105 protein-coding genes, 3 tRNA genes and 2 rRNA genes (1 of these 110 running past the window's edge) are annotated in these 115,343 nt (G+C 54.1%); 54 read left to right on the top strand and 56 right to left on the bottom strand.

Annotated features, from left to right (window positions below; all coding sequences use genetic code 11):
• The 4 genes from infB to KW829_RS11510 all read right to left on the bottom strand — a co-directional run.
• Window positions 1-1,821 carry the 5' portion of a translation initiation factor IF-2 gene (gene infB / locus KW829_RS11525; RefSeq protein ID WP_089599828.1) on the bottom strand. Its footprint begins 867 nt before the window's first position, so 1,821 of the gene's 2,688 nt are visible here — the first part of the coding sequence; its start codon is at window positions 1,819-1,821; its stop codon lies beyond the left edge, outside the window.
• Window positions 1,822-1,845: 24 nt separating this feature from the next.
• Complete coding sequence (gene nusA, locus KW829_RS11520) at window positions 1,846-3,348, bottom strand: transcription termination factor NusA (RefSeq protein WP_089599826.1); 1,503 nt, start codon at window positions 3,346-3,348, stop codon at window positions 1,846-1,848.
• Between the two features lie 28 nt (window positions 3,349-3,376).
• Window positions 3,377-3,829, bottom strand: a complete 453-nt coding sequence (rimP, locus tag KW829_RS11515; protein ID WP_032639709.1) for a ribosome maturation factor RimP — start codon at window positions 3,827-3,829, stop codon at window positions 3,377-3,379.
• A 207-nt stretch (window positions 3,830-4,036) separates the two neighbouring features.
• Window positions 4,037-4,113, bottom strand: a tRNA-Met gene (locus KW829_RS11510).
• 287 nt (window positions 4,114-4,400) lie between these two features.
• On the opposite strand from KW829_RS11510, the gene argG reads away from it, so the two are divergent.
• Window positions 4,401-5,747, top strand: a complete 1,347-nt coding sequence (argG, locus tag KW829_RS11505) for an argininosuccinate synthase (RefSeq protein ID WP_010435998.1) — start codon at window positions 4,401-4,403, stop codon at window positions 5,745-5,747.
• 153 nt (window positions 5,748-5,900) lie between these two features.
• Here the strand turns inward: argG and KW829_RS11500 are convergent.
• The 6 genes from KW829_RS11500 to rlmE form a co-directional block, all read right to left on the bottom strand.
• A tRNA-Leu gene (locus KW829_RS11500) sits at window positions 5,901-5,987 on the bottom strand.
• A 9-nt stretch (window positions 5,988-5,996) separates the two neighbouring features.
• The gene (gene secG / locus KW829_RS11495; RefSeq protein ID WP_003861803.1) at window positions 5,997-6,329 is read right to left on the bottom strand and encodes a preprotein translocase subunit SecG; all 333 of its coding nucleotides are present in this window, start codon (window positions 6,327-6,329) and stop codon (window positions 5,997-5,999) included.
• Between the two features lie 223 nt (window positions 6,330-6,552).
• A complete protein-coding gene (gene glmM / locus KW829_RS11490) occupies window positions 6,553-7,890 on the bottom strand; it encodes a phosphoglucosamine mutase (RefSeq protein WP_218308258.1) in 1,338 nt (445 codons plus the stop codon).
• Entirely contained in the window at window positions 7,883-8,731 is an 849-nt protein-coding gene (folP, locus tag KW829_RS11485; protein ID WP_218308257.1) for a dihydropteroate synthase, read from the bottom strand. Before folP ends, glmM begins: the two co-directional genes overlap by 8 nt.
• 99 nt (window positions 8,732-8,830) lie before the next feature.
• Entirely contained in the window at window positions 8,831-10,765 is a 1,935-nt protein-coding gene (gene ftsH, locus KW829_RS11480) for an ATP-dependent zinc metalloprotease FtsH (protein ID WP_010436002.1), read from the bottom strand.
• A gap of 102 nt (window positions 10,766-10,867) precedes the next feature.
• On the bottom strand, window positions 10,868-11,494 hold the full coding sequence (gene rlmE, locus KW829_RS11475; RefSeq protein WP_010436004.1) for a 23S rRNA (uridine(2552)-2'-O)-methyltransferase RlmE: 627 nt from the start codon (window positions 11,492-11,494) through the stop codon (window positions 10,868-10,870).
• Between the two features lie 127 nt (window positions 11,495-11,621).
• Between rlmE and yhbY the strand changes: the two genes are divergently transcribed.
• Window positions 11,622-11,915, top strand: a complete 294-nt coding sequence (yhbY, locus tag KW829_RS11470; protein WP_003861814.1) for a ribosome assembly RNA-binding protein YhbY — start codon at window positions 11,622-11,624, stop codon at window positions 11,913-11,915.
• 151 nt (window positions 11,916-12,066) lie between these two features.
• Here the strand turns inward: yhbY and greA are convergent, their stop codons facing one another.
• The gene (greA, locus tag KW829_RS11465) at window positions 12,067-12,543 is read right to left on the bottom strand and encodes a transcription elongation factor GreA (protein WP_010436008.1); all 477 of its coding nucleotides are present in this window, start codon (window positions 12,541-12,543) and stop codon (window positions 12,067-12,069) included.
• Window positions 12,544-12,771: 228 nt separating this feature from the next.
• Here greA and dacB point away from each other — a divergent pair, with 228 nt between their 5' ends.
• Genes dacB through pmrB form a run of 3 tightly spaced genes read left to right on the top strand, consistent with a single transcriptional unit; the run spans window position 12,772 to window position 15,910 of the window.
• Entirely contained in the window at window positions 12,772-14,205 is a 1,434-nt protein-coding gene (gene dacB / locus KW829_RS11460) for a serine-type D-Ala-D-Ala carboxypeptidase (RefSeq protein WP_218308256.1), read from the top strand.
• Between the two features lie 2 nt (window positions 14,206-14,207).
• Window positions 14,208-14,870 (top strand): two-component system response regulator PmrA, encoded by a 663-nt coding sequence (gene pmrA, locus KW829_RS11455; RefSeq protein WP_042714459.1) that lies wholly within the window; start codon window positions 14,208-14,210, stop codon window positions 14,868-14,870.
• Entirely contained in the window at window positions 14,867-15,910 is a 1,044-nt protein-coding gene (gene pmrB, locus KW829_RS11450; protein ID WP_218308255.1) for a two-component system sensor histidine kinase PmrB, read from the top strand. Before pmrA ends, pmrB begins: the two co-directional genes overlap by 4 nt.
• 33 nt (window positions 15,911-15,943) lie before the next feature.
• Here pmrB and cgtA read toward each other — a convergent pair whose 3' ends face one another.
• From cgtA to rplU, 4 genes are all read right to left on the bottom strand, one after another.
• A complete protein-coding gene (gene cgtA / locus KW829_RS11445) occupies window positions 15,944-17,119 on the bottom strand; it encodes an Obg family GTPase CgtA (protein WP_010436018.1) in 1,176 nt (391 codons plus the stop codon).
• Window positions 17,120-17,134: 15 nt separating this feature from the next.
• Window positions 17,135-18,100, bottom strand: a complete 966-nt coding sequence (locus KW829_RS11440; RefSeq protein WP_010436020.1) for a DMT family transporter — start codon at window positions 18,098-18,100, stop codon at window positions 17,135-17,137.
• A 95-nt stretch (window positions 18,101-18,195) separates the two neighbouring features.
• Window positions 18,196-18,453, bottom strand: coding sequence for a 50S ribosomal protein L27 (gene rpmA / locus KW829_RS11435; protein ID WP_004385076.1), 258 nt, complete (start codon window positions 18,451-18,453; stop codon window positions 18,196-18,198).
• A 19-nt stretch (window positions 18,454-18,472) separates the two neighbouring features.
• Window positions 18,473-18,784, bottom strand: coding sequence for a 50S ribosomal protein L21 (gene rplU, locus KW829_RS11430; RefSeq protein ID WP_010436026.1), 312 nt, complete (start codon window positions 18,782-18,784; stop codon window positions 18,473-18,475).
• A gap of 257 nt (window positions 18,785-19,041) precedes the next feature.
• On the opposite strand from rplU, the gene ispB reads away from it, so the two are divergent.
• Both ispB and sfsB read left to right on the top strand, forming a co-directional pair.
• Complete coding sequence (gene ispB / locus KW829_RS11425; protein WP_218308254.1) at window positions 19,042-20,013, top strand: octaprenyl diphosphate synthase; 972 nt, start codon at window positions 19,042-19,044, stop codon at window positions 20,011-20,013.
• A 229-nt stretch (window positions 20,014-20,242) separates the two neighbouring features.
• Window positions 20,243-20,530: a DNA-binding transcriptional regulator SfsB gene (gene sfsB / locus KW829_RS11420; RefSeq protein WP_010436030.1), complete on the top strand. Its 288-nt coding sequence runs from the start codon at window positions 20,243-20,245 to the stop codon at window positions 20,528-20,530.
• A gap of 64 nt (window positions 20,531-20,594) precedes the next feature.
• Here sfsB and murA read toward each other — a convergent pair whose 3' ends face one another.
• From murA to mlaF, 7 genes are all read right to left on the bottom strand, one after another.
• Entirely contained in the window at window positions 20,595-21,854 is a 1,260-nt protein-coding gene (gene murA / locus KW829_RS11415) for a UDP-N-acetylglucosamine 1-carboxyvinyltransferase (protein WP_089597743.1), read from the bottom strand.
• A gap of 51 nt (window positions 21,855-21,905) precedes the next feature.
• Window positions 21,906-22,160, bottom strand: a complete 255-nt coding sequence (ibaG, locus tag KW829_RS11410) for a BolA family iron metabolism protein IbaG (protein WP_010436035.1) — start codon at window positions 22,158-22,160, stop codon at window positions 21,906-21,908.
• Between the two features lie 126 nt (window positions 22,161-22,286).
• Window positions 22,287-22,580 carry a lipid asymmetry maintenance protein MlaB gene (gene mlaB, locus KW829_RS11405; protein ID WP_010436037.1) on the bottom strand — a complete coding sequence of 98 codons (294 nt, stop codon included), beginning with the start codon at window positions 22,578-22,580 and terminating at the stop codon, window positions 22,287-22,289.
• Window positions 22,580-23,215, bottom strand: coding sequence for a phospholipid-binding protein MlaC (mlaC, locus tag KW829_RS11400; protein WP_010436040.1), 636 nt, complete (start codon window positions 23,213-23,215; stop codon window positions 22,580-22,582). The genes mlaB and mlaC overlap by 1 nt, the downstream gene beginning before the upstream one ends.
• A gap of 18 nt (window positions 23,216-23,233) precedes the next feature.
• Entirely contained in the window at window positions 23,234-23,782 is a 549-nt protein-coding gene (gene mlaD / locus KW829_RS11395; protein ID WP_218308253.1) for an outer membrane lipid asymmetry maintenance protein MlaD, read from the bottom strand.
• Between the two features lie 4 nt (window positions 23,783-23,786).
• On the bottom strand, window positions 23,787-24,569 hold the full coding sequence (gene mlaE / locus KW829_RS11390; RefSeq protein WP_010436044.1) for a lipid asymmetry maintenance ABC transporter permease subunit MlaE: 783 nt from the start codon (window positions 24,567-24,569) through the stop codon (window positions 23,787-23,789).
• Window positions 24,570-24,576: 7 nt separating this feature from the next.
• Entirely contained in the window at window positions 24,577-25,389 is an 813-nt protein-coding gene (gene mlaF / locus KW829_RS11385) for a phospholipid ABC transporter ATP-binding protein MlaF (RefSeq protein ID WP_010436047.1), read from the bottom strand.
• 228 nt (window positions 25,390-25,617) lie between these two features.
• On the opposite strand from mlaF, the gene KW829_RS11380 reads away from it, so the two are divergent.
• The 11 genes from KW829_RS11380 to npr all read left to right on the top strand — a co-directional run bounded on the left by KW829_RS11380 (window position 25,618) and on the right by npr (window position 33,537).
• The gene (locus KW829_RS11380) at window positions 25,618-26,595 is read left to right on the top strand and encodes a calcium/sodium antiporter (protein WP_218308252.1); all 978 of its coding nucleotides are present in this window, start codon (window positions 25,618-25,620) and stop codon (window positions 26,593-26,595) included.
• Window positions 26,596-26,608: 13 nt separating this feature from the next.
• Complete coding sequence (gene kdsD / locus KW829_RS11375; RefSeq protein WP_218308251.1) at window positions 26,609-27,595, top strand: arabinose-5-phosphate isomerase KdsD; 987 nt, start codon at window positions 26,609-26,611, stop codon at window positions 27,593-27,595.
• Window positions 27,596-27,609: 14 nt separating this feature from the next.
• Window positions 27,610-28,176 (top strand): 3-deoxy-manno-octulosonate-8-phosphatase KdsC, encoded by a 567-nt coding sequence (gene kdsC, locus KW829_RS11370; RefSeq protein WP_010436057.1) that lies wholly within the window; start codon window positions 27,610-27,612, stop codon window positions 28,174-28,176.
• A complete protein-coding gene (gene lptC / locus KW829_RS11365) occupies window positions 28,173-28,748 on the top strand; it encodes an LPS export ABC transporter periplasmic protein LptC (protein ID WP_148401074.1) in 576 nt (191 codons plus the stop codon). Before kdsC ends, lptC begins: the two co-directional genes overlap by 4 nt.
• Entirely contained in the window at window positions 28,717-29,271 is a 555-nt protein-coding gene (gene lptA, locus KW829_RS11360) for a lipopolysaccharide ABC transporter substrate-binding protein LptA (RefSeq protein ID WP_010436059.1), read from the top strand. The genes lptC and lptA overlap by 32 nt, the downstream gene beginning before the upstream one ends.
• Window positions 29,272-29,277: 6 nt before the next feature.
• Window positions 29,278-30,003, top strand: coding sequence for an LPS export ABC transporter ATP-binding protein (gene lptB, locus KW829_RS11355; protein WP_010436061.1), 726 nt, complete (start codon window positions 29,278-29,280; stop codon window positions 30,001-30,003).
• A gap of 47 nt (window positions 30,004-30,050) precedes the next feature.
• Window positions 30,051-31,484, top strand: a complete 1,434-nt coding sequence (gene rpoN / locus KW829_RS11350; RefSeq protein ID WP_218308250.1) for an RNA polymerase factor sigma-54 — start codon at window positions 30,051-30,053, stop codon at window positions 31,482-31,484.
• A gap of 22 nt (window positions 31,485-31,506) precedes the next feature.
• Window positions 31,507-31,794: a ribosome hibernation promoting factor gene (gene hpf, locus KW829_RS11345; RefSeq protein ID WP_010436063.1), complete on the top strand. Its 288-nt coding sequence runs from the start codon at window positions 31,507-31,509 to the stop codon at window positions 31,792-31,794.
• Window positions 31,795-31,876: 82 nt separating this feature from the next.
• Window positions 31,877-32,368 (top strand): PTS IIA-like nitrogen regulatory protein PtsN, encoded by a 492-nt coding sequence (ptsN, locus tag KW829_RS11340; RefSeq protein WP_010436064.1) that lies wholly within the window; start codon window positions 31,877-31,879, stop codon window positions 32,366-32,368.
• Window positions 32,369-32,413: 45 nt separating this feature from the next.
• Complete coding sequence (gene rapZ / locus KW829_RS11335; protein ID WP_010436066.1) at window positions 32,414-33,268, top strand: RNase adapter RapZ; 855 nt, start codon at window positions 32,414-32,416, stop codon at window positions 33,266-33,268.
• Entirely contained in the window at window positions 33,265-33,537 is a 273-nt protein-coding gene (gene npr, locus KW829_RS11330; RefSeq protein ID WP_010436067.1) for a PTS phosphocarrier protein NPr, read from the top strand. Before rapZ ends, npr begins: the two co-directional genes overlap by 4 nt.
• A 39-nt stretch (window positions 33,538-33,576) precedes the next feature.
• Here npr and mtgA read toward each other — a convergent pair whose 3' ends face one another.
• The 5 genes from mtgA to lptF all read right to left on the bottom strand — a co-directional run bounded on the left by mtgA (window position 33,577) and on the right by lptF (window position 39,835).
• Window positions 33,577-34,302, bottom strand: coding sequence for a monofunctional biosynthetic peptidoglycan transglycosylase (gene mtgA / locus KW829_RS11325; protein ID WP_218308249.1), 726 nt, complete (start codon window positions 34,300-34,302; stop codon window positions 33,577-33,579).
• On the bottom strand, window positions 34,299-34,952 hold the full coding sequence (gene elbB / locus KW829_RS11320; RefSeq protein ID WP_218308248.1) for an isoprenoid biosynthesis glyoxalase ElbB: 654 nt from the start codon (window positions 34,950-34,952) through the stop codon (window positions 34,299-34,301). Before elbB ends, mtgA begins: the two co-directional genes overlap by 4 nt.
• Window positions 34,953-35,183: 231 nt before the next feature.
• A complete protein-coding gene (gene arcB, locus KW829_RS11315) occupies window positions 35,184-37,517 on the bottom strand; it encodes an aerobic respiration two-component sensor histidine kinase ArcB (RefSeq protein WP_218308247.1) in 2,334 nt (777 codons plus the stop codon).
• A gap of 135 nt (window positions 37,518-37,652) precedes the next feature.
• On the bottom strand, window positions 37,653-38,735 hold the full coding sequence (gene lptG, locus KW829_RS11310) for an LPS export ABC transporter permease LptG (RefSeq protein WP_010436079.1): 1,083 nt from the start codon (window positions 38,733-38,735) through the stop codon (window positions 37,653-37,655).
• Entirely contained in the window at window positions 38,735-39,835 is a 1,101-nt protein-coding gene (gene lptF, locus KW829_RS11305) for an LPS export ABC transporter permease LptF (RefSeq protein WP_089597752.1), read from the bottom strand. The genes lptG and lptF overlap by 1 nt, the downstream gene beginning before the upstream one ends.
• A 265-nt stretch (window positions 39,836-40,100) precedes the next feature.
• Between lptF and pepA the strand changes: the two genes are divergently transcribed.
• The 5 genes from pepA to KW829_RS11280 all read left to right on the top strand — a co-directional run bounded on the left by pepA (window position 40,101) and on the right by KW829_RS11280 (window position 46,759).
• Window positions 40,101-41,612, top strand: a complete 1,512-nt coding sequence (gene pepA / locus KW829_RS11300; RefSeq protein ID WP_010436084.1) for a leucyl aminopeptidase — start codon at window positions 40,101-40,103, stop codon at window positions 41,610-41,612.
• A gap of 118 nt (window positions 41,613-41,730) precedes the next feature.
• Window positions 41,731-42,174 carry a DNA polymerase III subunit chi gene (holC, locus tag KW829_RS11295; RefSeq protein ID WP_010436086.1) on the top strand — a complete coding sequence of 148 codons (444 nt, stop codon included), beginning with the start codon at window positions 41,731-41,733 and terminating at the stop codon, window positions 42,172-42,174.
• Window positions 42,174-45,029, top strand: coding sequence for a valine--tRNA ligase (locus KW829_RS11290; RefSeq protein WP_100166526.1), 2,856 nt, complete (start codon window positions 42,174-42,176; stop codon window positions 45,027-45,029). The genes holC and KW829_RS11290 overlap by 1 nt, the downstream gene beginning before the upstream one ends.
• A 123-nt stretch (window positions 45,030-45,152) precedes the next feature.
• Entirely contained in the window at window positions 45,153-45,656 is a 504-nt protein-coding gene (locus KW829_RS11285; RefSeq protein WP_010436090.1) for a GNAT family N-acetyltransferase, read from the top strand.
• An 83-nt stretch (window positions 45,657-45,739) separates the two neighbouring features.
• On the top strand, window positions 45,740-46,759 hold the full coding sequence (locus KW829_RS11280; protein ID WP_029739607.1) for an NAD(P)-dependent alcohol dehydrogenase: 1,020 nt from the start codon (window positions 45,740-45,742) through the stop codon (window positions 46,757-46,759).
• A gap of 92 nt (window positions 46,760-46,851) precedes the next feature.
• Here KW829_RS11280 and KW829_RS11275 read toward each other — a convergent pair whose 3' ends face one another.
• Window positions 46,852-48,498, bottom strand: a complete 1,647-nt coding sequence (locus tag KW829_RS11275; RefSeq protein ID WP_218308246.1) for a dihydroxyacetone kinase subunit DhaK — start codon at window positions 48,496-48,498, stop codon at window positions 46,852-46,854.
• 137 nt (window positions 48,499-48,635) lie between these two features.
• Here KW829_RS11275 and KW829_RS11270 point away from each other — a divergent pair, with 137 nt between their 5' ends.
• Window positions 48,636-50,138 carry a helicase HerA-like C-terminal domain-containing protein gene (locus KW829_RS11270; protein ID WP_218308245.1) on the top strand — a complete coding sequence of 501 codons (1,503 nt, stop codon included), beginning with the start codon at window positions 48,636-48,638 and terminating at the stop codon, window positions 50,136-50,138.
• On the opposite strand, the gene KW829_RS11265 is transcribed toward KW829_RS11270, so the two are convergent.
• Window positions 50,118-51,059, bottom strand: a complete 942-nt coding sequence (locus KW829_RS11265) for a TIGR01212 family radical SAM protein (protein ID WP_218308476.1) — start codon at window positions 51,057-51,059, stop codon at window positions 50,118-50,120. The genes KW829_RS11270 and KW829_RS11265 overlap by 21 nt on opposite strands.
• A gap of 687 nt (window positions 51,060-51,746) precedes the next feature.
• Between KW829_RS11265 and gltB the strand changes: the two genes are divergently transcribed.
• Complete coding sequence (gene gltB / locus KW829_RS11260; protein WP_218308244.1) at window positions 51,747-56,207, top strand: glutamate synthase large subunit; 4,461 nt, start codon at window positions 51,747-51,749, stop codon at window positions 56,205-56,207.
• A 9-nt stretch (window positions 56,208-56,216) separates the two neighbouring features.
• A complete protein-coding gene (gene gltD, locus KW829_RS11255) occupies window positions 56,217-57,635 on the top strand; it encodes a glutamate synthase subunit GltD (protein ID WP_089597758.1) in 1,419 nt (472 codons plus the stop codon).
• Window positions 57,636-57,666: 31 nt separating this feature from the next.
• Here the strand turns inward: gltD and KW829_RS11250 are convergent, their stop codons facing one another.
• The 9 genes from KW829_RS11250 to zapE all read right to left on the bottom strand — a co-directional run bounded on the left by KW829_RS11250 (window position 57,667) and on the right by zapE (window position 66,265).
• The gene (locus KW829_RS11250) at window positions 57,667-58,218 is read right to left on the bottom strand and encodes a hypothetical protein (RefSeq protein WP_172701286.1); all 552 of its coding nucleotides are present in this window, start codon (window positions 58,216-58,218) and stop codon (window positions 57,667-57,669) included.
• Entirely contained in the window at window positions 58,215-60,641 is a 2,427-nt protein-coding gene (locus KW829_RS11245) for a fimbrial biogenesis outer membrane usher protein (protein WP_218308243.1), read from the bottom strand. Before KW829_RS11245 ends, KW829_RS11250 begins: the two co-directional genes overlap by 4 nt.
• Window positions 60,642-60,647: 6 nt before the next feature.
• Window positions 60,648-61,355: a fimbria/pilus chaperone family protein gene (locus KW829_RS11240; RefSeq protein ID WP_218308242.1), complete on the bottom strand. Its 708-nt coding sequence runs from the start codon at window positions 61,353-61,355 to the stop codon at window positions 60,648-60,650.
• A gap of 109 nt (window positions 61,356-61,464) precedes the next feature.
• On the bottom strand, window positions 61,465-62,136 hold the full coding sequence (locus KW829_RS11235; protein ID WP_089597761.1) for a DUF1120 domain-containing protein: 672 nt from the start codon (window positions 62,134-62,136) through the stop codon (window positions 61,465-61,467).
• Window positions 62,137-62,563: 427 nt separating this feature from the next.
• Complete coding sequence (gene sspB, locus KW829_RS11230; protein ID WP_010436112.1) at window positions 62,564-63,061, bottom strand: ClpXP protease specificity-enhancing factor; 498 nt, start codon at window positions 63,059-63,061, stop codon at window positions 62,564-62,566.
• Between the two features lie 5 nt (window positions 63,062-63,066).
• The gene (sspA, locus tag KW829_RS11225; RefSeq protein WP_010436114.1) at window positions 63,067-63,705 is read right to left on the bottom strand and encodes a stringent starvation protein SspA; all 639 of its coding nucleotides are present in this window, start codon (window positions 63,703-63,705) and stop codon (window positions 63,067-63,069) included.
• A 306-nt stretch (window positions 63,706-64,011) separates the two neighbouring features.
• Window positions 64,012-64,404, bottom strand: a complete 393-nt coding sequence (rpsI, locus tag KW829_RS11220; protein ID WP_003860436.1) for a 30S ribosomal protein S9 — start codon at window positions 64,402-64,404, stop codon at window positions 64,012-64,014.
• Between the two features lie 15 nt (window positions 64,405-64,419).
• The gene (gene rplM / locus KW829_RS11215; RefSeq protein ID WP_006178824.1) at window positions 64,420-64,848 is read right to left on the bottom strand and encodes a 50S ribosomal protein L13; all 429 of its coding nucleotides are present in this window, start codon (window positions 64,846-64,848) and stop codon (window positions 64,420-64,422) included.
• A gap of 292 nt (window positions 64,849-65,140) precedes the next feature.
• Window positions 65,141-66,265, bottom strand: a complete 1,125-nt coding sequence (gene zapE / locus KW829_RS11210) for a cell division protein ZapE (RefSeq protein WP_010436123.1) — start codon at window positions 66,263-66,265, stop codon at window positions 65,141-65,143.
• Window positions 66,266-66,454: 189 nt separating this feature from the next.
• Here zapE and zapG point away from each other — a divergent pair, with 189 nt between their 5' ends.
• The 3 genes from zapG (at window position 66,455) to degS (ending at window position 69,551) form a co-directional block, all read left to right on the top strand.
• The gene (zapG, locus tag KW829_RS11205) at window positions 66,455-66,853 is read left to right on the top strand and encodes a Z-ring associated protein ZapG (RefSeq protein WP_010436126.1); all 399 of its coding nucleotides are present in this window, start codon (window positions 66,455-66,457) and stop codon (window positions 66,851-66,853) included.
• A gap of 170 nt (window positions 66,854-67,023) precedes the next feature.
• Window positions 67,024-68,391, top strand: coding sequence for a serine endoprotease DegQ (degQ, locus tag KW829_RS11200; RefSeq protein WP_010436128.1), 1,368 nt, complete (start codon window positions 67,024-67,026; stop codon window positions 68,389-68,391).
• A 92-nt stretch (window positions 68,392-68,483) separates the two neighbouring features.
• Entirely contained in the window at window positions 68,484-69,551 is a 1,068-nt protein-coding gene (degS, locus tag KW829_RS11195; protein ID WP_089598450.1) for an outer membrane-stress sensor serine endopeptidase DegS, read from the top strand.
• Window positions 69,552-69,638: 87 nt separating this feature from the next.
• Here the strand turns inward: degS and mdh are convergent, their stop codons facing one another.
• Window positions 69,639-70,577: a malate dehydrogenase gene (gene mdh, locus KW829_RS11190; RefSeq protein WP_010436131.1), complete on the bottom strand. Its 939-nt coding sequence runs from the start codon at window positions 70,575-70,577 to the stop codon at window positions 69,639-69,641.
• A gap of 398 nt (window positions 70,578-70,975) precedes the next feature.
• Between mdh and argR the strand changes: the two genes are divergently transcribed.
• Both argR and yhcN read left to right on the top strand, forming a co-directional pair.
• The gene (argR, locus tag KW829_RS11185) at window positions 70,976-71,446 is read left to right on the top strand and encodes a transcriptional regulator ArgR (RefSeq protein WP_010436133.1); all 471 of its coding nucleotides are present in this window, start codon (window positions 70,976-70,978) and stop codon (window positions 71,444-71,446) included.
• A 374-nt stretch (window positions 71,447-71,820) separates the two neighbouring features.
• Window positions 71,821-72,084 (top strand): peroxide/acid stress response protein YhcN, encoded by a 264-nt coding sequence (gene yhcN / locus KW829_RS11180; protein ID WP_010436136.1) that lies wholly within the window; start codon window positions 71,821-71,823, stop codon window positions 72,082-72,084.
• Between the two features lie 58 nt (window positions 72,085-72,142).
• Here the strand turns inward: yhcN and KW829_RS11175 are convergent, their stop codons facing one another.
• From KW829_RS11175 to aaeX, 5 genes are all read right to left on the bottom strand, one after another.
• Window positions 72,143-72,415: a barstar family protein gene (locus KW829_RS11175; protein WP_010436138.1), complete on the bottom strand. Its 273-nt coding sequence runs from the start codon at window positions 72,413-72,415 to the stop codon at window positions 72,143-72,145.
• 45 nt (window positions 72,416-72,460) lie between these two features.
• Window positions 72,461-73,915: an NAD-dependent succinate-semialdehyde dehydrogenase gene (locus KW829_RS11170; protein ID WP_218308241.1), complete on the bottom strand. Its 1,455-nt coding sequence runs from the start codon at window positions 73,913-73,915 to the stop codon at window positions 72,461-72,463.
• A gap of 88 nt (window positions 73,916-74,003) precedes the next feature.
• Complete coding sequence (gene aaeB / locus KW829_RS11165) at window positions 74,004-75,971, bottom strand: p-hydroxybenzoic acid efflux pump subunit AaeB (RefSeq protein WP_218308240.1); 1,968 nt, start codon at window positions 75,969-75,971, stop codon at window positions 74,004-74,006.
• A gap of 5 nt (window positions 75,972-75,976) precedes the next feature.
• Window positions 75,977-76,909, bottom strand: a complete 933-nt coding sequence (gene aaeA / locus KW829_RS11160; protein WP_042715204.1) for a p-hydroxybenzoic acid efflux pump subunit AaeA — start codon at window positions 76,907-76,909, stop codon at window positions 75,977-75,979.
• 7 nt (window positions 76,910-76,916) lie between these two features.
• The gene (aaeX, locus tag KW829_RS11155) at window positions 76,917-77,120 is read right to left on the bottom strand and encodes a p-hydroxybenzoic acid efflux pump operon protein AaeX (RefSeq protein WP_003860416.1); all 204 of its coding nucleotides are present in this window, start codon (window positions 77,118-77,120) and stop codon (window positions 76,917-76,919) included.
• A 180-nt stretch (window positions 77,121-77,300) separates the two neighbouring features.
• Here aaeX and aaeR point away from each other — a divergent pair, with 180 nt between their 5' ends.
• Window positions 77,301-78,227 carry an HTH-type transcriptional activator AaeR gene (gene aaeR, locus KW829_RS11150; RefSeq protein WP_042715199.1) on the top strand — a complete coding sequence of 309 codons (927 nt, stop codon included), beginning with the start codon at window positions 77,301-77,303 and terminating at the stop codon, window positions 78,225-78,227.
• Window positions 78,228-78,446: 219 nt separating this feature from the next.
• Window positions 78,447-79,061, top strand: a complete 615-nt coding sequence (locus KW829_RS11145; RefSeq protein WP_010436150.1) for a YagU family protein — start codon at window positions 78,447-78,449, stop codon at window positions 79,059-79,061.
• A gap of 46 nt (window positions 79,062-79,107) precedes the next feature.
• Here KW829_RS11145 and tldD read toward each other — a convergent pair whose 3' ends face one another.
• The 8 genes from tldD to csrD all read right to left on the bottom strand — a co-directional run bounded on the left by tldD (window position 79,108) and on the right by csrD (window position 91,362).
• Window positions 79,108-80,553 carry a metalloprotease TldD gene (gene tldD / locus KW829_RS11140; protein ID WP_100166534.1) on the bottom strand — a complete coding sequence of 482 codons (1,446 nt, stop codon included), beginning with the start codon at window positions 80,551-80,553 and terminating at the stop codon, window positions 79,108-79,110.
• An 84-nt stretch (window positions 80,554-80,637) separates the two neighbouring features.
• Window positions 80,638-84,438, bottom strand: a complete 3,801-nt coding sequence (gene yhdP, locus KW829_RS11135) for an AsmA2 domain-containing protein YhdP (RefSeq protein WP_218308239.1) — start codon at window positions 84,436-84,438, stop codon at window positions 80,638-80,640.
• A 42-nt stretch (window positions 84,439-84,480) separates the two neighbouring features.
• Window positions 84,481-85,950, bottom strand: a complete 1,470-nt coding sequence (rng, locus tag KW829_RS11130; RefSeq protein ID WP_010436156.1) for a ribonuclease G — start codon at window positions 85,948-85,950, stop codon at window positions 84,481-84,483.
• On the bottom strand, window positions 85,940-86,533 hold the full coding sequence (locus tag KW829_RS11125; RefSeq protein WP_089598445.1) for a nucleoside triphosphate pyrophosphatase: 594 nt from the start codon (window positions 86,531-86,533) through the stop codon (window positions 85,940-85,942). Before KW829_RS11125 ends, rng begins: the two co-directional genes overlap by 11 nt.
• A gap of 9 nt (window positions 86,534-86,542) precedes the next feature.
• Window positions 86,543-87,031 carry a rod shape-determining protein MreD gene (gene mreD / locus KW829_RS11120; protein ID WP_010436160.1) on the bottom strand — a complete coding sequence of 163 codons (489 nt, stop codon included), beginning with the start codon at window positions 87,029-87,031 and terminating at the stop codon, window positions 86,543-86,545.
• Window positions 87,031-88,035 carry a rod shape-determining protein MreC gene (gene mreC / locus KW829_RS11115; protein ID WP_010436162.1) on the bottom strand — a complete coding sequence of 335 codons (1,005 nt, stop codon included), beginning with the start codon at window positions 88,033-88,035 and terminating at the stop codon, window positions 87,031-87,033. Before mreC ends, mreD begins: the two co-directional genes overlap by 1 nt.
• 61 nt (window positions 88,036-88,096) lie before the next feature.
• The gene (gene mreB / locus KW829_RS11110) at window positions 88,097-89,140 is read right to left on the bottom strand and encodes a rod shape-determining protein MreB (protein WP_000913396.1); all 1,044 of its coding nucleotides are present in this window, start codon (window positions 89,138-89,140) and stop codon (window positions 88,097-88,099) included.
• 281 nt (window positions 89,141-89,421) lie between these two features.
• On the bottom strand, window positions 89,422-91,362 hold the full coding sequence (csrD, locus tag KW829_RS11105) for an RNase E specificity factor CsrD (RefSeq protein WP_211448293.1): 1,941 nt from the start codon (window positions 91,360-91,362) through the stop codon (window positions 89,422-89,424).
• A 185-nt stretch (window positions 91,363-91,547) separates the two neighbouring features.
• Between csrD and KW829_RS11100 the strand changes: the two genes are divergently transcribed.
• The 14 genes from KW829_RS11100 (at window position 91,548) to KW829_RS11035 (ending at window position 104,473) form a co-directional block, all read left to right on the top strand.
• A complete protein-coding gene (locus tag KW829_RS11100; protein ID WP_218308238.1) occupies window positions 91,548-92,522 on the top strand; it encodes an MDR family oxidoreductase in 975 nt (324 codons plus the stop codon).
• 77 nt (window positions 92,523-92,599) lie between these two features.
• Window positions 92,600-93,601, top strand: a complete 1,002-nt coding sequence (msrP, locus tag KW829_RS11095) for a protein-methionine-sulfoxide reductase catalytic subunit MsrP (protein ID WP_218308237.1) — start codon at window positions 92,600-92,602, stop codon at window positions 93,599-93,601.
• Window positions 93,602-94,201, top strand: coding sequence for a protein-methionine-sulfoxide reductase heme-binding subunit MsrQ (msrQ, locus tag KW829_RS11090; RefSeq protein WP_089598441.1), 600 nt, complete (start codon window positions 93,602-93,604; stop codon window positions 94,199-94,201).
• Between the two features lie 233 nt (window positions 94,202-94,434).
• Window positions 94,435-94,887: a type II 3-dehydroquinate dehydratase gene (gene aroQ, locus KW829_RS11085; RefSeq protein WP_108416103.1), complete on the top strand. Its 453-nt coding sequence runs from the start codon at window positions 94,435-94,437 to the stop codon at window positions 94,885-94,887.
• A 21-nt stretch (window positions 94,888-94,908) separates the two neighbouring features.
• Window positions 94,909-95,370, top strand: coding sequence for an acetyl-CoA carboxylase biotin carboxyl carrier protein (accB, locus tag KW829_RS11080; RefSeq protein ID WP_010436174.1), 462 nt, complete (start codon window positions 94,909-94,911; stop codon window positions 95,368-95,370).
• 10 nt (window positions 95,371-95,380) lie between these two features.
• On the top strand, window positions 95,381-96,730 hold the full coding sequence (gene accC / locus KW829_RS11075; RefSeq protein ID WP_010436177.1) for an acetyl-CoA carboxylase biotin carboxylase subunit: 1,350 nt from the start codon (window positions 95,381-95,383) through the stop codon (window positions 96,728-96,730).
• Between the two features lie 108 nt (window positions 96,731-96,838).
• On the top strand, window positions 96,839-97,081 hold the full coding sequence (locus KW829_RS11070) for a YhdT family protein (RefSeq protein ID WP_006178860.1): 243 nt from the start codon (window positions 96,839-96,841) through the stop codon (window positions 97,079-97,081).
• Window positions 97,071-98,522: a sodium/pantothenate symporter gene (panF, locus tag KW829_RS11065; protein WP_218308475.1), complete on the top strand. Its 1,452-nt coding sequence runs from the start codon at window positions 97,071-97,073 to the stop codon at window positions 98,520-98,522. Before KW829_RS11070 ends, panF begins: the two co-directional genes overlap by 11 nt.
• An 11-nt stretch (window positions 98,523-98,533) precedes the next feature.
• On the top strand, window positions 98,534-99,415 hold the full coding sequence (gene prmA, locus KW829_RS11060; protein ID WP_089598437.1) for a 50S ribosomal protein L11 methyltransferase: 882 nt from the start codon (window positions 98,534-98,536) through the stop codon (window positions 99,413-99,415).
• A gap of 137 nt (window positions 99,416-99,552) precedes the next feature.
• Complete coding sequence (locus KW829_RS11055) at window positions 99,553-100,293, top strand: carbonic anhydrase (protein ID WP_010436188.1); 741 nt, start codon at window positions 99,553-99,555, stop codon at window positions 100,291-100,293.
• A gap of 330 nt (window positions 100,294-100,623) precedes the next feature.
• On the top strand, window positions 100,624-101,589 hold the full coding sequence (gene dusB / locus KW829_RS11050) for a tRNA dihydrouridine synthase DusB (RefSeq protein ID WP_010436190.1): 966 nt from the start codon (window positions 100,624-100,626) through the stop codon (window positions 101,587-101,589).
• Window positions 101,590-101,612: 23 nt separating this feature from the next.
• Window positions 101,613-101,909, top strand: a complete 297-nt coding sequence (fis, locus tag KW829_RS11045; protein WP_000462905.1) for a DNA-binding transcriptional regulator Fis — start codon at window positions 101,613-101,615, stop codon at window positions 101,907-101,909.
• A gap of 178 nt (window positions 101,910-102,087) precedes the next feature.
• Window positions 102,088-102,252, top strand: a complete 165-nt coding sequence (locus KW829_RS11040) for a DUF2556 family protein (protein ID WP_003860373.1) — start codon at window positions 102,088-102,090, stop codon at window positions 102,250-102,252.
• A 139-nt stretch (window positions 102,253-102,391) separates the two neighbouring features.
• Window positions 102,392-104,473: a bifunctional diguanylate cyclase/phosphodiesterase gene (locus KW829_RS11035; RefSeq protein ID WP_172701296.1), complete on the top strand. Its 2,082-nt coding sequence runs from the start codon at window positions 102,392-102,394 to the stop codon at window positions 104,471-104,473.
• Here the strand turns inward: KW829_RS11035 and envR are convergent.
• Window positions 104,416-105,108 (bottom strand): acrEF/envCD operon transcriptional regulator, encoded by a 693-nt coding sequence (gene envR, locus KW829_RS11030; protein WP_172701297.1) that lies wholly within the window; start codon window positions 105,106-105,108, stop codon window positions 104,416-104,418. The genes KW829_RS11035 and envR overlap by 58 nt on opposite strands.
• A gap of 385 nt (window positions 105,109-105,493) precedes the next feature.
• Here envR and KW829_RS11025 point away from each other — a divergent pair, with 385 nt between their 5' ends.
• The 7 genes from KW829_RS11025 (at window position 105,494) to KW829_RS10995 (ending at window position 114,866) form a co-directional block, all read left to right on the top strand.
• On the top strand, window positions 105,494-106,633 hold the full coding sequence (locus KW829_RS11025; protein ID WP_218308236.1) for an efflux RND transporter periplasmic adaptor subunit: 1,140 nt from the start codon (window positions 105,494-105,496) through the stop codon (window positions 106,631-106,633).
• 10 nt (window positions 106,634-106,643) lie between these two features.
• Window positions 106,644-109,757 (top strand): efflux RND transporter permease subunit, encoded by a 3,114-nt coding sequence (locus KW829_RS11020; protein WP_218308235.1) that lies wholly within the window; start codon window positions 106,644-106,646, stop codon window positions 109,755-109,757.
• Between the two features lie 246 nt (window positions 109,758-110,003).
• Window positions 110,004-110,225: a lipoprotein gene (locus KW829_RS11015; RefSeq protein ID WP_006178893.1), complete on the top strand. Its 222-nt coding sequence runs from the start codon at window positions 110,004-110,006 to the stop codon at window positions 110,223-110,225.
• Window positions 110,226-110,713: 488 nt separating this feature from the next.
• Entirely contained in the window at window positions 110,714-111,739 is a 1,026-nt protein-coding gene (locus KW829_RS11010) for an amino acid ABC transporter substrate-binding protein (protein WP_010436204.1), read from the top strand.
• Between the two features lie 66 nt (window positions 111,740-111,805).
• Window positions 111,806-112,987, top strand: coding sequence for an amino acid ABC transporter permease (locus KW829_RS11005; protein ID WP_010436207.1), 1,182 nt, complete (start codon window positions 111,806-111,808; stop codon window positions 112,985-112,987).
• Window positions 112,988-112,996: 9 nt separating this feature from the next.
• Entirely contained in the window at window positions 112,997-114,100 is a 1,104-nt protein-coding gene (locus KW829_RS11000; RefSeq protein ID WP_010436209.1) for an amino acid ABC transporter permease, read from the top strand.
• Window positions 114,101-114,107: 7 nt separating this feature from the next.
• Window positions 114,108-114,866 carry an amino acid ABC transporter ATP-binding protein gene (locus KW829_RS10995; protein WP_010436211.1) on the top strand — a complete coding sequence of 253 codons (759 nt, stop codon included), beginning with the start codon at window positions 114,108-114,110 and terminating at the stop codon, window positions 114,864-114,866.
• A 106-nt stretch (window positions 114,867-114,972) separates the two neighbouring features.
• Here the strand turns inward: KW829_RS10995 and rrf (KW829_RS10990) are convergent.
• From rrf (KW829_RS10990) to rrf (KW829_RS10980), 3 genes are all read right to left on the bottom strand, one after another.
• Window positions 114,973-115,088, bottom strand: a 5S ribosomal RNA gene (gene rrf / locus KW829_RS10990).
• Between the two features lie 43 nt (window positions 115,089-115,131).
• Window positions 115,132-115,207: transfer RNA gene (locus KW829_RS10985), tRNA-Thr, on the bottom strand.
• A 14-nt stretch (window positions 115,208-115,221) separates the two neighbouring features.
• Window positions 115,222-115,337: ribosomal RNA gene (rrf, locus tag KW829_RS10980) — 5S ribosomal RNA — on the bottom strand.
• Window positions 115,338-115,343 lie beyond the last annotated feature (6 nt).

The raw sequence follows: 115,343 nt of genomic DNA, 5'->3' as shown, positions 1-115,343 counted from the left end.
TTCGAAGCCACACAGAACGATGTCGCCTTTGTTCAGAGTACCTTCGCGAACCAGAACGGTTGCAACCGGACCACGACCTTTATCCAGGAAGGATTCGATAACCGCGCCGCTTGCCATACCTTTACGAACCGCTTTGAGCTCCAGAACTTCAGCCTGCAGCAGGATAGCGTTCAGCAGGTCGTCAATACCGGTACCCGCTTTTGCAGATACTGGGATGAACTGTGCTTCACCGCCCCACTCTTCCGGCATAACGCCGTACTGAGACAGTTCGTTCTTCACGCGATCCATATCGGCTTCTGGCTTATCGATTTTGTTGACTGCAACAACCAGAGGTACCTGCGCCGCTTTTGCGTGCTGGATAGCTTCAATGGTCTGTGGCATCACGCCATCGTCTGCCGCAACAACCAGTACAACGATATCCGTTGCCTGAGCACCACGAGCACGCATTGAGGTAAACGCTGCGTGGCCTGGGGTATCCAGGAAGGTGATCATGCCGTTTTCGGTTTCTACATGGTAAGCACCGATGTGCTGGGTAATACCACCCGCTTCGCCGGATGCCACTTTAGTCGAGCGAATGTAGTCAAGCAGAGAGGTTTTACCGTGGTCAACGTGACCCATGATGGTCACAACAGGTGCACGCGGTTCAGCCGCTGCGCCAGTGTCACGGTCGCTCATTACTGCTTCTTCCAGCTCGTTTTCACGACGCAGGATAACTTTGTGGCCCATCTCTTCAGCAACCAGCTGTGCGGTTTCCTGGTCGATGACCTGGTTGATGGTCGCCATTGCACCCAGCTTCATCATCGCTTTGATGACCTGAGAGCCTTTAACGGCCATCTTGTTCGCCAGATCGCCAACGGTGATGGTTTCACCAATCACAACGTCACGGTTAACGGCCTGAGCTGGCTTCTGGAAGCCCTGCTGCAGAGCGGAACCTTTACGCTTGCCGCCTTTACCACCGCGAACGGCTGCACGCGCTTCTTCACGGTCAGCTTTAGATTCAGCGTGCTTGTTACCTTTTTTCGCTGGACGCGCGGCTTTGGTGTTGCGACCACGGCCACGGCCGCCTTCAACTTCACGGTCGTTGTCGTCTTCAGCCTGACGCGCGTGCTGAGAAGTGGTTACATGATAGTCGCTGGTGTCTTCAGTCGTTTCAGCGGTATTCACGCCATTCTTCTCGTTTTCTTCTGCCATACGGCGCGCTTCTTCAGCAACACGGCGAGCTTCTTCTTCTAGCTTACGGCGGGCTTCTTCTTCCGCTTTACGCTTCAGCTCGGCAGCTTCATTTTCACGGCGGGCTTTTTCAGCCTGGGCGGTTTTGGTCATTTCGTCTGTCTGTTGATTGCTCACTTTGTCTTTTTCCGCAGCGTCACGCTTCACTTTATCACTTGCGTCGCGTTTCGCTTTTTCTGCGGCCTCACGTTCAGCTTTTAATTCTGCTTCACGTTTGGCGGTTGCTTCCGCCGCACGCTGAGCTTGTTCTTCCGCTTCACGCTGTGCCTGCTCTTCCGCAGCAAGGCGTTCTGCCTCTTGCGGATCACGTTTTACAAAGGTGCGCGTCTTGCGGACTTCAATTTGTACCGATTTACTTTTGCCACCGGTACCAGGGATGTTTAACGTGCTACGCGTTTTGCGCTGCAGCGTTAACTTGTCAGGCGTAGAGCCGTGTTCACGGTTCAGGTGCGTTAACAAGGTTTGTTTTTCTTGCGCGGTCACCGAGTCATCAGCGGACTTCGGGATCCCTGCATCAGCAAATTGCTGTACCAGGCGGTCCACGGAGGTCTGAATCTCAGCAGCCAGCGATTTTACAGTTACATCAGTCATGCTGTTCCTTCCTGCTACAGTTTATTACGCTTCGTCGCCGAACCAGCAAATATTACGTGCGGCCATGATGAGCTCGCCGGCTTTCTCGTCGGTTAAACCTTCGATATCAGCCAGGTCATCAACGCCTTGCTCAGCGAGATCTTCCAGCGTACAAACACCACGGGCAGCCAGCTTGAACGCAATCGCACGATCAAGACCTTCCAGATTCAGCAGGTCATCAGCCGGCTTCTTATCGCCAAGGCTTTCTTCCTGAGCCAGTGCCAGGGTGGTCAGTGCGTTTTTAGCGCGTTCACGCAGGGCTTCAACAGTCTGTTCATCCAGACCGTCAATTTCAAGCAGCTCTTTCATTGGCACATAGGCCAGTTCTTCCAGCGTAGAGAAACCTTCTTCAACCAGAACAGTGGCGAAATCTTCGTCAATGTCGAGGTATTTAGTGAAGGTATCGATCGCCGCATGGGCTTCAGCCTGATGCTTAGCCTGCAGGTCGTCAACGGTCATCACGTTGAGTTCCCAGCCGCTCAGCTGTGACGCCAGACGTACGTTCTGACCGTTACGGCCAATCGCCTGCGCCAGGTTGCCCGCTTCTACAGCGATATCCATGGTGTGTTTGTCTTCGTCAACAACGATAGACGCTACATCAGCCGGAGCCATTGCGTTGATCACGAACTGCGCCGGGTTGTCGTCCCACAGAACGATATCGATACGCTCGCCGCCCAGTTCGGTCGAAACCGCCTGAACACGCGCGCCGCGCATACCGACGCAAGCACCGACCGGGTCGATACGCTTGTCGTTGGTTTTCACCGCAATTTTCGCACGGGAACCCGGATCGCGAGCCGCCGCTTTGATCTCGATAACTTCTTCACCGATTTCCGGCACTTCGATACGGAACAGTTCAACCAGCATTTCTGGTTTAGAACGGGTCACGAACAGCTGTGCACCACGCGCTTCAGGACGCACGGCGTACAGAACACCACGGATACGGTCGCCTGGACGGAAGTTTTCACGCGGCAGCATGTCTTCGCGCAGGATTACGGCTTCAGCGTTACCCGGCATCCCTTCGGATTTGATCTCCAGAGAGATGTTGTCGCGATTCACTTTCTTCACCACGCCGGTGATGATTTCGCCTTCCTGATCGCGGAACTGATCGACAACCAGCGCGCGCTCGGCTTCGCGAACTTTCTGCACGATAACCTGTTTAGCGGTCTGGGTCGTGATACGGTCGAAGGTCACAGATTCAATCTGATCTTCAACGTACTCACCCACGTTCAGACTTTCGTCTTCATAACGCGCCGCTTCCAGCGTGATCTCTTTGGTCGGCTGGGTCACTTCTTCAACGATTACCCAACGACGGAATGTATCGAAGTCACCGCTTTTACGATCGATTTCTACGCGAACATCGATCTCTTGTTCGTATTTTTTCTTGGTTGCTGTAGCCAGTGCACTTTCCAGCGCTTCGAAAATCTTCTCACGCGGCAGTGATTTCTCGTTGGAGACGGCTTCAACAACAGCCAAAATTTCTTTGTTCATCGCGGGCTTTTCACCTCAATCCAGACTGTTAAAAGTGGGGAACCAGGTTCGCCTTCTGGATATTACTCAGCGCGAACACTTCATCTTTGCCGTCGACTGTCACCGTGATCATTTCACCATCAACGGCTTTGATAATTCCCTGCCATTTACGGCGGTTCTGTACGGCCATACGCAGAACGAGAGCCACTTCTTCACCGGTAAAGCGCACATAGTGCTCGGCCGTGAACATCGGGCGATCGAGGCCAGGTGAGGAAACTTCCAGGTTGTACGCAACGGTAATCGGGTCTTCAACATCAAGAACCGCACTCACCTGGTGGCTAACATCAGCACAATCATCAACATTGATGCCATCTTCACTATCAATATAGATGCGCAGCGTCGATGTACGGCCGCGAACGAATTCGATGCCGACCAGTTCGTAGCCCAGTGCTTCGACCGGTGCAGTAATCATCTCTGTTAATTTTTGCTCTAATGTGGACAAGCCCACCCCCAAGACATAAAAAAAGGGCGTAAAGCCCAGTTATTCTGTAGTCAGATAACAAAAAACCCCGATAAATCGGGGCTTTAGATAACTGAACCCTATAGCCACAACTGTGGCCTGGAGCACTCTCCGAAAGAATTTTTTCAAATCCAGCTACGAAGGCTCTAAGTCTTCACAGTATATTTGAAAAAGAACTTTATGGGAAAGTGGTTGCGGGGGCCGGATTTGAACCGACGACCTTCGGGTTATGAGCCCGACGAGCTACCAGGCTGCTCCACCCCGCGCCTGAAACGTGGCAAATTCTACGCGTTTTAGGTAGAAAATGCAAATAATGCTGGGATTTGGTACCGAAGACGGGACGTAAAATCGGCGTTCAGTATATTGATAGTTGACCCCGCCTGTCAAGGCGACTTCCGCCAGATCGATTAGACCAAATTTTTTACAAAAAACGCATGAGTCTCTTCCGGTCTTCGGCAAAAGATGATTAAATGAATACTCACTTATTTTGCATAAAAATGCACAAGAGAGCGAAAGCGGTCTCTAATCAGTCAATCAAGCAGGGTTTTATTATATGACGACGATTCTCAAGCATCTTCCGGTAGGACAACGTATTGGCATCGCTTTCTCAGGCGGCCTGGATACCAGCGCTGCACTGCTGTGGATGCGCCAGAAGGGAGCGGTTCCGTATGCATATACTGCGAACCTGGGACAGCCAGATGAGGAAGATTATGACGCGATCCCTCGTCGTGCCATGGAGTATGGCGCAGAGAACGCACGACTGATTGACTGCCGCAAACAGCTGGTAGCCGAAGGTATCGCTGCGATTCAGTGCGGTGCTTTTCATAACACCACTGGCGGCCTGACCTATTTCAATACCACTCCGCTGGGCCGCGCCGTGACGGGCACCATGCTGGTTGCCGCCATGAAAGAAGATGGCGTGAATATCTGGGGTGACGGCAGTACCTATAAAGGCAACGATATCGAACGTTTCTATCGTTATGGCCTGCTGACCAACGCCGAGCTGCAGATTTACAAACCGTGGCTGGATACCGACTTCATCGACGAACTGGGTGGTCGTCATGAGATGTCTGAATTCATGATTGCCTGCGGTTTTGACTATAAGATGTCCGTCGAAAAAGCGTACTCCACCGATTCCAATATGCTGGGTGCAACGCACGAAGCGAAAGACCTGGAATTCCTGAACTCCAGCGTGAAGATCGTTAACCCGATCATGGGCGTGAAGTTCTGGGACGAGAACGTCAAAATTCAGGCTGAAGAAGTCACCGTACGCTTCGAGCGCGGCCATCCGGTTGCTCTGAACGGTAAAACTTTCTCAGACGACGTTGAGCTGATGCTGGAAGCTAACCGCATTGGCGGTCGTCACGGTCTGGGCATGAGCGATCAGATTGAAAACCGTATCATCGAAGCGAAAAGCCGTGGCATCTATGAAGCCCCGGGAATGGCGCTGCTGCACATCGCTTACGAGCGCCTGCTGACCGGTATTCATAACGAAGACACTATCGAACAGTATCACTCTCATGGTCGTCAGTTGGGTAAACTGCTGTACCAGGGCCGCTGGTTCGATCCGCAGGCGCTGATGCTGCGTGATGCACTGCAGCGTTGGGTGGCAAGCGCGATCACCGGTGAAGTAACGCTGGAACTGCGTCGCGGCAATGACTACTCCATCCTGAATACCGTGTCTGACAACCTGACCTATAAAGCAGAACGTCTGACCATGGAGAAAGGTGATTCGGTCTTCTCTCCGGATGACCGTATCGGTCAACTGACCATGCGTAACCTGGACATCACCGATACCCGTGAGAAGCTGTTCAACTATATTGAGAATGGCTTGCTTTCCGCGAACTCAGGTAACGGACTGCCGCAGGTTGAGAACCTGGAACACAGCGATAAGAAGTAATCGACTGCAAGACATGCAAAAGGCGCCCAACAGGCGCCTTTTTTATTTGGTATTTTTAGGGCGGGTAAGCGCAGCGCCACCCGTCATTTTGGCCGCCACCACAATATACAGACGAAAAAAAAGACGTCTTGCGACGTCTTTCTTCTGGAATATTGGTACCGAGGATGGGACTCGAACCCACAAGCCCGTTAGGGCACTACCACCTCAAGGTAGCGTGTCTACCAATTCCACCACCTCGGTACTGAATACTTACTGCGGGATATCGCTGGTCGGCTTAGCCGGTGCAGCTGGCTGAGTTTGCTCAGTTTTCGCTGGCGCGCTCAGATTTTCCCACTCGCTTCCTTTACTGGTCTTGTTGCTGTTGATATTACCCAGCACCAGACTGATGATGAAGAACAGCGTAGCCAGAATCGCCGTTGTACGGGTCATGAAGTTCGCAGAACCACTTGAACCAAACAGCGTACCGGAAGCGCCTGCTCCGAAGGAGGCTCCCATATCAGCGCCTTTACCTTGCTGCAGCATGATCAGCGCTACAAGAGCGATGGCTACAATAAGGAAAATAACTAAAAGAGCTTCGTACATAATCAACCTGTTCCTTGCGGATTTGCCGCATACCAATGCTTCGACCAATTAGCAGGATTTTTGTTTCCCACTGAAGCGGGTGTGAATACTAACCAAAGCGAATGACCTTCGCAAGGGCATTTTCGACGCATTGTATCAACTGCGGAAAAAAACAGCAAAAAGCCATTAAATGCTTAAAACAAAGGCGGCAAGCGCCGCCTTTTTAAACACTTACTGTGAAAAGTTATGCAGCTTTCACCGCATCCGCAATGCGATGCGCGAATTCAGTCACCTGCGCTTCGTCTTCGCCTTCAACCATCACGCGAATCAGTGGCTCGGTACCCGATTTACGCAGCAGTACACGGCCACGATTGCCCAAGGCCGCTTCAACGTCAGCCATCACCGCTTTCACGTTGTCATTTTCAAGCGGATCGCCTTTACCTGCTGTGAAACGCACGTTAACGAGGATTTGCGGGAACATCTTCATACCGCTGCAGAGATCGTGCAGGCTCATATGGTTGCGCGCCATGGCAGCAACAACCTGCAGACCCGCCACGATGCCGTCACCGGTGGTGGTTTTATCGAGCAGGATCACGTGACCGGAGTTTTCCGCACCGATTCGCCAGCCCTTCTCCTGCAATTTTTCCAGCACATAGCGGTCGCCCACTTTCGCGCGGACAAACGGAATACCGAGCTGTTTCAGCGCCAGCTCCAGGCCCATGTTGCTCATCAGCGTACCTACCGCGCCGCCACGCAGCTGCCCCTGACGCAGACCTTCACGTGCAATGATGTAGAGGATCTGATCGCCGTCGACCTTGTTACCTTCGTGGTCGACCATGATCACACGGTCACCGTCGCCATCGAGAGCAATACCCAGATCGGCTTTTTCCGCCAGCACGCGCGCCTGCAGGGCACGCACGTCCGTCGCTCCCACCTCTTCGTTGATGTTAAGACCATCCGGCTCACAGCCGATGGTGATGACTTTCGCACCCAGCTCGCGGAAAACATTCGGAGCAATGTGGTAGGTCGCGCCGTTTGCACAGTCCACCACAATTTTAAGATTGGCCAGACTCAGCTCATTCGGGAAGGTGCCTTTGCAGAATTCGATATAGCGACCCGCGGCATCGACGATACGGTTCGCTTTACCCAGCTCAGCGGAGTCGACACAGGTGATCTCTTTTTCCATTTCCGCTTCAATGGCCTCTTCAACATCATCCGGCAGCTTGGTGCCGTCAATGGAGAAGAACTTGATGCCGTTGTCGTAGAACGGGTTATGAGAAGCCGAGATAACAATCCCCGCTTCCGCACGGAAGGTGCGCGTCAGGTAAGCCACAGCAGGCGTTGGCATTGGGCCTGTAAAGGAGGCAGAAAGCCCCGCCGCTGCCAGACCGGCTTCCAGCGCAGATTCCAGCATATAGCCTGAGATACGGGTGTCTTTACCGATGATGATCTTACGGGAACCATGACGTGCCAGCACCTTGCCAGCAGCCCAGCCCAGCTTCAGGACAAAATCAGGGGTGATTGGAGCATCGCCTACGCGCCCACGGATACCATCGGTACCAAAATATTTACGATTACTCATAGCGTTTGTTTTCCTTCGCTGCCAGTGTGGCTTCCACCACACGCATGGCTTCTACTGTTTCTTTTACGTCATGGACACGAATAATGTGCGCGCCTTGCATCGCCGCGATCACCGCGCAGGCCAGGCTACCACTCAGGCGTTCACTCGGCCCCACATTCAGCAACTGCCCAATCATCGACTTTCTCGACATCCCCACCAACAACGGCAGGCCGAAGTGATGAAATTCTGATAAGCGCGCAAGCAGCGCATAATTGTGAGAGAGATTTTTACCGAAACCGAACCCCGGGTCGAGCAGCAATTTCTCTTTTGCGATGCCCGCACGCTCGCAGCGCGCAATATGCTCAATAAAGAAGCGATTCACATCGGCAAAGACATCGTCGTACTTCGGCGCTTCCTGCATGGTTTTCGGCTGCCCCTGCATGTGCATCAGGCAGACCGGTAGGCCAGTTTCCGCCGCCGCCTCAATCGCGCCAGGCTCAGTCAGTGAGCGAATGTCATTGATAATGTGAGCGCCTACTCTCGCCACTTCACGAATCACCTCAGGTTTCGACGTGTCAACGGAGATCCACACCTCAAATCGCTGAGCAATAGCCTCAATCACGGGCACCACGCGCGCCAGCTCTTCTTCCACAGAAACGTCCGCCGCGCCCGGGCGCGTCGATTCTCCACCGACATCAATGATGGTGGCACCTGCATTGATCATTAAATTTGCGTGCTTAACCGCCTCGATAAGCGTGTTATGCGTGCCGCCGTCAGAGAAGGAGTCAGGGGTAACATTCAGGATCCCCATCACATGCGGATGCGAGAGATCGAGATGCGAGTCCTGGGCGAAGAGTTTCATGGCTAAAATCCCTGGTATTAATAAGGTTTAACGGATAAGAAAAACCCCGGAGCAAGCTCCAGGGTTTGAGGTACAGACAAACATTTCAACAGAAGAGACTTACTTGTCGCCCAACTGTTCTGACATGGTATTACCCGGGTTTGGCGTACGCGGTTCATCAACCGGGCGCGGCGCACGCGGGGTGCCATTGTTGTCAGAATTGTTGGAAGCACCAGGATCTTCCCAGCCAGCTGGCGGACGCACTTCACGGCGTGCCATCAGGTCGTCAATCTGCGGTGCATCGATGGTCTCATATTTCATGAGCGCATCTTTCATCGAATGCAGGATGTCCATATTGTCGTTCAGGATCTGGCGAGCACGTGCATAGTTACGCTCTACCAAAGATTTTACTTCCTGGTCGATGATACGTGCCGTCTCATCGGACATATGTTTCGCTTTAGCCACAGAACGGCCCAGGAACACTTCACCCTCTTCCTCTGCATACAGCAGCGGACCGAGTTTGTCGGAGAAGCCCCACTGCGTCACCATGTTACGTGCCAGGTTTGTCGCGACTTTGATGTCGTTGGACGCACCGGTAGAAACATGTTCCACACCATAGATAATCTCTTCTGCCAGACGACCGCCGTACAGGGTCGAGATCTGGCTTTCCAGCTTCTGACGGCTGGCGCTGATCGCGTCGCCTTCAGGCAGGAAGAAGGTCACACCCAGCGCGCGACCACGTGGGATAATCGTCACTTTATGCACCGGATCGTGTTCCGGTACCAGGCGACCGATAATCGCGTGACCTGCTTCGTGGTATGCCGTGGACTCTTTCTGCGCTTCCGTCATCACCATGGAGCGACGTTCCGCACCCATCATGATTTTGTCTTTCGCTTTCTCGAACTCCACCATGGACACCACGCGCTTGTTACCGCGAGCGGCAAACAGGGCAGCTTCGTTGACCAGGTTAGCCAGATCCGCACCGGAGAAGCCCGGGGTACCGCGCGCAATAATTGCTGCGTCGATATCTGGCGCCAGCGGTACACGACGCATGTGGACTTTCAGAATCTGTTCACGACCGCGAACATCCGGCAGACCCACCACGACCTGACGGTCGAAACGGCCTGGACGCAGCAGCGCTGGGTCAAGTACGTCCGGACGGTTAGTCGCCGCGATAACGATAATACCTTCGTTACCTTCGAAGCCGTCCATTTCAACCAGCATCTGGTTCAGCGTCTGCTCACGTTCATCATGACCACCACCCAGACCTGCGCCACGCTGGCGGCCTACGGCGTCGATTTCATCGATGAAGATGATGCACGGTGCTGCCTTCTTGGCCTGTTCGAACATGTCACGCACACGAGATGCACCCACACCCACGAACATTTCTACGAAGTCAGAACCTGAAATAGTAAAGAACGGCACCTTCGCTTCACCCGCGATAGCTTTCGCCAGCAGGGTTTTACCGGTACCCGGAGGACCCACCATCAGAACGCCTTTCGGGATCTTACCGCCCAGTTTCTGGAAACGGCTCGGCTCACGCAGGTATTCAACCAGTTCGCCCACTTCTTCTTTTGCTTCGTCACAACCTGCAACGTCAGCAAACGTGGTCTTGATCTGATCTTCCGTCAGCATACGCGCTTTGCTCTTACCGAACGACATGGCACCTTTGCCACCGCCGCCCTGCATCTGACGCATAAAGAAGATCCAGACGCCGATAAGAAGCAGCATCGGGAACCAGGAAATGAAGATAGAAGCCAGCAGGCTTGGTTCTTCTGGCGGCTCGCCGACCACTTTGACGTTTTTAGTCAGAAGGTTATCGAGCAGCTTAGGATCGTTCACCGGGATGTAGGTCGTGTAACGGTTACTATCTTTCTTGGTAACGTTTATCTCACGTCCGTTGATACGCGCTTCGCGAACCTGGTCCTGATTGACCTCCTGCAGGAAGGTAGAATAATCCACCTTGCGGCCATTCGACTCGCTGGGCCCAAAGCTCTGGAATACTGACATCAGCACGACGGCAATGACCAGCCAGAGAATTAGGTTTTTCGCCATGTCACTCAAGGGATTAACCTCACATTACAACTGTGTTAAAAACAGCGTCAGGATACTCTATATCCAGTTTCATTCAAACTTTCGCCTGAAATCTACCGGTTATCATTTTCGCCCGGTCGCTACAATATACACTTCACGGGAACGCGCCCGGGAAGAGTCCGGCTTACGAACTTTAACCTTCGCAAACAGGGAGCGAATTTCCTTAAGGTACTCCTCGAAACCTTCGCCCTGAAACACCTTCACAACAAAACTACCACCAGGCGCTAGTACATCACGACACATTTCTAACGCTAGCTCCACCAGATACATGCCGCGGGGGATATCCACCGCCGGTGTTCCGCACATATTTGGTGCCATATCAGACATGACAACCTGGACCTTACTGTCACCCACACGTTCAAGTAACGCTTTTAGCACTAATTCATCACGAAAATCGCCCTGAAGGAAGTCGACACCGACGATGGGATCCATTGGTAAAAGATCGCATGCGATGATTCGACCCGCTCCGCCGATCTGAGTTACCGCATACTGGGACCATCCGCCAGGGGCAGCACCGAGGTCAACAACCGTCATCCCCGGTTTAAAAAGTTTGTCACTTTGCTGTATTTCATCAAGTTTAAACCAGGCGCGGGAACGTAACCCCTTTTTCTGCGCCTGCAGAACATATTTATCGCTAAAGTGTTCCTGAAGCCAGCGGCTGGAACTGGCAGAACGCTTTTTACCTGTCATTTAACTTTTCCGTCCGGGTTCATCGTTGCTTACCTTTGACGTAAATTTCTACGCTGCTATTTGGCGATATTAGGGAGATGGCGGTAGAATGAACCGTTTTCAATCCCAACGTAAGCAAAAATATACGATGAATCTGAGTACTAAACAAAAACAGCACCTTAAAGGTCTGGCACATCCGCTCAAGCCTGTAGTTATGCTTGGCAACAATGGTTTGACCGAAGGGGTGCTTGCCGAGATTGAACAAGCGCTGGAACACCACGAGCTGATCAAGGTGAAAATCGCCTCTGAAGACAGAGACACTAAAAACCTGATCGTGGAAGCCATCGTGCGCGAAACCGGCGCCTGTAATGTACAGGTCATCGGTAAAACGCTGGTGCTCTACCGCCCATCTAAAGAGCGCAAAATCTCGCTGCCACGTTAAGGATATCCCTAATCGAACACATTTTCTGTGTAAAACGAGGGATTTCTGTCAGCAGGTGAGCAAAATGCCACGCTCCTTGAGTTGTTAAAAGGCCGCTATGCGGCCTTTTTCTTTTCTTTACAATGTATCAACATCTCAGTGGAGAAGCGAATTACAGGTACTCGACCTTAATAATTTCGTATTCCACTTCACCACCTGGGGTACGGATCACGACTACATCATCTTGCTCTTTGCCAATCAGGCCACGCGCGATGGGTGAGTTCACTGAAATGAGGTTCTGCTTAAAGTCAGCCTCATCGTCACCCACGATGCGGTAGGTCTGCTCTTCGTCATTGTCCAGGTTCAGGACGCTCACGGTAGAACCAAAGATCACGCGGCCATTGTTTGGCATCTTAGTGATATCGATCACCTGCGCATTAGACAGCTTTGCTTCGATGTCTTTAATACGCCCTTCACAGAAGCCCTGCTGCTCACGCGCCGCATGGTATTCAGCGTTCTCTTTCAGGTCGCCATGCTCGCGCGCATCCGCAATAGCGGCGATGATTTCAGGGCGACGCACGGATTTCAGGAAATCCAGCTCTTCGCGCAGTTTTTCGGCACCACGTAAGGTCATCGGAATAGCTTGCATTTGTTATACCTCTTAAACATTCCTGTTGGGAGCAGTGTTCCCTGCTCCTGCCCCCCTAAGCGGGCAAGAAGCAAAAAGAAAACCGACCCGGGAGCAACGCCCCAGGTCAGCAGCAATTTTTCAATTTGATACGCATTTTACCGCGAAGTTCACTATGGGTCATCGTTTACTTTGCAGTGCTATGCACCGTAGTATGACGGTTTGTTTTCGGGTTGTTAGCGCGAGATTATGCGATTTTCCAGTTTTATCATCGGATTGACTACCAGTATGGCGTTCGCCGCTCAGGCCGCGAACGTTGATGAGTACATTAATCAGCTGCCCGCAGGCGCTAACCTTGCGCTAATGGTGCAGAAGGTTGGCGCCCAGGCCCCTGACATTGACTTTCACAGTCAACAGATGGCGCTGCCTGCCAGTACCCAGAAGGTGATCACTGCGCTCGCCGCCCTGCTTCAGCTTGGCCCTGACTTCCGGTTTACTACCACGCTTGAGACCAAAGGTAACGTAGAAGGTGGCGAACTGAAAGGCGATCTGATTGCCCGCTTTGGGGGTGATCCAACCTTCAAGCGCCAGGATATCCGCAATATGGTGGCGGTGCTGAAAAAATCCGGCGTGACAAAAATCGATGGCAACGTGCTGATCGATACCTCCATTTTCGCCAGCCACGATAAAGCGCCCGGCTGGCCGTGGAATGACATGACGCAGTGCTTTAGCGCCCCGCCTGCTGCGGCCATCGTTGACCGTAACTGCTTCTCCGTGTCGCTCTACAGCGCCCCCAAGCCGGATGATTTAGCCTTTATCCGCGTGGCGTCCTACTACCCGGTCACGATGTTCAGCCAGGTACGCACATTAGCAAAAGGATCGCCGGATGCGCAGTATTGCGAACTGGACGTCGTGCCGGGCGATCTTAACCGTTTCACTCTCACCGGCTGCCTGACACAGCGTGCCGATCCGCTGCCGCTGGCCTTCGCCATTCAGGACGGAGCGGGTTATGCGGGTGCGATATTGAAAGACGAACTGAAACAGGCTGGCATCACCTATTCTGGCTCACTGATGCGTCAGACACAGGTTAATCAACCGGGTATCGTCATCGCCAGCAAACAGTCTGCGCCGCTACATGACCTGCTTAGGATTATGCTGAAAAAGTCAGATAACATGATTGCTGACACCGTGTTCCGCATGATTGGTCACGCCCGTTTCGGCGTACCCGGTACCTGGCGTGCGGGGTCAGACGCCGTTCGTCAGATCCTGCGCCAGCAGGCGGGGATCGATCTTGGTAATACCATCGCCGTCGATGGCTCCGGGTTATCGCGTCACAATCTGATCTCCCCAGCCACCATGATGCAAGTGCTTCAGTACATTGCCCAACATGACACTGAGCTAAACTTTATTTCGATGCTGCCACTTGCCGGGCATGACGGTTCGCTTCAGTATCGGGCAGGGCTTCATGCTGCGGGTGTTGATGGCAAAGTGTCAGCGAAAACAGGTTCACTGCAGGGGGTTTATAACCTTGCAGGCTTTATCACCACAGCCAGCGGACAACGCATGGCATTCGTGCAGTATCTTTCCGGCTATGCCGTCGAACCGACCGATCAGCGTAATCGCCGTATTCCGCTGGTGCGCTTCGAAAGCAGGCTATACAAGGACATCTACCAGAATAACTAGCGATGAAACTACTCATAGTTGAAGACGATTTGTTATTGCAGGAAGGGTTGGCGCTCGCGCTGGCGAATGAAGGATACGCGCTCGATTGCGCCGCTACGGCGGCAGAAGCCGATGCGCTGATCCAGAGCGGTGAATATAGCCTGGTGATCCTCGATTTAGGTTTACCGGATAAAGACGGCGCGACGCTGCTCAGCCAGTGGCGCCGCCGTGGCGTTGAAAATCCAGTGCTGATCCTCACGGCGCGCGATGCCATTGAAGACCGCATTCACGGTCTGGACTCCGGTGCGGATGATTATCTGGTTAAACCTTTTGCCCTCGCAGAACTTCAGGCGCGCGTGCGGGCACTGATCCGCCGCTATCAGGGACACAGCGATAACATGCTGACTGACGGTGATATTACGCTGAATCTCCAGACGCAGCAGGTGTTGCGTAAGTCTCAGCCTGTCGAAGTGACCCCAAAAGAATTTGCCCTCCTGACGCGTCTCATCATGCGGAGCGGTCAAACAGTACATCGCGAAACGCTGCAGCAGGATATCTACTCCTGGCAGGACGATCCGGGTTCAAATACCCTTGAAGTTCATATTCACAATCTGCGCCGCAAGCTCGGCAAAGAACGGATCAAAACAGTCCGTGGCGTTGGATACCGCCTGGAGAGCCAGAAATGAACAGTATGCGTCGGCGATTAATGGTTTTGCTGGCGATTATCTTGCTGTTTTTTCAGTTAATAAGCGTCATCTGGTTATGGCATGAAAGCCGTGAACAGATTGGCTTTCTGGTGAATGAAACACTCTCGGCGAAAGCACGTAACAAGCACGTTGAGAAAGAGATCCGTGAAGCGATTGCGTCGCTGCTGGTCCCTTCTCTGGTGATGGTCGGTTTTACCCTGCTCTTCTCCTTCTGGGCGGTGACCTGGATAACCCGCCCGCTTAACAAATTACGTGCCAGCCTGGCCAACCGGTCAGCCGACAATCTAACGCCGCTGCCCATGTATTCCGATATGGAAGAAATTGGCGCAGTGACGACATCGCTAAACCAACTGCTGGCGCGTCTTGATCACACCTTACAGCAGGAGCGTCTTTTCACCGCTGATGCCGCACACGAGCTACGCACACCGCTAGCCGGGATTCGGTTGCATCTGGAATTAATGGCCCAGTCTGGCTCATCACAAGCCACCACGTTGATTAGTCGTATCGATCAGTTGATGCACACCGTTGAGCAACTGCTCATGCTGGCGCGAGCCGGACAGGCGATGGCAAGCGGTCACTACGATACCGTCCACTGGACAGAGAATATTATTGCGCCGCTGGGTCTTGAGCACGAAGCCAAAGACCATACGGTGATATGGCCCGCTAAAAGCACTCTTACCGTGCAGGGAGACGCCGTACTCCTGCGCCTGATGCTCAGAAATTTGCTGGAGAATGCCGCCCGCTATAGCCCAACGGGGACGACCATCGAAGTCAAATTAGTGGAAATTGATGGCGGAACGCAGGTCAGCGTGGTGGATCAGGGCCCCGGAATCGATGAGGCACATCGACAGTCCATTACCGAGCCTTTCCGTCGGCTCGACCAGCGCTACGGTGGCAGCGGCCTGGGGCTGAGTATTGTTCAGCGTATCGTCCAACTCCACCATGGTAATTTAATGCTGGAGAACGGCGCTGAGGGCGGCTTAATCGCCAGTTGCTGGTTGCCGTCGACGTTAGGATAAAAAAAAGCCCCTTAGCGGGGCTTCTTTCAGGTATTAATGCTTGTAGATGAACTCAACGCCTTCTTCGTCGTCTTCATCCCAGTCATCGTCCCAGTCTTCATCATCTTCTTCCGCTTCCAGCTCTTCGAGCTGCTGACGGTGGTAGTCATCCCACATGAATTCGACTTTTTCAGGCTGTTTCGCCTCTTCCGCCTGAACGATTGGGTTCTCGATGATAAAGGTCATCACATCCCAGCAGAGATCTTTCACGCCAACCTGGCTTGCCGCAGAGATCAGGTAATATTTATCTTCCCAACCCATCGCTTCAGCAATGGCTTTCGCTTTTGCTTCAGCTTCGGCTTTATCCATCAGGTCGATCTTGTTGAAGACCAGCCAGCGTGGCTTACCTGCGAGTTTTTCGCTGTATTTTTCCAGCTCGCCAATGATGATACGGGCGTTTTCGACCGGATCGGACTCATCGATTGGGTTAATATCAACGATGTGCAGCAATACGCGGCAGCGCTCAAGGTGTTTCAGGAAGCGAATACCCAGTCCTGCGCCTTCTGCTGCGCCCTCGATCAAACCAGGGATATCAGCGACAACAAAGCTCTTTTCGTGGTCCATACGGACAACGCCCAGGCTTGGCACCAGCGTCGTAAACGGATAATCCGCCACTTTTGGCTTAGCGGCTGATACAGCACGGATAAACGTCGATTTACCGGCGTTAGGCATACCCAGCATACCGACGTCAGCCAGCAGCATCAGTTCCAGCTGCAGCTCGCGCGTATCGCCCGGTGTCCCCATGGTTTTCTGACGCGGAGCACGGTTAACCGATGATTTAAAACGGCTGTTACCCAGACCGTGCCAGCCACCTTTAGCAACCAGCAGGCGCTGACCGTGTTTGGTCATATCACCCATGGTTTCACCAGTGCCCTGGTCAATCACTCGCGTACCAACCGGAACCTTGATGTTGACGTCTTTACCACGTTTACCCGTACAGTCACGGCTCTGGCCGTTCTGGCCGCGCTCGGCACGGAAAGATTTTTCGAAACGGTAGTCGATCAGCGTGTTGAGGTTTTCATCCGCCTCCAGCCACACGTCACCACCATCGCCACCGTCACCGCCGTCAGGGCCGCCACGAGGAATATATTTTTCACGGCGGAAGCTTACACAACCGTTACCGCCATCACCTGCCACGACCAGAATCGTCGCTTCATCAACAAACTTCATTTTACTCTCCGTAACTCATTCGCCTGAGCGGGGGACTACTACGACCGCTTCATTTTTGCGCCAACGCCCCCAGAGACGATGACCAATGGCGGAATACATCGCACCCGCAACCACGACAAACGCACCGAGATAACCCAACAAGTTGAGCATCGGCTTGACGAAGACATCGGGCCAGGCCATTGATAACAAATCTGAAAATAACAGCGTAAACAGCGGAGTCAGCGTGATTAACGCACTTACCTGCGCTGCCTGCCAGCGCGCCATTGCTTCAGCCAGCGCGCCATAACCGACCAGCGTATTAAGCCCACAAAAGATGAGGCACGCCAGTTGCCAGTCGCTAAGCTGAGTAATCACACCCGGCTTTGCTAACGGCAGCAATGCTATTGTACACAAAGTGTACAACAAAAGGAGGATCTGCTGTGAGGCCAGACGACGCAATAACACCTTTTGCGCGACGCCATAACTCACCCAGACCGTTGCTGCCCCGACACCGAAAATCACACCCCAGGTGTAATCCGTCAGGCGGGTGAAAATCTCAACCAGGCTGGTGTTGAAAAACATCACCAGACCACAGAGCAGCATACTCGCCCCGATAATCTGCGTTCCGCGCATCTTCTCCTTGAGGATAAAGACGCTGGCAACCATCATGCCGACCGGTGAAAGCTGGCCGATCACCTGCGACGCCGTGGGGCTGAGATATTGCAGGGAGGAGCTAAACAGGATGAAGTTACCGAACAGACCGCCCGTCGCAATAGCCAGTAAAACCAGCCAGCGCGGCTTTCGGAAGAGACGCAGCGGTGGAAGCTTACCTTTGATCGCCAGAATGGCACCGAGGCCTATGCTTGCCATCAGGAAGCGATAAAACACTACCGTCGGCGGCTCCATCACGTCCAGTACCTGCTTCATTGCAATTGGCAGTGCACCCCAGCACATTGCGGTGGTGAGCGCCAAAAGAATACCTATGCCGGCCTGCTGCTTCATGCCCGTTTTCCCTACAGAAAATTTTCCGGGTTTCCAATGTAAAAAGCCCCGCAACACGTTGCGGGGCTTTAATCCGTTACCGGACCGAGAAAACCTTACTCAGCAACGATGCTGATGTATTTACGGTTGTTCGGGCCTTTAACTTCAAATTTCACTTTACCGTCTGCTTTAGCAAACAGAGTGTGGTCACGACCGCAACCTACGTTGTTGCCAGCGTGGAATTTGGTACCACGTTGACGAACGATGATGCTACCCGCCAGAACGGATTCGCCACCGAAACGCTTAACGCCAAGGCGTTTAGCTTCTGAATCGCGACCGTTACGTGTGGAGCCGCCAGCCTTTTTATGTGCCATTTAAATCTCTCCTCAGGTCTTAGGCGCTGATGCCAGTAATTTTCACATCAGTGAACCACTGACGGTGGCCCTGCTGCTTACGGTAGTGCTTACGACGACGAAACTTAACGATTTTAACTTTCTCGCCACGACCGTGTGCAACAACTTCAGCTTTGATCACGCCGCCATCAACGAAAGGAACGCCGATTTTGACTTCTTCACCGTTTGCGATCATCAGAACTTCAGCGAATTCAACAGATTCGCCAGTTGCGATGTCCAGCTTTTCCAGGCGAATGGTCTGACCTTCGCTTACTCGGTGTTGTTTACCACCACTTTGGAAAACCGCGTACATATAAACTCCGCTTCCGCGCACATCCTCGTATGAATCAGAGTGCGCTATAAATATTCACAATAGGGCGCGAATATTACGCAAAACGCGAGCCTTTGACAAGTGCTACCATCAATACATGAAGAAAAAAAACACAACACGTACGGTAACGTTTATCTGAGCCGTTTTTTCAGTACAATCAGCGATACTATTGATAAACCGAAACCCTTTGTGAACCCACACTCCGTGGGATAAACAGGATAAAAAGCCCGGCTTTTGCGATGAATTTAGAAAAAATCAACGAGTTAACCGCGCAAGATATGGCGGGTGTAAATGCAGCAATCCTGGAGCAACTCAACTCTGATGTTCAGCTGATCAATCAGTTGGGCTATTACATCGTTAGCGGCGGCGGTAAACGCATTCGCCCGATGATTGCCATTCTGGCCGCTCGCGCTGTTGGCTATCAGGGAAATGCCCACGTCACGATTGCGGCCCTGATCGAATTTATCCACACAGCCACGCTGCTGCATGATGACGTGGTGGATGAATCAGACATGCGCCGTGGCAAAGCAACCGCGAACGCAGCATTTGGCAACGCAGCCAGCGTTCTGGTGGGGGATTTCATCTATACCCGTGCTTTCCAGATGATGACCAGCCTCGGCTCGCTGAAAGTGCTGGAAGTGATGTCTGAAGCGGTAAACGTTATCGCTGAAGGTGAAGTCCTGCAGTTGATGAACGTTAACGACCCGGATATCACCGAAGAAAACTACATGCGCGTGATTTACAGCAAGACGGCGCGCCTGTTTGAAGCGGCGGCGCAATGCTCTGGCATCCTTGCTGGCTGCACTGAAGCCCAGGAAAAAGGGCTTCAGGATTATGGTCGCTATCTGGGGACTGCCTTCCAGCTGATCGACGATTTGCTGGACTACAGTGCCGATGGCGAAACGCTCGGCAAAAACGTTGGAGATGACCTGAACGAAGGCAAACCAACGCTGCCGCTGCTCCATGCAATGCGTCACGGAACCCCCGAGCAGGCGAAACTGATCCGTGAAGCGATCGAGCACGGAAATGGTCGCCATCTTCTGGAACCTGTACTGGAAACAATGGCATTCTGCGGATCGCTGGAATGGACGCGTCAGCGTGCTGAAGAAGAGGCAGATAAAGCCATCGAAGCACTTCAGGTGATTCCGGACAGCCCGTGGCGTGATGCGCTGATTGGCCTTGCCCATATCGCCGTTCAACGCGATCGTTAATCCTTCCCCCTTCTCCCCGTGGCCACACGGGGAGATTCCAATAAGCGCCAACAAATTCCATAATCACGTTAAATCATCGACTTACGTTCAGCATGAATAAAGCCATGTCATATTCTGAATATCGCTTCCAGTAACGCGAACTTTTTAGAACACATGTTCGAAGAAGGTATAGTAGCCCTGTCATTTCAGAAGAAATGGCGTGGGTGAAAACGAACACAAGGACAGCTTTATGGATATGAAACTGATCGACTGGCACTCAGCGGATATTATTGCGGCGCTGCGCAAAAAAGGGACATCACTGGCGGCGGAATCGCGCCGTAACGGGTTGAGTTCATCGACGCTGGCAAACGCACTGACTCGCCCGTGGCCGAAGGGAGAATTGATTATTGCGACGGCGCTGGAAACGCACCCATGGATCATCTGGCCGTCACGCTATCACGACCCCATAACTCACGAATTTATCGACAGAACGCGCACGATGCGCCAGAAGAAGTTGCAGAAGGAGCAGTCGAAGTAACACTGCACATTTGACAGCATCAGCAATCCCCCGGCCTTTACAGGCCAGGGGGGGGCAAGAACGATTACTCGCCTTTCACACGCTCGATATTTGCACCCAGCGCGCGCAGTTTGTCTTCGATACGCTCATAGCCACGATCGATGTGGTAGATACGGTCAACAACGGTCGTCCCTTCCGCGATACACCCCGCCAGCACCAGGCTTGCAGACGCGCGAAGATCGGTTGCCATCACCTGCGCACCAGACAGTTTTTCCACGCCGTGGCAAATGACCGTGTTGCTTTCGATCTCAGCGTGTGCGCCCATACGGATGAGTTCCGGTACGTGCATGAAGCGGTTCTCGAAGATGGTTTCAGTGATGAAGCCAGTGCCTTCAGCAACCAGGTTTAACAGCGTAAACTGAGCCTGCATGTCCGTCGGGAACGCAGGATGCGGTGCAGTACGCACATTGACGGCTTTTGGACGCTGGCCGTGCATATCAAGGCTGATCCAGTCTTCGCCGATTTCGATATCCGCACCCGCATCGCGCAGTTTAGCCAGCACCGCATCCAGGGTATCAGGCTGTGCGTTGCGACAAACAATCTTTCCGCCAGAGATTGCCGCAGCGACCAGGAAGGTACCGGTTTCGATACGGTCCGGCAGAACGCGATAGACACCGCCGCCCAGGCGTTCAACGCCTTCGATGGTGATGCGGTCAGTACCCTGGCCGGAAATCTTCGCACCCAGCGCCACGAGGAAGTTTGCGGTATCCACAATTTCCGGTTCACGTGCGGCGTTTTCGATGATGGTCGTGCCTTCTGCCAGCGTCGCCGCAGACATAATGGTGACGGTAGCACCCACGCTCACTTTGTCCATGACAATGTGCGCACCTTTCAGACGACCGTTAACGGACGCCTTAACGTAACCTTCTTCCAGTTTGATCTCCGCGCCCAGTTTCTCCAGGCCAAAGATGTGCAGGTCAACCGGACGCGCACCAATGGCGCAGCCGCCCGGCAGTGATACCTGACCCTGACCAAAACGCGCCACCAGGGGGCCAAGCGCCCAGATGGATGCGCGCATGGTTTTCACCAGATCGTATGGCGCAGAGAAGTTGTTCACGTTGCTGGCGTCGATCCAGACGGAGCCGTTACGCTCGACTTTCGTGCCCAACTGGGTGAGCAACTTCATGGTGGTGTCGATATCTTTCAGCTTAGGTACGTTCTGAATTTCTACCGGCTCTTCCGCGAGCAATGCAGCAAAGAGGATGGGCAGCGCAGCGTTTTTTGCGCCAGAAATTGTGACTTCGCCCTGGAGACGCGTTGGCCCCTGTACACGAAATTTGTCCATGTAATTGCTCTCTTATAAATTCAACCGTGCTGCGGGCGTCTCGCCCTCAGCTCAAAAACCGTTTAGTTTGCGATCGCGTGCCCACTCTTGCGGGGTGAACGCTTTAATCGACAGGGCGTGGATGCGGTTATCCGCAATGTATTCCATCAGCGGCGCATAGACAGCCTGCTGTTTCTTCACACGACTCATCCCGTCAAAGATCTCACCCACAGCAATAACCTGGAAGTGACTGCCATCGCCTGAGACGTGGACTTCCTGAAGGGTGAGTGCATTCATCAGCACTGCCTGGATTTCATTATTTTCCATGGGGTCTATATCATCTGATAGTGAAAACAAGCCCAACATCTTAGAGCAAAGTGGCGTCGTCTTAAACAAGCAAAAAGCCCCGACGATGAAACTGTCAGGGCTTTCAGAAGTAACGCACTGAAAATATTAGTGCGGTAAAACGTCCTGAGGCAGGTTATAAAGCTGCGCCAGGGTCATGACGTTATCGCTCGCGCCGTGAAGCCTGACGCTTGCTCCCTGCGTTTTACCCACTGCGATCAGATGGGTGAGCAGCGCAACACCCGCCGTATCGACCCGCGAGACATCGCTTAAATCAATCAGCGTCACGCCCTGCATGGCTTCGTGGCGTTTATCCCACAGCGGGTTCAGCAGATCCTGATCGAGCTCACCAGACAGCTTTAACGTCTCGCCTTCACGCGACCAGCTCAGTTGCTGCGACATTACTTTTTCTCGTCCAGGGTAATTTTCTGACGAGAGATAGACTGCAGCTGTGCGGTCAGGCCATCAATGCCTTTCGTGCGCAGCAGGTCGCTCCACTCATTCTGTTTGGTGGTGATCATGCTCACCCCTTCGGCAATCATGTCATACGCCTGCCAGTTTCCAGTCTGGCTGTTTTTACGCCACTGGAAGTCCAGACGAACCGGCGGACGGCCGTTAGGATCGTTAATCGTCACGCGGATAGGCACGATGGTGGCATCGCCCAGCGGCTGTTCAGGCGCAATCTGGTAGGTCTGGCCGTGGTACATGGCCAGCGCCTGGCCGTAAGCCTGTTTCAGGTATTCACGGAACGCAGCAAAGTAAGCCTCACGCTGTGCAGGGGTCGCATCTTTGTAGTAACGGCCCAGCACCAGCGCGCCTGCATATTTGATCTGCACATACGGCAACAGTTCCTGATCGACCACATCACGCAGGTAATCAGGATTAGCACGAATCTTCGGCTGTTCGTTTTTAAGACGATCGAAGGTTTTCTTCGCGGCCGCGTCCATCTGTTTGTACGGGTTGCTCTGATCTGCAGCCTGTGCCGCAGTGAGAGGGGCAATGACCAGCATGGCAACCATTAGCAGTCGTTTAAACATGAATGACTTCTCCTGAAATTAATTCGCAGCACCAGGGGTTGGCGCAACATTGGTAGGGTCTTCACTCTGCGCAGGGGCAGCGTCAGACTTTTTATCATCCCCTTTACTGTTGTAAAGGAACTGACCAATCATATCTTCCAGCACCATCGCAGACTTCGTATCCTGGATCACGCTCCCCTCTTTAAGGATAGTCGTTCCCAGCTCAGGATCTTCAAAGCCAACGTTAAGTGCCAGATATTGTTCGCCAAGCAGACCGGAGGTACGGATGGAGAGCGAGCTGGTATCAGGAATGTGGTTATAACGCTCTTCAATATCCATCGCTACGCGCGGCAGATAGGTTTTCTCATCCAGCGTAATGTCTGATACGCGTCCAATCACCACGCCGCCAATACGGACCGGTGAGCGCGCCTTCAGGCCACCGATGTTATCGAAGGTGGCATAAACGCGATACGTCGGCTCGGTGCGGACAGAGGTGATATCCGCCGCTCTCAGGCAGATAAACAGGGCTGCCAGCAGCGCCAGTAACAGGAATACGCCAACCCAAATTTCATTTTTTCTCGTTTGCATGAACTCAATTCCCAAACATCAGTGCGGTGAGCACAAAATCCAGACCCAGTACGGCCAGCGACGAATGAACGACGGTACGTGTCGTTGCACGGCTGATGCCTGCCGAGGTTGGAATAGCATCATACCCGTTGAATAACGCAATCCAGGTGACCGTAATGGCAAAGACCACGCTCTTGATTAGACAGTTCACAAGATCCATCCGCAGGTCGATGGCGTCCTGCATCGCGGACCAGAAGAAACCGGCATCAATCCCTTTCCAGTGCACGCCGACTAACGACCCACCCCAGATACCGACCGCCACAAAGAGGATAGTCAGCAGCGGTAACGAAATCACACCCGCCCAAAAACGTGGTGAGATGACGCGACGCAGCGGATCGACCGCCATCATTTCCATACTGGAAAGTTGCTCGGTGGCGCGCATCAATCCGATTTCTGCCGTTAAGGCAGAGCCCGCGCGTCCGGCGAACAGCAGCGCAGCAACAACCGGCCCCAGCTCACGCAGTAGCGAGAGCGCCACCAGCATTCCGAGGCTGGTTTCCGCACTGTAGGTTGTCAGCACCAGGTAGCCTTGCAGCCCAAGCACCATACCAATAAACAGACCGGACACGATGATGATCAGCATCGACAACACGCCGACATTATAAAGTTGCCGCACCAGTAAAGGCGCGTGCTTGCGGAATTCCGGTTTGCCGACCAGCGCGTTGAATAACATCAATCCGGCACGCCCGAACGTCCTGATGGTTTTTATGCCACGGTGTCCGAGCGCAGCCAACGCATTTAACAGCATGAGTGGCTTAACTCCCTATTCCCAGTAAATCGTCACGATAGTCGCCAGCCGGGTAGCGGAATGGCACAGGGCCATCGGCAATACCGTCGAGGAACTGCCGCACCCGTGGATCGCAATTTTCCTGCAGCGCCTGGGCGCTACCGTGTGCGACGATCTTTTTGTCCGCCACGATGTAGGCGTAATCGGCAATGCTCAACACTTCCGGCACATCGTGAGATACCACAATGCAGGTGACGCCCAGCGCGCTGTTTAATTCAGAAATTAACTTCACCAGCACACCCATGGTGATAGGGTCTTGTCCCACAAACGGTTCGTCAAACATGATTAAATCGGGTTCAAGCGCAATGGCACGCGCCAGCGCGGCACGGCGCGCCATACCGCCAGAGAGTTCAGACGGCATCAGTTTCGCCGCGCCCCGCAGACCAACGGCTTCAAGCTTCATCATGACGGTGCTTTTCAGCAGTTCGGGCGGCAGATGGGTATGTTCACGCAGCGGGTACGCCACGTTGTCAAAGACGTTCATATCCGTGAACAAAGCCCCCGACTGAAAGAGCATGCTCATGCGTTTGCGGACGGTATACAGACGCGAGCGCGACATCTCCGGGACGTTCTCGCCGTCGAAGAGGATTTCGCCGCCGTCCGGGGGAATTTGCCCCCCAATAAGACGCAGCAACGTCGTTTTACCGATCCCTGACGGGCCCATAATGGCGGTGATTTTGCCATGCGGCACAGTCAGCGAAATATCATCAAATATCAATCGGTTGCCGCGAGAGAAACTGACACCACGGACATCGACTAAATTCGCCATCGTTTGGCTCATTTATGGTTCCTTTCTTACCCTGCCTCAGGCTAAGCATGAGGCTTAAATCAGCCCTAAACGCCACATTTTTACAGAATATTGCCTGTAGAGGTTAGCGAAAGCTGGCATTTGTTTTACTTTTCCGGCGCATAAAGTCAAAATTAGGAATTCGTTACGACTCAGGCTGTATGCAGCGCCAACAATTCCTGCGCGGTGGACCGGCAAGTATACCTGAAGAAAGGACTTTTGATGCTTTTAGCAACAGCACTGTTAATAATTGGTTTACTTTTGGTGGTCTACAGTGCTGACCGTTTAGTGTTTGCCGCATCAATTTTGTGCCGACTGATTGGCGTCCCCCCTCTCGTCATCGGAATGACGGTTGTTAGCGTCGGCACCTCACTCCCTGAAATCATCGTCTCTGTCACGGCATCGCTGCATGACCAGACAGACCTTGCTATTGGCACCGCGATTGGCTCCAACATCGTCAATATCCTACTGATTTTAGGTTTAGCCGCATTGCTGCACCCATTTCGCGTGCATTCCGATGTTCTGCGCCGTGAATTGCCGCTAATGTTAATCGTAAGTTTGCTGGCGGGCTATGTGCTGTATGACGGGGTGCTGAGCTACGATGATGGCATTTTCTTGCTCGCCCTCGCCGGGATATGGCTGCTGTATAGTGTTAAAATCGCCCGTCAGGCAGAAAAACAGGGGCACGACAGCCTGACCCGAGAACAGGTTGCCGAACTCCCGCGTGAAGGTACGCTGCCTGTGGCGTTATTGTGGCTGGGCGTCGCGCTAATCATTATGCCGATGGCAACGCGCATGGTCGTCGATAACGCGACGGTGCTGGCAAACTATTTCGCCATGAGCGAACTGACAATCGGCCTGACGGTGATTGCTATCGGTACCAGTCTGCCTGAGCTGGCCACCGCCATCGCGGGCGCGCGCAAAGGTGAAGATGATATCGCCATTGGTAATATCATCGGCTCGAATATTTTCAATATCGCGATCGTGACGGGCCTGCCAGCCCTGATCTCACCGGGGCCGTTTAACCCGATGGCGTTCACGCGCGATTACGGAGTGATGTTGCTTGTCAGCGTCATTTTTGCCCTGCTCTGCTGGCGGCGGCAACGACAAATAGGCAAAGGCGCAGGTGCACTGCTGACAGGTGGATTTATCGTATGGATGGCGATGCTGTACTGGCTTTCGCCGCTTCTCTCTAGGTAAACGGAAACGCATTATGTCGCAAATAGAATTGCAGCCGGGTTTTGACTTTCAGAAAGCAGGGAAAGAGGTTCTGGAGATTGAACGTGAAGGACTGGCGCAGTTAGATCAGTACATTAATCAGGATTTTAGTCTGGCATGTGAGAAAATACTCTACTGTGCCGGTAAAGTCGTGGTAATGGGAATGGGCAAGTCCGGCCACATTGGACGCAAAATGGCAGCGACCTTTGCCAGCACGGGAACGTCATCGTTCTTCGTGCACCCAGGGGAAGCCGCGCACGGCGACCTCGGGATGGTCACCCCACAGGACGTGGTTATCGCACTGTCGAATTCCGGTGAATCCAATGAGATCCTGGCCCTGATCCCGGTACTGAAGAGACTACAGGTCCCCCTTATCTGTATGACCAGCCGCCCGGAAAGCAGCATGGCGCGTGCAGCGGATATTCATCTGTGCGTAAAAGTGCCCAAAGAAGCCTGCCCGCTTGGTCTTGCGCCAACGTCCAGCACGACAGCAGCACTGGTGATGGGCGATGCCCTTGCCGTTGCGCTGCTTGAAGCCCGTGGTTTTACCCCTGAAGATTTTGCGCTTTCTCACCCAGGCGGTGCGCTTGGCCGTAAGCTGCTGCTCAGGGTCAACGATATTATGCACACGGGCGATGAGATCCCTCACGTCAGCAAAGAGGCTTCCCTGCGCGACGCGTTACTGGAAATTACCCGTAAAAATCTGGGTATGACGGTGGTGTGCGACGATCTGATGAAAATTCAGGGAATATTCACCGACGGCGACTTACGCCGGGTGTTCGATATGGGCGTGGACGTTCGCACATTGGGTATCGCAGACGTCATGACGCCAGGCGGAATTCGCGTGCGTCCGGGGATCCTTGCAGTAGATGTCCTGAACCTGATGCAGTCCCGTCATGTTACCGCAGTGATGGTTGCCGATGGCGACCAGTTGCTGGGTGTGGTACATATGCATGATCTTCTGCGCGCAGGCGTAGTGTAATGAAGGATGAGACAATGAGTAATGCGGGTGCATCCCTTGCAACCTGTTATGGTCCGGTAAGCGCGCACATGATGGCAAAGGCGGAAAACATCCGTCTGTTGATCCTTGATGTGGATGGCGTGCTCTCCGATGGCCTGATTTATATGGGCAATAGCGGCGAAGAGCTGAAAGCATTTAACGTTCGCGACGGGTACGGCATTCGTTGCGCGCTCACGTCCGGCATTGAAGTTGCTATTATCACCGGACGGAAAGCTAAACTTTTAGAAGACCGCTGCGAAACGCTGGGCATTACCCATTTGTATCAGGGGCAGTCCGACAAAATGGTCGCCTTTAACGATTTGCTGGCGAAGCTGGCAATCGCACCTGAGAACGTGGCCTATGTTGGCGATGATTTGATCGACTGGCCGGTGATGGCGGAAGTGGGTCTGAGCGTAGCGGTTGCTGACGCGCATCCGCTGCTTCTCCCACGCGCGGATTACGTCACCCGGATCAACGGTGGACGTGGGGCGGTCCGTGAAGTCTGCGATCTGCTTCTGCTCGCGCAGGGCAAGCTTGATGAGGCCAAAGGGCAATCGATATGAGTAAAACCAGACGTTGGGTTATCATTCTGCTTTCGCTTGTCGCATTGGTACTGATTGGCGTGAACCTTGCCGACCGTGACGATGCACAAACAGAAGTGGTTAATACGAGCGATCCAACCTATAAAAGCGATCACAGTGATACTGTGGTGTACAGCCCTGAAGGTGCGCTGAACTATCGCCTGATTGCCCAGCATGTGGAATATTTTTCCGATGACGGTATCTCGTGGTTTACCCAACCGGTGATGACCACTTTTGATACTGACAAAACCCCGACATGGTCAATTAAGTCAGACCGGGCAAAACTGACAAATGACCGTATGCTTTATCTGTACGGCCACGTTGAAGTCAACGCCCTGACCGCTGACTCACAGCTGCGCAAAATTACGACGGATAACGCCCAGATCAACCTGGTGACCCAGGACGTGACTTCGCAGGATTTGGTCACACTGTATGGCACAACATTTAATTCCAGCGGTTTAAGAATGCGCGGGAACTTACGCAGCAAAAACGCCGAGCTGATTGAAAAGGTTAGAACCTCCTATGAAATTCAAAACAAACAAACTCAGCCTTAAAGCCATTATCGCCAGCGCACTGCTGGCGGCCAGTCTTCCCGCGATTGCTGTGACTGGCGATACCGAACAGCCGATTCATATCGAATCCGACACTCAGTCCCTTGATATGCAAGGTAACGTCGTCACCTTCACCGGTAACGTCGTGATGACCCAGGGCACCATCAAAATTAACGCCGATAAAGTGGTCGTTACCCGTCCGGGCGGCGAGCAGGGCAAAGAGATTATTGATGGTTATGGTAATCCGGCCACGTTCTACCAGATGCAGGACAACGGCAAACCGGTGAAAGGCCGCGCGTCGCATATGCACTATGAGCTGGCGAAGGATCTGGTCATCCTGACCGGTAACGCCTATCTGGAACAGTTGGACAGCAATATTACCGGCGACAAGATCACCTATCTGGTCAAAGAACAGAAAATGCAGGCCTCCAGCGAGAAAGGCAAACGCGTCACCACCGTGCTGGTTCCATCGCAGCTGCAGGATAAAGGCAAAGGCCAGGCTCCGGCACAAAAGAAGAGTAACTAATTCGTTATGGCAACATTAACTGCAAAAAACCTCGCGAAAGCGTATAAGGGCCGCCGTGTCGTCGAAGATGTCAGCCTGACCGTCAACTCCGGCGAAATTGTGGGTTTGCTTGGCCCTAACGGTGCAGGGAAAACCACCACCTTCTACATGGTGGTGGGCATTGTGCCGCGAGATGCTGGCAACATCATCATTGATGACGAAGACATTAGCCTGCTGCCGCTGCACGCACGCGCGCGCCGTGGTATCGGCTACCTGCCGCAGGAAGCCTCAATCTTTCGTCGTTTGAGCGTCTACGACAACCTGATGGCCGTGCTGCAGATCCGTGATGACCTGACCAGCGAGCAGCGCACCGACCGCGCCAACGAGCTGATGGAAGAGTTTCATATCGAACATCTTCGCGACAGTCTTGGTCAGGCGTTGTCCGGGGGTGAGCGTCGTCGTGTCGAGATTGCACGTGCTCTGGCCGCCAACCCGAAATTCATCCTGCTGGATGAACCCTTCGCGGGCGTTGACCCGATCTCCGTTATTGATATCAAACGCATTATCGAACACCTGCGCGACAGCGGGCTTGGCGTGCTGATCACCGACCACAACGTCCGTGAAACGCTGGCCGTCTGTGAACGCGCCTACATTGTGAGCCAGGGCCATCTGATTGCCCACGGTACACCGCAGCAAATCCTCGAAGATGAGCATGTTAAGCGCGTGTACCTTGGGGAAGACTTCAGACTCTGATAGGGTAGAGGTAACGTAACGCCGAACCGGAGAAAAATGCTCTGAACATGAAGCAAGGTTTGCAATTAAGGCTCAGCCAACAACTGGCGATGACGCCGCAGCTACAGCAGGCGATTCGTCTGTTGCAGCTGTCCACGTTAGAACTCCAGCAGGAGCTCCAGCAGGCGCTGGACAGTAATCCGTTGCTGGAGCAAACCGATCTTCATGACGAGGTAGAAACCCAGCAAACGCAGGACACTGAAACGCTCGACACCGCTGATGCGCTCGAACAAAAAGAGATGCCGGACGAGCTGCCGCTGGACGCTAGCTGGGATGAAATCTACACCGCCGGAACCCCTTCCGGCACGCGTGCAGACTACCAGGACGACGAGCTACCGGTTTATCAGGGTGAAACCACCCAGTCACTACAGGATTACCTGATGTGGCAAGTGGAGTTGACCCCCTTCTCTGATACCGACCGCGCCATTGCGACCTCGATTGTCGATGCCGTTGACGATACGGGTTATTTAACCGTAACCCTGGACGACATCCTGGAAAGTATCGGCGACGACGAGATCGAACTCGAAGAGATCGAAGCGGTTCTGAAGCGCATTCAGCGTTTCGACCCGGTCGGTGTGGCCGCGAAAGATCTCCGCGATTGCCTGCTGATCCAACTGTCGCAGTTCGCCAAAGAGACGCCGTGGATTGAAGAAGCCCGCTTAATCATCAGCGATCATCTGGATCTGCTGGCGAATCACGATTTCCGCGCCCTGATGCGCGTCACGCGCCTGAAGGAAGAGGTGCTGAAAGAAGCGGTGAATCTGATCCAGTCTCTCGATCCGCGTCCCGGCCAGTCGATCCAGACCAGCGAACCGGAATATGTCATTCCGGATGTGTTAGTCAGAAAACACAACGGTCGCTGGGTGGTCGAGCTGAACTCAGACAGCATTCCTCGCCTGCAAATCAACCAGCAGTACGCCTCCATGTGCACCAGCGCGCGCAATGACTCCGATAATCAATATATTCGTAGCAATTTGCAGGAAGCACGCTGGCTGATTAAAAGTCTGGAGAGTCGAAATGACACGCTGCTGCGCGTGAGCCGCTGTATTGTTGAACAACAGCAGGCTTTTTTTGAGCAGGGCGAAGAGTTTATGAAACCGATGGTACTGGCGGACATCGCCCAGGCCGTCGAGATGCATGAATCAACCATTTCTCGCGTGACCACGCAGAAGTATCTGCACAGTCCACGCGGTATTTTTGAGCTTAAGTATTTCTTCTCCAGTCATGTGAATACCGAAGGCGGCGGCGAAGCCTCGTCAACGGCCATTCGCGCACTGGTGAAGAAGTTGATCGCCGCGGAGAACCCCGCGAAGCCACTGAGTGACAGTAAGTTAACCACCATGCTGTCCGACCAGGGTATTATGGTGGCACGTCGTACTGTTGCGAAGTATCGAGAGTCTTTATCCATTCCGCCGTCTAACCAGCGTAAACAACTGGTTTGACACAACCGATAAGGAAGACACTATGCAGCTCAATATCACAGGACACAACGTCGAGATTACTGAGGCTTTACGCGAGTTTCTGAACACGAAGTTCGCGAAGCTCGAACAGTATTTCGAAAGGATCAATCAGGTCTATATTGTGTTGAAAGTGGAGAAAGTGACTCATATCTCGGATGCAACCCTGCACGTTAACGGGGGTGAACTCCATGCCAGTGCGGAAGGGCAAGACATGTACGCGGCTATCGACGGCTTGATTGATAAGCTTGCGCGACAGCTCAATAAACATAAAGATAAACTGAAACAACACTAATTGTCCGGGCAGTTAACGGGTGCAGGACGGCCTGTTGTGCGACACAACAGGCCATTTGTACAGTTAGCGCTTAGGTGAAATTATGATGAACAACGATTCGGCTCTTCAACTGAGCAATGTCCTTAACCAGGAATGTACCCGCAGTGGGGTTCACTGCCAGAGCAAAAAACGTGCGCTGGAGATCATCAGTGAACTGGCCGCAAAACAGCTGGGCCTGCCGCCACAGGTGGTGTTCGAAGCTATCCTGACCCGTGAAAAAATGGGCAGTACCGGCATCGGCAACGGCATCGCGATCCCGCATGGCAAACTCGAAGAAGACACCTTGCGTGCCGTCGGCGTGTTTGTGCAGCTTGAAACACCCATCGCCTTTGATGCCATTGATAACCAGCCCGTCGATCTCCTCTTCGCGCTGCTGGTGCCAGCAGACCAGACAAAGACCCATCTGCATACGTTGTCGCTGGTCGCTAAACGCCTGGCCGATAAAACCATTTGCCGTCGACTGCGTTCAGCGCAAAGTGATGAAGAGCTCTTCCAGATTATCACTGAAGCAGAAGGCAATCAGGATGATGCGTAACCGGGAGATGGCATTCACATCTGTTGTCCTGAGGAGAAACGGAACATGGTGCTGATGATCGTCAGCGGTCGCTCGGGGTCGGGGAAATCCGTCGCCCTGCGCGCGCTGGAAGATATGGGTTTTTACTGCGTAGATAACCTGCCGGTGGTGCTGTTGCCCGATCTGGCGCGGACGCTAGCGGACAGACAAATTTCTGCCGCCGTCAGCATCGATGTCCGTAACATGCCAGAATCACCAGAGGTCTTTGAACAGGCCATGAGCAATCTGCCAGAGTGCTTCTCGCCTCAGCTGTTGTTCCTTGATGCCGATCGTAACACCCTGATCCGTCGCTACAGCGATACCCGTCGTTTGCACCCGCTTTCCAGTAAAAACCTTTCGCTGGAAAGTGCCATCGACGAAGAGAGCGATCTGCTGGAACCGCTGCGCTCCCGGGCCGACCTGATTGTTGACACCTCCGAAATGTCCGTGCACGAACTGGCGGAAATGCTGCGAACCCGTCTGCTGGGTAAACGCGAGCGTGAATTGACGATGGTGTTTGAATCCTTCGGCTTTAAGCACGGTATCCCTATCGATGCGGATTATGTTTTCGACGTGCGCTTCCTGCCGAACCCGCACTGGGATCCCAAACTTCGTCCAATGACCGGTCTGGATAAGCCCGTGGCGGCCTTCCTCGACAGACACACAGAAGTTCACAATTTTATCTACCAGACGCGAAGCTACCTTGAGCTATGGTTACCTATGCTGGAGACAAACAATCGTAGCTATCTGACGGTAGCGATTGGCTGTACCGGCGGTAAACATCGTTCGGTTTATATCGCCGAACAGCTGGCCGACTACTTCCGCTCACGCGGAAAGAACGTTCAGTCCCGTCATCGCACGCTGGAAAAACGTAAAACATGACCGTAAAACAAACCGTTGAGATCACCAACAAGCTGGGCATGCATGCACGCCCGGCAATGAAATTGTTTGAACTGATGCAGGGTTTTGATGCAGACGTTTTGCTGCGCAATGACGAAGGCACTGAAGCTGAAGCGAATAGCGTCATTGCGCTGCTGATGCTGGACTCAGCGAAAGGTCGCCAGATTGAAGTCGAGGCCACCGGCCCCCAGGAAGAGGAAGCGCTGGCGGCGGTGATTGCGCTGTTCAACGCAGGGTTCGACGAAGATTAAGGTCTGCCAGTCAGGCGGGTGGCACTGCGCTTATCCGCCCTACATAAGATTATTTCGCTGCATAAACCCTTCCCCACCTAGCTGACGCATCTGGCGCATGATCCACGCCTGACGGCTTCGCACGTACCCTGACGGCGCACTCGCTTTAAAACGGATGGGATTCGGTAAAACAGCGGCCAATAGCGCCGCTTCTGACATACTCAGACGGCTGGCTGGCTTATTGAAATAACGCTGCGCGGCAGCTTCCACGCCGAATATGCCGTCGCCAAATTCAGCGACGTTGAGATAGACGGTCAGAATGCGCTTTTTGCTCCAGACCGTTTCCATCCCCAGGGTTAACCCCGCTTCCAGCCCTTTTCGCACCCAGCTTCGACCATCCCATAAAAACAGGTTTTTGGCCGTCTGCTGCGACAACGTCGACGCACCGCGCACGCGATTTTCATGACGCACGTTGTGGGCGAGCGCCTTCTCGATGGCCGCCATGTCAAAACCCCAGTGCTCCGGGAATTTCTGATCTTCTGCCGCAATCACGGCCAGCCCCATGAACGGTGAGATCTCATCCATGCTTACCCAGTCCGAATGGGCGACATAGCCGAAATCACCGGTCAACCACGCGCTGAGCTGACGCTCAACCATCACGGCGGAAAAGGGTACCGGCAGAATGCTGAATAAGGCGATCCCTCCGCCCCAGAAGACGGCCAGTACAAGCACAACGCGTAACAGGGTACGTTTTATCCACGTACCCGCAACAAATTTACGGCTCATTGCGAGAGAACCAGCACTCTGTCCACCAGCTTATCAATGCCCGTAGCAGCTTCAGCGATGGATTGCGCCAGCATATAGGCGGGCGTGGTGACGATCTTGTTGTCTTCATCGACCACAATATCATCCACCGGACAAGGAACATGCTCGCCGCCCATATTTTCGACGATCTCTGCGGTATCAATATCGGTCCCGATGGTCAGGCGCAGCGGGAAGTCAAAGATCCGGGGCAGCATGGCCGGGGCAATACAGATGAAACCCAGTGGCTTGCCTGCTGCATGCAGCGCCAGGGCAAGCCGTTTTAAATCGGGATCGACATGGCACTCTGCCCCTTCCGAAGCAAAAGTGCTGAGATTTTTAGCTGCGCCAAAGCCACCCGGCACGATCAACGCATCCAGCGTTGAGGCATCAGCCTGCGACAGGGGTTGGACAGCGCCCCGGGCGATACGCGCGGCTTCAATCAGGACGTTACGCGTTTCCGCCATCGGCTCGCCGGTAAGATGGTTGATTACATCCGCCTGGCTTTTATCCGGCGCGAAGCAGATCGCTTCAGCGCCCTGACGAGATAATGCCAGCAGCGTTAATACGGCTTCATGTATCTCTGAACCGTCGTAAACACCACAACCGCTCAGCACGACACCAATCTTTTTCATTATGACGTTCCTTCTTTGCAACCTGCTGAAGCACATTAAAAATTCTGATTAAACCGCTATGCTTCACACATTTCACTGATTCATGTAACAAACCATTTAAGATTTGCTATCTTATCTGCGTGCGGCCTCAATATTCAGGCGGCGTCCAAGCGAAAACAACACGAAAAATCAGGCGCAGCCACGATTTCCCTGGTGTTGGCGCAGTATTCGCGCACCCCGGTTAAGCCGGGGTCATTTTTTTCTGGCATCCACCCAGGCTTTCAGTACCGCCACATCGTTTTGCCACTCTTGTTTCATCTCTTCAACCCATTCACCAACATTATCTTCCCACGCAGGTAAATCAGGCGATTGAATCTGTTGACCCAACTGCTGAAGATGGCGTAGCCCCACCGAGCCGGCCGCACCTTTGATTTTGTGCCCCTCTTCAACGATACCTTTCCGATCGCGCGCCGTCAGGTTGGACTCAAGCACACTCAAGTAGCCCGGCATCATTTTTTCGAATACTGCCAGACCATCGGTAATCAGTTTTGGCCCCACCAGTTCGATATACTGCTCCAGCATTGCGGTATCGAGTAGGGTATGTGCTTTCGCGCTATCAACAGACGTCATGGTGCTCTCCTCTTCATCACGGGTATCCCAGAACTTCTTGATCATGGCGGTCAGGGCAGGCACCGCCAGCGGCTTGCTGAGCACATCATCCATACCGGCATCGAGGTACTCTTTTTTGTCTTTCAGTACGTTCGCCGTCAGCGCCACCAGCGGCGGCAGCTCATCGGCAGCATATTTGCGCGTAAGCTCACGGGAGATATCCAGCCCGGTCATGTCAGGAAGCTGAATATCCAGCAGGACCAGGTCATACTCGCCAGGCGTAAACATCTCCAGCGCCGCTTTACCTGTCATCGCCACATCCACGCTGTTACCGAGTTTTTCCAGTACGGAACGCGCCACAATCACGTTCAGTTCGATGTCCTCCACCAGCAGAACATGCAGAGCGGGCAGCGGCATATCGTCGTTCTCAAAGGTATCTTCCACCTCTTCAGCCACCGCAGGCGCATGCACCGTCAGGGTAAAGGTTGAACCTTTGCCCGGATGGCTGGCAACCGTGATATCACCGCCCATGCTTTTCGCCAGACGTTTCGACACCGCCAGACCAATACCGGTCCCGGTCGCCGGTTTACCGCCGTTACTGTCTTTTACCTGGTAGTACATGGCAAAGATCTTATCCTGCTCTTCCTGCGGAATGCCGATACCCGAGTCCTCAACCTCGAAGTGCAGCATATCCCCTTCGTCATAGCGAATACGCACCGCAACCCGCCCCTTCTGGGTAAACTTCACGGCGTTGCTGATCAAGTTCCACAGGATCTGGCGCAGGCGCGTGCCGTCCGTGACCACTTTATGCGGCAGCGGCAGGGTTGGCTCCATCACAAAGCTCAGCCCTTTTTGCTGGGCCTGCAGGCCGGAGAGGTTCTCCAGGTCTGCCAGGAAACCGGTGAAATCCACCGGCTGGTTATCAAGCTGCACCTTACGGCGCTCCATTTTATCCATGTCGATAATATCGTTAAAGATATTGCCCAGCGTGACCGCCGAGACATGGATCGTTTTGAGGTATTTTTCCTGCTCGCCGGTCAGGTCGGTGTCGAGAAGAATACGGCTCAGCCCAACGATGCCGTTCAGCGGCGTACGCAGCTCGTGGCTGATGGTTGAGATAAAGGTGGTCTTGTCGCGACTGGCGCGTTCCAGCGCATCCTGATAGCGCTTGCGCTCGGTGATATCGCGGCCAAAGCCCATCAGCCCGTGGCGTTTCCCCACGCGGTCGTAATACGGCACTTTGCGGATCTCAAAGCAGGCTTTACGCCCGTCGGGATAATCCAGCCACTGTTCATAGGTGAGCGACACGTTGTGGCGGAAGACTTTTTCATCCGTCTCCATCACTTTGGCAGCCGCTTCTTCGGAATAGACATCCTGCGGTTTGAGGTTAACCAGCTGTTTTTCACTTTTGCCGGTCAGCAGCTCCATTGCGCGGTTACAGCCGGAGAATTCTTTATCTTCGTTACGATAGAAAACCAAATCCGGCGAGGCATCCAGGAAGGAGCGCAGGAAAGAGGATTGTTGTTCGAGCTGGATCTGCGTCACTTCGCGCTCTTTCATCTCGATTTTCAGTTGCTCCAGCGTAGCCTGACGTTCAGCTTCAGCCTTCTCGCGGTCCGAAATCTCCTGATTCAACTGCGCAATATTATCCTTGAGCTGGACGTTAAGCTTGAGATCGCGCTCGCGCATCTCTTCCAGCTTATCCACCAGTTTTGATAAACGCTGACGGGACTCCTCCAGTTGCTCCACTACCACCGACAGGAAATAGACCGCCCACGGCGTGATCAACAGGCCGAAGAAAATAGAGCGGATCACGTCGATGCTTTCAACCTGACCATGAAGAACCATGGTCACGGCCATTTGCACGACAATCGCCAGAACGACCAGCGCCAGTGCCAGCAGTAAGGAGAAACGCACCAGCCCGAGCTTCATCATCAGGTCGACGTAATACTGGGCCAGCATTCGAATTTGCTTCATAGGGGATCCCTTCACGACGTTATCGCTCAATAATACTCAAATTCGCGGCGAGGCGTTGAAGGTTGTGAGAAAAAGTGCGGGGTGAAACAGGTGATTAGCCTCGCTTCCGGCAAACCGGAAGCGAGGAGAGAACAATCAGGAACGTTTTAGCAGCAGCCAGAGGCTGATCAGGAAGAAGCTGGCGCTTGGCAGCAGCGCGCCGATAATCGGCGGGATACCGTAAACCAGCGTCAACGGACCGAAGATCTGGTCGAGGACGTAGAACACAAAGCCGAAGCTGATCCCGGTCACGACGCGCACGCCCATCGGCACGCTACGCAATGGACCGAAGATAAACGACAGCGCCATTAGCATCATTACCGCGACAGACATCGGCTGGAAAATTTTGCTCCACATATTGAGCTGATAACGCCCGGCGTCTTGTCCACTCGACTTCAGATACTTCACGTAGTTATGCAGGCCGCTGATAGAGAGCGCATCAGGGTCCAGCGCAACCACGCCCAGCTTGTCCGGCGTCAGGTTGGTCTTCCAGGTACCGGAAACCGTCTGCGTCCCGGTGATCTGTTTCGGATCGTTCAGGTCAGACTCATCCACCTGAGAGAGACGCCACTGTTTGTGTTCAGCATCAAATTTTGCAGAGGAGGCGTGACGCACAGACTTCAAACGACGTTCATCGTTAAAGGTGTAAATACTCACACCGCCCAGTTCGTCATCACCTTTCACGCGCTCGATATAGACGAAGCTATTACCGTCTTTCGCCCACAGACCTTGCTGCGTTGAGAGCAGTGAGCCGCCGTACATGGCCTGAGCGCGGTAGTTACGCGCCATCTGTTCGCCCTGCGGCGCCACCCACTCGCCAATCGCCATGGTCAACAGCACCAGTGGGATCGCGGTTTTCATGACGGACAGCGCAACCTGCATACGGGTAAAGCCGGAAGCCTGCATCACCACCAGTTCGCTACGCTGCGCCAGCATCCCCAGCCCCAGCAGCGCGCCGAGCAAGGCCGCCATCGGGAAGAAGATTTGCACGTCTTTTGGCACGCTGAGCAGGGTATACATCCCCGCGCCCAGCGCATCATAGCTCCCCTGCCCGGCTTTTTTCAGCTGGTCGACAAACTTGATAATGCCGGAGAGCGACACCAGCATGAACAGGGTCATCATGATGGTGGTAAAAATCGTTTTACCGATATAGCGGTCAAGAACGCCAAATGCCTGCATTAGATGGCTCCTTTACGCGTAAACCGGGCACGGATTCGACGCATTGGCACCGTATCCCACAAGTTGAGGCCCACCGCCAGCAGCAGATACAGACCATTCACTACCCAGGTCCAGACAACCGGGTCAATTTTCCCTTTGCCACCGTTGGACTTAATTGACGTCTGGAGCAGGAAGAACACCAGATACAACAGCATGGCCGGAAGCATCGACAGCACGCGTCCCTGACGCGGGTTCACCACGCTCAGCGGAACAACCATCAATGCCATCATAAACACGGTGAATACCAGCGTGATGCGCCAGTGCAGTTCAGCACGCGCACGATCGGTATCGGTGTTGATCAGGGTACGCATATCCATCTGTTCGGTGTCAGTCGGATCGAGCGCGACGGCCTGATGACCAATAATGGCCTGGTAGTTCTGGAAATCGGTGATACGGAAATCGCGCAGCATCGCTGTGCCTTCAAAGCGCGTCCCTTTGTTCAGCGTCACAACCTGTGAACCATCTTTACGCTGCGCCAGTTGACCAGAATCGGCGACCACCACGGAAGGACGGGCGTTACCTTTAGTACGCAACTGAGCAAGAAACACATCGTTAAAGCGGCTGCCGTCAACGCTTTCGATAAAGAGAACAGAGTTACCGTCGGTGGCCTGCTGGAACTGACCCTGTGCCAGTGCGGCCAACCCCGGGTTAGCTTTTGCTTCCGCCAGCACTTCGTCCTGATGACGGGATGACGCCGGGCCTGCCCACATGACGTTTACGGCAGCAACGATCCCCGTGAACAACGCCAGCACCATAGCCGCTTTCACCAACACGGCTTTGCTTAAGCCGCAGGCGTGCATCACCGTGATTTCACTTTCGGTATACAGCTTACCGAGCGTCATCAGTAAACCGAGGAAAAGGCTTAACGGCAGAATGAGCTGTGCCATTTCAGGCACGCCTAATCCGAGCAGAGAAAGCACCAGATTTGTTGGGATTTCACCGTCAACCGCCGCGCCGAGGATCTTGACCAGCTTCTGACAGAAAAAGATCAGAAGAAGGATAAAGAGGATCGCCAGTTGGCTCTTCAGCGTCTCCCGCACCAGATATCTTATGATTATCACTTTAAATACGCCCGTTAAAACTCGTCTTTTGCAGGAATTTAGCTTGTTTCATGGCTTAAACGTCATTTATTCTCTTGAGTCGTCGAAATCATCGCTAAGATTAAAAAACCCGGCGGATTCGCGCTTCAGAACATTTAATGACGTGCCGAAACCGTAGTAACGTAAGATTAACACGAAGTCACCACAACCGCGGACATGAGTTACGAAAGGTTTCAATTCTATCCGTAGCTGCCGCCGTTGTCTTTAAGATTCAGGAGCGTAGTGCATGGAGTTCAGTGTAAAAAGCGGTAGCCCGGAGAAACAGCGGAGTGCCTGCATCGTTGTGGGTGTGTTTGAACCGCGCCGACTCTCCCCGATCGCCGAACAACTCGATAAAATCAGTGACGGCTACATCAGCGCCCTGCTGCGCCGTGGCGAACTGGAAGGTAAACCTGGGCAGACGCTGTTACTGCACCATGTTCCGAACGTCCTGTCCGAACGCATTCTGCTGATTGGCTGCGGCAAAGAGCGTGAGCTGGATGAGCGTCAGTATAAGCAGGTGATTCAGAAAACGATTAATACCCTGAATGATACCGGCTCAATGGAAGCCGTCTGCTTCCTGACGGAACTGCACGTCAAAGGCCGTAACACCTACTGGAAAGTGCGCCAGGCCGTCGAAACCGCAAAAGAGAGCCTGTACAGCTTCGACCAGCTCAAGACCAATAAAAGCGAGCCGCGCCGCCCGCTGCGTAAAATGGTCTTCAACGTGCCTACACGCCGTGAGCTGACCAGCGGCGAGCGCGCTATTCAGCACGGTCTGGCGATTGCCGCCGGTATTAAAGCCGCTAAAGATCTCGGCAACATGCCGCCAAACATCTGTAACGCCGCGTACCTGGCCTCTCAGGCGCGTCAGCTGGCGGATTCCTACAGCAAGAATGTCATCACTCGCGTCATCGGCGAACAGCAGATGAAAGAGCTGGGAATGCACTCTTATCTGGCGGTCGGCAACGGCTCGCAGAACGAATCCCTGATGTCGGTGATTGAGTACAAGGGCAACCCGTCCGAAGACGCGCGCCCGATCGTACTGGTCGGTAAAGGCCTGACTTTCGACTCCGGCGGTATCTCCATCAAGCCTGCCGAAGGCATGGACGAGATGAAGTACGACATGTGCGGTGCGGCGGCGGTTTACGGCGTCATGCGCATGGTCGCTGAGCTTCAGTTGCCGATTAACGTCATCGGCGTGCTGGCGGGCTGTGAAAACATGCCTGGCGGTCGCGCTTACCGTCCTGGAGACGTGCTGACCACCATGTCCGGCCAGACTGTTGAAGTGCTGAATACCGACGCCGAAGGCCGTCTGGTACTGTGCGATGTGCTGACCTACGTTGAGCGCTTCGAACCTGAAGCGGTAATCGACGTGGCAACGCTGACCGGCGCCTGCGTGATTGCGCTGGGCCACCACATCACCGGCCTGATGTCGAACCACAACCCGCTGGCACACGAGCTTATCGGCGCGTCCGAACAGGCCGGTGACCGCGCGTGGCGTCTGCCGCTGGGCGATGAGTTCCAGGAGCAGCTGGAGTCCAACTTTGCGGATATGGCGAACATCGGCGGTCGTCCTGGCGGTGCGATCACCGCGGGCTGCTTCCTGGCGCGCTTCACCCGCAAGTACAACTGGGCGCACCTGGACATCGCGGGCACCGCATGGCGCTCCGGTAAAGCCAAGGGCGCAACCGGTCGTCCGGTCGCGCTGCTGTCGCAGTTCCTGCTTAATCGTGCGGGTTTTAACGGCGACGAGTGATGAAAAACGCCGGGTGGCGGCTTCGCCTTACCCGGCCTGCAGCGTCACTCAACCGTAGGCCGGGTAAGCGTAGCGCCACCCGGCTTTGCATTTAAATCCACGACAAGAAGCCCCATATATGAAGAATGCAACGTTCTACCTTCTGGACAACGACACGCATCAGGATGGCCTCAGCGCCGTCGAACAGCTGGTGTGTGACATTGCCGCAGAACGTTGGCGCGCAGGTAAACGCGTGTTGATTGCCTGTGAAGATGAGCAGCAGGCGATTCGCCTTGATGAAGCGCTGTGGGCCCGCCCGCCGGAGAGTTTTGTGCCGCATAACCTGTCGGGCGAAGGTCCGCGCGGTGGAGCGCCGGTTGAAATTGCCTGGCCGCAGAAGCGCAACAGCAGCGCGCGCGATATTCTCATTAGCCTGCGGGTAGACTTTGCAGATTTTGCCACCGCTTTCACAGAAGTGGTAGACTTTGTCCCTTACGAAGAATCTTTGAAACAACTGGCGCGCGAACGCTATAAAGCGTACCGCCTGGCTGGTTTTAACCTGAATACGGCAACCTGGAAATAATGGAAAAGACATATAACCCACGCGATATCGAACAGCCGCTTTACGAGCACTGGGAACAGCAGGGCTATTTCAAGCCTAACGGCGACGAAAGCAAAGAGTCCTTCTGCATCATGATCCCGCCGCCGAACGTCACCGGCAGTTTGCATATGGGACATGCTTTCCAGCAGACCATCATGGACACCATGATCCGTTACCAGCGCATGCAGGGTAAAAACACCCTGTGGCAGGCGGGGACTGACCACGCGGGTATCGCAACCCAGATGGTGGTTGAGCGTAAAATTGCCGCTGAAGAAGGTAAAACCCGCCACGACTACGGTCGCGACGCGTTCATCGACAAAATCTGGCAGTGGAAGGCAGAATCCGGCGGTACCATTACCCGCCAGATGCGTCGTCTCGGCAACTCCGTGGACTGGGAGCGCGAGCGCTTCACCATGGACGAAGGCCTGTCCAACGCCGTGAAAGAAGTCTTCGTGCGCCTGTATAAAGAAGACCTGATTTACCGCGGCAAGCGCCTGGTAAACTGGGATCCGAAACTGCGCACCGCAATTTCTGACCTGGAAGTGGAAAACCGCGAGTCTAAAGGCTCCATGTGGCACATCCGCTATCCGCTGGCCGACGGCGCGAAAACCGCCGACGGCAAAGATTACCTGGTGGTCGCAACGACTCGTCCGGAAACTCTGCTGGGCGATACCGGCGTAGCCGTTAACCCGGAAGATCCACGTTATAAAGATCTGATCGGCAAATTCGTGGTGCTGCCGCTGGTAAACCGCCGTATTCCGATTGTGGGCGACGAACACGCCGACATGGAAAAAGGCACCGGCTGCGTAAAAATCACCCCGGCGCACGACTTCAACGACTACGAAGTCGGCCGTCGTCACGCCCTGCCGATGATCAACATTCTGACCTTCGACGGCGATATCCGCGAAAGCGCAGAAGTGTACGACACCAAAGGCGAAGAGTCTGACGTTTACTCCAGCGACATCCCGGCTGAGTTCCAGAAGCTGGAACGTTTTGCCGCGCGTAAAGCGATTGTGGCTGCCGTCGACGCGCTCGGCCTGCTGGAAGAGATAAAACCTCACGATCTGACCGTGCCGTACGGCGACCGTGGTGGCGTGGTTATCGAGCCAATGCTGACCGACCAGTGGTACGTGCGTGCCGACGTGCTGGCGAAACCGGCTGTGGAAGCGGTTGAGAACGGCAGCATCCAGTTTGTGCCGAAGCAGTATGAAAACATGTACTTCTCCTGGATGCGCGATATTCAGGACTGGTGTATCTCCCGTCAGCTGTGGTGGGGTCACCGCATCCCGGCATGGTACGACAACGACGGCAATGTCTACGTTGGCCGCACCGAAGACGAAGTGCGTCAGGAAAACAACCTGAGCGCGGATGTTGCCCTGCGTCAGGACGAAGACGTGCTGGACACCTGGTTCTCCTCCGCGCTGTGGACCTTCTCCACGCTCGGCTGGCCGGAAAACACCGACGCGCTGCGTCAGTTCCACCCAACCAGCGTGATGGTGTCCGGTTTCGACATCATCTTCTTCTGGATTGCCCGCATGATCATGATGACCATGCACTTCATCAAAGACGAAGACGGCAAGCCGCAGGTTCCGTTCCACACCGTCTACATGACCGGTCTGATCCGCGACGACGAAGGGCAGAAAATGTCCAAGTCCAAGGGCAACGTTATTGACCCGCTGGATATGGTTGACGGTATCTCTCTGGAAGACCTGCTGGAAAAACGTACCGGCAACATGATGCAGCCTCAGCTGGCTGAGAAAATCCGCAAGCGCACCGAGAAGCAGTTCCCGAACGGGATCGAGTCTCACGGTACCGACGCCCTGCGCTTCACCCTGGCGGCGCTGGCCTCTACCGGCCGTGACATCAATTGGGACATGAAGCGTCTGGAAGGTTACCGTAACTTCTGTAACAAGCTGTGGAACGCCAGCCGCTTCGTGCTGATGAACACCGAAGATCAGGATTGCGGCTTCAACGGCGGCGAAATGACCCTGTCGCTGGCGGACCGCTGGATCCTGGCGGAATTCAACCAGACGGTGAAAGCGTTCCGCGACGCGCTGGATAGCTACCGCTTCGATATCGCCGCAGGCATCCTGTACGAATTCACCTGGAACCAGTTCTGTGACTGGTATCTGGAGCTGGCGAAGCCGGTGATGAACGGCGGTTCTGAGGCGGAGCTGCGCGGCACGCGCAACACGCTAATTACCGTTCTGGAAGGTCTGCTGCGCCTGGCGCATCCGGTCATTCCATTCATCACCGAAACCATCTGGCAGCGCGTGAAGGTGATTGCAGGCATCAACGCTGACACCATCATGCTGCAGCCGTTCCCGGAATTCGATGCGGCGAAGGTTGATGAAGCGGCGTCTGCGGACACCGAGTGGCTGAAACAGGCGATCGTTGCGGTACGTAACATCCGTGCTGAAATGAACATTGCCCCGGGCAAACCACTGGAGCTGCTGCTGCGTGGCTGCAGCGAGGCTGCTGTGCGTCGCGTCAGCGAGAACAACACCTTCCTCAAGACCATGGCGCGTCTGGAAAGCATCACCGTGCTGCCTGCTGATGAAAAAGGTCCGGTTTCCGTGACCAAAATCATCGACGGTGCCGAGCTGCTGATCCCGATGGCGGGCCTGATCGACAAAGACGCCGAACTGGCGCGTCTGGCGAAAGAAGTGGCGAAAGTCGACGTGGAAATTGGCAAAATCGAAAGCAAACTGGCGAACGAAGGCTTTGTGGCCCGCGCGCCGGAAGCGGTCATCGCCAAAGAGCGTGAACGTCTGGTTGCTTTCGCCGATGCGAAGACCAAACTGATTGAGCAGCAGGCGGTTATTGCCGCTCTGTAATGCTTTTACCCCTTACGCTTCAGGGCGTAAGGGGTAACCTTCCTGAAAACTCCTCGCTTGCACTCCCCTTTCTGCGGTGCTATTAACAGCAGTTGTGTGTCAATTTTTGTCATGAGTAATGCTATGAGCGTGATTACCCCCGTCGCGACGACAATGCGTCGGATCACTGAGCAGGACAACCCGGCCATTGCCGCTGTTATCCGCACGGTTTCCGCCGAATATGGGCTGACAGCCGATAAAGGCTACACCGTGGCCGATCCTAATCTCGATGAGCTTTTCCATCTGTACAACCAGCCGGGTCACGCCTACTGGGTTATCGAGCAGAATGGCAAGGTCGTGGGCGGCGGCGGCGTGGCACCACTGAGCTGCAGCGAGCCGGATATTTGTGAGCTGCAGAAAATGTATTTTCTGCCGTCGGTTCGCGGACAGGGTCTGGCGAAAAAGCTGGCGCTGGTCGCCCTGGAGCACGCGCGCACCCAGGGTTTCAAACGCTGTTACCTCGAAACCACCGCCTTCCTCAAAGAGGCCATCGGCCTGTATGAGCATCTTGGCTTTGAGCATATCGATGCGCCGCTGGGCTGTACCGGCCACGTTGATTGCGAAGTCAGAATGCTGAAAAGTCTGTAACTTCCGTTCCTGCCCTCTTCTGTTAAGCGGCTGTAAACCGGATGCTCTACACTCACAGTTCACACCATAACAGGGGAAACACGATGTCGAAGATAAAAAGCTACGCCGCACCGCAGGCGGGTGCAGAACTTGAGCTGTACGAGTACGATGCGGGCGAACTAAAAGCAGAAGACGTCGAAGTACAGGTTGATTACTGCGGGATCTGCCACTCGGATCTCTCGATGATCGACAACGAATGGGGCTTCTCCAGCTACCCGCTGGTTGCCGGGCACGAAGTCATTGGCCGCGTCGTGGCGCTCGGTAGCGCCGCGCAGGACAAAGGACTGAAGGTAGGCCAGCGCGTGGGCATTGGCTGGACGGCACGCAGCTGTGGTCACTGCGACGCCTGTATCAGCGGCAACCAGATCAACTGCCTCGAAGGCGCCGTTCCCACCATCCTGAATAAAGGCGGTTTTGCCGATAAGCTGCGCGCCGACTGGCAATGGGTCATCCCGCTGCCGGACAGCATTGATATCGAATCCGCCGGTCCGCTGCTGTGTGGCGGTATCACCGTCTTCAAACCGCTGCTGATGCACCATATCACCGCCACCAGTCGTGTGGGCGTGATCGGTATTGGCGGCCTGGGCCATATCGCCATCAAGCTGCTGCACGCGATGGGCTGCGAAGTGACGGCATTCAGTTCTAACCCGGCGAAAGAGAAAGAAGTGCTGGCGATGGGTGCGGATAAAGTGGTGAACAGCCGCGATCCGGAAGCACTGAACGCGCTGGCGGGTCAGTTTGATCTGATCATCAACACCGTGAATGTCGATCTCGACTGGCAGCCGTACTTTGAAGCGCTGGCCTACGGTGGTAACTTCCACACCGTGGGTGCGGTAATGAAGCCGCTGCCGGTGCCGGCGTTTACCCTGATCGGCGGGGATCGCAGCGTGTCAGGCTCCGCGACCGGTACGCCGTTTGAGTTGCGCAAGCTGATGAAGTTTGCCGGACGCACCAAAGTGGCCCCGACCACCGAACTGTATCCGATGTCGAAAATCAACGAAGCGATCCAGCACGTGCGTGACGGCAAAGCCCGCTACCGCGTAGTGTTGAAAGCGGATTTTTGATGTGACATTGCCGGGAAATGTGAGGCCTGATGCCCTCACCCCAACCCTCTCCCACGGGGAGAGGGCGCAAACACTAAAAACGGTAACAGCCGTTACCGTTTTGCTTCTACCATGGCTTTAAACACCTCTGCCACCGCGACCGCTCCCGGATCCATCACCCCGTCCAGATTCTCTTTATTCACATACGACGAGCGCCCCGCTCCGGCTTTCTCCATTTTCGCCGTTGCCTCTGCCCCCTGCTGTGCCGCCTGCGCCGCTGACTGAAGATCTTTTTTCTGCAAGGCCTCCAGCGCCGGTTGTAGCGCGTCGATCAGCGTGCGATCGCCAAGATCTGCGCCGCCATACTGCTTCATCTGCGCCAGTCCGCTGAGCAATGCCTCCGGTAGAGGCTGTCCATAGTGAAGCTTTTGTCCGGCCGCCGTGAAGAAGATCGACATCAGCACCCCGCTCGATCCGCCCATCACCGTCGCCAGCCGCTCGCCCACCAGCAGCAGCAGCGTCGACACGTCGTTCAGCGGAAGTTTGTGCTCCTCCAGACGCTGCGCAATATCCCGCGCACCTTGCGCAAAGGTGGAGCCCGTATCCCCGTCGCCCACTTTCGCATCCAGCGCGTTCAGGCGATTTTCAAGTTCGATCAGCGTCCCGGTTACCGAGGAGACATACTCACTCACCCGCGGGTTTTCCGACGGGGTGTATTCCACGCGATCGTGAAGGGCGCTATGCGCAACGGTACGTAAAGGTGCGAACGGCACGGGCTTCTGCCAGCCCAGCGTCTCGACCTCGGCGTGAATCGCCTTTTCGAAGAAATCGTTGAGCTTCAGCAGCGTCAGAGAAAAGCCTTTCATGTCCAGCGCGCTCACCAGCGGCGCCGGACCAATCAGGTACGCAATGTTCTCTTTCAGCGCCGAATGCGCCAGCTCTTTGGTCAGTAACGCCATTTCGAGCGCCGAGACGCCGCCGAGGTTGTTAATCAGCACGGCAAAGCGCCCTTCGCCCGCCTGCGTTTTGAGCGGCGTCACCAGCGTGTCGATAATCGCTTTGCTGTTTTGCGTATCCACCACGGACGCCCCCGGCTCACCGTGAATGCCCAGACCCAGCTCGACGTGGCCTTGCTTTATCCGCCCCTCTTCCTCGTCGCTGCCGGGCAGGTTACAGGTTTGCATCGCAACGCCCAGGCTCCAGAGGTTGTCGCAGGCCTGTTGCGCAATATCCCGCACCTCACTCAACGATTTCCCGTGCTCCGCCGCATAGCCCGCAATCTTATGCACCAGCGCCGTACCGGCAATACCGCGCGGCTGCTTGTTGTCCGGCAGCGCGATATCGTCCGCCACAATCACCATCTCCACCTTCAGGCCGTAGCGTTTGGCCTTTTCTGCCGCCAGACCAAAATTCAGGCGGTCACCGGTGTAATTTTTGACGATCAGCAGGCAGCCGCGATCGCCCGTGACCGCCACAATGGCATTCAACACCGCATCCACACTCGGCGAGGCAAACAGGTCGCCACATACCGCCGCCGTGAGCATCCCTTTTCCGACAAACCCAGCGTGCGCCGGTTCGTGGCCGGAACCCCCACCGGAGATCACCGCTACGCGGCTTTTATCCCAGTCGCCGCGCGCAACAATTCGAATGGCAGGATCAACATCAAGCTTGACGAGGTTTCCGTGCGGAGCAGAAATCAGAATGCCTTCAATAGCATCGTTAACCAGTTGTTTGCGATCATTAAAAAAGAATCTGGACATACATTCCCAAAATGTTGTGAACCGTATGCAAAAGCATAGTCCGCGCTGGATAATGCGCCGCAAAGTCAGGAATTTACTCAACCAAATTGCGGCCAGGTTGCCTATACTCCACCCAGGACAAAGAGAGGAAGCGCATCATGAGTACACCATTGTTAATTGCCCGGACGCTGGAAAAAGAGCTGTATTTACTGCCCGCGATGGCGAACCGCCATGGTCTGATCACCGGAGCGACCGGGACGGGGAAAACCGTCACCCTGCAAAAGCTGGCGGAGTCGCTTTCGGAGATTGGCGTACCGGTCTTTATGGCTGACGTGAAAGGCGATTTAACCGGTGTAGCTCAGGAAGGGACGGCCTCTGAGAAACTGCTGGAACGGCTGAAGAATATTGGCATCACGGACTGGACGCCGCATAGCAATCCGGTGGTGGTGTGGGATATCTTTGGTGAGAAAGGCCACCCGGTGCGCGCCACCGTCTCCGATCTCGGCCCGCTGCTGCTGGCCCGTCTGCTTAACCTCAACGACGTACAGTCCGGCGTGCTAAACATTATCTTCCGTATTGCCGACGATCAGGGACTGCTTCTGCTTGATTTCAAAGATCTGCGCGCCATTACCCAGTACATCGGCGATAACGCCAAATCTTTCCAGAACCAGTACGGCAACATCAGCAGCGCCTCGGTAGGGGCCATTCAGCGTGGGTTGCTGACCCTGGAGCAACAGGGGGCCGAACACTTCTTCGGCGAGCCGATGCTGGATATCAAAGACTGGATGCGCACCGACAGCAGCGGCAAAGGCATCATCAACATTCTGAGTTCAGAAAAGCTCTACCAGATGCCAAAGCTCTACGCCGCCAGCCTGCTGTGGATGCTCTCCGAACTGTACGAACAGTTACCTGAAGCGGGCGATCTGGAAAAACCGAAGCTGGTCTTCTTCTTTGACGAAGCGCACCTGCTGTTTAACGACGCGCCGCAGGTATTGCTGGATAAAATTGAACAGGTCATTCGCCTGATCCGCTCCAAAGGCGTTGGCGTCTGGTTTGTGTCGCAAAACCCGTCGGATATCCCGGATAACGTGCTCGGTCAGCTTGGTAACCGCGTGCAGCACGCCCTGCGCGCCTTTACGCCAAAAGATCAGAAAGCAGTAAAAGCCGCCGCGCAAACCATGCGCGCCAATCCGGCCTTTGATACCGAAGCGGCGATTCAGGCGTTAGGCACCGGTGAAGCGCTGATCTCGTTCCTGGATGCGAAGGGCAGCCCATCCGTGGTGGAACGCACTATGGTGATCGCGCCCCGCTCGCGCATGGGGCCGGTTACCGACGATGAACGCAACGGCCTGATTAACCACTCTCCGGTTTACGGAAAGTACGAAGACGAAGTGGACCGGGAGTCCGCGTTCGAGATGCTGCAAAAAGGGGTTCAGGCGACAACGGAATCGCAGGATGCGCCTGCCGCAAAAGGGCAGTCTGTCGCCGTGGATGACGGTATTCTCGGGGGGCTCAAAGACATCCTCTTCGGCAGCACCGGGCCGCGCGGCGGCAAGCGCGACGGCGTGGTACAAACCATGGCGAAAAGTGCCGCACGACAGGTCACTAATCAGATAGTGCGCGGTATGCTGGGAAGCCTGTTAGGCGGCCGTCGCCGGTAGACGGGGAACCCACGGGCGGCCAAGCGCCGACCCCTGTACACCGTTCTCCTGTAGATAGCGGTCGATTTCCACCATCCCCGTCCAGCGGTTCTCACACCATAGCGGTGCCAGAAGCGTTGGACGGCGGGCGCTGGCGGAGATGCGGTGGTAGACAATTTCTGGCGGTGTGTGGCGAATCATCTCCCCTGCCGTCACCGTATAGTCGTCGAGCTCAATACCGCTTAACCGCCCTGCTTCCCAGGCTTTCGCCATAATGCTTCCCGTAACGATATGCAGCGGATGCAGCTTAATGCCGTCCACGCCGGTCTCAACCACCTTTTCCAGCGTTTCAAGACCATGCTGTTGACCTTCGCCGGGTAACCCAACAATCAGATGCGAACAGACTTTCAGCCCACGCTCACGGGCCAGCCGCGTGGTGCGCTGGTAGCAGGCGAAATCATGACCGCGATTGATGCGGTGCAGGGTTTTGTCGTGCGCGGTTTGCAAGCCCAGCTCCAGCCAGATCTCGTAGCCTTGTTCTTTGTACTCGCTGAGCAGGTCCTGCACCGCGTCCGGTACGCAGTCCGGGCGCGTCCCCACGCATAGCCCTACGATGCTAGCCTGGCTGACCGCCTGCTGATACATCGAGCGCAGCACCTGCACCTCCCCCCACGTGCTGGTGTAGGCCTGGAAATAGGCCAGATACTGCTTCGCGCGGTTCACCAGGCTCGCCTGGTGCGCGAGCTGTTCCGCGATAGAGTGATGCTGCTGAGCTTCGTCAGCAAAGGACGCAACGTTACAGAAGGTGCAGCCGCCGCGCCCGATGGTGCCATCGCGATTCGGGCAGCTAAACCCGCCGTGCAGCGTCAGCTTATGAACCTTTTGTCCGTATCGCTGCAAAAGATCCCCACCAAACATATTGACTAATTTCTGTAACTGCATAATCTGATAGACCGTCCCGGAGAAAGGGGACAAGCCTGCCATTTTTAGCCTCTGTCGGCGATGACCTGGATCAATCGCCCTGGACGGCCTTTATCCATATGAATAAATACTCAAGATTACTGCAATTTCATTCACGCCACTCGTAATTACTTTTCCTTATGTTCTGATTGTTTTTTTCATTTATAGCGCCACCACTGAAAAACAGTGGGTTTATGCGGGTTTGCAGTCAATGCCAGATTATTATTCTGCTATAAAACGGCTATTCAGCACGCTACATTGATAATACCGCTTTCATATAGTGAGTCAGATCACACTCCGCTGCGTTCTGTCAGGGCATACAATCAATGTAAAAATAGTTAAATACCCTTTAATTACAATCAGATAAACCCTCTTTAGCACATTTTTGTATAAATAAGATTGCCATTTGACCTGTGTACCAATTCCCGATAAGTTGGAAATCCGCTGGAAGCTTTCTGGATGAGCGGCCTGCTCATCATATTTATGCAGTAATTGAGATTCCCTCTGAAGCAAGTCCTCAAACTTGTTTACCTGCGCGAAAGGATGAAAAAGAGGGCGAATGCGAGGTCCGCGTATGAAACGCAAACCCCGTCGCCATGCTCTTTCTGTGCCTGTGCGCCACGGTAAAGTTCAGTGGGAAGCCCGACGAGCCTGGGGAGGTTCACTGATATGTTGTACGATAAATCCCTTGAGAAGGATAACTGTGGTTTCGGCCTGATCGCCCACATAGAAGGCGAACCTAGCCACAAGGTAGTGCGTACTGCTATTCACGCACTGGCCCGAATGCAGCACCGTGGCGCCATCCTTGCCGATGGTAAAACCGGCGACGGTTGCGGCCTGCTGCTGCAAAAACCGGATCGTTTCTTCCGCATCGTGGCGGAAGAGCGCGGCTGGCGTTTAGCCAAAAACTACGCTGTCGGCATGCTGTTCCTGAATCAGGATCCTGAAAAGGCTGCCGCCTCACGCCGCATCGTCGAAGAAGAACTTCAGCGTGAAACCCTGTCGATTGTCGGCTGGCGCGATGTGCCAACCAACGAAGGGGTGCTCGGTGAAATCGCCCTCTCCTCGCTGCCTCGTATTGAACAGATTTTCGTTAACGCGCCTGCGGGCTGGCGTCCGCGTGATATGGAACGCCGTCTGTTTATCGCCCGCCGTCGCATTGAAAAACGTCTCCAGGACGATAAAGAGTTCTACGTCTGTAGCCTCTCTAACCTGGTGAACATCTATAAAGGTCTGTGTATGCCGGCTGACCTGCCGCGCTTCTACCTGGACCTGGCGGATCTGCGTCTGGAATCGGCCATTTGCCTGTTCCACCAGCGCTTCTCCACCAACACCGTTCCACGCTGGCCGCTGGCTCAGCCGTTCCGCTACCTGGCGCACAACGGCGAAATCAACACCATTACCGGTAACCGCCAGTGGGCCCGCGCCCGTACCTATAAGTTCCAGACGCCACTGATCCCTGACCTGCATGATGCCGCGCCGTTCGTGAACGAAACCGGCTCTGACTCCAGCTCCATGGATAACATGCTGGAACTGCTGCTGGCAGGCGGGATGGACATCGTGCGCGCCATGCGTCTGCTTGTGCCACCAGCATGGCAGAACAACCCGGATATGGACCCTGAGCTGCGCGCGTTCTTCGACTTTAACTCCATGCACATGGAGCCGTGGGACGGCCCGGCGGGCATCGTGATGTCCGACGGCCGTTTTGCCGCCTGTAACCTGGACCGTAACGGTCTGCGTCCGGCGCGCTACGTCATCACCAAAGATAAGCTCATCACCTGCGCGTCTGAGGTTGGGATCTGGGATTACCAGCCTGACGAAGTGGTCGAGAAGGGCCGCGTCGGTCCGGGCGAGCTGATGGTTATCGACACCCGTGGTGGGCGCATCCTGCACTCCGCCGAAACCGACAACGATCTGAAAAGTCGCCATCCGTACAAAGAGTGGATGGAGAAAAATGTCCGTCGTCTGGTGCCGTTCGAAGATCTGCCGGACGAAGAAGTGGGCAGCCGCGAGCTGGACGACGATACCCTCGCAAGCTTCCAGAAGCAGTTTAACTACAGCGCGGAAGAGCTGGACTCCGTCATCCGCGTACTGGGTGAAAACGGTCAGGAAGCGGTCGGCTCCATGGGTGACGATACCCCGTTTGCCGTGCTCTCCAGCCAGCCGCGCATTATTTACGACTACTTCCGTCAGCAGTTCGCGCAGGTCACCAACCCGCCGATCGATCCGCTGCGTGAAGCGCACGTGATGTCGCTGGCAACCAGCATCGGCCGCGAGATGAACGTCTTCTGCGAAGCCGAAGGCCAGGCGCACCGTCTGACCTTTAAATCGCCGATCCTGCTGTACTCCGATTTCAAACAGCTCACTACGCTGAAAGAGGATCACTACCGCGCCGACACGCTCGATATTACGTTCGACGTGACCGAGGCGACCCTCGAAAAGACGGTGAATGCGCTGTGTGATAAAGCTGAACAGATGGTGCGTAACGGTACCGTTCTGCTGGTGCTGTCTGACCGCAATATCGCGAAAAACCGTCTGCCGTTACCCGCACCAATGGCGGTGGGTGCTATCCAGACGCGTCTTGTCGATAAGAGCCTGCGCTGCGACGCCAACATCATTGTTGAAACCGCCAGCGCCCGCGACCCGCATCACTTTGCCGTGCTGTTAGGCTTTGGCGCGACGGCGATCTACCCGTATCTGGCCTACGAAACGCTGGCTCGTCTGGTCGATACCCGCGCGATCGACAAAGATTACCGCGCGGTAATGCTGAACTACCGCAACGGCATCAATAAAGGCCTGTATAAGATCATGTCCAAAATGGGCATCTCGACTATCGCCTCTTACCGCTGTTCGAAGCTGTTTGAAGCGGTCGGCCTGCATGACGATGTCGCAAATCTCTGCTTCCAGGGTGTGATCAGCCGTATCGGCGGCGCCGGTTTTGCTGACTTCCAGCAGGATCTGGTGAACCTGTCAAAACGCGCCTGGCTGGCACGTAAGCCGCTGGATCAGGGCGGTCTGCTGAAATACGTTCACGGCGGCGAATACCACGCCTATAACCCGGACGTGGTGCGCACGCTGCAACAGGCGGTTCAGAGCGGTGAATACAGCGATTATCAGCAGTACGCTGAGCTGGTAAACAACCGTCCGGCGGCAACGCTGCGCGACCTCATTGCCCTGAACCCAGGTGACGAAGCCGTCAGCATCGACGACGTAGAGCCTGCAACCGAGCTGTTCAAACGCTTCGATACCGCGGCGATGTCCATCGGCGCGCTGAGCCCGGAAGCCCACGAAGCGCTGGCGGAAGCCATGAACAGCATCGGCGGCAACTCCAACTCCGGCGAAGGCGGTGAAGACCCAGCGCGTTACGGCACTAACAAGGTCTCCCGTATCAAGCAGGTGGCATCCGGTCGCTTTGGCGTGACGCCTGCGTACCTGGTCAACGCCGACGTGATTCAGATTAAAGTCGCTCAGGGTGCTAAACCGGGCGAAGGCGGTCAGTTGCCGGGTGATAAAGTTACCCCATACATCGCCAAACTGCGCTATTCCGTACCGGGCGTGACGCTGATCTCCCCGCCGCCACACCACGATATCTACTCTATCGAGGACTTAGCGCAGCTGATTTTCGACCTGAAACAGGTCAACCCGAAAGCGATGATCTCCGTGAAGCTGGTTTCCGAACCGGGCGTCGGCACCATCGCCACCGGTGTGGCGAAAGCCTATGCGGATCTCATCACCATCGCCGGCTACGATGGCGGTACCGGCGCAAGCCCGCTCTCCTCCGTGAAATACGCGGGTTGCCCGTGGGAGCTTGGCCTGGTGGAAACCCAGCAGGCGCTGGTGGCGAACGGCCTGCGTCACAAGATCCGTCTGCAGGTGGACGGTGGTCTGAAAACTGGCCTCGACATTATCAAGGCGGCAATCCTCGGTGCGGAAAGCTTCGGCTTCGGTACCGGCCCGATGGTTGCGCTGGGCTGTAAATACCTGCGTATTTGCCACCTGAACAACTGCGCAACCGGTGTTGCTACCCAGGACGAGAAGCTGCGTAAGAACCACTATCACGGCCTGCCGTTCAAAGTGACCAACTACTTTGACTTCATCGCCCGTGAAACCCGCGAGCTGATGGCGCAGCTGGGCGTGAAGCGCCTGGTCGACCTGATTGGCCGTACCGACCTGCTGAAAGAGCTGGAAGGTTTCACCGCCAAGCAGCAGAAACTAGAGCTGAGCAAGCTGCTGGAAACCGCGCAGCCGCATCCTGGCAAAGCGGTTTACTGCACCGAGAACAACCCGCCGTTCGATAACGGCGTGCTGAACGCGCAGCTGCTGCAGCAGGCGAAACCGTACGTGGACGAGAAGCAGAGCAAAACGTTCTGGTTTGATATCCGCAACACCGACCGCTCCGTGGGTGCCTCCCTCTCCGGTTATATCGCGCAAACGCACGGTGACCAGGGGCTGGCGGCGGATCCGATTACTGCGCACTTCAGCGGTACCGCGGGTCAGAGCTTCGGCGTGTGGAACGCAGGCGGCGTTGAGCTGTACCTGACTGGTGATGCCAACGACTACGTCGGTAAAGGCATGGCGGGCGGTCTGCTGGCGGTGCGTCCTCCGGTCGGCTCAGCCTTCCGCAGCCATGAAGCGAGCATCATCGGTAACACCTGCCTGTACGGCGCGACCGGCGGTCGTCTGTTCGCAGCAGGTCGTGCGGGCGAGCGTTTTGCGGTGCGTAACTCTGGTGCTATCACCGTGGTGGAAGGCATTGGCGATAACGGTTGTGAATACATGACGGGCGGGATTGTTTGCGTAATGGGTAAAACCGGCGTGAACTTCGGCGCGGGCATGACGGGCGGTTTTGCGTACGTCCTGGACGAAGACGGTGAGTTCCGCAAACGCGTGAACCCGGAGCTGGTGGAAGTGCTGGACGTTGATACGCAGGCCATCCACGAAGAACACTTGCGCGGTTTGATTACCGAACACGTGCAGCATACCGGTTCTTCGCGCGGAGAAGAGATCCTGGCGAACTGGCCTGCGTTCTCAGCGAAATTCGCGCTGGTTAAACCGAAGTCCAGCGATGTTAAAGCCCTGTTGGGTCACCGTAGTCGTAGCGCAGCAGAGCTGCGCGTGCAGGCGCAGTAAGGAATTCAGATGAGCCAGAACGTATACCAGTTTATCGACCTGCAGCGTGTTGATCCGCCAAAGAAACCGCTGAAGATCCGCAAAATTGAATTTGTAGAAATCTACGAGCCGTTTTCAGAAGGCCAGGCCAAAGCGCAGGCAGACCGCTGCCTGTCCTGCGGTAACCCTTACTGCGAATGGAAATGCCCGGTCCACAACTACATCCCGAACTGGCTGAAACTGGCCAACGAAGGACGTATTTTTGAAGCCGCCGAGCTGTCTCACCAGACCAACACCCTGCCGGAAGTGTGCGGCCGCGTGTGCCCTCAGGACCGCCTGTGTGAAGGCTCCTGTACGCTGAACGACGAGTTCGGCGCGGTGACCATCGGCAACATTGAGCGCTATATCAACGATAAAGCGTTCGAGATGGGCTGGCGTCCGGATATGACCGGCGTGCGTCAAACCGACAAGCGCGTGGCAATCATCGGCGCGGGCCCGGCGGGCCTTGCCTGTGCGGACGTCCTGACCCGTAACGGCGTGAAGGCGGTGGTCTTTGACCGCCATCCGGAGATCGGCGGTCTGCTGACCTTCGGCATCCCGGCCTTCAAGCTGGAAAAAGAGGTCATGACCCGTCGCCGTGAAATCTTCACTGGCATGGGCATTGAGTTCAAACTGAATGTGGAAGTGGGCCGCGACGTGCAGCTCGACGACCTGCTGAAGGATTACGACGCCGTGTTCCTCGGCGTGGGCACCTATCAGTCCATGCGCGGCGGTCTGGAGAACGAAGAGGCACCAGGCGTTTATGATGCCCTGCCGTTCCTGATTGCCAACACCAAGCAGATCATGGGCTACGGCGAAACTGCCGACGAGCCGTTCGTCAGCATGGAAGGCAAACGCGTGGTGGTGCTGGGCGGCGGTGATACCGCGATGGACTGCGTGCGTACGTCTATTCGTCAGAATGCGGCGCATGTGATCTGCGCCTATCGTCGTGACGAAGAGAACATGCCTGGTTCTAAACGCGAAGTGAAAAATGCGCGTGAAGAGGGCGTAGAGTTCCAGTTCAACATCCAGCCTCTGGGCATTGAAGTGAATGCCAACGGTAAAGTGAGTGGCGTGAAGATGGCGCGCACCGAGATGGGTGCACCAGATGCCAAGGGTCGTCGTCGCGCTGAGATCGTGGCAGGCTCCGAACATGTGATCCCGGCCGATGCCGTCGTCATGGCGTTTGGTTTCCGTCCTCATAGTATGGAATGGCTTGCGAAACACAGCGTTGAGCTGGATTCACAGGGCCGCGTGATTGCACCTGAAGGCAGCGACAACGCATTCCAGACCAGCAACCCGAAAATCTTCGCCGGTGGCGATATTGTTCGCGGCTCTGACCTGGTGGTCACCGCCATTGCCGAAGGGCGTAAAGCGGCCGACGGGATTATGAATTACCTGGAAGTGTAACGAGAATGGCCCGGCATACACCGGGCCATTATTATTTCTTGAGAAGCTGCCAGGACAAATCACTCTCCAGAGCGGTTTGATCTGAAATATGGTCGAACGCGCTGTCATTCAGTACCGGGAAAATCGTGACGGTAAAATTCATTTGCTGGCCACTGGGTACTTTGCCATTTTCCACCGCAATGACCGCCTCGTTATTACGAATATAGAGCGATGCACCATTATCGTTTTCCGGCGTAAAGTTCACCTGATCGGTTGTTTTCCCCACGTTATAGCTTTTACCGTCAAGCGTCAGGTTGCTGACTTTAATCGCCACACCGCCATTCTGACCAAACTGGAAACGCCCTTTCTGGCCGGAAGCGCCTTGTATAAGGGTTGCCATCTGCTGCTTTTCCGGGCAATAGACGCTGACGTTAATGTCTTTATCCGGCATTTTGTTCCAGCTCTGCTGGCTCGAAACAATGTTATCGCGTCGCATCTGATGATAATCGACCACCTGCTGAGAGAGCGTTAACTGGCAATCTTCCGCATACAAAATGCAGGGTAAAGCAAGCAGCAGGAGCGCTGCCAGACGTTGAATGTTCATCGACATACTCCGTTTACTTCCTCATAAAACGCGTCTTCGTCATGCTTTTCAGGAAGCGTGAAAACAAGCTTACACAAACGTTGATTTTCATCATTGATGGCATAAAGTGCGGTAACCTGGTCGGCATCGTTCAGGAAGACATGCCCATCATCAACCACCGTCACCACGTAGTTATCTTTCGCATCCACCACGGACAGGCCTTTCGCGAGCGGCTTACCGTCGGCCTGCTTAATACGCAACATCACGCGACGGCTGTTCAGTACCTTAAAGCTCACTTCGCTTACCGAACCATGTGCAGCAGCGATATATTTGGTACCGTTTGCCAGCGTCATGCTTTGCGGGAGTTTGTTTGCATCCACTTCGATGCGTGAGTTACGCCACTCGGTCAGTCCAGGGATGACAGCCTGCCCCCAGCGGTCAGTCCAGACGGTACCTTGTGGCGTGGTGATTTCGACCCCCGCCTTCGGTTCGCTGAGTTTGGCAATCGCAAAGGTATCCTTGATGGAATATGGCGAGAAGGTCACGCCGTCCTTATGCATCGCAATACCGCCCGACAGCGTTGCATTGTAGTTGCGCTGGTGATCGCCGCTTGTCCCCCCACCTACACTAAGTTGGGTATAGTGCAGATTGGTATTGATGTTGCCGTTGAAGCTGTTTTCCTGCGATTCATCATCACGATCGGCAGAAATATAGTAGTTGGTGTCATTACCCAATGCGCCGCTGTTTGCCAGGCCATAGCTGGTGCTGTCACCCTGCTTGCGCATATATGAACTCAGGCTCTGCGAACCGCCTAACGGAATGCTGAGGTTGATATAGAGCAAATCGTCGTCCTGGTCGTCATCCGTGCTGCCCACTGCGCTTTGCCAGTTGACGTTGACCGAGGCATATTTGAAGGTTTTACCCCATGACAACAGTAAATAACGAGAATCCTCACCGTCTCCCGCAGCCTGGTTGTAGCTTAAACCTGCGCTGAATGCTCCTGCCAGCGGAGTTGACCAGCGGATATTGGCAGAATAACTGTTGTCATAGCCCTGATAATCATCATCCATGGCATCCGCCAGTTCGCGATAATCACCGCTGTAATGCGCAACGCTGCCAGAGAGGCCGACGCTCTCGGTCAGCGAGTAATCGCTCTGTAATTCGTTTTTGATACCGTTGTCGCTGTCACCAAATTGCGCCTTGCTGGCAGCCATGCTGGTGGAAACGTTCCAGCCATCGGTGAGCATAAACTCAGTGCGCGCCCCTGCCGCCTGGTAATCTTCGGCTACCACGCCGGAGGCAAGCAGGTTCATCCATGGCAGTATTCGCCAGCCATCGGAAACGTTGAACACCAGCGGATCGCTATAGTCACTCTCTATACTGCGCACCTGACCTGCCGAAACGGTCAATCCATTGGGTCTTGAAAGATTGCGTGATTTCACGGAGGCTGCGGGAACAATAAAGCGGTTCGTCGAGCCGTCAGACTCAACCACGGTCACGTCCAGGTCGACGTTGTTGCGCACCATCGGTACATCATCCAGCGTAAACGGCCCCGCCGGAACCAGGGTGTTAAAGATGAGTCTGCCGTTCTGACGAACCTCCACGCGGGCCTGTGATGTCCGGGCGATACCGGACACGCTCACGCCGGAACCATCTTTCTGCAAACCGCTGGTCGGCATCAGCTGTACACCGGTGATCGGCACGCCGCTTAGCACATCGGACATGGCGTTGATTTCCCCCACCTGCATGGTCAGGCGCTGGGGAACAAACACATGCTCTGCGTAGGTATAAATGCTCTCTGCATTTCGGTTACCGTCATCATCCGTCAGGATATAACGGCTACGCAGAGACCAATCCATGGCATTGAACCTCGCCTCCAGACTTGCCTGGGAGTAGCGGTTACTGCTGCTGTCACTTCCGCTGTAATCGCTTTTGGTGCTGAATAATGAGTAGTTCAGCATGCCTGCTGTGCCGCCATGCTGGAAATTTTTAACGTCAGCGCTGATGCTGTTAATCGCTTCCTGGGGTAAATAAAGCTCTACCGCTTCCTGATTTGGCAGGGCGTTGATGACAGCCTGGGCATAATCGCTGCGAATATCGTGACAGGTTTCATTCGCCTTGATGGGAACCGGCATCAATCCTGCGAATTCCAGAAAGTCATTATCAACGCACATCGTCCCGTCTTCGCTAAAGCGAATAGCTGCCGTTCCGCGGTCGCTGCCGTTTACTTTTACCGACACCGAATGCGTTCCCGGCAAAAAGCGGGGGGCTTCAGCAAAGTAGCGGTTGAGATCGGCACCCAACCCCCGTGATTTGAGGATATCGGTATCAAACGTCACTTCCCTTGCATGCAGGGAAGTGCACTCCAGCAACATAAGAGGAATAGCGCTATAAATCACAGCGCGCACAAAAAGTGCAAGTTGGCTTTTTTTACGCACTGCCATAATCCTTTATTTTTTATTGAGATCCGAGATAAAGCTTGGGACTTCAACGCCATAGCGGCTGGCGGGGAAGAATTTAACGTTGCTATTGCCACTGACGGATTTGCCCATCGAAACCGTCATGGTTTCACCGGGTAAGATGTAGGTTTTGGCAAGCGAACCGCTGATACCTGAAGGCTGCAGCACCACGTTCTGTGCCAGGCGCACCACGTATTTGCTCGGGTTTTTCACCGTGACGGAGGTGCCTGAAGCGGTCCAGTCGAGGTACTTCCAGGCATCCGTTACCACAGCCAGCTTCGCTGGGCGAATCAGCACCGGCAGATCCTGACGAATATTGATGCCAATTTTGACTTTGTTATCGTCACTTTTCGGTGGGATGCCTTCAAAGGTCACGCGCTTGTAATGTTCAACGTCCAGCGGTTTGCTGGTTTGCAGAATAAAGCGCAGCTGCTGAGTTTGTCCGGGCTCAAGACGAACCACTGGCTGAGTGGTGACGAGTTTCAGACCTTGATCGTCCGGGAGATCCACCACATCGGTGTACAGCAGCGACGGATGGCTATCGGTGTTTTTAACGTTGATGGTCCCGCTGTGGGTCGCTTCATCAATCACCAGCAGACTGGTTTCTGGCACCATACCTGCGGCATGTACAGCAAACTGTGCAGTGAACAAGGCAGCTGCAGCGAGCGTTTTAATTAAAACAGTTTTAGAGCATGTCATATATATTCCTTGAAAGCACTACCTAACACTCCGTGTTTATGGCGCTTCTTGGTGAGAGAAATAGTGTCCTCTCGGGGTTAAATTTAACTCACTTTAAATTTGAAAAAAATTACAGATATTTAAGACTGATCGTCAACTGACCATCCAGTCGGGTATCATCGGTAATACCCAGCGTCGTGGTATTTTGAATAGCCAAAGATGTTACCAGCGGAAATGTTGCTGTCTGGAAAGCAAGCGGATCGACACTTCCTGATAATGCGACAGTAATATTGCGATTATTCTCACCCTGGCTTGAACCATCATTGCTCTTAGCCCAGGTTGTTGAACCATTCTGTTGATATATAGGATCGACCGATTTTCCGTCAGCCGTGACGTTGTTTACGTTCATGAACATGGCGTAAGAGCCAATGTTTACCGTGCCTGCTTTTCCAACCCCGTAAGTCTGGTTAGTCGCACTCTGCGCTCCACCCGTAAACGTCCCGGTAGAGACGGTTAAACCCGCGTTAGAATCGGCGCGATCGTCTATCAAATTCCAGGCAACTTTTGTTGCTGCCGTACAGGTAATCGTGAGATCGATATTCCTTTGCCCAAGCTGGTTCACGGCGGTGGATGATAATTCACCCAAGCGGATGTTGCCGTAGTCCACTACACCGCCATTGCTAAATTCAGGCGTACAGGCGGAGCTTGTCAGCGTTCCTCTAATTTTAAGTATCGCGGTTTCGGATGCAAACGTGGAATTTACGCAAAGGAATAATGTTGCAGCCAATAGAATTTTATTCATGAGTTAATCCTTAACTTATGAGTCATAGCAAATACAATATCGACGTAAACAATCCATGTTTGTCGCTATCATCCCCGTATGCAGAAAGCATGCGGCGATAATATAGAAATCCTAAATACATGCAATTTAGGTTTATTAATTATTCTTTTTAGATTTACTCAAACTATAGATGGGTTTTATAAAACAGGTGATGCAAGTCCTTTACAGGCTATTTATATTCACAATGAATATTGCTTGCGTTAAGTTATTACGAACACAACGTTATTCCAAAATATCTTTCATTTGGAATAATGCATTGCATTGTTTAAATTTCATACAAACCTATACAGGAAAAAAATATTCTCCCGGCAAGCAACAGAATATTTACATCAATAACAAAAAAATCCAGCCGACTGACGAGGGCTGGATTTTATAACGGATGAATACGTTATTTTACCACTCTAAGGGCAGGGCGCCCCCCGCGCGGCGGCGGATCGTCATCCGGATCGTTATCATCCTGGTGATCCGGTTTGTCACCATCAATAACGGACATCACCGTGTCGCTTTCGCGCTCTTCGGTTGCATCGTCATCATTCAGGCTGGCAACGTCTTCGTCATAAGCCGCTTCCGGCTCGAACATGGTACCCGCGCCGTTTTCACGCGCGTAGATAGCCAGCACGGCAGCCAGCGGCACAGAAACCTGACGCGGCACGCCGCCGAAACGCGCGTTAAAGCGCACTTCGTCGTTTGCCAGCTCCAGGTTACCCACCGCGCGCGGCGCAATGTTCAACACGATCTGTCCGTCACGTGCATATTCCATAGGAACCTGCACGTCCGGCAACGTCACATCCACAACCAGGTGCGGCGTGAGCTGGTTATCCAGCAGCCATTCATAGAAGGCGCGCAGCAGATACGGACGGCGTGGGGAAAGTTGTGACATTTCCACAGTCATTAGCCTCGGCCGAGACGCATTTCACGTTCCGGCTCAGTCAGAGAAGCCAGGAAAGAGTCGCGTTCAAATACGCGCGTCATGTAGCCTTTCAGCTCTTTCGCACCAGGACCGCTGAACTCAACACCCAGCGTAGGCAGACGCCACAGCAGCGGTGCAAGGTAGCAATCGACCAGGCTGAACTCATCGCTCAGGAAGAAAGGCTTCTGACCAAAGACTGGCGCGATTGCCAGCAGCTCTTCACGCAGTTGTTTACGTGCAGCATCCGCTTCAGACGACGTACCGTTAACGATAACGTTCATCAGCGTATACCAGTCTTTTTCGATACGCTGCATGTACAGGCGGCTTTCACCACGCGCAACAGGGTAAACAGGCATCAGTGGCGGATGCGGGAAACGCTCATCCAGGTATTCCATAATGATACGGGATTCCCACAGGGTCAGCTCGCGATCCACCAGCGTTGGTACGCTCTGGCTCGGGTTGAGATCGATCAGATCCTGAGGCGGGTTATCCTTTTCCACATGCTCGATCTCAAAACTGACACCCTTCTCGGCCAGCACGATACGAACCTGATGGCTATAAATGTCAGTAGGACCAGAAAACAGCGTCATTACCGAACGTTTGTTGGCAGCGACAGCCATGAAAACCTCCAGGTATATTCAGAATTTTACTGCTACCGGCCCACCAGGGCCAGCCAGATGATGTATTGCCCATCCCAGAGAAAACACATTGTTCAAGAATCGAACAAAAATCGAGTATTCACCGATATTTGGGCAGAAAATTGGATGATAGTTTACCAGATTTTGATGGCTTTGTGGTGAGGGGATTCTGGAAATGTGGAAAAAGAGGAGATATATCAACTCATGTTGTGGATAACCTACGCATTATCCATAAAAAAACCCGCCGAAGCGGGTTTTTCGCCAATCGTTCTGCGTAAGCAGAATGGATTAACGTTTGGAGAACTGTGGACGACGACGTGCTTTACGCAGACCCACTTTCTTACGTTCAACCTGACGCGCGTCACGAGTAACGAAGCCAGCTTTACGCAGTTCAGAACGCAGGGATTCGTCGTACTCCATCAGAGCGCGGGTGATACCGTGACGGATCGCACCTGCCTGACCGGAGATACCACCACCTTTAACGGTGATGTACAGATCCAGTTTTTCTACCATATCAACCAGTTCCAGCGGCTGGCGAACTACCATGCGGGCAGTTTCACGACCGAAGTACTGTTCCAGAGAACGTTGGTTGATTACGATTTTACCGCTGCCCGGTTTGATGAACACGCGAGCTGCGGAACTTTTGCGGCGACCAGTGCCGTAGTATTGATTTTCAGCCATTGCCTATAATCCCGATTAGATGTCAAGAACTTGCGGTTGCTGTGCCGCGTGGTTGTGCTCGTTGCCTGCGTAAACTTTCAGTTTACGGAACATAGCACGACCCAGCGGGCCTTTTGGCAGCATGCCTTTAACCGCGATTTCAATCACACGCTCAGGACGGCGAGCAATCATCTCTTCAAAGGTCGCTTCTTTGATACCACCGATGTGGCCAGTGTGGTGATAGTACACTTTGTCAGTACGCTTGTTGCCGGTTACAGCAACTTTATCAGCGTTCAGAACGATGATGTAATCACCGGTATCAACGTGCGGAGTGTATTCCGCTTTATGCTTACCGCGCAGGCGACGAGCCAGTTCAGTAGCCAGACGGCCCAGAGTTTTACCGGTCGCGTCAACAACATACCAGTCGCGCTGTACGGTTTCTGGTTTAGCTGTAAAAGTTTTCATTAAAAGCTTACCCAAATAATAAGTTACACGTTGGTGAACACCCAAACGTTTAGTCAGTTGAGGCTCACACGACAAAGTCCGGCAAACCTACCCCTTCGAATAGCACATGCCGACACATAGAAAGTTTCGGGAAAAAAACCTTCTCGTAACGTGGGGTCGCAAGATTATAGAGAAGTTGAGGTCAAAGATCGACCCTTAAATGCGATTTGGAATGGGTTTTTCGGGGTTAGATATTGTGCGGTCTGGTGCCCTCACCCCCAGCCCCTCTCCCACAGGGAGAGGGTGGCGTTTGTTATGGCATATGCTCCAGCTTGAGGTATTCCTCGCTCTGCATCTCCTGCAGGCGCGACAGGCAGCGCTGGAACTCAAACTTCAGCCGCTCACCCTGGTAAATCTCATATAAAGGAACCTCGGCGCTGACAACCAGCTTAACGTGGCGCTCGTAAAACTCGTCCACCAGCGCAATGAAGCGTCGCGCTTCGCTTTCCATCAGGCGCGTCATCACCGGCACATCCAGCACCATCACGGTGTGGAACAGGCGCGAAAGCGCGATGTAATCATGCTGGCTGCGGGCATCGACGCAGAGTGTCGCAAAGGAGACGGCCAGGGTTTGATTTTCTACGCCCTGAGTTTGTAAGGGACGATGGTTAATCTCGAGTTCCGGGGCGCGCTCACGTTTTGCCCCCGCCAGCGCCAGCCACAGTTTATCCATCTGATTTGTGGTTTCTGCGTTCAACGGCGAAAGCCACAAATGAGCCTGAGTCAGCGTGCGCAGGCGGTAATCCACGCCCGCGTCGACGTTCATGATGTCGCAATGCTGTTTTATCGCATCGATAGCGGGCAGGAAGCGCGCGCGCTGCAAACCATTGCGGTACAGCTCGTCCGGCGGGATGTTCGAGGTCGCCACGAGCGTAATCCCACGCGCAAACAGCGCTTTCATCAACCCGCCCAGCAGCATCGCATCCGTAATATCGGAAACAAAAAATTCGTCAAAGCAAAGTACGTCCGTTTCCGCCTTAAAACGGTCGGCCACAATCTCCAGCGGATCGCTTTTGCCCTGCAATGCCGTCAGCTCTTCGTGAACCCGCAGCATGAAGCGGTGAAAATGCAGGCGCTGTTTACGCGTGCCCGGCAGGCTCTGGTAGAACATGTCCATCAGCCAGGTTTTACCGCGCCCGACGCCCCCCCACATATATAAGCCACGTACCGACGCGTTAACCTGAAGTTCTTTTTTTCCCAACAACCGACCGAATGCCGCCTTCAGCCCACCGCTTTGCACCGCCTCTGCGGGTTTCGCTGTGAGCTCCTGATAAATCGTATCCAGGCGATTAACCGCTTCACGCTGGACGTCATCCGGCTGATGTGAGCCCTCGTTCAGGGCCAGTTGGTAACGCGATGAGGGTGACAGGCTTTGCATAATCTTATTGTTATTCCTTCGGTTATGACTCATCAGCAGGCGCGACTGATGAAAAAAAGGCCGTTCTACACTACGCGATGATACGTCAGGATTCCACTTCTGAAGAAATAGCGGTTATAGTGGCAATATCAGGCACAGGCAGGAGCCGAGCCAACACCCTACGGAACAACAAGACAACGGGAGAAGTTCATGACCTGGGAATATGCGCTAATCGGTTTAGTCGTCGGCATCGTCATCGGTGCTGTGGCCATGCGTTTCGGTAATCGCAAATTGCGTCAGCAGCAGTCACTGCAGTACGAACTGGAAAAGAACAAAGCCGAACTGGAAGAGTATCGTGAAGAGCTGGTCAGCCACTTTGCCCGTAGCGCCGAGCTGCTGGACAACATGGCGACCGACTATCGCCAGCTGTATCAACACATGGCGAAAAGCTCCAGCAGCCTGCTGCCGGAAATGACTGCAGAAACGAACCCGTTCCGCAACCGTCTGGCAGACTCTGAAGCGGGTAACGATCAGGCTCCGGTTCAGATGCCACGCGACTATTCGGACGGCGCGTCCGGCCTGCTGCGCGGTGGCGCAAAACGCGATTAATCGCAAAACATGAATAAATTTTACGGGCGCATCTCTTGCGCCCGTCCTTTCTTCCCGTCCCCAGCTATTATTTAGTCAAACACCTCATTGTTCAGCGGTTGAAAATTCAATAACATCAAGATGTTTTTAGGCCGTTCTTCTTTCATTCCAGGATACGAGAGTCAGCATCAATGAAGAAAAAAAACCAGCTGTTGAGCGCTTTAGCGTTAAGTGTCGGGTTATCTCTCTCGGCGTCCTTCCCTGCCCACGCGGCACTGCCTTCGCAGGTGCCGGGACAGGCAGCCATTCCTAGCCTCGCGCCGATGCTGGAAAAAGTGCTGCCCGCCGTGGTCAGCGTCCAGGTCGAAGGCACCGCGCGGCAAAGCCAGCGCGTGCCGGAAGAACTGAAGAAATACTTCGGTGATGAATCTCCCGACCAGCAGGCGCAGCCATTTGAAGGATTGGGTTCTGGGGTGATCATTGATGCGGCCAAGGGATATATCCTGACCAACAACCACGTGATCAGTCAGGCGGATAAGATCAGCGTCCAGCTCAATGATGGCCGCGAATTTGACGCCAAACTGATCGGCGGCGATGACCAGAGCGATATTGCGCTGCTGCAGATCCTAAAACCCAGCAACCTGACGCAGATTACCATTGCGGACTCCGACACGCTGCGCGTGGGGGATTTTGCCGTCGCCGTCGGCAACCCCTTCGGCCTGGGCCAGACTGCCACCTCCGGGATCGTCTCCGCACTTGGGCGCAGCGGCCTGAACCTGGAAGGGCTGGAAAACTTTATTCAAACCGACGCGTCTATTAACCGCGGTAACTCGGGTGGTGCCCTGCTCAACCTGAACGGTGAGCTTATTGGTATCAACACGGCGATCCTCGCGCCCGGCGGCGGCAGTATCGGGATTGGCTTTGCCATACCGAGCAATATGGCCAAAACCCTGTCTCAACAGCTCATTCAGTTTGGTGAAGTCAAACGTGGACTGCTGGGCATCAAAGGGATGGAGATGAGCGCGGATATCGCCAAAGCCTTTAACGTCAACGTCCAGCGCGGCGCGTTTGTCAGCGAAGTGCTGCCAAATTCCGGGTCGGCGAAAGCAGGCGTGAAATCCGGCGATGTGATCGTCAGCCTGAACGATAAACCACTGAACAGCTTCGCAGAACTGCGTTCTCGCATTGCCACCACCGAGCCTGGCGCCAAAGTGAAACTCGGTTTGATTCGCGACGGCAAACCGCTGGACGTTGAAGTCACGCTGGATAAGAGCACCTCCTCTTCCGCCAGCGCGGAGCTGATCGCCCCGGCCCTGCAAGGCGCGACGTTGAGCGACGGCCAGCTAAAAGACGGCACGAAAGGCATTACTATTGATACCGTCGAGAAGAGCAGCCCTGCCGCACAGGCGGGATTGCATCAGGATGATGTCATCATCGGCGTGAACCGCACTCGCGTGCAATCTATTGCAGAAATGCGCAAGGTGCTGGAAAGTAAGCCAACAGTCATTGCCCTGCAGGTTATGCGTGGCAAAGAGACTATCTATATTTTATTGCGCTAAGCATTTGCGACCCCGGACATCACCGCTGCATGTGATGTCCGGATAACTCATGTTATGCTGCAAACCGTTCATTTTTTAACGACACGCGCATCATGCTTTTAAAGCTCTTTCGTTCCATTGCTATCGGTTTGATCGTTGCTGGCCTGCTGTTGGTGGCTATGCCGTCTTTGCGTCAGTTCAACAAACTGACGGCCCCCCAGTTTGACAGTACGGATGAAACGCCTGCCACTTACAATCAGGCTGTTCGCCGTGCCGCACCCGCCGTGGTTAACGTTTATAACCGAGGACTGAATACCTCGGCCCATAACCAGCTGGAGATCCGCACGCTCGGCTCCGGCGTAATTATGGATGAACGTGGCTACATCATTACCAACAAGCACGTGATTAACGATGCCGACCAGATTATCGTCGCCTTGCAGGATGGTCGCGTATTTGAAGCGTTACTCGTGGGCTCGGACAGCCTCACCGACCTGGCGGTTCTTAAGATCAACGCCACGGGCGGCCTGCCCACCATTCCGATCAACCGTAAACGCACGCCACATATTGGCGACGTCGTGTTGGCGATAGGTAACCCGTACAACCTGGGCCAGACCATTACCCAGGGGATTATCAGCGCCACCGGTCGAATCGGCCTGAACCCGTCTGGGCGGCAGAATTTCCTTCAGACCGATGCCTCTATCAACCACGGTAACTCCGGCGGCGCGCTGGTGAACTCACTGGGTGAGCTCATGGGCATCAACACCCTCTCGTTCGATAAGAGTAACGATGGCGAGACGCCGGAAGGGATTGGTTTTGCGATTCCATTCCAGCTGGCAACCAAGATCATGGACAAGCTCATTCGCGACGGGCGCGTGATCCGTGGCTACATTGGTATTGGTGGACGTGAAATTGCGCCGATGCATACCCAGGGCGGTGGGATCGACCAGATTCAGGGGATTGTGGTGAATGAAGTGTCGCCAGGTGGCCCGGCCGCTAATGCGGGTATTCAGGTTAATGATGTCATTGTGTCGGTTAATGGCACGCCAGCAGTTTCTGCTCTCGAAACGATGGATCAGGTGGCGGAAATCCGACCTGGCTCAATCATCCCTGTTGAAGTCATGCGGAATGATAAGAAGCTGACGATTCAGGTGACGATTCAGGAATACCCGGCGACAAACTGATGTGTATAAAAAAACCGAAGCACAGGCTTCGGTTTTTTTTGCCGGGTAGCGCTTACGCTTACCCGGACTACAAAGGGAGAGAACGTTTTACTTGTTAACGAACTCTTCGCCCAGAGTGATATCTTTCTTCAGCGTATCCAGCATGCCTTCCATCGCGTTTTGTTCAAACGCGCTCAGCGTACCAATGGATTTACGCTCTTCAATACCGTTTTTGCCCAGCAGCAGCGGCTGAGAGAAGAAGCGAGCGTGTTCGCCGTCGCCTTCAACGTAAGCGCATTCAACTACATTTTTCTCGCCCTGCAGAGCACGAACCAGAGACAGACCGAAACGCGCCGCCGCCTGACCCATAGACAGGGTTGCTGATCCGCCACCCGCCTTCGCTTCCACCACTTCGGTGCCCGCGTTCTGGATGCGTTTAGTCAGGTCAGCCACTTCCTGCTCGGTGAAGCTCACGCCTGGGATCTGCGACAGCAGAGGCAGGATCGTCACGCCAGAGTGACCACCGATAACCGGCACTTCCACTTCCGTTGGCTGCTTGCCTTTCAGCTCAGCGACGAAGGTGTTTGAACGGATGATATCCAGCGTGGTCACGCCGAACAGTTTGTTCTTGTCGTAAACACCCGCTTTCTTCAGCACTTCTGCTGCGATAGCGACGGTGGTGTTCACCGGGTTAGTGATGATACCGATACAGGCTTTCGGGCAGATTTCAGCGATCTGCTGAACCAGGTTTTTCACGATGCCCGCGTTGACGTTAAACAGGTCAGAACGATCCATACCAGGTTTACGTGCCACACCCGCAGAGATCAGTACGACGTCAGCACCCTGCAGCGCAGGGCGCGCATCTTCACCGGAGAAGCCTTTGATTTTCACAGCGGTCGGGATGTGGCTCAGGTCAACCGCCACACCTGGGGTTACCGGAGCAATATCGTACAGGGAGAGTTCTGAGCCTGAAGGCAGTTGGGTTTTCAGTAGTAGGGCAAGCGCCTGGCCGATACCACCAGCAGCGCCGAGGACTGCAACTTTCATCCTAAACTCCTTATTATGGTTAACTTTAAGTATCTGTAACTCCGTTGCGGCGACCATAATTCAGCGAGTAAATAATTACAATTTTCGTAGCTAAAGAATTTGAGGTCGCGCGTCTTTCACCTTCGCCTGAATGCTATCGGGCAGCGGGCAGCAACGAAATAAGAGGTGGTTACAATACACCTTGCCACGCCACCAAAACAACATCATTTTGATAACATTTAATTTACTTTTAAGCTTATTTGCGCGGCGTGACCCAGGCATGTTTTCCGATAACGAAATCTGATAAAATCGCTCCCTTTCATAACATTATTTCAGCCTGGCGCCAGGTAGATAGTTTGCATAAAAATTCATCCACATGCATAATAATGTTGTTTCTATCGTCATATTCCGGGTGACTTATGCGAAGCTCGTCTAAGCAAGAAGAATTAGTGAAGGCGTTTAAAGCGCTACTCAAAGAAGAGAAATTCAGTTCTCAGGGAGAAATTGTTCAGGCGTTGCAGGAACAAGGCTTCGAAAACATCAATCAGTCGAAAGTCTCCCGTATGTTAACCAAGTTTGGCGCAGTGCGTACCCGCAATGCCAAAATGGAAATGGTCTATTGCCTGCCTGCTGAACTTGGCGTGCCGACCACCTCCAGCCCGCTGAAGAACCTGGTCCTCGACATCGACTATAACGATGCCGTGGTGGTTATCCACACCAGTCCGGGCGCGGCGCAACTGATTGCTCGCCTGCTGGACTCATTAGGTAAAGCGGAAGGTATCCTCGGCACCATCGCCGGTGATGACACTATCTTTACCACCCCGGCAAACGGTTTTTCGGTGAAAGATCTCTACGAAGCGATTCTGGTCCTGTTCGAACAGGAACTGTAATCCTCCTCCCCGCGGTCTGCTGCGGGGATTGTTCTGCCCCCGCTGCGTTAACCCCTCTTTTCTACTGCCTCTGACTTTGACAAATAGTGCTTTTTACCAGCCATTAACATTCACATGGTGAATACTAAGGCGCAAAACCGCACAAAAAATCAAAGTGCTATATCCCTATGATTCTATTGGTTTTCACCTCACAATCCGATGATAAAATAACCATTTTTATGCATTTTGGTTATATAAATCTTATCCGTTAACACGTAATAACACATGAAACAATTAGTCTGGTATTAATTTTTCACGTTATTAGTGTATACTTGATTTTGTGATGAGGGTCACAAAGCAAGACCCCACTAAAAAATTCGACGAGGTAAAGAATCATGAAAATCAAAACTACTGTAGCGGCTCTGAGTATCCTGTCTGTCCTGTCATTCGGCGCTTTTGCGGCTGATTCCATCAACGCAGATCAGGCGCAATCCCGTGAGGCAATCGGCACGGTGTCTATTGGCGCGGTCGGTACGTCTCCGATGGATATGCATGAGATGCTGAACAAGAAAGCGGAAGAAAAAGGTGCATCCTCTTATCGCATCATCGAGGCGCGTAGCGGTGACACCTGGCACGCAACTGCTGAACTGTATAAATAAACCCTCGTCGTATCTGCGCATACGACTTGCCCCTGGCCTCACGGTCAGGGGCTTTTTTTTAATGTCGCGCATTAAAACGCAACTGTCCTTCCAGCTCTTCTTCGGCTTCATCAAACAGCAGGATCAGCGCGCCAAAGCGTCTGCGCAGCTTGTCGGGCAAATGAATGAACTCGATCTCCAGCGGTAAGGGCAACTGACTGCCGGTAACCACATCCCACAGCGTATCCAGATTGGTGACACTTTCCCGCTCCAGGTTGAATACCCGGGTAAATTCTCGATAAAAGTCGTCCTGACTGTCGATTTCGTCAAAATCAAAGGTATACGTTTTCATTGCCAGCCACCCGGTACAGGCGGGCGGAATATGCCGCCCTGTCTATTATAATCCCCCGATATGCAGGGTTTTGACTTCCAGAAACTCTTCCAGCCCCAGCACGGAACCTTCGCGCCCCAGCCCGGACTCTTTTACGCCGCCAAACGGTCCCAGTTCGGTGGAGACGGCACACTCGTTAATCCCAATCATCCCGCTTTCAATCGCCTGTGAGACACGGAACAGGCGCGACAGATTCTGAGTGTAGAAATAGGCTGCCAGCCCGTAAGGCGTGTTGTTGGCGCGCATAATCACTTCATCTTCCGACGTAAACCGGAAGCAGGCTGCCACCGGGCCAAACGTCTCCTCTTCCGCCAGCTTCATTCCTTCGTGACAATCACCGAGTACCGTGGGCACCCAGAAGTTGCCGCCGAGGGAATGCGCTTTGCCGCCTGCCAGCACCGTGGCGCCTTTTGCAACGGCATCTTCCACATGTTCGCGTACTTTATCGACGGCGGAACCGTCAATCAGCGGGCCAACAACGACGCCCTCTTCCAGACCGTTGCCGACTTTCAATGCCTTTACCGCATCGGCGAGCTGGTTCACAAACTTGTCATAGACCGTTTCCTGAATATAAAAACGGTTTACGCTGACGCAGACCTGCCCGGCATTGCGAAACTTGTTCGCAATCGCGCCCTTAACGGCTGCATCAATATCCGCATCCTCAAAAACGATATAGGGCGCATTGCCCCCCAGCTCCATTGACACTTTCTTCATCGTCTCGGCAGCGTTGCGCACCAGGGTTTTCCCCACAGAGGTTGACCCGGTGAACGAGATTTTGCGCACATCATGGCTGGCCATGATCGCGTCGCTGATTTCATGCGTATTGCCCGCCACCGCATTGAGTACGCCGTCTGGCACACCGGCCTGCTTCGCCAGTGTGAGCAGTGCAAAAGCGCTCAGCGGAGTATTGTTGGCGGGTTTGATCACGCCGGTACAGCCTGCGGCCAACGCCGGACCGAGCTTGCGGGTGAGCATCGCCATAGGGAAGTTCCACGGCGTAATGGCGGCAACCACGCCGATAGGTTCGCGGGTCGCCAGAATGCGGGAGCCGGGTTTAACCGGAGGGATAATTTCACCGTTCGCGCGCTTGGCCTGCTCAGCAAACCACTGGATAAAGCTGGCGGCATACTCCACTTCGCCCTCGGCTTCTTTCAGGGGCTTGCCCTGTTCGGTGGTCATTAGCCGTCCAAGCCAGCTTTTGTTTTCGATAATCAGCTCATACCAGCGGTAGAGGATCGTCGAACGCTCCTTCGCGGTTTTGGCGCGCCACGCGGGGAAGGCTTTGGTCGCGGCGGCAATCGCTTCTTCGGTTTCCGCTTTACCGGCTTTCGCCACTTTGGCGATCACCTCACCAGTCGCCGGGTTCAGCACGTCAAACGTGGTGTCGAGTGTTTTCCAGATGCCGTTAACAAGATATCCGTTTTGAAAAAGAATGTTGTCCTGGAGAGCCTGGGTAGTCATGTGTCCTCCCTTCCTGAATGTAAGAGCCTGCAGAACTAAGTATAGCCACAAAAAAACCGACGCTTTTGGCGTCGGTTTTTAAGCTCACTTAATTGTCAGTCAGGACACTCTGGTAGCGATGCAGCATGAAGACCAATCGCCCAACCGGCTCGGTTACCTGAGGCGGCGCGTTCCAGACCTTAAGCTTCTCCTGGTAGATGTCTAACTCTTCAAGCAGCTGTTTAAAATAGCGACGTCGTTTGTCATCGCTGGACGCCGCGATCACATGGTCGGCCGTGTGGCGCAACTGGCGGTGAAAGGCAGACAGATCGTCGTTAACCGGCACAGGCGCATTCCGCAGGCGCTGGTGCGCGATGATCATGGTTAACGCCAGACGGAACCTGGCAACGTCCCCCGGAAATTTATTGAGCAGCAGGAACAGCTGCTGATAAAGCGCCGGAAGGTGGTTCTCTTTACGGCGTGCGGCGTTGGTTGTCATGGATGATACGGCAGCCGACACAAATTGATTCAACAGCACACGACCGGTCCGCGCCTGAGAGTTATCCCGCACCAGCAGAATCACCATCATCGCCAGGAAACAGCCCACCAGCTGACCCAACGCGCTGTCGAGGAACTGGCTGAAATGGAAGGTCATCGGGTTATCCAGCACAATAATGTTAATGGTACTGGCCAGCGCCCCCAGCGATCCCAGACGGCGCTTCTGCACTTCTATCCCAATAAAGAATGCCATTACCGCCAGGCTAATGCAGAGCAGAAGCATGCTTTGCTGCGTCGATGGGATAATCACCAGGAAGTAGAGCGCACCAATGGGCAGTGCGGCAATGGTGCCGTAGAGAAAATCGATAGCGACCATGCGCGGGTTGGGCAGACGCATCGCCAGTGCGGTAACGACGGCAATCATGACCATCGCACCGCTACCGGACGTCCAGCCGGTCCACAGCCAGAACAGCGTGCCGAGCATGCAGGCCAGCGTGGTACGCCAGAAGTTGACCATGGCATGATGGCGCTCGGCGGATTCCGGCTTAATCACCACTTCGCCCCGCAGCACCTCTTCTTCCGCCGCGCTGATTTTGGTATTACCCGTCACACCACGCTTAAGCAGCAGGTAACGCGTCGCGGCCCCAACCCAGGTATAAATCGTCACCGGCGTATCGCGCTCCCCCGTCCAGGCGATAACGCGACGCATGCGTTTGAGCTGTCGGTGCACGTCCTGCACCGTTTCGACCGGCTCGTCAAAGAGCTCACGGAACGTGTCCGTTACCACCTCCGGGCGGGTATTCTGAATCAGATAGGTTTCGCACGCCTGGGTGATCAGCGTTAAGGAAACGGTATTGATCGCTTTCAGGCGACGGTTTGCGCGTTCCCAGCGTGAAGATTCCATATTGAGGTTGCTGCGCATCCCTTCCAGCGCCTGCGTGCGGCGCACCAGGCCGCTCCACGCTTTATCGACCTCTTCGCTGTCACCGTGCTTGATGCACAACTGCATCAACTGGTACTGGGCAACAATCAGCGCGTCGAGCTCACGGTCCACTTCTTGCTTGATGGAGCGCGGGGAGAATAGCAGGTCCGCAACGATCGCGCAGACGATACCAATCACAATCTCGCTGCAGCGTTCAACCGCAAACTGCGGCGCAAGCAGCGGTTCGGACTGAATGGTGATGACAATGATCAGCGCAGTATAGCCCGCCAGCCCCCATGCGTAGGAGTTTTCAACTTTGACCAGCGACGAGACCCAGGTGCAGAACCCTGCCCAGATACAGCACACCATGATCATCAGCAGAGGGGTGCGGATCATCAAAATAATGATGGTGAGCGCGGCGAAACAGCCGATAAACGTCCCGACGATACGCAGCATACCGCGGTAGCGGATCGCGCCAGAGTAGGGTTCACCGCCCGCGGCAAAGGCGGGGCCAGCCGCAACGATAGCTGCCGTCAGCACCGCCCAACGGGGCGTTTCCAGCTGGAAGTGAAAACCGACAAACAGCGCCAGCACGATGGCACATGCCAGCTTCACGGCGAAGCGGATGTGCTGGCTGGCGATGGAAAAGATACCCATAACGATTAACCAAACTCGCGCAGGCGGTGGGCGATTTTACGGAAAATAGAGTCCTGGCTGGCATCGCGGTCTTTTTCCCCGGTGATGACCACCGTTGCCGTGGTGCCCGCAGGCCACAGGTTTCCCTGCTGCTCATCAAGATGGATACGTACCGGCACGCGCTGCGCCAGACGGACCCATTCCAGGTTAGAATCCACCGTCGCCATCCCTTTGGTATCGTTAGAGCTGCTGGAGTTAGTCACCCCTGCGGCAACGCTGTCGACGGTGCCTTTAAACACACGGTTGCTGCCGAGCGGCGTGATCTCTGCGCGATACCCTGGACGTACCCCTTCCAGCTTGGTCTCTTCCATATAGGCGAGCACGTAGAAAGAGTGCTGCTTAACCAGCGCTACGGCGGTAGAGCCACGGGTAATGAATTCCCCGGCATAGACGTTCAGGTTGGTGACCCAGCCATCGGACGGCGCGCGGATCACAGTGCGTTCGAGATCGAGCTTCGCCAGATCGCGCGTTGCTTGCGCTTTCGCCAGCTGGTGCAGCACGGTTTGCAGCACGTTGTTGGACTGGTCAATCTCTTCGCGGGACATTGCCTGAACGCCCAGTTGGTTACGGCGACCGGCTTCACGGCGTTTCTCCGCAGCCAGCGCCTGGTAATAGGCCACGTCCGCTTCCGCTTCTTCTAACGCTTTTTGATAGCGGGGCTGGTCAATAGTGAACAGAACCTGATCTTTTTTCACCAGTTGGTTATCGTGGACGTTAACCGCGGTGATAAGACCGGCCACGTCGGGGGCAATCGCCACCACATCGGCGCTGAAACGCGCATCGCGCGTCCACGGTGATTCAGTGTAATAAACCCAGGCGCGGAAAATGGCAATAAACGCCAGAACGACCAGCGCCATGGTGATGGCAGTGCGGGAGACTTTTCTTATTAGCGTTTTCACATCAACCTCAGACAAACATGCGCGATATCAGATAGAACAGGCAGCAATACAGCGCGGTATTGAACAATGCAGGGTGCCAGACGAAATCGTAGATCCCGGTAGGGACCAGCACCTTGCGCACCAGCCAGAAGATCGCCAGTGATAAAAGAAGCTCGAAAAATATCGGTGGGAACGACAGACCGAACACCACGATTACAGGAAACAGACTCATGTTGACCTTGATAAGAGAGAGTGCAGGCTTCAGATTTTTTTTAGCGCACGCCATCGCAGGAGAGCAAGAAACGCCGGGCGAGAATGGCGCAGCCATTATGTAATTAATAATATATTAACGTAACTGTTATGCTGTTATCTATAATATGTGATCTAAATCACTTTTAAGCCAGAGTGAACAATGGAACGTTTAAAACGCATGTCCGTCTTCGCCAAAGTGGTGGAGCTCGGCTCATTTACCGCCGCTGCGCGTCAATTGCAGATGAGTGTCTCTTCCATCAGCCAGACGGTGTCAAAACTGGAAGATGAGTTGCAGGTGAAGCTGCTCAACCGCAGTACCCGCAGCATTGGCCTGACGGAAGCCGGTAAAATTTATTACCAGGGCTGCCGCCGAATGATGCACGAAGTGCAGGATGTGCACGAACAGCTCTACGCCTTTAATAACACCCCCATCGGCACGCTGCGCATTGGGTGTTCTTCAACTATGGCACAAAATGTTCTCGCTGCCATGACGGCGGAAATGCTGAAAGAGTATCCGGGTTTAACGGTGAATCTGGTGACGGGCATCCCTGCGCCGGACCTGATCGCCGACGGATTAGATGTGGTGATCCGCGTCGGGGCGTTACAAGATTCAAGCCTCTTTTCGCGTCGGCTGGGGAGCATGCCGATGGTGGTCTGCGCCTCAAAAAGCTATCTGGCGCAGTACGGCGTTCCGGAGAAGCCTGCCGATCTCAGCAACCACTCGTGGCTGGAATACAGCGTGCGCCCGGACAACGAATTCGAACTGATTGCCCCGGAGGGGATCTCCACTAAACTGCTGCCGGAAGGCCGGTTCGTCACCAACGATCCGATGACTATCTCCCGCTGGCTGGTCGCCGGGGCCGGGATCGCTTACGTGCCGCTGATGTGGGTGATCAACGAGATCAACAGCGGCGTACTGGAGATCCTCTTCCCGCGTTACCAGTCCGATCCGCGTCCGGTCTACGCTCTGTATACCGAGAAGGACAAACTGCCGCTCAAAGTACAGGTGTGTATTAACTATCTGACCGAGTATTTTGTCGAAGTGGCGGAGCTGTTTCAGGGGATGCGCGGCAGAAGAAAGGAGTAATAAAGTTATCGCCATAATAATATTTGGCATGAATATTTCCCGGATGATACTCACATTCATTCAGGAATAATTTCGCCCTCCTCTCAGGAATGGCTAATTGACACTCCCGCCACCCGCCCTTTACCTTATAAGCAGTCTGAGCATCAGACTGTTATATATTTGTTACCAACATGAATAATAAAATGTATTTCGCAGGATGACGTTAAACAAGGAAAAGAGATGAATATATTCGAACAAACACCGCCTTCGCGCAGGCGCTATGGACTCGCCGCGTTCATTGGTTTGATTGCCGGGATTGTCTCCGCGTTTGTCAAATGGGGAGCCGAGGTGCCGCTTCCGCCACGCAGCCCGACTGATTTATTTACCGGCGCATGCGGGCCAGAGCAATTATTACGGGCTGCAAGTCAGATTGACTGTTCCCGCAATTTTTTAAACCCACCTTATGTATTTTTACGTGACTGGCTGGGCGTCGTCGACCCTAACGCGGCGGTTTATACATTTGCCGGACATATATTTAACTGGGTCGGCGTAACACATATTATTTTCTCAATCGTGTTCGCCGTAGGTTATTGCGTAGTTGCTGAAGTCTTCCCGAAAATTAAACTTTGGCAGGGTTTGCTGGCGGGTGCGTTAGCTCAGCTTTTTGTTCATATGATCTCCTTCCCGCTGATGGGGCTGACGCCACCGCTGTTTGAGCTGCCGTGGTATGAACACGTGTCAGAGATCGTGGGCCATCTGGTCTGGTTCTGGTCGATCGAAATCATTCGCCGTGATTTGCGTAATCGCATCACTCACGAGCCGGATCCGGAGATACCGCTGGGTAACTTACGTTAAAAAAAAGGCGCTACATCAGTAGCGCCTTTTTTTATGCATGGTCAGGTCAGGCTGTGCCGCCCACCGTCAGGTTGTCCACTTTCAGCGTTGGCTGGCCCACGCCAACCGGCAGGCTCTGGCCCTCTTTACCGCAGACGCCCACGCCGTTATCCAGCTTCAGATCGTTACCGACCATGGAGATCTGCTGCATGGCTTCAATACCGGAGCCAATCAGCGTCGCGCCTTTCACCGCTTTGGTCACTTTGCCTTTCTCGATCAGATACGCTTCTGACGTGGAGAAAACAAACTTACCGGAGGTGATGTCCACCTGGCCGCCGCCAAAGTTTGGCGCGAAGATCCCGTAATCGACGGATTCGATAATCTCCTGCGGTGTGGACTGGCCCGGCAGCATATAGGTGTTGGTCATGCGCGGCATCGGCAGGTGCGCGTAGGATTCACGACGGCCGTTGCCCGTCGGCGCAACGCCCATCAGGCGCGCGTTGAGTTTGTCCTGCATGTAGCCTTTCAGCACGCCGTTTTCAATCAGCACGTTGTACTGGCCTGGCGTACCTTCGTCGTCGATAGAAATCGAGCCGCGACGATCGAGCATGGTGCCATCATCCACGACGGTACACAGTTCAGAAGAGACGAGCTGCCCAATCTGACCGCTGAATACGGACGTCCCGCGACGGTTAAAGTCGCCTTCCAGACCGTGGCCCACCGCCTCGTGCAACAGCACGCCCGGCCAGCCAGCGCCCAGAACAACCGGGAATGATCCTGCGGGAGCCGCGACAGCTGAGAGATTCACCATTGCCATACGCACGGCTTCTTTTGCCCACGCGTCAGCGCGCGCTTCACCGCCGACGTCGCCAAGGAACCAGTCATAACCAAAACGACCGCCGCCGCCGCTTGAGCCACGCTCGCGCTTGCCGTCGTCTTCGACCTGTACGCTAATGGAGAGACGCACCAGCGGACGCACATCAGCGGCCAGGGTTCCGTCAGTCGCTGCCACCAGAATCAGTTCATAGACGCCGCTCAGGCTGGCAGACACTTCCTGCACGCGTTTATCCGCAGCGCGCGCCACTTTGTCCACGCGACGCAGGATATCCAGCTTCTCTTCGCGGCTCATGCTCTGCAGCGGATCGATGCTGGTGTACAGCGCAGCGTGCTGCACTTCACCCAGGGTTTTCACGCGGCCATCACCCGTATCACGCACGATAGTACGCGCGGCCTGCGCGCTCTGCTCCAGAGCAGCCAGGCTAATCTGATCGGCATAGGCAAAACCGGTTTTTTCGCCGCTGACGGCACGCACGCCGACGCCCTGATCGATGTTATAAGAACCATCTTTAATGATGCTGTCTTCCAAAACCCAGGATTCGTGATAGCTCGACTGGAAATAGAGATCGCCGTAGTCGAGACGGCGTTCGGTCAGTTGACCAAGAATGGAGAACAGGTCCTGATGGCTCAGGCCGTTCGCTGCGAGCAAATGTTCACTTACCAGGTTCAGACTCATCGTATTGCTACTCGTTCGTTGCCGCCCGTGGCGGTAAAAAGATCGTATTTATTGAGAGTGAGGCAATTACCTGCCCACGTCAAATCATTGCTGTGCATCTTTGCGCGGCTGGCGCAGCACCTCGTTAATCTGCGGTTTATCGATCGGACCGGTAATGCGGTAGCGCAGAATCGAGACCTTGCTCCACAGTGGCCCCAACACTTTACTGGCGGCAAACACCGCCGCACCGACAATCGGGTTCACCACAAAGGCCGCCGCAACGCCCACGCTTGCGGAAATTTCCGGCGCCACCACGGCTTCCATATCCAGCTCGCGACGCACGAGGTTCACCGAGCCTTTCATGGCGATATCCGCTTCCAGGCCATCGACCAGCGTGTCGTCAGTGTGCAGAACGCCGTCCTTGATCCACGCCGTACTGCGAATGGAGTCATAGTAGAAACCTTCGCTGAAGGTGTCGCTAAAATCGAAGCGCAGCTTGCGCAGCAGGGCATCAAAACTCAGCAGGCGCAGGATCTGCCCGGCGCGCCCGGTACTCACATCGGCAATTTCACCTTTGCCGAAGTGCGTTTTCAAGATGCCGTTTAGCGACGCTTCATCTGGCTTCCACGGTGCCGCGCGCCAGTGCAGATCGTAATTGACGTCAAATGACGAGCCGCGAAGCGGTGTGCTGATGCCAAAGAAGTTAGCCGCTGCGTCCAGCTTGTTGCCTTTGATGTCGCCTTTCAGCGAGGTGCGCTGCTCGCCTGGGTTATTGACCCATTCGCCCGCAGCCGTCAGGCGGCCAAAGCCGGTATCGACCAGCCCACCGGTCAGGCTCAAGGTATTGCCTTTGATGGCAACATCTCCGTCAATGCGTCCGTACTTTTGCCCCCACAGCCAGCATTCCGCGCAGCGTAGCTGCAGATCGGGCCAGCCGCTGAAATCAATGCGGGAAGCGTTACTGAACGGCGACGGGCCTGCGGCCTGGTCTTGACTGCTCGCGACTGTCGGGTTGTAGTAGAGGTAGCGGATCGCGGCCAGCCACGGCGCGTTATCGCGCATATTTAACGTGGCGTTAATTTCCCTGCCCTGAGCCTCTACCTTTGTCCCGTTGCTCGTCGGCTGAGATACAATGCTCAGGTTGTTCCACCGCTGTCCGCCCAGCGTCAGCGCAGGCGTGCGCAGGGTAATGGTCTGCGGGAACTGAGCGGTCTCGTCTACGTTCTGCCCCACGCCTTTCTGGAAGAGCGCCAGCCATTCGGCACCATCCATCGCCGGAAGGTTAAGTTCTATGCCTGCCTGTTCAGGCAGCGGCGGTGTGGTGCGGCTGTCAGTCGTCCAGATGGCCCTGTCGAGCGTAAGCTTGCGGTTAAGCAGCCAGCGGCTGTTGAAGTGGTTTGTCTCGCCTACGCTGCCGGTCAGCGCGAAGCTATTGAGGTTGCCATCAACGTTGAGCTTCACTGGCAGCGCCTGCCCGGCGTGTTTATCCAGCGGCGCGGGAAGCTGGCTGCTGATGTTTTTCAGGTCGCCAGTGATATCGACCTTATAGCGGGCGCCAGCGTGATAAGGCAGATCGATAGCTACCTTACCGTTCCAGGAAACGGCGCCATCCACCGATTGCGCGATTGGCTTCGGCAAAACATCCATTCTGGTAGGCTGCCAGTTAGCATCCAGATTAACCGCCACCTGATAGGCCTTCTCCCCTTCGGTGGTTGAGAAATCAATATTGACGGGCTGATTGAACCAGTTCGCTTTAAGTGGCTCACTCTTCAGGTTGCCGTTCACGAAGCTGAACTGCCCCGTGAGGTTTTTCAGCGTGCTGTCGAGCGGTTTGATGAACAGGCTATTGTTGTTCAGACGAACATCGCCTTTCGCGGTGGTCATCTCACCGTCCAGCGGGATATCCAGATGTAAGCGAGCACTTACATCGCCATCCAACTGTAGCTCCTGAAGGGTGGCTCCCAGTGAATCATCCAACGGCGTATCCTCAAAATACGGCCCAACCGCCTTGCCCGGGCCATTGATATCCGCATCAATAAGCAGCTTCTCTTTGGAATAGTCCGGGATATTTGCCGTCAGATTGCTGGCCGTCACGCCACCCAGCGCAACGCTGTCTGACTTCATCCACAATCCGTCATTGAGGAAGTTGAGTTCAATATCCAGATTTTTCAGCGCAGGCCAACCCGGCTGGAAGGCGAAAGTGGCGTTGTGCAGCGGCACCAGCACCTGGAACTGGCCTTCATTATGCTTGTAAGGGAACAGATGCGGATTACCGCCATAGGCCAGCGTGGCGTTATCCGCCTGCCCGCCCTGGATCGCGCCGCTCAGGTAATCCACCAGCGCTTTGCCCATCAGGTTCTCCGGGAAGTAGCGCCAGGCCTGCGAGCCGTCGCTAGTGCTGATCCCTGCAAGAATACCCAGCCACGGCTCATCGCCTTCGGGCTTCAGATAGCGGAAATCCCCGCGTGCATGTACGGCTTTGGCTTTGACATCAATATCGCGGCCATCAAGCTGAAAACCTTTGTCATTTTTAAGCCAGCTCAGCGTAGCGTTGCCATGCTCGATTTCCAGCGGGGCGCGGAAGACGGTTTCATACGGCATTTTGGCGTCGTGCATATCGACCGTCAGCCTGCCGTTTTCCACGCTACCTTCCAGTTTGCCGCTGAAGTGTTCTGCGCCTGGCAGTAGTTTCCACTGCTTCCAGGCAAGGTCTTTCCATGTGGCCTGGAAGCGCGTTTTCTCCGTCGCCTGAAGCGGGATGTCCAGCCCCAGGGCGTCGATCGTTCCGCTCGGCTGCGTGGCCAGCCAGATCTCACCAAGGTCAGGCGAGAGTTTTGCGGCCATCGAGCGCAGCCCTTCGATGGCGGTCAGATCCAGATTGCTGGCTCGAATACGTAGCTCGTCACTGCGTTTGCTGCTTGCCCCGCCGACATCCTGTTCCGGCATCCAGGCCAGGGTCAGCGCACCGCGTGGCCACGGCTTGTTGTCCATGGTGATGCGCGTATCGGGAATAGCAAACTGCCAGCCTTCTTTCTCCTGAGTCACGTGCGCAGTGAGATTATCCACGGAAAGCTGATGCTGCTGGTTCTCCGCTTTCCAGCTCGCGCCCCCCTGCTTCAGCCAGATGTCGCCGCTGGCGAATTCCCCGTTTGTCAGCGTCATCCAGCCTTCAAGGCTGAAACGAGCGGTTTCCAGCTGCATGTTTTGCTGCAGCCAGTCACCCAGCCAGGGTTTCACATCCACATCGTCGGCCTGCAGCCAAACCTTACCGTTGTTCAGTAACCCATTGTCGTCACGCAGATCCATACGCACCTGCATCACGCCATGCTGCCCATTCAGGCTGGAGAGATTCACCTGTCCCTCGGCACGATGACGGTCTTTACCGTTCAGCCAGGTCAGCTGTGGGATCGCCAGCTCGGCACGCTGCCCCGAAAGGGTAATAAAGCTCACCTCGCTGTCGCGGAGATCAAAGTGATCGAACTGGCGCAGGAAGAGATCGCTGATGCGGTTGGTTTCCAGTCCCTGATCGCCATCGCCACTGCGCAGCGGCGTATTGGTCAGGAACTGGAGTTGCCAGAAGGTAAGATCGCGAAACTGCCAGCGCAGATGCAGCAGGCTTTGCCAGACATCCAGCGCCAGCGTTACGCGTTTAATTTTCAGATGGCCGCCGTCTTTCAGGCTGGCATTGATATCCCGCGCATCGAGCGTTGGACCGAAGTTCTGCCAGCTCGCACTGATCTGGCTTACGTCCACCGGCACGCCGGTGGCGGATTCGATTTTCGCCAGCACCTGCGGGCGCCAGCTATCCAGATGCGGCAGAACGAGGCGTAGCCCGCTCACGAGCAACGCGACAATCACGACCAGCGTTGCCCCTGTAAGCAGTAAAATCCCCGGCAATCGCCTCACGCATCTCTCCTTGTCAGCTTTGGTCTCGCAGCGAACTGCGGTTTACATCATCACGACGTCAAACTGCTCCTGGTTATAGAGCGGTTCGATTTGTACTTTTACCTGCTTGCCGACAAAGATTTCCACTTCCGCCAGCGCGTGCGACTCTTCGCCTTTCAGGGCTTCCGCCACCGCAGGGGAAGCATAGACCAGAAAACGGTCTGAGTCGTAGGCATGATGGACACGCACGATTTCTCGCATGATTTCATAACAGACGGTCTCAACCGTCTTTACCGTACCGCGTCCGTGGCAGGTTGGACACTCGTTACACAGCACATGTTCCACGCTTTCGCGGGTCCGCTTCCGGGTCATTTCCACCAGACCCAGCTGAGAGAAGCCGTTGATGCTGGTTTTCACGCGATCTTTACTCAGCGCCTGCTCAAGCGAGTGCAGCACGCGACGGCGATGGTCTTCATTGCTCATATCGATAAAGTCGATGATGATAATGCCGCCCAGATTGCGCAGACGAAGCTGGCGAGCAATGGCCTGCGTGGCTTCGATATTGGTGTTGAAGATGGTGTCATCCAGATTGCGATGGCCGACAAACGCCCCGGTGTTGATATCCACGGTCGTCATCGCTTCGGTCTGATCGATGATCAGATAGCCGCCGGATTTCAGCTCGACCTTACGCTCTAACGCGCGCTGGATTTCGTTTTCGACATCATAGAGATCGAAAATCGGCTGGCGGCCAGAGTAATGCTCCAGCAGGCCCGGCATTTCCGGGATGTACTCGGCGGTAAACTCCAGCAGGGCTTCATAGGTCAAGCGAGAGTCCACGCGAATGCGGTCAAGTTGCGCGTCGGCGAAATCACGCAGAACACGCTGCGCGAGCGCCAGCTCACCGTACAGCTGATAGCGGGTCTGGTTGCGTTTTTTACGCTCCATCACTTTGGTCCAGACTCGCTTTAGGTAGGCCGCATCGGATGCCAGGTCTTCTTCGCTGATCCCTTCCGCGGCGGTACGGATGATAAACCCGCCCTGTTCGTCGCAGTAGGCGCTGACGACTTTTTTCAGACGTTCACGTTCGGTTTCGCTCTCAATACGTTGGGAAACCCCCACGTGCGATGCACCCGGCATAAAGACCAGGTAACGGGAAGGTAACGTGATGTCGGTGGTCAGGCGGGCACCTTTAGTACCCAGCGGATCTTTCACCACCTGCACCATCAGATCCTGGCCTTGACGCACCAGCTCGGAGATGTCGCGGACGGCAAACTGTTTTTGCTCTTCACCTGCCACACATTCGGTGTGCGGCATGATGTCGGAAGCATGAAGAAATGCCGCCTTATCGAGCCCAATATCTACAAAAGCCGCCTGCATACCCGGTAGTACACGACTGACACGACCTTTGTAGATATTGCCTACGATTCCGCGTCGCGCTTCACGCTCAATATGAATTTCCTGAAGAATGCCACCATCAATGTAGGCCACACGGGTTTCCGAGGGCGTTACGTTTACCAACAATTCAGCCGTCATAATTATCCCTTCCCTCACGCAGTGAGTTAAAATTGCTCAGCAACTCATACGTTTCCACCAGCGGTAAGCCGACTACGGCGTGATAGCTGCCATTAATCTTCCTGACAAAACAGCCACCCAACCCTTGAATACCGTATGCACCTGCTTTATCCATCGGTTCACCGCTGGCAATGTAAGCGGCGATCTCGTCGTCGGTAAGCACTCTGAACGTCACGTCCGTCACGACCAGGCAATCCAGCACGTTTTGACTGTCCGCCAGCGCAACGGCCGTCATCACCTGATGCGTTTGCCCGGACATTTTACGTAGCATTCGCGCTGCATGGTCAGCGTCATGCGGTTTCTCCAGCACTTCACCGTTAAGGATAACGATGGTATCCGCCCCCAGAACCGGAAGGTCACGCGGCGTTTGCACCACGCCAGCCTGCGCTTTTTCACGTGCCAGACGGGAAACATACTGCTGAGCACTTTCACCCTCAGCACGTTTCTCTTCAATACCCGTAACGATACGTTCAAAGGAGACGCCCAACTGAGTGAGCAACTCCTGACGACGCGGAGAACCAGAGGCAAGATAGATAGACGTCATAGAAACCTTTTACTGCACGGCAAACTGCTGGCGAATTTTACGCATCAGCAGGAACAGCCATGGCCAGAGCACACCGTTTACTACACTACTCCAGAACACTTCCGGTCGGAAAGAGACGTTGATCACTAAAAACTCTGCCCAGAAAACAACGATATCCGCAGCAAGTGACAACAACATCACCACCAGCGCCTGTTGCCAGAGCGCGAGGTTACGAAAGAGCTGGAATTTGAGTGCGACGAGGTACGCAATTATGCTCATGGATAACGCGCGTACGCCAAGCGTAGAGCCGCTAATGAGATCCAGTATGGCACCCATCACAAAACCTGTGCCCACATTTACGCGATGCGGCAGGGCGAGGATCCAGTAGAGCAAAATGAGCAATACCCAGTTTGGCCGGAAAACGAGGATGTCGTCCGGCCAGGGCATGATTTGCAGCAACAATGCGATAAGAAATGAGAGCCAGATAACCCAGCGTCCCTGGCTACGATAACTTGCCACTACTGCCCTCCACCCGACACTTGAGGTGGCGGTGGCGGCTGCGTTAATCCCGTAGCAGGAGCCGGTACAGGCGCAGGCGGCCCCATCGCGTCTGGCGCAGGAAGAACCTGAGGCATCATCTGCATCAGACGCTCATTTGCCACGCGATGCACATCTTCAGGCGTCATCGGATTGGCGCCGTTACGATCGGCCCCCCACAGCAGCAGGAGGTAGCGCAGACGCTGTAAACCGGCGGTCGGACGCGCCTGGATGACGGTATACGCACGTTGCGTATCCAGCTTCACGGAAGAGACAACCGCAACGGGATAACCTTCAGGGAAGCGTCCGCCCAGACCTGACGTCACCAGCACGTCACCCACACGGATGTCCGTGTTGGCAGGCAGATGTTCGAGTTGCAGATCGTCCGTACAGCCGTTACCGGCCGCAATCACGCGAATGTCGTTACGCAGAACCTGAATCGGCAGCGCATGGGTGGCATCACAAATCAGCAGCACGCGGCTGGTCAGTTTGGCAACCGCCACGACCTGACCCACAACGCCTTTATCACTGATAACAGGCTGGCCTTCGTATACACCGTTGACGCTGCCTTTGTCGATCACCACCTGATCGCTGTAAGGATCGTTGACGGTAGAGATCACCTGCGTGACCATTTTCTGCTCATCCTGACGCAGCGGCGAGCCAAGCAGCTCGCGCAGACGCGCGTTTTCCTGCTTGTACTGTCCCAGCATCAGCAGTTCGCTGTTTTTCAGCAGCAGTTCCTGACGTAATGCCCGGTTTTCGAGTTCGAGTTGGTCGCGTGAAGACAGCGTTTGAGAAACGGAGTCGAGCAGTTCACGGGGACCATTTGATACAAAGTAGAAAGGACTGACGGCGGTATCCATGTACGTTCTGATCTGGCTGAACGTACCGAGGCGGCTATCGGCAATAATGACCCCAAGCGCAACCAGAACCGCCAGGATAAGGCGAAACTGTAGCGATGGGCCACGGCTAAAAATTGGCTTCATAGGCTATGCGTATTCTCGCGTCAGAGAGAAAGGGTAGCAATGCGCTACCCTTTCACAATGACTACTCTTCGCTGAACAAGTCGCCGCCGTGCATGTCGATCATTTCCAGCGCCTTGCCACCACCACGGGCTACGCAAGTCAGTGGATCTTCTGCAACTACGACAGGAATTCCTGTCTCTTCCATTAACAGGCGGTCGAGGTTACGCAGCAGCGCACCACCACCGGTCAGAACCATACCGCGCTCGGAGATATCGGACGCCAGTTCTGGCGGGCACTGTTCCAGCGCAACCATTACCGCGCTCACAATACCGGTCAGCGGCTCTTGCAACGCTTCCAGGATTTCGTTGGAGTTCAGGGTAAAGCCGCGTGGAACGCCTTCAGCCAGGTTACGACCGCGAACTTCGATTTCGCGAACTTCATCGCCTGGGTAAGCAGAACCGATTTCGTGCTTAATACGCTCTGCGGTGGCTTCACCAATCAGAGAGCCGTAGTTACGGCGCACGTAATTAATGATGGCTTCGTCGAAACGGTCACCACCGATACGCACGGAAGAGGAGTACACCACGCCGTTCAGGGAGATAACGGCCACTTCAGTGGTACCACCACCGATATCCACCACCATAGAGCCGGTCGCTTCGGAAACAGGCAGACCCGCACCGATTGCCGCAGCCATTGGTTCTTCAATCAGGAACACTTCACGTGCACCGGCACCCTGTGCTGATTCACGGATTGCGCGACGTTCAACCTGAGTCGCGCCAACGGGCACACACACCAGCACACGCGGGCTTGGACGCATGAAGCTATTGCTGTGAACCTGCTTAATGAAGTGCTGAAGCATTTTTTCAGTCACGAAGAAGTCAGCGATAACGCCGTCTTTCATTGGGCGGATTGCGGCAATGTTGCCAGGGGTACGACCCAGCATCTGCTTCGCGTCATGACCCACTGCGGCCACGCTTTTTGGCGAGCCAGCACGATCCTGACGAATGGCCACAACAGAAGGCTCATTCAATACGATGCCTTGTCCTTTTACATAAATAAGGGTATTCGCGGTACCCAGGTCAATGGACAGGTCATTGGAAAACATGCCACGAAATTTTTTCAACATACTAAGGGATAATCCTGAAAGCTGGGGCGGAAAACAAAATCCGCTTACTTTACCAACCACACGCAGCAGCGACAAGGCGCAAAAATCATCTGCAGCGGTGAAAATTTGTGCAGTACGTTTCCTTTGTTACAAATGCATCCCCGGATTCCCTCAGGGCTGAGTAAACAGCAGCGTCCCTCATGTTCATTTGTAACCCGTTAAAGGTCGTTCACTGGCGTTTTGCTCGTCATACTCAAAGCTACAGGCGCGATATTCTACGTGAAAACAAATTAAACGGCAGGTCAAACAGAGTATCTTTGCAAATATTTTTTCACATTGGTGTCAAGCGGCTGAGAGGCGGCAAAAAAATCCCCCTGACCTCCTGTTACACCGCGCTCTGTCAACATCTGCCATTCACTTCGCGAACGCACGCCTGCGGCAAATACTTGTGTTTGCGTTCCTTTGCATGCTTCCACCAGGCTCTGTACCAGCAGCTGGTTTTCCGTGCGCTTTTCGATATTCCTTACCAGACCTGGATGTAACTTTAATAACTCAACATCCAGCTCCTTGATCCAACGGGTACTGACCAGCGTTAAACCGGCCTGCGTGACCGCTACTCGCGCACCCAACGCATTGATCAAACGCACCACCGGACGCAACCGGCTGATGTGTTGACCTACATCCGCCTCAGCAAGTTCAAAAATAATGCGTTTGCGTTGCGATTTTTCGCATTGCATTAAAGTATCGCGCAGCCAGCGTTGAAAACGCGGGCGTATTAACGACTCTACGGTAACCTGTAATGCCAGGTTTTCTTCCGGCCAAAACGATAAAAACGGAATCACCCGGGTTATCTGCTGGCGGTCATACTCTTCAGATAATCCAAATTGCAGTACCATCGGCAGGTATTCAGCAGAAATAACCTCTTCCGAACCGTCAAAAATACGGCACATCAACTCGCGGTGGTGCACATTTCCATTTTTCAGGACCGCCGGTTTTTGATAGATCCGTGGCCCGCCACGACTGAGCATTTGCTCAATCAAAGTACGCCAGCGCACGTTCCCGCGTCCTTTTTCCGGCAGCGAATCGTCGTAAACCGCCCATCCGTTTGCGCCCTGCAAAACGGCGTTGCGGGTAGCGGCTTCCGCATGCTCCATCACCTGCTCAGTCGATTGCCCACCGCGCCAGGCACAGATCCCCATATGGACCATATCGTCTCTGTCGAGCATTTTGCTTTGCGGCAGCGCATCGACGGCTTTCAGTAGCTGGCTGGCGATACTTTCCGCCTCTTTCAACGTGCGGTGCGGCAATAACACGGCAAAGTCGCTCCGGTGATACCGTGCCAGCAGCGCCCCCGGGTAGCGCATGATAAAAGTAGACAGGAGATTGATCAGCGTAAAGAGGTTCTCTTCCGCCACACGCTGTCCCCAGGTGTCGCGCAGCAGATCGAAATCAGGCAAGCGGACCATCATGACTACGCCGTGGGTACCCACCTTTTCGGAGTCATCCAACAACGTCGCCAGCTGATTATCAAAAAAGAGACGGTTATTCAGACCGGTTTTATTATCCTGTGCCGCGTAAGAGCGGATTAGCGTGTCCATGCGGCTACGCTGGTCGCTGGCGAACTGGATTTCTGAGAGCAACACATCCAGTGCGCTACTGGTGCGCGTCGGCCATTCATAGACCGAACCCCGCACCTGCGGGCCACGCTCACCGTTCAGGATCCTTACTGAGCGTGTTTCAAGCAATTCTTGTCCGGCAAGCTGACGGCGCAACCAACGAACCGCCAGAAAAATAAGCAGCACGATAAAAGCAACAGCAATGGTGAGAGGCGCGGTGGTCATCAACGAGTGAAAATAGTTGGCCATCGGATCCTGATAGACCATGCGAATGGTCATACCCGGATGTTTAAGCGAATCGACCGTGACGACCCGATACTGACTGACCGTACCGGCTGGACGGTAGCTCCCCCGCCGGGTATGACTGAAAACGGTCTGCTTTCCCTGGACGATATCGACCCGAACAATATCAACAGGCACCATCAGCTCATCCAGCTCTGGCGACAGTGCCGGGAATGAAGTTGTAATCAAACGCGTATCAATAACCGATGCAACCGACTCTACCCGATTAACCAACTTGTCCTGGATGGCATTATAAAAACTTAAGGAGCAGCCAATCAGGGTGACAAAAATCGTTAACCCCGTTAGCAGGGTGATAAAAGCCGAGAACTTCGTCGTTAATCGCATCCTTGAGATTACTCCGTGGGTTGATGGGGTAGCGAGTAAGCGCTAACTTGCATTTGAGATGCGGCATACTACCAAATCGGGTGTATCTGGCAATTTATTGCGTTAAATCGGCATAGCGTTGCACTGAGCGAGTATAGTCTTCAGACGTTATTTTCCAATCATCTTAATCGTAATGGGGACCCTGTATGCAGGCTTTGATCTTAGAACAGCAGGACGGCAAAACGCTTGCCTCGGTGCAAGCCATTGAAGAGAGTCGACTGCCCGAAGGCGAAGTAACCGTCGATATCGACTGGTCCAGTTTAAATTACAAAGATGCACTGGCAATTACCGGTAAGGGTAAAATCATCCGAAATTTCCCGATGGTGCCAGGGATCGATTTTGCGGGCCGCGTGCATACCAGCGAAGATCCTCGCTTCCATGCGGGTCAGCAAGTACTGCTCACGGGCTGGGGCGTGGGAGAAAATCACTGGGGCGGGCTGGCCTCACAAGCCCGCGTGAAAGGTGACTGGCTGGTACCGCTGCCAAAAGGTCTGGATGGTCGCAAAGCGATGATCATCGGTACCGCAGGGTTTACCGCCATGCTGTGCGTGATGGCGCTGGAAGATGCCGGTATTCGTCCAGAGTCCGGTGAGATTGTCGTGACCGGTGCCAGCGGTGGCGTGGGTAGCACGGCGGTGACGCTGCTGCACCAGTTGGGTTATCAGGTTGCTGCCGTGTCAGGCCGCGAAAGCACCCATGACTATCTGCGTCAACTCGGTGCCAACCGAATTCTGGGCCGCGAAGAGTTTGCCGAAACTCGTCCGCTGGAAAAACAGATCTGGGCGGGAGCAGTGGATACCGTCGGTGACAAAGTCCTGGCGAAAGTGCTGGCGCAGATGAACTACGGCGGCTGCGTGGCGGCCTGTGGCCTGGCGGGCGGTTTTGCCCTGCCAACCACCGTGATGCCATTCATTCTGCGTAACGTTCGCCTGCAGGGTGTAGATTCCGTGATGACTCCGTTTGCCCGTCGTGCAGAAGCCTGGGAACGTCTGGCGCGCGACCTCCCTGAATCATTCTATACCCAGAGCGCCACTGAGATTACGCTCAGCCAGGCACCTGAATATGCCAGTAAAATCATGGATAACCAGTTCCACGGTCGTGCGCTGGTAAAAATTGCCTAATCTTCAATTTTTCGTGACATATTCGCGCTAACGCTTCTCCTCCGTCATGCTTAGAAAAACGCATGACGGAGGATGCCATGAAAAACCGAAAACTGACGGAAGCCGACGTAACGTCAGAATCTGTCTTTATGTTACAGCGCCGCCAGATCCTGAAAATGCTTGGCATCAGCGCCACTGCGCTGACCCTTACTCCTGCGGCTCATGCCGATCTGCTCGACTGGTTTAAAGGCAACGATCGTCCGAAAGCCCCTTCCGGTGCCCCACTCACCTTTACGAAACCGGCCGAATGGCAAAACAAACTGACGCTCACGCCGGAAGATAAAGTTACCGGCTATAACAACTTCTACGAATTTGGTCTGGATAAGGCCGATCCTGCCGCCAATGCAGGCAGCATGAAAACCGATCCGTGGACCCTGAAAATCGACGGTGAGGTAGCAAAGCCCCTCACGCTGGATCATCACGACCTCACCACACGTTTTCCGCTCGAAGAACGTATCTATCGCATGCGCTGCGTAGAGGCCTGGTCGATGGTGGTGCCCTGGGTCGGCTTCCCGCTGCACAAGCTGCTGGCGCTGGTTGAACCCACCAGCAATGCAAAATACGTCTCCTTCCAGACGCGCTACGCCCCGGAAGAGATGCCGGGCCAGAAGGATCGGTTCATCGGCGGCGGGCTTGAGTATCCTTATGTGGAGGGGCTACGCCTCGACGAAGCCATGCATCCGCTCACCCTGCTGACCGTTGGGGTTTACGGCAAAGCGCTTCCACCGCAAAACGGCGCGCCTGTTCGCCTGACCGTACCGTGGAAATACGGTTTTAAGGGGATTAAATCTATCGTCAGCATTAAGCTTACCCGCGAACGTCCGCCGACCACCTGGAACCTGGCGGCCCCCGGCGAGTACGGTTTTTTTGCTAACGTGAACCCCCACGTTGACCATCCGCGCTGGTCGCAGGCCACCGAGCGGTTTATCGGCTCTGGCGGCGCATTGGATGTGAAGCGTCAGCCTACACTGCTGTTTAACGGCTATGCGGATGAAGTGGCGTCGCTCTATCGCGGGCTGAATTTACGGGAGAACTTCTGAGTGCGTTTAACCGTTAAGCATATAACCTGGCTCAAAGTGTTATTGCACCTGGCCGGGCTGCTTCCTTTTATCTGGCTGTTCTGGGCGGTCAGTCACGGCGCATTCAGCGCCGATCCAGCGAAAGATATTCAACATTTTACCGGTAGGATGGCTCTGAAATTTTTACTGGCAACCTTGCTGATATCGCCGCTGGCACGCTACGCTAAACAGCCACTTTTGATACGCACCCGTCGGCTGCTGGGGTTATGGTGTTTTGCCTGGGCGACGCTGCACCTCACCAGCTACGCGCTTCTGGAGTTGGGCATTAATAATCTGGCACTGTTAGGCCGCGAACTGGTTACGCGCCCGTATTTGACGCTGGGGATCGTCAGCTGGCTGGTGTTGCTGGCATTAGCGCTGACCTCCACGCAATATGCCCAGCGAAAACTGGGCAGGCGCTGGCAACGCTTGCATAACTTCGTCTATCTTGTCGCGATCCTCGCGCCCATCCACTACCTGTGGTCAGTGAAGATTTTATCACCGCAGCCGGTCATCTATGCCCTGCTGGCACTGGCGCTTTTAGCGTGGCGTTACAAGAAGTTCCGCCAGTGGTTGCGATAGTTCGTGAAACTGTGCGTTTTCCCGCAGATTACTTATCGACCGCGAATCTTTTTCCGATAGCGGTTGATAATCTTCCCTGATAAGACCAGTATTTAGCTGCCAAATGCTACGAAATCGTTATAATGTGCGACTTTGGTTTTCCTGATGGAGTTTTCAGACTCTGATTAGGTGACAATCGCGCATCGAAGGTATATTTTGTTTTTTACCGGAAATTCGCAGGAGATAGCGGCACAATGGCGGATAAATTCCAGATCTTAGTTTTGAACGGACCGAACCTGAACATGCTCGGCACCCGTGAGCCAGAGAAGTACGGCACGCTAACATTGAGTGAAATTGTTAACCGTCTGATGACGGAAGCAGCTTCGCTGAATGTCGATTTGGACCATTTTCAGTCAAATGCGGAGTACGCAATCATCGACCGTATTCATCAGGCTAAAGACAATGTGGACTATATCCTGATCAATCCGGCCGCGTTTACGCACACCAGTGTAGCTATTCGCGACGCACTGCTCGCGGTGAGTATCCCGTTTATCGAGATCCACCTGAGTAACGTGCACGCCCGAGAGCCGTTCCGCCACCATTCCTATCTGTCAGATATCGCTGCTGGCGTGATCTGTGGTCTGGGTGCAGACGGTTATTCATACGCTTTACAGACAGCGGTAAAACGCTTGTCACAATCAAACTAAACAAGAGTACGGAACCCACTCATGGATATTCGTAAGATTAAAAAACTGATCGAGCTGGTTGAAGAATCAGGCATCTCCGAACTGGAAATTTCTGAAGGCGAAGAGTCTGTACGCATCAGCCGTGCAGCCCCAGCCGCTAGCTTCCCGGTAATGCAGCAAGCTTATGCTGCGCCAGTGCAGCAGCCTGCGCTTTCCGCAGCCGTTGCGCCAGCCGCAGAAGCCGCACCTGCAGCAGCTGCAGAAATCAGTGGTCACATCGTACGTTCCCCAATGGTTGGTACTTTCTACCGCACCCCGAGCCCGGACGCGAAGGCGTTCATCGAAGTGGGTCAGAAAGTCAACGTAGGCGATACCCTGTGCATCGTTGAAGCGATGAAAATGATGAACCAGATCGAAGCTGACAAGTCAGGTACTGTGAAAGCGATTCTGGTCGAAAGTGGTCAGCCGGTAGAATTTGACGAGCCGCTGGTCGTCATCGAGTAACGAGGCGAACATGCTGGATAAAATTGTTATCGCCAACCGTGGCGAGATTGCACTGCGTATTCTTCGTGCCTGTAAAGAACTGGGCATCAAGACCGTGGCCGTGCACTCAAGCGCGGATCGCGATTTAAAACACGTATTGCTGGCGGATGAGACGGTCTGTATTGGCCCGGCTCCGTCCGTAAAAAGCTATTTGAACATCCCGGCTATCATCAGCGCCGCTGAAATCACCGGCGCGGTGGCAATTCATCCGGGTTACGGCTTCCTCTCTGAGAACGCCAACTTTGCTGAGCAGGTTGAACGCTCTGGCTTTATCTTCATCGGCCCGAAAGCCGACACCATTCGCCTGATGGGCGACAAAGTGTCTGCAATCACCGCCATGAAAAAAGCCGGTGTTCCAACCGTACCCGGCTCTGACGGCCCTCTGACCGACGACATGGATGCTAACCGTGCTCATGCTAAACGCATTGGCTACCCGGTTATCATCAAGGCGTCCGGCGGCGGCGGCGGTCGCGGTATGCGCGTTGTGCGCAGCGATGCTGAACTGGCTCAGTCCATCTCCATGACCAAAGCAGAAGCGAAAGCCGCTTTCAGCAATGACATGGTGTACATGGAAAAATACCTGGAAAACCCACGCCACATCGAAATTCAGGTGCTGGCTGACGGTCAGGGTAACGCCATCTATCTGGCAGAACGTGACTGCTCCATGCAGCGTCGTCACCAGAAAGTGGTCGAAGAAGCGCCAGCACCGGGCATTACCCCGGAACTGCGTCGCTACATCGGCGAGCGTTGCTCCAAAGCGTGTGTCGATATCGGCTATCGCGGTGCGGGTACCTTCGAGTTCCTGTTCGAAAACGGCGAGTTCTATTTCATCGAAATGAACACCCGTATTCAGGTTGAACACCCTGTGACAGAAATGATCACCGGCGTTGACCTGATCAAAGAACAGCTGCGTATCGCAGCCGGTCAGCCTCTGTCCATCAAACAGGAAGAAGTTGTGGTGAAAGGCCATGCGGTGGAATGCCGTATCAACGCCGAGGACCCGAATACCTTCCTGCCAAGCCCGGGTAAAATCACGCGTTTCCACGCGCCGGGTGGCTTTGGTGTGCGTTGGGAGTCTCATATCTACGCCGGTTACACCGTACCGCCGTACTATGACTCAATGATCGGTAAGCTTATCTGCTACGGCGAAAACCGTGACGTGGCGATTGCCCGCATGAAGAACGCCCTGCAGGAGCTGATCATCGACGGTATCAAAACCAACGTCGATCTGCAGATGCGCATCATGAGCGACGAGCACTTCCAGAATGGTGGGACTAACATCCACTATCTTGAGAAGAAACTCGGTCTGCACGAGAAGTAAGACTGCAGCAACGCGAAAAGGCCGGATTATCCGGCCTTTTTTATTTCTGGGGATCGCCAGGCCCCATCATGTACAATCCCCGCTTTCTTCATCCACAAGGGACATAAAATGGACAAGCGTTTTGTTCAGGCCCATAAAGAAGCGCGCTGGGCGCTGTGGCTGACCCTTCTCTATCTTGCCGCCTGGTTAGTAACCGCTTACTTACCTGACTCCGCTATTGGCATCACCGGCCTGCCACACTGGTTTGAAATGGCCTGCCTGCTGGTACCGCTGGTCTTTATCCTGCTGTGCTGGGCAATGGTGAAATTCATTTATCGTGATATTCCGCTGGAGGACGATGATGCAGCTTGAAGTCATTCTGCCGCTTATCGCTTACTTGTTAGTGGTGTTTGGTTTGTCCGTTTACGCCATGCGGAAACGCACGACAGGTAGCTTCCTGAACGAGTATTTCCTCGGTAGCCGCTCGATGGGCGGCGTCGTGCTGGCCATGACGCTGACCGCGACCTACATCAGCGCCAGTTCATTTATCGGTGGACCCGGTGCCGCCTATAAATACGGGTTAGGCTGGGTACTGCTGGCAATGATCCAGCTTCCTGCCGTCTGGCTCTCGCTCGGCATACTGGGCAAAAAATTTGCCATTCTGGCGCGCCGTTATAATGCCGTGACGCTCAACGATATGCTGTTTGCACGTTACCAGAGCCGTTTACTGGTGTGGCTGGCCAGCTTAAGCCTGCTGGTGGCCTTCATTGGCGCGATGACGGTACAGTTTATCGGTGGGGCACGCCTGCTGGAAACGGCTGCCGGGATCCCCTACGAGACAGGTCTGATCATCTTCGGAGTAAGCATTGCGCTGTATACCGCGTTTGGTGGATTCCGCGCCAGCGTGCTGAACGACACGATGCAGGGCATGGTTATGCTTATCGGCACTATCGTCCTGCTGGTCGGCATCGTCCACGCCGCGGGCGGCCTGAGCCATGCGGTTGAAACGCTCGAGGCGATCGATCCAAAACTGGTTTCGCCACAGGGCGCCGATGACATCCTTTCTCCAACATTTATGACCTCGTTCTGGGTATTAGTGTGCTTTGGGGTTATCGGTCTGCCGCATACGGCTGTGCGCTGTATCTCTTATAAAGACAGCAAAGCCGTGCACCGAGGTATCATTATCGGCACTATCGTTGTCGCGATCCTGATGTTTGGTATGCACCTGGCGGGCGCATTAGGGCGCGCGGTGATCCCCGATCTCACCGTGCCGGATCTCGTGATCCCAACGCTGATGGTCAAAGTGCTTCCGCCGTTCGCTGCCGGAATTTTCCTTGCCGCACCGATGGCCGCCATCATGTCGACAATCAACGCTCAGCTGCTGCAAAGTTCCGCTACGATCATTAAAGATCTTTATCTGAACCTGCGCCCGGAGCAGGTCAAAAATGAGCGACGCCTGAAGCGCATGTCGGCCGTTATTACCCTGGTGTTAGGCGCATTGCTGCTGTTAGCCGCATGGCGCCCACCGGAGATGATCATCTGGCTGAACCTGCTCGCGTTTGGCGGCCTTGAAGCCGTCTTCCTGTGGCCGTTGGTATTGGGACTCTACTGGAAGCGCGCGAATGCTGCAGGCGCGCTGAGCGCCATGATTGTCGGCGGCGTGCTTTACGCCGTGCTCGCAACATTTAAAATTCAGTATCTGGGCTTCCATCCGATTGTGCCTTCGTTACTGCTAAGTTTACTGGCGTTTGTGGTGGGAAACCGTTTCGGTCAGCCCGTTCCACAACCCGCTATGATTTCTACTGATAAATAAAGAGTTTTGCCATGCCGTGGATCCAACTAAAACTGAACACAACCGGCGCTAACGCCGAGGAACTGAGCGATGCGCTGATGGAGGCCGGTTCGGTCTCAATCACCTTCCAGGACACGCATGACACGCCGGTCTTTGAGCCGCTGCCGGGCGAAACCCGCCTGTGGGGTGATACCGACGTTATCGGCCTGTTCGATGCGGAAACCGATATGAAAGAGGTGGTTGCCCTTCTGGAAAACCATCCGCTGCTGGGCGCAGGCTTTGTGCATAAAATCGAACAGCTGGAAGACAAAGACTGGGAACGCGAGTGGATGGATAACTTCCACCCGATGCAGTTCGGCAAGCGTCTATGGATTTGCCCAAGCTGGCGCGACGTACCGGACGCGAATGCGGTCAACGTGATGCTCGATCCGGGTCTGGCGTTTGGAACTGGCACCCATCCAACAACCTCACTCTGTTTGCAGTGGCTGGACGGACTGGATCTGGAAGGCAAGACGGTGATCGACTTCGGCTGCGGTTCAGGGATCCTTGCGATTGCTGCCCTGAAACTGGGTGCGGCAAAAGCCATCGGGATCGATATCGATCCGCAGGCGATTCAGGCCAGCCGCGATAATGCCGAGCGTAACGGCGTTTCCGACCGTCTGGAGCTGTATCTGCCTGATGCTCAACCTGAGGCCATGAAAGCCGACGTGGTAGTGGCAAACATCCTGGCTGGCCCATTACGTGAACTGGCACCATTAATCAGCGTGCTGCCCGTTGAGGGCGGTCTGCTGGGGCTTTCTGGTATTCTGGCAAGCCAGGCTGACAGCGTTTGTGAAGCCTATGCCGATCTCTTCGCGCTCGACCCGGTGGTTGAGAAAGAAGAGTGGTGCCGCATTACCGGTCGTAAAAAATAAGCCTTTGGCGTGGTCCTCTGACCACGCCTTTTTCCCTCTGATATTTCTCCCGCCTTTCACCTGTCTCCGCTAAAATAACCACACAAATCATGCGTTTTAATTTTGATTTGAATAATAAAATTCACAGGAAGAATGTAATGAAACACGTTTATGGCAAGGCAGCACTGCTGGCGCTGAGCATGGTCTCGGCTTCCGCTATTGCATCACACTGGAGTTATCAAGGTGAAGGCGCACCGGAGCACTGGGGCGAGCTGGACGAGGCGTACAAGACCTGTAAAAGCGGGTTGAACCAGTCTCCCATTAACATCGATTCCACCGCGAAAGCACACCTATCCCCACTGGAAACACACTATATTGACGGCCCCGTTACGCTGACAAACAACGGACATACTATTCAGGCCGTTGAAAAGGCGGACACCCGCGACAGCATCACCCTCGATAACCAAACCTGGACCTTACAGCAGTTCCACTTCCACGCGCCGAGTGAAAACACGGTGCACGGTAAGGCGTTCGCAATGGAAATGCATCTGGTGCATAAGAACGAGAAGGGTGAGCTGGTGGTGGTTGCCGTGATGTTTAATCAAGGTGCCGCTAACGCTGAGCTGGATAAACTCTGGGGCGTGATGCCGGGCCAGGTTGACCAGAACGTCAGCATCAAGCCAAACCTCGACATGAACCAGCTGCTGCCAAAAGATAAGACGTACTGGCGCTTTAGCGGGTCACTCACCACCCCACCGTGCTCCGAGGGCGTCACCTGGATTGTGCTCAAACATCCGCTGACGGTCTCAGCAGAACAGTTGGGTAAATTCACCCACACGATGCATCACGATAATAACCGTCCGGTACAGTCACTTCATGGCCGCGTCGTCGTTGAATAATGTGCATTTTTCGCGCTGAGATGATGTTCTAAAATGCGACGCAGATCGCAAAGAAGCGGGATAATCTGCTGTTAAAAACAGCAGATTATCCCGCTGATGTGATTCATTTATTCAGAAATGATGATAAGTTACGGGAAATTGTAAGCGCCCATAAAATAACCATTAATGCATAACATAATGATTTAAATGGTGAATAATTTTCACCGAATAGTCTTAGCGGCGATTCCTTGATCTACAGCAGTGGATTGTTCAAAGTTTGGCCTTTCATCTCGTGCAAAAAATGCGTAATATACGCCGCCTTGCAGTCACAGTATGGTCATTTCTTAACTCATGCGCATCGGACACCACCAGCTCAGAAATCGCCTGATCGCAGCGCCAATGGCAGGTATTACCGACCGGCCGTTCAGGACGTTGTGCTACGAGATGGGAGCAGGATTAACCGTTTCCGAGATGATGTCGTCTAACCCACAAGTGTGGGAAAGCGATAAGTCCCGTTTGCGGATGGTACATGTGGATGAGCCAGGTATTCGCACCGTGCAAATTGCCGGAAGCGTGCCTGAAGAGATGGCAGACGCCGCGCGTATCAACGTGGAAAGTGGAGCCCAAATTATTGATATCAATATGGGTTGCCCGGCCAAGAAAGTGAATCGCAAGCTTGCAGGTTCAGCCCTTCTGCAATACCCCGACCAGGTGAAGTCAATCCTGACGGCGGTTGTCAGCGCAGTGGACGTTCCTGTTACGTTAAAGATTCGCACGGGTTGGTCGCCGGAACACCGTAACTGTGTAGAGATTGCCCAACTGGCCGAAGACTGTGGCATTCAGGCCCTGACCATTCATGGACGCACTCGCGCCTGTTTGTTCAACGGTGAAGCTGAATACGACAGCATTCGGGCAGTTAAGCAGAAAGTTTCCATTCCGATTATCGCGAATGGTGACATTACTGACCCGCTTAAAGCCAGAGCTGTGCTCGACTATACGGGAGCTGATGCTCTGATGATAGGACGTGCCGCTCAGGGAAGACCCTGGATCTTTCGGGAAATCCAGCATTATCTGGACACTGGGGAGCTGCTTGCTCCGCTGCCACTGGCAGAGGTCAAGCGCTTGCTTTGTTCGCATGTTCGGGAATTGCATGACCACTACGGTCAGGCAAAAGGGTACCGAATTGCGCGTAAACACGTCTCCTGGTATCTCCAGGAGCACGCTCCTAATGACCAGTTTCGGCGCACATTCAACGCCATAGAGGATGCCAGCGTACAGCTGGAGGCGTTGGAGGCATACTTCGAAAATCTTGCGTAATGAAATAAAGAGCTGACAGAACTATGTTCGAACAACGCGTAAATTCTGACGTACTGACCGTATCTACCGTTAACTCCCAGGACCAGGTAACTCAAAAGCCCCTGCGTGACTCGGTTAAACAGGCACTGAAGAACTATTTTGCTCAACTGAACGGTCAGGATGTTAATGACCTGTATGAGCTGGTACTGGCTGAAGTTGAACAGCCACTGTTGGACATGGTGATGCAATACACCCGCGGTAACCAGACCCGCGCTGCGCTGATGATGGGTATCAACCGTGGTACTCTGCGTAAGAAATTGAAAAAATACGGCATGAACTGATACTAATCAGTTAAATGCTTGTTTAAAAAGGCGCTCTTCGGCATGGGGAAGCGCCTTTTTTATTGCCCATAATGGCAACCGTCAACGCTTTGTAAACCTTCACCTCTCCCGCTTTTAAAGCGCGACTTTTCGTGTATATTTCCAGCACCTTACTGGTTCTTTCCTGCGGAATGGCACAATGATTCGTAAATACTGGTGGCTGGTTGTTTTTGCTGTCTCTGTTTTCATTTTCGATGCGCTGCTGATGCAGTGGATTGAACTGATGAGCACCGAAACCGATAAGTGTCGCAATATGAATTCCGTGAATCCTCTAAAACTGGTCAATTGCTCTGAGCTCGACTAGCCTGCGAACATCGCCAAAAACACGGTAATCACACAGTAAAAACGGGGATTTAAATCCCTTTGAGTCATTACCTTACGGTGATAATGTCTCGCCCTTCCCAACCGCTCTTGCGTAACCTCACACTCGAGTAGAACCGTCCATGCTGGTCAGCCAATACAATCATATCCTGGTAGTCCTCTCCTTTGTTGTTGCCATCCTTGCTGCGTATACCGCGCTGAACATGGCTGCACGCGTTGCCGGGAGCCAGGGCGTCGCTGCCCGCGTCTGGCTGGCTGGCGGCGGTATTGCAATGGGTATTGGCGTGTGGGCCATGCATTTTATCGGCATGCTGGCGATGGACCTCTCCATGAGCATGAGCTACAACGCCACCCTGACGGTGTTATCCATGATTATCGCCGTGGGTTCGTCGCTTTTTGCGCTATGGCTCGTGAGCTGCGAGCAATTACGCTTGCGCCGACTGTTGCCCGGCGCGCTGGTGATGGGAAGCGGTATTGTTGCCATGCATTACACCGGCATGGCGGCGCTGGAAGTGATGCCCGGGATTATCTGGGACAAGGTCTGGGTGGCCATTTCGGTCGCGATTGCGCTTGCCGCTTCACTCGCGGCATTATGGCTGACCTTCCGCCTGCGTCACGAAGCCGCACAGGTCGTGCTGATGCGCATGGGGGCCGCCATCACGATGGGAATTGCAATTGCCGGGATGCACTATGCAGGCATGAAAGCGGCGCAGTTTCCGATGTCCACAATGGTTCACCATGAAGGTATCAACGGGAGCTGGCTGGCGGTGCTGGTCAGCGTCGTCGCACTCTCTATTCTTGGGATCACCCTGCTGGTGTCGATGCTGGATGCCCGCCTTCAGGCACGTACTGCCCTTCTGGCCTCGTCGCTTGCAGAAGCGAACCGGGAACTCGCGCAACTGGCGCTGCACGATACCCTGACACGTTTGCCCAACCGTATCCTGCTGGAAGACAGACTCGATCAGGCTATCAGTAAAGCAGACCGCGAGGGTACGCACTTTGCGCTGATGTTCATGGATCTCGACGGGTTTAAAACCATCAATGACGCCTACGGGCATGATGTCGGCGATAAACTCCTGGTCGCCGTGACGGAGCGTTTATTGCTGCCACTGAAGGGCCAGTTCACTCTCGCCCGTATCGGTGGCGATGAATTTGTTCTGCTGGCGGAGAGTGAAGGCCCGGATGATGCGGCCTCGCTGGCCAATTCGCTGGTTCGCGCTATAGATAACCCGTTCAACCTGGAACCTTATGAACTGGTGGTGACCCTCAGCATTGGGATCGCGCTTTACCCGCATGACGGCAAAACCGATCGCGAGCTGATGTTCAATGCCGATGCGGCGATGTACCACACAAAACATATGGGCCGGAACGGGTATCATTTTTTCCAGCCCTCCATGAATACGCTGGCGCAGACCCATCTGCAGTTGATGAACGATCTGTGGCTGGCCATCGATCGCGATGAGCTTCGTTTGCTCTATCAGCCTAAGTTCCATGCACCTGCAGGCCCCCTCCTCGGTTTTGAAGCACTACTACGCTGGCAGCATCCGAAGCAGGGATTATTGACGCCCGAACTCTTCCTGCCGCTGGCAGAAAAAACGGGTCTGATTATTCCCATCGGTAACTGGGTTATCAATGAAGCCTGTCGCCAGTTGCGTGAGTGGCACCTACAGGGGCACCGTAACTGGTCGATGGCGGTGAACCTGTCGACGCTGCAGTTTGAACAACCTTCACTGGTAAAAACGGTGCTCGACTGCCTGACCCGTCACGACGTCCCTCCGGAAATGCTGATCCTCGAAGTGACCGAAACCACAGCGATGAGCAACCCTGACGAAAGCGTGCGGGTACTGACAGAACTGACCAATGCCGGGGTGAAAGCCTCCATTGATGACTTCGGAACCGGGTATTCAAGCCTGCTATACCTTAAGCGCCTACCCGCCAGTGAACTGAAAATTGATCGTGCTTTTGTGCAGGAATTGAGTGGGGAAAGTGAAGATGCCACCATTGTCTCAGCCATCGTGGCGCTGGCAAAAACGCTCAATCTAAAAGTGGTGGCGGAGGGTGTGGAAACCGAAGCACAGCAAACGTTTTTGACAGAGCTGGGCTGTCACACGCTCCAGGGTTATCTGTTAGGTAAGCCGGTCAGTGCTCAAACCATTGAGGCACTTTGTGAACATGGGGAGATGTTGCCCGGCGCGGAAGTATAAACGTCATCCTGCGGCGACACCCGTATCACAGGGAGTGTCCCCAGGATGTTGTCGACCAGAGCGGGGGCCTGCTGATAAAGATTAAAACTGTCGCTATTCATTAACCAGTTTTTAATTATCCCGCTAAAAAAGCCATGGAGAACGATCAGCGTCAAATCAACATTAACCTGCGGTGAAATCACTTTCCGTGAAATGCAATTCTCCAGCGTCGCGCGCAGATAATCATTGTTAAAACCAATACGATTACGAATTTCACATTCTGAAATCATATCATTTTTAAATTCACATTTATGATACAGAATTTGTAAAAGCGCACACTGCCGTGGTTCACGCGCGATATATTGCAACGCTGTGATAAATTGCTCACGGAGCATTAACAACGGGTCATCATTTTCGGTGAGAGAAAGCCTGTCACGAATAATTTCACGCAGGGGGATCTGCTGCTCCCAAATGGCATTAAATATTTCGGCTTTACTGGAAAAATGCCAGTATACTGCGCCGCGCGTAACCTTTGCGGCATCAGCGATGTCCGTAAGCGTCGTGTTGGCTACGCCACGGGTAGCAAACTCAGCGATTGCCGCCTCGATCAGCAATTGCCGGGTTTTCTGGGCATCTTCTTTCTTTTTACGCGCCATAGACAGTTACTCGTTATTTACACGTTGAAGACTTAATTTTGGAGTCAGGTAACAAAGTATTCCCTAAAAACGGTTTTAATTTTGCACAAAAAAAGTCAATCCTCTTAATTTATAATTAAGGTGAATGAATGAAAGCAATTAAATTCACCCTAGATATGAATGAGACCATTAAATCCCATTTACTTGATTATTCATGAGTAAGTATATCGTCTAATGGACCCGGTCTGATTCTGATTTTTGTCTTCCCCCCTCTTCATTCGCACTTATAAATTAAAAAACATTAAATACCCTCATTATTATATGCAGCTACATTTTTGTATTTGTACCCTACCCCTGTCACCGATTTATGGCAAATATCGGTTAATGGGTAGTTAAAGGAACAGTAATGACGAATCATTTCAGACTCTTACCCTTAGCCGGTTTTATTGTCTGCGCCGCACTGCTCACCGGATGCGATGGGCAGGAAAACCAGCAACAACATCCACAAGCCCCTCAGGTGAGTGTACACATTGTGAAAAGCGCGCCACTGGCAGTCACAACGGAACTTCCTGGCAGGACAGATGCGTATCGCGTTGCGGAGGTTCGTCCTCAGGTTAGCGGCATCATTCTGCGCCGTAACTTCACAGAAGGCAGTGATGTGAAGGCAGGCGACTCCCTTTATCAAATCGATCCTGCAACGTATCAGGCGGCCTATGACAGTGCGAAAGGCGAACTGGCGAAAGCGCAGGCGGCAGCGAATATTGCGCATCTGACGGTGAAACGCTATGTCCCGCTGGTCGGCACCCAGTATGTCAGCAAGCAGGAATACGATCAGGCAGTGGCGACGGCGCAACAGGCCGATGCCAGCGTCGTTGCCGCGAAGGCCGGTGTTGAAAGCGCGCGCATCAATCTTGCCTATACCAAAGTAACATCACCCATCAACGGACGTATCGGCAAATCCAGCGTCACCGAAGGGGCTCTCGTCACTAACGGGCAGGCTACCGCCCTGGCAACGGTACAGCAGCTTGATCCCATCTACGTCGATGTGACTCAGTCCAGCAATGATTTTATGCGCCTGAAACAGACCAGCCTGGAAAAAGGGGACGCTACCAGCACCGTTGAGCTGTTGATGGAAAACGGTCAGCCATACCCGCAGAAGGGTATGCTGCAGTTTTCGGATGTGACGGTCGACGAAAGCACCGGTTCGATTACCCTGCGCGCGATCTTCCCGAATCCTCAGCATCAACTCTTACCCGGTATGTTTGTCCGCGCGCGCATTGATGAAGGCACACAGCCGGATGCCATTTTGGTTCCGCAGCAGGGCGTCACCCGTACACCGCGCGGTGACGCAACGGTGATGGTGGTTAACGATAAAAACCAGGTTGAATCGCGTACCGTCGTTGCACCTCAGGCGATTGGCGACCGCTGGCTGGTGACGGAAGGGCTGAAAAATGGCGACCGCGTGATTGTCAGCGGCCTGCAAAAAGTCCGTCCTGGCGTCACCGTCGTGGCGACACCTGATACCGCTGCCACGCCAGCCAGTTAAGGACAACGACATGGCTAATTTCTTTATTCAAAGGCCGGTTTTCGCCTGGGTACTCGCTATTATTTTGATGATTGCGGGCGGGCTGGCTATTCTGAAACTGCCCGTTGCGCAGTATCCGACCATCGCCCCTCCTGCTGTTGCCATCACAGCAACCTACCCTGGCGCTGACGCCCAGACGGTGCAGGATACCGTGACGCAGGTTATCGAGCAGAACATGAACGGCATCGATAATCTGATGTATATGTCGTCCACCAGCGATTCTGCGGGTAACGTCACCATCACTCTGACCTTTGAGTCGGGTACAGACCCGGACATCGCGCAGGTTCAGGTTCAAAACAAACTTCAGCTCGCCATGCCGCTGCTGCCACAAGAAGTACAGCAGCAAGGGATTGGCGTTGAAAAATCCAGCAGTAGCTTCCTGCTGGTTGCGGGCTTTGTGTCGGACAATAAAAACCTGACTCAGGATGATATCTCTGACTACGTCGCTTCGAATGTGAAAGATGCGATTAGTCGCACAACGGGTGTTGGTGATGTGCAGCTGTTCGGTGCGCAATATGCGATGCGTATCTGGCTTGACAGCAATGCGATGAATAAATACCAGCTGACGCCTCTGGATATTATCAATCAACTGAAAACGCAGAATGACCAGATTGCGGCCGGTCAGCTAGGTGGAACGCCATCTGTTCCGGGCCAGCAATTGAACGCCTCTATCATCGCGCAAACCCGCCTAAAATCGCCGGAAGAGTTTGGCCGCGTGACGCTGAAGGTAAACCAGGACGGCTCCATGGTGCACCTGAAGGATGTGGCTCGCATTGAGCTGGGCGGCGAAAACTACAACATGGTCACCAGGATCAACGGGCAGGCGGCTACGGGTCTCGGGATCAAGCTGGCAACCGGGGCAAACGCGCTGGATACGGCGGCAGCAATTAAGAGTAAGCTGGCACAGCTGCAGCAATTCTTTCCGCAGGGAATGAAGGTTGTCTATCCCTATGACACCACGCCGTTCGTGAAAATCTCCATTCACGAAGTGGTGAAAACCCTGTTCGAGGCGATTGTTCTCGTCTTCCTCGTCATGTATTTGTTCCTGCAAAACCTGCGGGCAACGCTCATTCCTACGATTGCGGTTCCGGTCGTTCTGTTGGGGACCTTCGCGGTTCTGGCGGCATTCGGTTTCTCCATCAATACCCTGACGATGTTTGGGATGGTGCTGGCGATAGGCCTTTTGGTCGATGATGCGATTGTGGTTGTTGAGAACGTCGAACGCGTCATGGTTGAGGACAAGCTGCCGCCAAAAGAGGCAACACAGAAGTCGATGGAGCAGATCCAGGGCGCACTGGTCGGTATCGCCATGGTGCTTTCGGCAGTATTCATCCCGATGGCCTTTTTTGGCGGCTCGACGGGGGCCATCTATCGCCAGTTCTCGCTCACCATTGTCTCTGCGATGGCGCTGTCCGTACTGGTTGCACTGATCCTCACCCCTGCCCTTTGCGCCACATTGCTCAAGCCCGCGTCCAGTGAACATCACGAGAAGAAAGGTGGCTTCTTTGGCTGGTTCAATACCCTCTTTGATAAGAGTGTGGAACACTACAGTAACAGCGTGAGCGGTATTCTTCGCAAGACCGGACGCTACCTGGTGGTGTACGTGCTTATCGTCGGCGGCATGGCGGTACTGTTCCTGCGCTTGCCGACCTCCTTTCTGCCTGAAGAGGATCAGGGGGTGTTTATGACGATGGTTCAGCTTCCTGCCGGAGCAACCCAGACACGTACGCAGCAAGTTCTCGATCAGGTTCAGGACTACTACCTGACCAAAGAGAAAGCGAATGTTGAGTCCGTCTTTACCGTTAATGGTTTTAGCTTTAGCGGCCAGGGGCAAAACTCCGGTATCGCCTTCGTCAGCCTGAAACCCTGGGAAGAACGCCCGGGTGAGAAGAATAGCGTTGAAGCCATTGTGGGTCGCGCGACGAAAGCGTTCAGCCAGATAAAAGATGGCCTCGTATTTCCCTTTAACCTGCCTGCAATTATCGAGTTAGGTACTGCAACGGGATTCGATTTCGAACTGATCGATCAGGCCAACCTGGGACATGCGCAGTTAACTCAGGCGCGTAACAAACTGCTCGGCATGGTAAAGGAGCACCCCGACCTGCTGGTTCGAGTGCGACCTAACGGTCTGGAAGATACCCCTCAGTTCAAACTGGATGTCGATCAGGAGAAAGCACAGGCCCTGGGCATCAGCCTCTCTGATGTCAACCAGACGATCTCGACGGCATTAGGGGGCACTTACGTAAATGACTTTATCGATCATGGCCGCGTGAAAAAAGTGTACGTTCAGGCCGATGCCCGCTTCCGCATGTTGCCGGGAGACATCAGCAACCTTTACGTGCGTAGCGCAAATGGCGAAATGGTACCGTTCTCAGCCTTTAGCAACGCCCACTGGGTGTATGGTTCTCCTCGCCTTGAACGCTACAACGGCATGCCATCAATGGAGATCCTCGGTGAATCCGCACCGGGAAAAAGTACCGGTGAAGCAATGGTCATGATGGAGAGCCTCGCCTCAAAACTGCCTTCTGGCATCGGCTACGACTGGACGGGTATGTCATTTCAGGAACGACTTTCAGGCAACCAGGCACCAGCGTTGTATGCTATCTCACTGATAGTGGTGTTCTTATGCCTGGCTGCGCTGTATGAGAGTTGGTCTATTCCATTCTCCGTCATGCTGGTTGTGCCATTGGGGGTAATTGGTGCGCTTCTCGCAGCATCATTGCGAGGACTGAACAATGACGTCTATTTCCAGGTCGGCCTTCTGACAACAATTGGATTATCGGCCAAAAATGCCATCCTGATTGTCGAGTTTGCCAAAGACCTGATGGAGAAGGAGGGCAAAGGGATAATTGAAGCGACGCTGGAAGCCTCCCGGATGCGCCTTCGTCCTATCCTGATGACTTCTCTGGCCTTTATTTTGGGTGTCATGCCGTTGGTAATGAGCAGCGGTGCCGGGAGCGGCGCGCAAAACGCTGTCGGGACGGGTGTAATGGGAGGCATGCTATCTGCAACGCTTTTGGCTATCTTCTTCGTACCCGTATTCTTTGTAGTTGTCCGTCGGCGATTCACAAACCATAAACAATAACCATTACTAAAAGGCACCTCTGGTGCCTTTTTATTTAAGGTAAACAACAGTTTTAAATTTTTACAGCTTCATATTTTCTCCATTAATTCTTTTTGTCGCTCAGTTTTCTCCATGATTTTTACAATTCACATAATTTGAGATTATTCCCCCTGCAACGCGAACTTCTACCGGTGGTAAAATAGCCACTAATTCGTTAATTGCCGCTTTGGCTTTATGGCGAATGTGAGAAAACACTGAGGTAACATCATGAAAAGATTCATTTCCGTTGCACTTCTCGCTGCGCTGCTTGCTGGTTGCGCGCACGATTCTCCATGTGTACCGGTATACGACGATCAAGGCCGACTGGTTCATACCAACACCTGCATGAAAGGCACCACCCAGGATAACTGGGAAACAGCCGGTGCTATCGCTGGCGGTGCTGCCGCAATAGCGGGTCTGACGCTGGGTATCGTGGCTCTGACCAAATAACCACTGGGGCATGACTCATTCCTGAAAGCGCGGCTCTGTCCGCGCTTTTGCTTTTAAATAGTGCACTAATTTCATATAAGTAAAAAAAGAGCCCTCTTTTATTCACGCCTGGTATTTTTTATAAGATTTACGTCACATCTTTATTGCTTATCCTGACGAATTATCAATTCCATCGTGATGATATTCACATATTAAATCCATTTAATACCCTGCCAATATTCACGGCTGAAACTACCTCTGGCTTTAACCTTATCCTTCAACCAACTTTTGCTCTAATTTGTGGCGCAGGTTGGAATTTCGCACCGTTTCGGGGCATTCGATTTATTTAAGCCTGTCTACACTCAGCATTATGCGTTCACTTGTCTTTATTTAATTGAGCGCAAAACCTGGCATTACGTTTGCTTTATAAACGTTGGCCAAAGCCACAGACAGGTAAAAGCGTTTTAAAACGCCTCTATAACGATAAATTTCGCCACACAGGATCCATTATGAAAAAGACGATGATAGCCAGCCTGGCCGCCGCGAGCGTGTTGTTTGCTGTAGCCGGACAGGCGCAGGCGGGCACGACGCTTGATGCCGTTAAAAAGAAAGGTTTTGTACAATGTGGTATCAGTGACGGTTTGCCAGGCTTTTCCTATGCCGACGCGAACGGCAAGTTTACCGGTATTGACGTTGATGTCTGCCGTGGCGTTGCCGCAGCGGTTTTCGGTGATGACAGCAAAGTAAAATATACCCCACTGACGGCGAAAGAACGTTTCACTGCGCTACAGTCTGGCGAAGTTGATATGCTCTCCCGCAATACGACCTGGACCTCCTCGCGCGACGCGGGAATGGGCATGTCATTTACCGGCGTCACCTATTACGACGGCATCGGCTTCCTTACTCACAATAAAGCCGGTCTGAAAAGCGCTAAAGAGCTGGATGGTGCGACCGTGTGCATCCAGGCGGGTACTGACACAGAGCTTAACGTCGCGGACTACTTCAAATCCAATAAAATGAAGTACACCCCAGTCACCTTTGATCGCTCCGATGAGTCGGCTAAGGCGCTGGAGTCGGGCCGTTGCGATACCCTGGCGTCTGACCAGTCACAGCTCTACGCATTACGCATCAAATTGAGCAACCCTGCCGAGTGGATTGTCCTGCCTGAAGTGATCTCCAAAGAGCCTCTTGGCCCCGTCGTTCGCCGCGGCGATGAGGACTGGTTCTCCATCGTTCGCTGGACATTGTTTGCCATGCTGAACGCCGAAGAGATGGGCATCAGCTCGAAAAACGTCGATGAGAAAACCGCTAATCCGTCCACGCCGGATATGGCACATCTTCTGGGCAAAGAGGGTGATTTCGGCAAGGACCTGAAGCTGGATAACAAGTGGGCTTATAACATCATTAAACAGGTCGGTAACTATGCCGAGATCTTTGAGCGCAACGTGGGTTCGGAAAGCCCGCTGAAGATCAAACGCGGCCAGAACAATCTCTGGAATAACGGCGGTATTCAGTACGCACCGCCTGTACGTTAAGTCTTTGCTGTAACGGGCACTGCAAGCGCAGTGCCCAGTCCAGAGTCATGGTTACCGAGGTTTTTTATGTCCCATCGCCGCTTAGCCGTAAAAGGATCGCTGTCCTTTTCTCATCCCGCGGTCCGCGCCTGGCTTTTCCAGATTATTGCTGTTGTCGTGGTTGTGGTTATCGCCATTTATTTAATCCACAACACCGTTACCAACCTGAATAACCGAGGCATCACCTCGGGTTTTGCGTTTCTGGATCGCAGCGCGGGTTTTGGCATTGTTCAGCATCTTGTTGATTATCAGGAAGGCGATACGTATGGACGCGTATTCATCGTAGGTCTGCTGAATACGCTGCTGGTGTCAGCGCTCTGTATTGTGTTCGCTTCCGTACTCGGCTTTTTCCTTGGTCTGGCCCGACTTTCTGAAAACTGGCTGCTGCGGAAACTGTCGACCATTTATATCGAAACCTTTCGTAATATCCCGCCACTGCTGCAGATTTTCTTCTGGTATTTCGCTGTCCTGCGTAACCTTCCCGGTCCACGCCAGGCCGTGGATGCTTTCGATCTTCTTTTTCTGAGCAACCGCGGGTTATACATACCCTCTCCGCAGGTCGCCGAAGGGCTTTATGCCTTCATCATCGCAATAATTATCGCACTCGCGATTTCTGTCGGCGTGTTCCGCTATAACCGTAAGCATCAGATCAAAACCGGGCAGTTGCGTAAAACATGGCCGGTTGGCGCTGCACTGATTATTGGCCTGCCGTCAGTCGCCCACTGGTTATTTGGCGCAGCCTTGCACTGGGATATTCCGCATCTGCGTGGTTTTAACTTCCAGGGCGGTATGGTGTTAATTCCGGAACTGGCCGCACTGACGCTGGCGCTCTCGATTTATACCTCCGCATTTATTGCGGAAATCATCCGCTCCGGGATCCAGGCTGTCCCTTACGGACAGCACGAGGCGGCGCGCTCACTGGGCTTGCCAAATACCGTGACGCTTCGCCAGGTCATTATTCCGCAGGCTTTACGGGTCATCATCCCGCCACTGACCAGCCAGTACCTCAATATTGTCAAAAACTCATCACTGGCCGCAGCCATCGGCTACCCCGATATGGTGTCACTGTTCGCTGGGACCGTGCTTAACCAAACCGGGCAAGCGATTGAAACCATTGCCATTACCATGTCTGTTTATCTGATCATCAGTCTGATGATTTCATTATTGATGAACCTTTATAACCGCCGTATAGCACTGGTTGAGCGCTAAGGATCCATGATGACAAAAGCGATATTGTCGCACTCCTCGCGTCCTGCCAGCACAACAGGTGGGCGCTTCATTATCTGGGCACGTAAGAACCTGTTCTCCAGCTGGAGTAACAGCCTGCTGACCATTGTGTGCCTGTGGTTAATCTGGGAACTGATCCCGCCGCTGCTTAACTGGGCTTTCCTGCAGGCGAACTGGGTGGGCTCCACACGCGCGGATTGTACGAAAGCGGGTGCATGCTGGGTCTTTATCCACGAACGTTTTGGTCAGTTCATGTATGGATTGTACCCACATGAACAGCGCTGGCGGATTAATCTGGCGCTGGTTATCGGTCTGCTCTCCATCGCCGTAATGTTCTGGAAAAAGCTTCCTCACCGTGGCCGATACATTGCGAGCTGGGCTGTTGTTTATCCGATTATTGTTTGGGTGTTGTTGTATGGCGGTTTTCTGGGGCTCGAGCGTGTTGAAACCCGTCAGTGGGGCGGACTGACGCTGACGCTCATTATTGCTTCTGTGGGGATCGCTGGCGCTCTGCCGTGGGGGATTTTACTGGCTCTGGGACGGCGTTCAAAAATGCCGGTCGTACGCGTTCTCTCCGTTATTTTCATAGAGTTCTGGCGTGGCGTACCGCTTATCACCGTTCTGTTTATGTCGTCGGTCATGCTGCCGCTGTTTATGGCAGAAGGCACAACGATAGACAAACTGATCCGCGCCCTGGTCGGGGTGATTCTGTTTCAGTCAGCCTACGTTGCTGAGGTTGTGCGTGGTGGTCTGCAGGCATTGCCTAAAGGCCAGTACGAAGCCGCTGAATCCCTGGCACTCGGTTACTGGAAAACGCAGGGTCTGGTCATTCTCCCGCAAGCACTCAAGCTGGTCATTCCTGGTCTGGTCAACACGATCATTGCCCTCTTCAAAGATACCAGCCTGGTGATCATCATCGGATTGTTCGATCTCTTTAGCAGCGTGCAGCAGGCTACCGTTGACCCTGTCTGGCTGGGTATGTCCACCGAGGGATATGTCTTCGCTGCTCTGATCTACTGGATCTTCTGTTTTAGCATGTCGCGCTATAGCCAGCATCTGGAAAAGCGCTTTAACACCGGGCGTACACCGCACTGAGGAAATTATGAGCCAGATTACTATGACACCTGCCGACGCGATGATTACGCTGGAAAACGTCAATAAATGGTACGGACAATTTCATGTCCTGAAGGATATCAATCTCAAGGTGAAGCAGGGCGAACGTATCGTACTTTGTGGTCCTTCCGGTTCAGGGAAATCCACAACTATTCGCTGTATTAACCATCTTGAAGAACATCAGCAGGGGCGTATTGTGGTTGATGGTATCGAGTTGAATGAAGATATTCGCAATATCGACCGTGTACGACAGGAAGTGGGGATGGTGTTCCAGCACTTCAATCTGTTCCCGCATCTGACCGTTTTGCAAAACTGCACGCTGGCCCCCATTTGGGTTCAAAAGATGCCGAAAAAAGAGGCCGAAGCGTTGGCAATGCATTATCTGGAGCGTGTGCGCATTGCTGAACATGCCAATAAATTCCCTGGGCAGATATCCGGCGGTCAGCAGCAGCGTGTGGCCATCGCCCGTTCCCTGTGCATGAAACCTAAGATAATGTTATTTGATGAGCCTACATCAGCCTTGGATCCAGAAATGGTGAAAGAGGTGCTGGATACCATGATTGGGCTGGCGCAATCCGGGATGACGATGCTGTGCGTGACGCATGAGATGGGGTTTGCCAGAACTGTCGCTGACAGGGTGATCTTTATGGATCGTGGAGAGATTGTCGAACAGGCACCCCCGGATGAGTTCTTTGCGCATCCGAAGTCAGAACGCACGCGGGCATTTTTATCGCAGGTGATTCATTAATTGTTTGTTATGCCGGGTGGCGGCTTCGCCTTACCCGGCCTACAGTTTGTGTAGCGTAGAAACGCAAAAAGGCCATCCTTTCGGATGGCCTTCTCACTTATTTGATGTCTGGCAGTTCCCTACTCTCACATGGGGAGACCCCACACTACCATCGGCGCTACGGCGTTTCACTTCTGAGTTCGGCATGGGGTCAGGTGGGACCACCGCGCTAAAGCCGCCAGACAAATTCTTTTACTTCTTGCCGAACTTTAACCTAAGTATAAAGTGGTGCTGATACCCAGAGTCGAACTGGGGACCTCACCCTTACCAAGGGTGCGCTCTACCAACTGAGCCATATCAGCACGCTAAATTTGATGCCTGGCAGTTCCCTACTCTCACATGGGGAGACCCCACACTACCATCGGCGCTACGGCGTTTCACTTCTGAGTTCGGCATGGGGTCAGGTGGGACCACCGCGCTAAAGCCGCCAGGCAAATT

The organism is Enterobacter sp. ENT02 (assembly GCF_019219165.1).
GTDB classification, from domain to species: Bacteria; Pseudomonadota; Gammaproteobacteria; order Enterobacterales; family Enterobacteriaceae; genus Enterobacter; species Enterobacter mori.
The sequence above is the reverse complement of the archived record's forward strand: the minus strand, read 5'-3'. Positions and strand labels throughout refer to the sequence as shown.

Coding starts and splice junctions, on each gene's coding strand:
- yhcN (WP_010436136.1), top strand. CDS start 71,821: ATGAAAATCAAAACTACTGTAGCGGCTCTGAGTATCCTGTCTGTCCTG.
- KW829_RS11040 (WP_003860373.1), top strand. CDS start 102,088: ATGATTCGTAAATACTGGTGGCTGGTTGTTTTTGCTGTCTCTGTTTTC.
- ftsH (WP_010436002.1), bottom strand. CDS start 10,765: ATGGCGAAAAACCTAATTCTCTGGCTGGTCATTGCCGTCGTGCTGATG.
- rplM (WP_006178824.1), bottom strand. CDS start 64,848: ATGAAAACTTTTACAGCTAAACCAGAAACCGTACAGCGCGACTGGTAT.
- pepA (WP_010436084.1), top strand. CDS start 40,101: ATGGAGTTCAGTGTAAAAAGCGGTAGCCCGGAGAAACAGCGGAGTGCC.
- sfsB (WP_010436030.1), top strand. CDS start 20,243: ATGGATATGAAACTGATCGACTGGCACTCAGCGGATATTATTGCGGCG.
- lptG (WP_010436079.1), bottom strand. CDS start 38,735: ATGCAGGCATTTGGCGTTCTTGACCGCTATATCGGTAAAACGATTTTT.
- KW829_RS11245 (WP_218308243.1), bottom strand. CDS start 60,641: ATGGCAGTGCGTAAAAAAAGCCAACTTGCACTTTTTGTGCGCGCTGTG.
- mlaC (WP_010436040.1), bottom strand. CDS start 23,215: ATGTTTAAACGACTGCTAATGGTTGCCATGCTGGTCATTGCCCCTCTC.
- KW829_RS11145 (WP_010436150.1), top strand. CDS start 78,447: ATGAATATATTCGAACAAACACCGCCTTCGCGCAGGCGCTATGGACTC.
- mdh (WP_010436131.1), bottom strand. CDS start 70,577: ATGAAAGTTGCAGTCCTCGGCGCTGCTGGTGGTATCGGCCAGGCGCTT.
- accB (WP_010436174.1), top strand. CDS start 94,909: ATGGATATTCGTAAGATTAAAAAACTGATCGAGCTGGTTGAAGAATCA.
- greA (WP_010436008.1), bottom strand. CDS start 12,543: ATGCAAGCTATTCCGATGACCTTACGTGGTGCCGAAAAACTGCGCGAA.
- KW829_RS11070 (WP_006178860.1), top strand. CDS start 96,839: ATGGACAAGCGTTTTGTTCAGGCCCATAAAGAAGCGCGCTGGGCGCTG.
- KW829_RS11035 (WP_172701296.1), top strand. CDS start 102,392: ATGCTGGTCAGCCAATACAATCATATCCTGGTAGTCCTCTCCTTTGTT.
- pmrA (WP_042714459.1), top strand. CDS start 14,208: ATGAAACTACTCATAGTTGAAGACGATTTGTTATTGCAGGAAGGGTTG.
- zapE (WP_010436123.1), bottom strand. CDS start 66,265: ATGCAAAGCCTGTCACCCTCATCGCGTTACCAACTGGCCCTGAACGAG.
- KW829_RS11240 (WP_218308242.1), bottom strand. CDS start 61,355: ATGACATGCTCTAAAACTGTTTTAATTAAAACGCTCGCTGCAGCTGCC.
- arcB (WP_218308247.1), bottom strand. CDS start 37,517: ATGAAGCAAATTCGAATGCTGGCCCAGTATTACGTCGACCTGATGATG.
- rlmE (WP_010436004.1), bottom strand. CDS start 11,494: ATGACAGGTAAAAAGCGTTCTGCCAGTTCCAGCCGCTGGCTTCAGGAA.
- accC (WP_010436177.1), top strand. CDS start 95,381: ATGCTGGATAAAATTGTTATCGCCAACCGTGGCGAGATTGCACTGCGT.
- KW829_RS11285 (WP_010436090.1), top strand. CDS start 45,153: ATGAGCGTGATTACCCCCGTCGCGACGACAATGCGTCGGATCACTGAG.
- envR (WP_172701297.1), bottom strand. CDS start 105,108: ATGGCGCGTAAAAAGAAAGAAGATGCCCAGAAAACCCGGCAATTGCTG.
- lptB (WP_010436061.1), top strand. CDS start 29,278: ATGGCAACATTAACTGCAAAAAACCTCGCGAAAGCGTATAAGGGCCGC.
- gltB (WP_218308244.1), top strand. CDS start 51,747: ATGTTGTACGATAAATCCCTTGAGAAGGATAACTGTGGTTTCGGCCTG.
- aaeX (WP_003860416.1), bottom strand. CDS start 77,120: ATGAGTCTGTTTCCTGTAATCGTGGTGTTCGGTCTGTCGTTCCCACCG.
- KW829_RS11020 (WP_218308235.1), top strand. CDS start 106,644: ATGGCTAATTTCTTTATTCAAAGGCCGGTTTTCGCCTGGGTACTCGCT.
- sspA (WP_010436114.1), bottom strand. CDS start 63,705: ATGGCTGTCGCTGCCAACAAACGTTCGGTAATGACGCTGTTTTCTGGT.
- rpsI (WP_003860436.1), bottom strand. CDS start 64,404: ATGGCTGAAAATCAATACTACGGCACTGGTCGCCGCAAAAGTTCCGCA.
- rpoN (WP_218308250.1), top strand. CDS start 30,051: ATGAAGCAAGGTTTGCAATTAAGGCTCAGCCAACAACTGGCGATGACG.
- mlaF (WP_010436047.1), bottom strand. CDS start 25,389: ATGAGCCAAACGATGGCGAATTTAGTCGATGTCCGTGGTGTCAGTTTC.
- hpf (WP_010436063.1), top strand. CDS start 31,507: ATGCAGCTCAATATCACAGGACACAACGTCGAGATTACTGAGGCTTTA.
- folP (WP_218308257.1), bottom strand. CDS start 8,731: ATGAAACTCTTCGCCCAGGACTCGCATCTCGATCTCTCGCATCCGCAT.
- KW829_RS11440 (WP_010436020.1), bottom strand. CDS start 18,100: ATGAAGCAGCAGGCCGGCATAGGTATTCTTTTGGCGCTCACCACCGCA.
- murA (WP_089597743.1), bottom strand. CDS start 21,854: ATGGACAAATTTCGTGTACAGGGGCCAACGCGTCTCCAGGGCGAAGTC.
- ispB (WP_218308254.1), top strand. CDS start 19,042: ATGAATTTAGAAAAAATCAACGAGTTAACCGCGCAAGATATGGCGGGT.
- kdsC (WP_010436057.1), top strand. CDS start 27,610: ATGAGTAATGCGGGTGCATCCCTTGCAACCTGTTATGGTCCGGTAAGC.
- KW829_RS11005 (WP_010436207.1), top strand. CDS start 111,806: ATGTCCCATCGCCGCTTAGCCGTAAAAGGATCGCTGTCCTTTTCTCAT.
- lptC (WP_148401074.1), top strand. CDS start 28,173: ATGAGTAAAACCAGACGTTGGGTTATCATTCTGCTTTCGCTTGTCGCA.
- KW829_RS11290 (WP_100166526.1), top strand. CDS start 42,174: ATGGAAAAGACATATAACCCACGCGATATCGAACAGCCGCTTTACGAG.
- KW829_RS11235 (WP_089597761.1), bottom strand. CDS start 62,136: ATGAATAAAATTCTATTGGCTGCAACATTATTCCTTTGCGTAAATTCC.
- dusB (WP_010436190.1), top strand. CDS start 100,624: ATGCGCATCGGACACCACCAGCTCAGAAATCGCCTGATCGCAGCGCCA.
- KW829_RS11280 (WP_029739607.1), top strand. CDS start 45,740: ATGTCGAAGATAAAAAGCTACGCCGCACCGCAGGCGGGTGCAGAACTT.
- lptA (WP_010436059.1), top strand. CDS start 28,717: ATGAAATTCAAAACAAACAAACTCAGCCTTAAAGCCATTATCGCCAGC.
- aaeB (WP_218308240.1), bottom strand. CDS start 75,971: ATGGGTATCTTTTCCATCGCCAGCCAGCACATCCGCTTCGCCGTGAAG.
- KW829_RS11125 (WP_089598445.1), bottom strand. CDS start 86,533: ATGACGTCTATCTATCTTGCCTCTGGTTCTCCGCGTCGTCAGGAGTTG.
- panF (WP_218308475.1), top strand. CDS start 97,071: ATGCAGCTTGAAGTCATTCTGCCGCTTATCGCTTACTTGTTAGTGGTG.
- msrP (WP_218308237.1), top strand. CDS start 92,600: ATGAAAAACCGAAAACTGACGGAAGCCGACGTAACGTCAGAATCTGTC.
- rplU (WP_010436026.1), bottom strand. CDS start 18,784: ATGTACGCGGTTTTCCAAAGTGGTGGTAAACAACACCGAGTAAGCGAA.
- KW829_RS11010 (WP_010436204.1), top strand. CDS start 110,714: ATGAAAAAGACGATGATAGCCAGCCTGGCCGCCGCGAGCGTGTTGTTT.
- mreB (WP_000913396.1), bottom strand. CDS start 89,140: ATGTTGAAAAAATTTCGTGGCATGTTTTCCAATGACCTGTCCATTGAC.
- aroQ (WP_108416103.1), top strand. CDS start 94,435: ATGGCGGATAAATTCCAGATCTTAGTTTTGAACGGACCGAACCTGAAC.
- gltD (WP_089597758.1), top strand. CDS start 56,217: ATGAGCCAGAACGTATACCAGTTTATCGACCTGCAGCGTGTTGATCCG.
- dacB (WP_218308256.1), top strand. CDS start 12,772: ATGCGATTTTCCAGTTTTATCATCGGATTGACTACCAGTATGGCGTTC.
- KW829_RS11250 (WP_172701286.1), bottom strand. CDS start 58,218: ATGAACATTCAACGTCTGGCAGCGCTCCTGCTGCTTGCTTTACCCTGC.
- degQ (WP_010436128.1), top strand. CDS start 67,024: ATGAAGAAAAAAAACCAGCTGTTGAGCGCTTTAGCGTTAAGTGTCGGG.
- KW829_RS11000 (WP_010436209.1), top strand. CDS start 112,997: ATGACAAAAGCGATATTGTCGCACTCCTCGCGTCCTGCCAGCACAACA.
- rpmA (WP_004385076.1), bottom strand. CDS start 18,453: ATGGCACATAAAAAGGCTGGCGGCTCCACACGTAACGGTCGCGATTCA.
- KW829_RS11275 (WP_218308246.1), bottom strand. CDS start 48,498: ATGTCCAGATTCTTTTTTAATGATCGCAAACAACTGGTTAACGATGCT.
- nusA (WP_089599826.1), bottom strand. CDS start 3,348: ATGAACAAAGAAATTTTGGCTGTTGTTGAAGCCGTCTCCAACGAGAAA.
- secG (WP_003861803.1), bottom strand. CDS start 6,329: ATGTACGAAGCTCTTTTAGTTATTTTCCTTATTGTAGCCATCGCTCTT.
- aaeR (WP_042715199.1), top strand. CDS start 77,301: ATGGAACGTTTAAAACGCATGTCCGTCTTCGCCAAAGTGGTGGAGCTC.
- prmA (WP_089598437.1), top strand. CDS start 98,534: ATGCCGTGGATCCAACTAAAACTGAACACAACCGGCGCTAACGCCGAG.
- KW829_RS11170 (WP_218308241.1), bottom strand. CDS start 73,915: ATGACTACCCAGGCTCTCCAGGACAACATTCTTTTTCAAAACGGATAT.
- mlaE (WP_010436044.1), bottom strand. CDS start 24,569: ATGCTGTTAAATGCGTTGGCTGCGCTCGGACACCGTGGCATAAAAACC.
- KW829_RS10995 (WP_010436211.1), top strand. CDS start 114,108: ATGAGCCAGATTACTATGACACCTGCCGACGCGATGATTACGCTGGAA.
- npr (WP_010436067.1), top strand. CDS start 33,265: ATGACCGTAAAACAAACCGTTGAGATCACCAACAAGCTGGGCATGCAT.
- rng (WP_010436156.1), bottom strand. CDS start 85,950: ATGACGGCTGAATTGTTGGTAAACGTAACGCCCTCGGAAACCCGTGTG.
- cgtA (WP_010436018.1), bottom strand. CDS start 17,119: ATGAAGTTTGTTGATGAAGCGACGATTCTGGTCGTGGCAGGTGATGGC.
- mreC (WP_010436162.1), bottom strand. CDS start 88,035: ATGAAGCCAATTTTTAGCCGTGGCCCATCGCTACAGTTTCGCCTTATC.
- holC (WP_010436086.1), top strand. CDS start 41,731: ATGAAGAATGCAACGTTCTACCTTCTGGACAACGACACGCATCAGGAT.
- KW829_RS11025 (WP_218308236.1), top strand. CDS start 105,494: ATGACGAATCATTTCAGACTCTTACCCTTAGCCGGTTTTATTGTCTGC.
- KW829_RS11270 (WP_218308245.1), top strand. CDS start 48,636: ATGAGTACACCATTGTTAATTGCCCGGACGCTGGAAAAAGAGCTGTAT.
- argG (WP_010435998.1), top strand. CDS start 4,401: ATGACGACGATTCTCAAGCATCTTCCGGTAGGACAACGTATTGGCATC.
- mlaD (WP_218308253.1), bottom strand. CDS start 23,782: ATGCAAACGAGAAAAAATGAAATTTGGGTTGGCGTATTCCTGTTACTG.
- ibaG (WP_010436035.1), bottom strand. CDS start 22,160: ATGGAAAATAATGAAATCCAGGCAGTGCTGATGAATGCACTCACCCTT.
- KW829_RS11380 (WP_218308252.1), top strand. CDS start 25,618: ATGCTTTTAGCAACAGCACTGTTAATAATTGGTTTACTTTTGGTGGTC.
- yhbY (WP_003861814.1), top strand. CDS start 11,622: ATGAATCTGAGTACTAAACAAAAACAGCACCTTAAAGGTCTGGCACAT.
- pmrB (WP_218308255.1), top strand. CDS start 14,867: ATGAACAGTATGCGTCGGCGATTAATGGTTTTGCTGGCGATTATCTTG.
- KW829_RS11265 (WP_218308476.1), bottom strand. CDS start 51,059: ATGCAGTTACAGAAATTAGTCAATATGTTTGGTGGGGATCTTTTGCAG.
- KW829_RS11015 (WP_006178893.1), top strand. CDS start 110,004: ATGAAAAGATTCATTTCCGTTGCACTTCTCGCTGCGCTGCTTGCTGGT.
- mtgA (WP_218308249.1), bottom strand. CDS start 34,302: ATGAGCCGTAAATTTGTTGCGGGTACGTGGATAAAACGTACCCTGTTA.
- mlaB (WP_010436037.1), bottom strand. CDS start 22,580: ATGTCGCAGCAACTGAGCTGGTCGCGTGAAGGCGAGACGTTAAAGCTG.
- degS (WP_089598450.1), top strand. CDS start 68,484: ATGCTTTTAAAGCTCTTTCGTTCCATTGCTATCGGTTTGATCGTTGCT.
- zapG (WP_010436126.1), top strand. CDS start 66,455: ATGACCTGGGAATATGCGCTAATCGGTTTAGTCGTCGGCATCGTCATC.
- ptsN (WP_010436064.1), top strand. CDS start 31,877: ATGATGAACAACGATTCGGCTCTTCAACTGAGCAATGTCCTTAACCAG.
- glmM (WP_218308258.1), bottom strand. CDS start 7,890: ATGAGTAATCGTAAATATTTTGGTACCGATGGTATCCGTGGGCGCGTA.
- KW829_RS11055 (WP_010436188.1), top strand. CDS start 99,553: ATGAAACACGTTTATGGCAAGGCAGCACTGCTGGCGCTGAGCATGGTC.
- elbB (WP_218308248.1), bottom strand. CDS start 34,952: ATGAAAAAGATTGGTGTCGTGCTGAGCGGTTGTGGTGTTTACGACGGT.
- rapZ (WP_010436066.1), top strand. CDS start 32,414: ATGGTGCTGATGATCGTCAGCGGTCGCTCGGGGTCGGGGAAATCCGTC.
- tldD (WP_100166534.1), bottom strand. CDS start 80,553: ATGAGTCTGAACCTGGTAAGTGAACATTTGCTCGCAGCGAACGGCCTG.
- fis (WP_000462905.1), top strand. CDS start 101,613: ATGTTCGAACAACGCGTAAATTCTGACGTACTGACCGTATCTACCGTT.
- KW829_RS11100 (WP_218308238.1), top strand. CDS start 91,548: ATGCAGGCTTTGATCTTAGAACAGCAGGACGGCAAAACGCTTGCCTCG.
- KW829_RS11175 (WP_010436138.1), bottom strand. CDS start 72,415: ATGAAAACGTATACCTTTGATTTTGACGAAATCGACAGTCAGGACGAC.
- argR (WP_010436133.1), top strand. CDS start 70,976: ATGCGAAGCTCGTCTAAGCAAGAAGAATTAGTGAAGGCGTTTAAAGCG.
- csrD (WP_211448293.1), bottom strand. CDS start 91,362: ATGCGATTAACGACGAAGTTCTCGGCTTTTATCACCCTGCTAACGGGG.
- kdsD (WP_218308251.1), top strand. CDS start 26,609: ATGTCGCAAATAGAATTGCAGCCGGGTTTTGACTTTCAGAAAGCAGGG.